At 37.9% G+C, this 115,343-nt stretch carries 130 protein-coding genes, 6 tRNA genes, 3 rRNA genes, 1 riboswitch and 3 other annotated features (2 of these 143 cut by a window edge); of the genes, 120 read left to right on the top strand and 19 right to left on the bottom strand.

The genetic code is table 11. The annotated features are described in order from the left end of the window. The 66 genes from gltX to ACQCPR_RS18890 all read left to right on the top strand — a co-directional run. Positions 1–451, top strand: partial view of a glutamate--tRNA ligase gene (gltX, locus tag ACQCPR_RS19215; RefSeq protein ID WP_427137808.1) — the final stretch only. It extends 1,013 nt beyond the left edge of the window; the window shows 451 of its 1,464 coding nt (coding positions 1,014–1,464); its start codon lies off the left edge, out of view; its stop codon occupies positions 449–451. A gap of 59 nt (positions 452–510) precedes the next feature. Next, positions 511–730, top strand: a binding site (T-box leader). 54 nt (positions 731–784) lie between these two features. After that, a complete protein-coding gene (gene cysE, locus ACQCPR_RS19210; protein WP_090567728.1) occupies positions 785–1,441 on the top strand; it encodes a serine O-acetyltransferase in 657 nt (218 codons plus the stop codon). Next, positions 1,438–2,838, top strand: a complete 1,401-nt coding sequence (gene cysS, locus ACQCPR_RS19205; protein ID WP_090567731.1) for a cysteine--tRNA ligase — start codon at positions 1,438–1,440, stop codon at positions 2,836–2,838. Before cysE ends, cysS begins: the two co-directional genes overlap by 4 nt. A 4-nt stretch (positions 2,839–2,842) precedes the next feature. Then, a complete protein-coding gene (locus tag ACQCPR_RS19200; protein ID WP_416235954.1) occupies positions 2,843–3,262 on the top strand; it encodes a Mini-ribonuclease 3 in 420 nt (139 codons plus the stop codon). Beyond that, positions 3,263–4,033 (top strand): 23S rRNA (guanosine(2251)-2'-O)-methyltransferase RlmB, encoded by a 771-nt coding sequence (rlmB, locus tag ACQCPR_RS19195; protein ID WP_090567734.1) that lies wholly within the window; start codon positions 3,263–3,265, stop codon positions 4,031–4,033. 4 nt (positions 4,034–4,037) lie between these two features. Beyond that, the gene (locus tag ACQCPR_RS19190) at positions 4,038–4,547 is read left to right on the top strand and encodes an NYN domain-containing protein (RefSeq protein WP_090567737.1); all 510 of its coding nucleotides are present in this window, start codon (positions 4,038–4,040) and stop codon (positions 4,545–4,547) included. Between the two features lie 68 nt (positions 4,548–4,615). Next, entirely contained in the window at positions 4,616–5,257 is a 642-nt protein-coding gene (gene sigH / locus ACQCPR_RS19185) for an RNA polymerase sporulation sigma factor SigH (protein WP_090567740.1), read from the top strand. Positions 5,258–5,335: 78 nt separating this feature from the next. Then, a complete protein-coding gene (gene rpmG / locus ACQCPR_RS19180; protein ID WP_418939806.1) occupies positions 5,336–5,482 on the top strand; it encodes a 50S ribosomal protein L33 in 147 nt (48 codons plus the stop codon). Between the two features lie 40 nt (positions 5,483–5,522). Further along, positions 5,523–5,708, top strand: coding sequence for a preprotein translocase subunit SecE (gene secE, locus ACQCPR_RS19175; RefSeq protein ID WP_090567745.1), 186 nt, complete (start codon positions 5,523–5,525; stop codon positions 5,706–5,708). 102 nt (positions 5,709–5,810) lie between these two features. Continuing rightward, positions 5,811–6,344: a transcription termination/antitermination protein NusG gene (gene nusG / locus ACQCPR_RS19170; protein ID WP_090567748.1), complete on the top strand. Its 534-nt coding sequence runs from the start codon at positions 5,811–5,813 to the stop codon at positions 6,342–6,344. Between the two features lie 171 nt (positions 6,345–6,515). Continuing rightward, a complete protein-coding gene (rplK, locus tag ACQCPR_RS19165) occupies positions 6,516–6,941 on the top strand; it encodes a 50S ribosomal protein L11 (RefSeq protein WP_139176005.1) in 426 nt (141 codons plus the stop codon). 128 nt (positions 6,942–7,069) lie between these two features. Further along, positions 7,070–7,762, top strand: a complete 693-nt coding sequence (rplA, locus tag ACQCPR_RS19160) for a 50S ribosomal protein L1 (protein ID WP_090567754.1) — start codon at positions 7,070–7,072, stop codon at positions 7,760–7,762. A gap of 42 nt (positions 7,763–7,804) precedes the next feature. Continuing rightward, positions 7,805–7,948: a sequence feature (ribosomal protein L10 leader region), on the top strand. Positions 7,949–7,980: 32 nt separating this feature from the next. After that, positions 7,981–8,481, top strand: a complete 501-nt coding sequence (gene rplJ, locus ACQCPR_RS19155) for a 50S ribosomal protein L10 (RefSeq protein WP_090567757.1) — start codon at positions 7,981–7,983, stop codon at positions 8,479–8,481. Positions 8,482–8,550: 69 nt separating this feature from the next. Continuing rightward, positions 8,551–8,913, top strand: a complete 363-nt coding sequence (gene rplL, locus ACQCPR_RS19150) for a 50S ribosomal protein L7/L12 (protein ID WP_090567761.1) — start codon at positions 8,551–8,553, stop codon at positions 8,911–8,913. 76 nt (positions 8,914–8,989) lie between these two features. Next, positions 8,990–9,610, top strand: a complete 621-nt coding sequence (locus ACQCPR_RS19145; protein ID WP_090567764.1) for a class I SAM-dependent methyltransferase — start codon at positions 8,990–8,992, stop codon at positions 9,608–9,610. Positions 9,611–9,820: 210 nt separating this feature from the next. Next, positions 9,821–13,375 (top strand): DNA-directed RNA polymerase subunit beta, encoded by a 3,555-nt coding sequence (gene rpoB / locus ACQCPR_RS19140; RefSeq protein ID WP_090567767.1) that lies wholly within the window; start codon positions 9,821–9,823, stop codon positions 13,373–13,375. Positions 13,376–13,536: 161 nt separating this feature from the next. Next, positions 13,537–17,139 (top strand): DNA-directed RNA polymerase subunit beta', encoded by a 3,603-nt coding sequence (rpoC, locus tag ACQCPR_RS19135; protein WP_427137807.1) that lies wholly within the window; start codon positions 13,537–13,539, stop codon positions 17,137–17,139. 135 nt (positions 17,140–17,274) lie between these two features. Beyond that, positions 17,275–17,523: a ribosomal L7Ae/L30e/S12e/Gadd45 family protein gene (locus ACQCPR_RS19130; RefSeq protein WP_090567775.1), complete on the top strand. Its 249-nt coding sequence runs from the start codon at positions 17,275–17,277 to the stop codon at positions 17,521–17,523. Between the two features lie 98 nt (positions 17,524–17,621). Next, positions 17,622–18,041: a 30S ribosomal protein S12 gene (gene rpsL / locus ACQCPR_RS19125; protein ID WP_090567780.1), complete on the top strand. Its 420-nt coding sequence runs from the start codon at positions 17,622–17,624 to the stop codon at positions 18,039–18,041. Positions 18,042–18,082: 41 nt separating this feature from the next. Then, the gene (gene rpsG / locus ACQCPR_RS19120; RefSeq protein ID WP_090567783.1) at positions 18,083–18,553 is read left to right on the top strand and encodes a 30S ribosomal protein S7; all 471 of its coding nucleotides are present in this window, start codon (positions 18,083–18,085) and stop codon (positions 18,551–18,553) included. A 62-nt stretch (positions 18,554–18,615) separates the two neighbouring features. Further along, positions 18,616–20,694, top strand: coding sequence for an elongation factor G (fusA, locus tag ACQCPR_RS19115; RefSeq protein ID WP_090567786.1), 2,079 nt, complete (start codon positions 18,616–18,618; stop codon positions 20,692–20,694). Positions 20,695–20,810: 116 nt separating this feature from the next. After that, positions 20,811–21,998 carry an elongation factor Tu gene (gene tuf, locus ACQCPR_RS19110; RefSeq protein ID WP_090567789.1) on the top strand — a complete coding sequence of 396 codons (1,188 nt, stop codon included), beginning with the start codon at positions 20,811–20,813 and terminating at the stop codon, positions 21,996–21,998. Positions 21,999–22,090: 92 nt separating this feature from the next. Then, a complete protein-coding gene (locus ACQCPR_RS19105; RefSeq protein ID WP_090567793.1) occupies positions 22,091–22,780 on the top strand; it encodes a response regulator transcription factor in 690 nt (229 codons plus the stop codon). Next, a complete protein-coding gene (locus tag ACQCPR_RS19100; RefSeq protein ID WP_427137806.1) occupies positions 22,777–23,808 on the top strand; it encodes a sensor histidine kinase in 1,032 nt (343 codons plus the stop codon). The genes ACQCPR_RS19105 and ACQCPR_RS19100 overlap by 4 nt, the downstream gene beginning before the upstream one ends. 98 nt (positions 23,809–23,906) lie before the next feature. Then, positions 23,907–24,668: an ABC transporter ATP-binding protein gene (locus ACQCPR_RS19095; protein WP_427137805.1), complete on the top strand. Its 762-nt coding sequence runs from the start codon at positions 23,907–23,909 to the stop codon at positions 24,666–24,668. Continuing rightward, positions 24,658–26,640, top strand: a complete 1,983-nt coding sequence (locus tag ACQCPR_RS19090; protein WP_427137804.1) for an FtsX-like permease family protein — start codon at positions 24,658–24,660, stop codon at positions 26,638–26,640. Before ACQCPR_RS19095 ends, ACQCPR_RS19090 begins: the two co-directional genes overlap by 11 nt. Positions 26,641–26,777: 137 nt before the next feature. Next, positions 26,778–28,094, top strand: a complete 1,317-nt coding sequence (locus ACQCPR_RS19085) for a Na+/H+ antiporter family protein (RefSeq protein ID WP_427137803.1) — start codon at positions 26,778–26,780, stop codon at positions 28,092–28,094. A gap of 394 nt (positions 28,095–28,488) precedes the next feature. Continuing rightward, positions 28,489–28,797, top strand: a complete 309-nt coding sequence (gene rpsJ, locus ACQCPR_RS19080) for a 30S ribosomal protein S10 (RefSeq protein ID WP_042478628.1) — start codon at positions 28,489–28,491, stop codon at positions 28,795–28,797. Between the two features lie 44 nt (positions 28,798–28,841). Then, a complete protein-coding gene (rplC, locus tag ACQCPR_RS19075; RefSeq protein WP_090567814.1) occupies positions 28,842–29,471 on the top strand; it encodes a 50S ribosomal protein L3 in 630 nt (209 codons plus the stop codon). Between the two features lie 26 nt (positions 29,472–29,497). Beyond that, a complete protein-coding gene (rplD, locus tag ACQCPR_RS19070) occupies positions 29,498–30,121 on the top strand; it encodes a 50S ribosomal protein L4 (protein WP_090567817.1) in 624 nt (207 codons plus the stop codon). After that, positions 30,121–30,405: a 50S ribosomal protein L23 gene (gene rplW / locus ACQCPR_RS19065; protein WP_090567820.1), complete on the top strand. Its 285-nt coding sequence runs from the start codon at positions 30,121–30,123 to the stop codon at positions 30,403–30,405. The genes rplD and rplW overlap by 1 nt, the downstream gene beginning before the upstream one ends. Before the next feature lie 42 nt (positions 30,406–30,447). Next, positions 30,448–31,278 carry a 50S ribosomal protein L2 gene (rplB, locus tag ACQCPR_RS19060; RefSeq protein ID WP_090567824.1) on the top strand — a complete coding sequence of 277 codons (831 nt, stop codon included), beginning with the start codon at positions 30,448–30,450 and terminating at the stop codon, positions 31,276–31,278. A gap of 60 nt (positions 31,279–31,338) precedes the next feature. Continuing rightward, on the top strand, positions 31,339–31,617 hold the full coding sequence (gene rpsS, locus ACQCPR_RS19055; RefSeq protein WP_090567829.1) for a 30S ribosomal protein S19: 279 nt from the start codon (positions 31,339–31,341) through the stop codon (positions 31,615–31,617). 20 nt (positions 31,618–31,637) lie between these two features. Continuing rightward, a complete protein-coding gene (gene rplV, locus ACQCPR_RS19050; RefSeq protein ID WP_090567832.1) occupies positions 31,638–31,982 on the top strand; it encodes a 50S ribosomal protein L22 in 345 nt (114 codons plus the stop codon). Positions 31,983–31,985: 3 nt separating this feature from the next. Continuing rightward, the gene (rpsC, locus tag ACQCPR_RS19045) at positions 31,986–32,642 is read left to right on the top strand and encodes a 30S ribosomal protein S3 (RefSeq protein ID WP_090567835.1); all 657 of its coding nucleotides are present in this window, start codon (positions 31,986–31,988) and stop codon (positions 32,640–32,642) included. A gap of 1 nt (position 32,643) precedes the next feature. Next, complete coding sequence (gene rplP / locus ACQCPR_RS19040) at positions 32,644–33,078, top strand: 50S ribosomal protein L16 (protein WP_090567838.1); 435 nt, start codon at positions 32,644–32,646, stop codon at positions 33,076–33,078. Next, a complete protein-coding gene (gene rpmC, locus ACQCPR_RS19035; protein ID WP_090567840.1) occupies positions 33,068–33,268 on the top strand; it encodes a 50S ribosomal protein L29 in 201 nt (66 codons plus the stop codon). The genes rplP and rpmC overlap by 11 nt, the downstream gene beginning before the upstream one ends. A gap of 18 nt (positions 33,269–33,286) precedes the next feature. Next, the gene (gene rpsQ, locus ACQCPR_RS19030; RefSeq protein ID WP_090567844.1) at positions 33,287–33,550 is read left to right on the top strand and encodes a 30S ribosomal protein S17; all 264 of its coding nucleotides are present in this window, start codon (positions 33,287–33,289) and stop codon (positions 33,548–33,550) included. Positions 33,551–33,593: 43 nt separating this feature from the next. Continuing rightward, the gene (rplN, locus tag ACQCPR_RS19025; RefSeq protein ID WP_053591327.1) at positions 33,594–33,962 is read left to right on the top strand and encodes a 50S ribosomal protein L14; all 369 of its coding nucleotides are present in this window, start codon (positions 33,594–33,596) and stop codon (positions 33,960–33,962) included. Between the two features lie 36 nt (positions 33,963–33,998). Continuing rightward, positions 33,999–34,307 (top strand): 50S ribosomal protein L24, encoded by a 309-nt coding sequence (rplX, locus tag ACQCPR_RS19020; RefSeq protein ID WP_090567845.1) that lies wholly within the window; start codon positions 33,999–34,001, stop codon positions 34,305–34,307. Positions 34,308–34,330: 23 nt separating this feature from the next. Next, entirely contained in the window at positions 34,331–34,870 is a 540-nt protein-coding gene (rplE, locus tag ACQCPR_RS19015) for a 50S ribosomal protein L5 (protein WP_090567848.1), read from the top strand. Between the two features lie 18 nt (positions 34,871–34,888). Next, positions 34,889–35,074 carry a 30S ribosomal protein S14 gene (rpsN, locus tag ACQCPR_RS19010; protein WP_090567851.1) on the top strand — a complete coding sequence of 62 codons (186 nt, stop codon included), beginning with the start codon at positions 34,889–34,891 and terminating at the stop codon, positions 35,072–35,074. A 30-nt stretch (positions 35,075–35,104) separates the two neighbouring features. After that, positions 35,105–35,503 (top strand): 30S ribosomal protein S8, encoded by a 399-nt coding sequence (gene rpsH, locus ACQCPR_RS19005; protein ID WP_090567854.1) that lies wholly within the window; start codon positions 35,105–35,107, stop codon positions 35,501–35,503. Positions 35,504–35,533: 30 nt separating this feature from the next. Next, positions 35,534–36,073, top strand: coding sequence for a 50S ribosomal protein L6 (rplF, locus tag ACQCPR_RS19000; protein ID WP_090567856.1), 540 nt, complete (start codon positions 35,534–35,536; stop codon positions 36,071–36,073). A gap of 30 nt (positions 36,074–36,103) precedes the next feature. Further along, the gene (gene rplR / locus ACQCPR_RS18995; RefSeq protein WP_090567859.1) at positions 36,104–36,463 is read left to right on the top strand and encodes a 50S ribosomal protein L18; all 360 of its coding nucleotides are present in this window, start codon (positions 36,104–36,106) and stop codon (positions 36,461–36,463) included. 21 nt (positions 36,464–36,484) lie between these two features. After that, positions 36,485–36,985, top strand: coding sequence for a 30S ribosomal protein S5 (gene rpsE / locus ACQCPR_RS18990; RefSeq protein WP_090567863.1), 501 nt, complete (start codon positions 36,485–36,487; stop codon positions 36,983–36,985). 15 nt (positions 36,986–37,000) lie between these two features. After that, a complete protein-coding gene (rpmD, locus tag ACQCPR_RS18985; RefSeq protein WP_090567866.1) occupies positions 37,001–37,183 on the top strand; it encodes a 50S ribosomal protein L30 in 183 nt (60 codons plus the stop codon). Positions 37,184–37,215: 32 nt separating this feature from the next. After that, a complete protein-coding gene (gene rplO / locus ACQCPR_RS18980; protein WP_090567869.1) occupies positions 37,216–37,656 on the top strand; it encodes a 50S ribosomal protein L15 in 441 nt (146 codons plus the stop codon). Next, entirely contained in the window at positions 37,656–38,948 is a 1,293-nt protein-coding gene (gene secY, locus ACQCPR_RS18975) for a preprotein translocase subunit SecY (protein ID WP_090567873.1), read from the top strand. The genes rplO and secY overlap by 1 nt, the downstream gene beginning before the upstream one ends. A gap of 66 nt (positions 38,949–39,014) precedes the next feature. Beyond that, positions 39,015–39,668, top strand: coding sequence for an adenylate kinase (locus ACQCPR_RS18970; RefSeq protein WP_090567876.1), 654 nt, complete (start codon positions 39,015–39,017; stop codon positions 39,666–39,668). 437 nt (positions 39,669–40,105) lie between these two features. Further along, positions 40,106–40,324: a translation initiation factor IF-1 gene (infA, locus tag ACQCPR_RS18965; RefSeq protein WP_016429904.1), complete on the top strand. Its 219-nt coding sequence runs from the start codon at positions 40,106–40,108 to the stop codon at positions 40,322–40,324. 40 nt (positions 40,325–40,364) lie between these two features. Beyond that, positions 40,365–40,478: a 50S ribosomal protein L36 gene (rpmJ, locus tag ACQCPR_RS18960; RefSeq protein ID WP_003247619.1), complete on the top strand. Its 114-nt coding sequence runs from the start codon at positions 40,365–40,367 to the stop codon at positions 40,476–40,478. A 23-nt stretch (positions 40,479–40,501) separates the two neighbouring features. After that, positions 40,502–40,867 carry a 30S ribosomal protein S13 gene (rpsM, locus tag ACQCPR_RS18955; protein ID WP_090567879.1) on the top strand — a complete coding sequence of 122 codons (366 nt, stop codon included), beginning with the start codon at positions 40,502–40,504 and terminating at the stop codon, positions 40,865–40,867. A gap of 25 nt (positions 40,868–40,892) precedes the next feature. After that, a complete protein-coding gene (gene rpsK, locus ACQCPR_RS18950; protein ID WP_090567882.1) occupies positions 40,893–41,282 on the top strand; it encodes a 30S ribosomal protein S11 in 390 nt (129 codons plus the stop codon). A gap of 134 nt (positions 41,283–41,416) precedes the next feature. Beyond that, a complete protein-coding gene (locus ACQCPR_RS18945) occupies positions 41,417–42,361 on the top strand; it encodes a DNA-directed RNA polymerase subunit alpha (RefSeq protein WP_090567885.1) in 945 nt (314 codons plus the stop codon). 53 nt (positions 42,362–42,414) lie between these two features. Further along, the gene (rplQ, locus tag ACQCPR_RS18940) at positions 42,415–42,795 is read left to right on the top strand and encodes a 50S ribosomal protein L17 (RefSeq protein WP_090567888.1); all 381 of its coding nucleotides are present in this window, start codon (positions 42,415–42,417) and stop codon (positions 42,793–42,795) included. Positions 42,796–43,241: 446 nt separating this feature from the next. Continuing rightward, positions 43,242–44,090 carry an energy-coupling factor ABC transporter ATP-binding protein gene (locus tag ACQCPR_RS18935; RefSeq protein WP_093495437.1) on the top strand — a complete coding sequence of 283 codons (849 nt, stop codon included), beginning with the start codon at positions 43,242–43,244 and terminating at the stop codon, positions 44,088–44,090. Then, positions 44,066–44,935, top strand: a complete 870-nt coding sequence (locus ACQCPR_RS18930; RefSeq protein ID WP_093495436.1) for an energy-coupling factor ABC transporter ATP-binding protein — start codon at positions 44,066–44,068, stop codon at positions 44,933–44,935. The genes ACQCPR_RS18935 and ACQCPR_RS18930 overlap by 25 nt, the downstream gene beginning before the upstream one ends. Then, entirely contained in the window at positions 44,935–45,732 is a 798-nt protein-coding gene (locus tag ACQCPR_RS18925; RefSeq protein ID WP_090567897.1) for an energy-coupling factor transporter transmembrane component T family protein, read from the top strand. Before ACQCPR_RS18930 ends, ACQCPR_RS18925 begins: the two co-directional genes overlap by 1 nt. 15 nt (positions 45,733–45,747) lie before the next feature. Continuing rightward, entirely contained in the window at positions 45,748–46,497 is a 750-nt protein-coding gene (gene truA / locus ACQCPR_RS18920) for a tRNA pseudouridine(38-40) synthase TruA (protein WP_427137802.1), read from the top strand. A 166-nt stretch (positions 46,498–46,663) separates the two neighbouring features. Beyond that, positions 46,664–47,101, top strand: coding sequence for a 50S ribosomal protein L13 (rplM, locus tag ACQCPR_RS18915; protein ID WP_090567905.1), 438 nt, complete (start codon positions 46,664–46,666; stop codon positions 47,099–47,101). A gap of 22 nt (positions 47,102–47,123) precedes the next feature. Further along, positions 47,124–47,516 (top strand): 30S ribosomal protein S9, encoded by a 393-nt coding sequence (gene rpsI, locus ACQCPR_RS18910; protein WP_090567909.1) that lies wholly within the window; start codon positions 47,124–47,126, stop codon positions 47,514–47,516. 163 nt (positions 47,517–47,679) lie between these two features. Next, positions 47,680–48,189 (top strand): GNAT family N-acetyltransferase, encoded by a 510-nt coding sequence (locus ACQCPR_RS18905; protein ID WP_427137801.1) that lies wholly within the window; start codon positions 47,680–47,682, stop codon positions 48,187–48,189. 27 nt (positions 48,190–48,216) lie between these two features. Next, positions 48,217–49,401 (top strand): MFS transporter, encoded by a 1,185-nt coding sequence (locus ACQCPR_RS18900; protein WP_427137800.1) that lies wholly within the window; start codon positions 48,217–48,219, stop codon positions 49,399–49,401. 51 nt (positions 49,402–49,452) lie between these two features. Beyond that, positions 49,453–50,166 (top strand): N-acetylmuramoyl-L-alanine amidase, encoded by a 714-nt coding sequence (locus tag ACQCPR_RS18895; RefSeq protein ID WP_090567958.1) that lies wholly within the window; start codon positions 49,453–49,455, stop codon positions 50,164–50,166. A gap of 78 nt (positions 50,167–50,244) precedes the next feature. After that, entirely contained in the window at positions 50,245–51,297 is a 1,053-nt protein-coding gene (locus ACQCPR_RS18890) for an Mrp/NBP35 family ATP-binding protein (RefSeq protein WP_090567917.1), read from the top strand. 29 nt (positions 51,298–51,326) lie between these two features. Here the strand turns inward: ACQCPR_RS18890 and gerD are convergent, their stop codons facing one another. After that, the gene (gerD, locus tag ACQCPR_RS18885) at positions 51,327–51,947 is read right to left on the bottom strand and encodes a spore germination lipoprotein GerD (protein ID WP_090567923.1); all 621 of its coding nucleotides are present in this window, start codon (positions 51,945–51,947) and stop codon (positions 51,327–51,329) included. A gap of 140 nt (positions 51,948–52,087) precedes the next feature. On the opposite strand from gerD, the gene ACQCPR_RS18880 reads away from it, so the two are divergent. Next, positions 52,088–52,765, top strand: coding sequence for a KinB-signaling pathway activation protein (locus ACQCPR_RS18880; protein ID WP_427137799.1), 678 nt, complete (start codon positions 52,088–52,090; stop codon positions 52,763–52,765). Positions 52,766–52,870: 105 nt separating this feature from the next. On the opposite strand, the gene ACQCPR_RS18875 is transcribed toward ACQCPR_RS18880, so the two are convergent. Then, the gene (locus ACQCPR_RS18875; protein WP_340880682.1) at positions 52,871–53,530 is read right to left on the bottom strand and encodes a hypothetical protein; all 660 of its coding nucleotides are present in this window, start codon (positions 53,528–53,530) and stop codon (positions 52,871–52,873) included. A 253-nt stretch (positions 53,531–53,783) separates the two neighbouring features. Between ACQCPR_RS18875 and ACQCPR_RS18870 the strand changes: the two genes are divergently transcribed. The 19 genes from ACQCPR_RS18870 (at position 53,784) to glmS (ending at position 71,406) form a co-directional block, all read left to right on the top strand. Continuing rightward, positions 53,784–55,337 (top strand): 16S ribosomal RNA (locus tag ACQCPR_RS18870). 234 nt (positions 55,338–55,571) lie between these two features. Further along, positions 55,572–58,500, top strand: a 23S ribosomal RNA gene (locus tag ACQCPR_RS18865). A 185-nt stretch (positions 58,501–58,685) separates the two neighbouring features. Continuing rightward, positions 58,686–58,801 (top strand): 5S ribosomal RNA (rrf, locus tag ACQCPR_RS18860). Together the 16S, 23S and 5S rRNA genes with 6 tRNA genes alongside form the textbook arrangement of a ribosomal RNA operon. Before the next feature lie 426 nt (positions 58,802–59,227). Then, positions 59,228–59,302 (top strand) — tRNA-Asn (locus tag ACQCPR_RS18855). A 13-nt stretch (positions 59,303–59,315) separates the two neighbouring features. Beyond that, a tRNA-Thr gene (locus tag ACQCPR_RS18850) sits at positions 59,316–59,388 on the top strand. Positions 59,389–59,546: 158 nt separating this feature from the next. Then, positions 59,547–59,622 (top strand) — tRNA-Val (locus ACQCPR_RS18845). Between the two features lie 20 nt (positions 59,623–59,642). Continuing rightward, positions 59,643–59,726, top strand: a tRNA-Tyr gene (locus tag ACQCPR_RS18840). A gap of 6 nt (positions 59,727–59,732) precedes the next feature. After that, positions 59,733–59,807 (top strand) — tRNA-Gln (locus ACQCPR_RS18835). A 25-nt stretch (positions 59,808–59,832) separates the two neighbouring features. Next, positions 59,833–59,905, top strand: a tRNA-Ala gene (locus tag ACQCPR_RS18830). Between the two features lie 108 nt (positions 59,906–60,013). Then, positions 60,014–60,604 (top strand): GNAT family N-acetyltransferase, encoded by a 591-nt coding sequence (locus ACQCPR_RS18825; RefSeq protein ID WP_427137798.1) that lies wholly within the window; start codon positions 60,014–60,016, stop codon positions 60,602–60,604. A 70-nt stretch (positions 60,605–60,674) separates the two neighbouring features. Continuing rightward, complete coding sequence (rocF, locus tag ACQCPR_RS18820) at positions 60,675–61,574, top strand: arginase (protein WP_090565746.1); 900 nt, start codon at positions 60,675–60,677, stop codon at positions 61,572–61,574. Between the two features lie 222 nt (positions 61,575–61,796). Then, positions 61,797–62,369, top strand: coding sequence for an RNA polymerase sigma factor SigW (sigW, locus tag ACQCPR_RS18815; protein ID WP_090565748.1), 573 nt, complete (start codon positions 61,797–61,799; stop codon positions 62,367–62,369). 17 nt (positions 62,370–62,386) lie between these two features. Next, positions 62,387–63,016 carry a zf-HC2 domain-containing protein gene (locus ACQCPR_RS18810; protein WP_090565750.1) on the top strand — a complete coding sequence of 210 codons (630 nt, stop codon included), beginning with the start codon at positions 62,387–62,389 and terminating at the stop codon, positions 63,014–63,016. Between the two features lie 118 nt (positions 63,017–63,134). Next, positions 63,135–63,968, top strand: coding sequence for a diadenylate cyclase CdaA (gene cdaA / locus ACQCPR_RS18805; RefSeq protein WP_427137797.1), 834 nt, complete (start codon positions 63,135–63,137; stop codon positions 63,966–63,968). After that, complete coding sequence (locus tag ACQCPR_RS18800; RefSeq protein ID WP_427137796.1) at positions 63,961–65,232, top strand: CdaR family protein; 1,272 nt, start codon at positions 63,961–63,963, stop codon at positions 65,230–65,232. Before cdaA ends, ACQCPR_RS18800 begins: the two co-directional genes overlap by 8 nt. Positions 65,233–65,269: 37 nt before the next feature. Beyond that, a complete protein-coding gene (glmM, locus tag ACQCPR_RS18795; protein ID WP_090565756.1) occupies positions 65,270–66,622 on the top strand; it encodes a phosphoglucosamine mutase in 1,353 nt (450 codons plus the stop codon). Between the two features lie 252 nt (positions 66,623–66,874). Next, positions 66,875–67,387, top strand: a complete 513-nt coding sequence (locus ACQCPR_RS18790; protein WP_090565758.1) for a type 1 glutamine amidotransferase domain-containing protein — start codon at positions 66,875–66,877, stop codon at positions 67,385–67,387. A 196-nt stretch (positions 67,388–67,583) separates the two neighbouring features. Then, complete coding sequence (ggt, locus tag ACQCPR_RS18785) at positions 67,584–69,188, top strand: gamma-glutamyltransferase (protein WP_427137795.1); 1,605 nt, start codon at positions 67,584–67,586, stop codon at positions 69,186–69,188. Between the two features lie 415 nt (positions 69,189–69,603). Continuing rightward, on the top strand, positions 69,604–71,406 hold the full coding sequence (gene glmS, locus ACQCPR_RS18780; RefSeq protein ID WP_427137794.1) for a glutamine--fructose-6-phosphate transaminase (isomerizing): 1,803 nt from the start codon (positions 69,604–69,606) through the stop codon (positions 71,404–71,406). Positions 71,407–71,689: 283 nt separating this feature from the next. On the opposite strand, the gene ACQCPR_RS18775 is transcribed toward glmS, so the two are convergent. After that, entirely contained in the window at positions 71,690–73,156 is a 1,467-nt protein-coding gene (locus tag ACQCPR_RS18775) for a flavin monoamine oxidase family protein (protein ID WP_427137793.1), read from the bottom strand. A gap of 234 nt (positions 73,157–73,390) precedes the next feature. On the opposite strand from ACQCPR_RS18775, the gene ACQCPR_RS18770 reads away from it, so the two are divergent. From ACQCPR_RS18770 to ACQCPR_RS18750, 5 genes are all read left to right on the top strand, one after another. Beyond that, positions 73,391–74,338: a cation diffusion facilitator family transporter gene (locus tag ACQCPR_RS18770; protein WP_427137792.1), complete on the top strand. Its 948-nt coding sequence runs from the start codon at positions 73,391–73,393 to the stop codon at positions 74,336–74,338. 36 nt (positions 74,339–74,374) lie between these two features. Continuing rightward, positions 74,375–74,689 (top strand): ArsR/SmtB family transcription factor, encoded by a 315-nt coding sequence (locus tag ACQCPR_RS18765; protein WP_090565780.1) that lies wholly within the window; start codon positions 74,375–74,377, stop codon positions 74,687–74,689. Positions 74,690–74,851: 162 nt separating this feature from the next. Beyond that, complete coding sequence (locus tag ACQCPR_RS18760) at positions 74,852–75,178, top strand: metal-sensing transcriptional repressor (RefSeq protein ID WP_090565782.1); 327 nt, start codon at positions 74,852–74,854, stop codon at positions 75,176–75,178. Between the two features lie 15 nt (positions 75,179–75,193). Continuing rightward, the gene (gene copZ, locus ACQCPR_RS18755; protein ID WP_427137791.1) at positions 75,194–75,403 is read left to right on the top strand and encodes a copper chaperone CopZ; all 210 of its coding nucleotides are present in this window, start codon (positions 75,194–75,196) and stop codon (positions 75,401–75,403) included. Positions 75,404–75,589: 186 nt separating this feature from the next. Continuing rightward, positions 75,590–76,147: a DUF1541 domain-containing protein gene (locus ACQCPR_RS18750; RefSeq protein ID WP_427137790.1), complete on the top strand. Its 558-nt coding sequence runs from the start codon at positions 75,590–75,592 to the stop codon at positions 76,145–76,147. Between the two features lie 61 nt (positions 76,148–76,208). Here ACQCPR_RS18750 and ACQCPR_RS18745 read toward each other — a convergent pair whose 3' ends face one another. Together ACQCPR_RS18745 and ACQCPR_RS18740 are read right to left on the bottom strand one after the other, a co-directional pair. Beyond that, positions 76,209–77,570, bottom strand: a complete 1,362-nt coding sequence (locus ACQCPR_RS18745) for a sodium-dependent transporter (RefSeq protein WP_090565787.1) — start codon at positions 77,568–77,570, stop codon at positions 76,209–76,211. Between the two features lie 80 nt (positions 77,571–77,650). Further along, positions 77,651–77,878, bottom strand: a binding site (T-box leader). Between the two features lie 229 nt (positions 77,879–78,107). Next, entirely contained in the window at positions 78,108–79,061 is a 954-nt protein-coding gene (locus ACQCPR_RS18740) for a D-alanyl-D-alanine carboxypeptidase family protein (protein ID WP_427137789.1), read from the bottom strand. Between the two features lie 178 nt (positions 79,062–79,239). On the opposite strand from ACQCPR_RS18740, the gene ACQCPR_RS18735 reads away from it, so the two are divergent. Continuing rightward, entirely contained in the window at positions 79,240–79,929 is a 690-nt protein-coding gene (locus ACQCPR_RS18735; protein ID WP_427137788.1) for a response regulator transcription factor, read from the top strand. Continuing rightward, positions 79,919–81,091, top strand: a complete 1,173-nt coding sequence (locus ACQCPR_RS18730; protein ID WP_427137787.1) for a sensor histidine kinase — start codon at positions 79,919–79,921, stop codon at positions 81,089–81,091. The genes ACQCPR_RS18735 and ACQCPR_RS18730 overlap by 11 nt, the downstream gene beginning before the upstream one ends. Before the next feature lie 158 nt (positions 81,092–81,249). On the opposite strand, the gene ACQCPR_RS18725 is transcribed toward ACQCPR_RS18730, so the two are convergent. Continuing rightward, positions 81,250–82,293, bottom strand: a complete 1,044-nt coding sequence (locus tag ACQCPR_RS18725; RefSeq protein ID WP_427137786.1) for a DUF418 domain-containing protein — start codon at positions 82,291–82,293, stop codon at positions 81,250–81,252. A gap of 1,005 nt (positions 82,294–83,298) precedes the next feature. Between ACQCPR_RS18725 and ACQCPR_RS18720 the strand changes: the two genes are divergently transcribed. Genes ACQCPR_RS18720 through ACQCPR_RS18710 form a run of 3 tightly spaced genes read left to right on the top strand, consistent with a single transcriptional unit; the run spans position 83,299 to position 86,331 of the window. Further along, positions 83,299–84,066, top strand: a complete 768-nt coding sequence (locus ACQCPR_RS18720) for an ABC transporter ATP-binding protein (RefSeq protein WP_090565799.1) — start codon at positions 83,299–83,301, stop codon at positions 84,064–84,066. After that, positions 84,053–85,966: an FtsX-like permease family protein gene (locus tag ACQCPR_RS18715; RefSeq protein WP_427137785.1), complete on the top strand. Its 1,914-nt coding sequence runs from the start codon at positions 84,053–84,055 to the stop codon at positions 85,964–85,966. Before ACQCPR_RS18720 ends, ACQCPR_RS18715 begins: the two co-directional genes overlap by 14 nt. A 5-nt stretch (positions 85,967–85,971) precedes the next feature. After that, positions 85,972–86,331 carry a YxeA family protein gene (locus tag ACQCPR_RS18710; protein WP_090565803.1) on the top strand — a complete coding sequence of 120 codons (360 nt, stop codon included), beginning with the start codon at positions 85,972–85,974 and terminating at the stop codon, positions 86,329–86,331. A 46-nt stretch (positions 86,332–86,377) separates the two neighbouring features. On the opposite strand, the gene ACQCPR_RS18705 is transcribed toward ACQCPR_RS18710, so the two are convergent. After that, positions 86,378–87,817 (bottom strand): sensor histidine kinase, encoded by a 1,440-nt coding sequence (locus tag ACQCPR_RS18705; RefSeq protein ID WP_427137784.1) that lies wholly within the window; start codon positions 87,815–87,817, stop codon positions 86,378–86,380. A 6-nt stretch (positions 87,818–87,823) separates the two neighbouring features. After that, positions 87,824–88,525, bottom strand: coding sequence for a response regulator transcription factor (locus ACQCPR_RS18700; protein WP_093496244.1), 702 nt, complete (start codon positions 88,523–88,525; stop codon positions 87,824–87,826). A gap of 272 nt (positions 88,526–88,797) precedes the next feature. Here ACQCPR_RS18700 and ACQCPR_RS18695 point away from each other — a divergent pair, with 272 nt between their 5' ends. From ACQCPR_RS18695 to ACQCPR_RS18665, 7 genes are all read left to right on the top strand, one after another. Next, a complete protein-coding gene (locus ACQCPR_RS18695; protein ID WP_090565809.1) occupies positions 88,798–89,406 on the top strand; it encodes a LysE/ArgO family amino acid transporter in 609 nt (202 codons plus the stop codon). 270 nt (positions 89,407–89,676) lie between these two features. Next, a riboswitch (cyclic di-AMP (ydaO/yuaA leader) is annotated at positions 89,677–89,822 on the top strand. Between the two features lie 149 nt (positions 89,823–89,971). Beyond that, positions 89,972–91,300, top strand: a complete 1,329-nt coding sequence (locus tag ACQCPR_RS18690) for a TrkH family potassium uptake protein (protein ID WP_427137783.1) — start codon at positions 89,972–89,974, stop codon at positions 91,298–91,300. Positions 91,301–91,547: 247 nt separating this feature from the next. After that, positions 91,548–92,132 carry a lipoprotein BA_5634 family protein gene (locus tag ACQCPR_RS18685; RefSeq protein ID WP_093496251.1) on the top strand — a complete coding sequence of 195 codons (585 nt, stop codon included), beginning with the start codon at positions 91,548–91,550 and terminating at the stop codon, positions 92,130–92,132. 527 nt (positions 92,133–92,659) lie between these two features. Further along, positions 92,660–93,115: a GNAT family N-acetyltransferase gene (locus ACQCPR_RS18680; RefSeq protein ID WP_427137782.1), complete on the top strand. Its 456-nt coding sequence runs from the start codon at positions 92,660–92,662 to the stop codon at positions 93,113–93,115. Between the two features lie 32 nt (positions 93,116–93,147). Further along, the gene (locus ACQCPR_RS18675; protein WP_427137781.1) at positions 93,148–93,726 is read left to right on the top strand and encodes an alpha/beta hydrolase; all 579 of its coding nucleotides are present in this window, start codon (positions 93,148–93,150) and stop codon (positions 93,724–93,726) included. Positions 93,727–93,809: 83 nt separating this feature from the next. Beyond that, the gene (locus ACQCPR_RS18670; protein WP_427137780.1) at positions 93,810–94,004 is read left to right on the top strand and encodes a hypothetical protein; all 195 of its coding nucleotides are present in this window, start codon (positions 93,810–93,812) and stop codon (positions 94,002–94,004) included. Positions 94,005–94,031: 27 nt separating this feature from the next. After that, entirely contained in the window at positions 94,032–94,475 is a 444-nt protein-coding gene (locus tag ACQCPR_RS18665) for a GNAT family N-acetyltransferase (RefSeq protein ID WP_090565822.1), read from the top strand. Positions 94,476–94,556: 81 nt separating this feature from the next. Here ACQCPR_RS18665 and ACQCPR_RS18660 read toward each other — a convergent pair whose 3' ends face one another. After that, on the bottom strand, positions 94,557–94,895 hold the full coding sequence (locus ACQCPR_RS18660; protein ID WP_427138967.1) for a winged helix-turn-helix transcriptional regulator: 339 nt from the start codon (positions 94,893–94,895) through the stop codon (positions 94,557–94,559). A gap of 157 nt (positions 94,896–95,052) precedes the next feature. On the opposite strand from ACQCPR_RS18660, the gene ACQCPR_RS18655 reads away from it, so the two are divergent. Together ACQCPR_RS18655 and ACQCPR_RS18650 are read left to right on the top strand one after the other, a co-directional pair. Further along, a complete protein-coding gene (locus ACQCPR_RS18655; RefSeq protein WP_090565824.1) occupies positions 95,053–96,108 on the top strand; it encodes an LLM class flavin-dependent oxidoreductase in 1,056 nt (351 codons plus the stop codon). Positions 96,109–96,438: 330 nt separating this feature from the next. Continuing rightward, positions 96,439–97,689: an MFS transporter gene (locus tag ACQCPR_RS18650; protein WP_427137779.1), complete on the top strand. Its 1,251-nt coding sequence runs from the start codon at positions 96,439–96,441 to the stop codon at positions 97,687–97,689. A gap of 59 nt (positions 97,690–97,748) precedes the next feature. On the opposite strand, the gene yeiL is transcribed toward ACQCPR_RS18650, so the two are convergent. Continuing rightward, entirely contained in the window at positions 97,749–98,414 is a 666-nt protein-coding gene (yeiL, locus tag ACQCPR_RS18645) for a transcriptional regulator YeiL (protein WP_427137778.1), read from the bottom strand. Between the two features lie 100 nt (positions 98,415–98,514). On the opposite strand from yeiL, the gene ACQCPR_RS18640 reads away from it, so the two are divergent. From ACQCPR_RS18640 to ACQCPR_RS18630, 3 genes are all read left to right on the top strand, one after another. Beyond that, positions 98,515–99,666, top strand: coding sequence for an MFS transporter (locus tag ACQCPR_RS18640; RefSeq protein ID WP_427138966.1), 1,152 nt, complete (start codon positions 98,515–98,517; stop codon positions 99,664–99,666). A 129-nt stretch (positions 99,667–99,795) separates the two neighbouring features. Continuing rightward, positions 99,796–100,428, top strand: coding sequence for an FMN-dependent NADH-azoreductase (locus ACQCPR_RS18635; protein ID WP_427137777.1), 633 nt, complete (start codon positions 99,796–99,798; stop codon positions 100,426–100,428). Positions 100,429–100,578: 150 nt separating this feature from the next. Next, a complete protein-coding gene (locus ACQCPR_RS18630; RefSeq protein ID WP_427137776.1) occupies positions 100,579–102,186 on the top strand; it encodes a thiamine pyrophosphate-binding protein in 1,608 nt (535 codons plus the stop codon). Between the two features lie 247 nt (positions 102,187–102,433). Here ACQCPR_RS18630 and ACQCPR_RS18625 read toward each other — a convergent pair whose 3' ends face one another. Beyond that, positions 102,434–102,583 (bottom strand): hypothetical protein, encoded by a 150-nt coding sequence (locus ACQCPR_RS18625; RefSeq protein ID WP_241598121.1) that lies wholly within the window; start codon positions 102,581–102,583, stop codon positions 102,434–102,436. A 156-nt stretch (positions 102,584–102,739) separates the two neighbouring features. Here ACQCPR_RS18625 and ACQCPR_RS18620 point away from each other — a divergent pair, with 156 nt between their 5' ends. Together ACQCPR_RS18620 and ACQCPR_RS18615 are read left to right on the top strand one after the other, a co-directional pair. Then, positions 102,740–103,081 carry a zinc ribbon domain-containing protein YjdM gene (locus tag ACQCPR_RS18620; RefSeq protein WP_093496261.1) on the top strand — a complete coding sequence of 114 codons (342 nt, stop codon included), beginning with the start codon at positions 102,740–102,742 and terminating at the stop codon, positions 103,079–103,081. Positions 103,082–103,104: 23 nt separating this feature from the next. Further along, positions 103,105–103,410 carry a DUF3817 domain-containing protein gene (locus ACQCPR_RS18615; RefSeq protein WP_093496262.1) on the top strand — a complete coding sequence of 102 codons (306 nt, stop codon included), beginning with the start codon at positions 103,105–103,107 and terminating at the stop codon, positions 103,408–103,410. A 330-nt stretch (positions 103,411–103,740) separates the two neighbouring features. Here ACQCPR_RS18615 and ACQCPR_RS18610 read toward each other — a convergent pair whose 3' ends face one another. The 3 genes from ACQCPR_RS18610 to ACQCPR_RS18600 all read right to left on the bottom strand — a co-directional run bounded on the left by ACQCPR_RS18610 (position 103,741) and on the right by ACQCPR_RS18600 (position 105,612). After that, positions 103,741–104,193, bottom strand: coding sequence for a GNAT family N-acetyltransferase (locus ACQCPR_RS18610; protein ID WP_093496263.1), 453 nt, complete (start codon positions 104,191–104,193; stop codon positions 103,741–103,743). 34 nt (positions 104,194–104,227) lie between these two features. Further along, entirely contained in the window at positions 104,228–104,827 is a 600-nt protein-coding gene (locus tag ACQCPR_RS18605; RefSeq protein WP_427137775.1) for a GNAT family N-acetyltransferase, read from the bottom strand. A gap of 446 nt (positions 104,828–105,273) precedes the next feature. Further along, on the bottom strand, positions 105,274–105,612 hold the full coding sequence (locus ACQCPR_RS18600) for a winged helix-turn-helix transcriptional regulator (protein ID WP_090565842.1): 339 nt from the start codon (positions 105,610–105,612) through the stop codon (positions 105,274–105,276). Positions 105,613–105,719: 107 nt separating this feature from the next. Here ACQCPR_RS18600 and ACQCPR_RS18595 point away from each other — a divergent pair, with 107 nt between their 5' ends. The 4 genes from ACQCPR_RS18595 to ACQCPR_RS18580 all read left to right on the top strand — a co-directional run bounded on the left by ACQCPR_RS18595 (position 105,720) and on the right by ACQCPR_RS18580 (position 108,402). Next, positions 105,720–106,103: a RidA family protein gene (locus ACQCPR_RS18595; protein ID WP_427137774.1), complete on the top strand. Its 384-nt coding sequence runs from the start codon at positions 105,720–105,722 to the stop codon at positions 106,101–106,103. Positions 106,104–106,322: 219 nt separating this feature from the next. Then, positions 106,323–106,892, top strand: a complete 570-nt coding sequence (locus ACQCPR_RS18590) for a YdeI/OmpD-associated family protein (RefSeq protein ID WP_427137773.1) — start codon at positions 106,323–106,325, stop codon at positions 106,890–106,892. Between the two features lie 21 nt (positions 106,893–106,913). Then, complete coding sequence (locus tag ACQCPR_RS18585) at positions 106,914–107,828, top strand: helix-turn-helix transcriptional regulator (RefSeq protein ID WP_427137772.1); 915 nt, start codon at positions 106,914–106,916, stop codon at positions 107,826–107,828. Positions 107,829–107,901: 73 nt separating this feature from the next. After that, positions 107,902–108,402: a DinB family protein gene (locus ACQCPR_RS18580; RefSeq protein ID WP_427137771.1), complete on the top strand. Its 501-nt coding sequence runs from the start codon at positions 107,902–107,904 to the stop codon at positions 108,400–108,402. A gap of 191 nt (positions 108,403–108,593) precedes the next feature. On the opposite strand, the gene ACQCPR_RS18575 is transcribed toward ACQCPR_RS18580, so the two are convergent. The 4 genes from ACQCPR_RS18575 to ACQCPR_RS18560 form a co-directional block, all read right to left on the bottom strand. Continuing rightward, the gene (locus tag ACQCPR_RS18575; RefSeq protein ID WP_427137770.1) at positions 108,594–109,124 is read right to left on the bottom strand and encodes a GNAT family N-acetyltransferase; all 531 of its coding nucleotides are present in this window, start codon (positions 109,122–109,124) and stop codon (positions 108,594–108,596) included. A gap of 92 nt (positions 109,125–109,216) precedes the next feature. Beyond that, on the bottom strand, positions 109,217–109,996 hold the full coding sequence (locus tag ACQCPR_RS18570) for an ABC transporter substrate-binding protein (protein ID WP_427137769.1): 780 nt from the start codon (positions 109,994–109,996) through the stop codon (positions 109,217–109,219). A gap of 142 nt (positions 109,997–110,138) precedes the next feature. Beyond that, on the bottom strand, positions 110,139–110,522 hold the full coding sequence (locus ACQCPR_RS18565; protein ID WP_427137768.1) for a potassium channel family protein: 384 nt from the start codon (positions 110,520–110,522) through the stop codon (positions 110,139–110,141). A gap of 117 nt (positions 110,523–110,639) precedes the next feature. After that, complete coding sequence (locus ACQCPR_RS18560) at positions 110,640–111,185, bottom strand: GNAT family N-acetyltransferase (RefSeq protein ID WP_090565856.1); 546 nt, start codon at positions 111,183–111,185, stop codon at positions 110,640–110,642. Positions 111,186–111,399: 214 nt separating this feature from the next. Between ACQCPR_RS18560 and ACQCPR_RS18555 the strand changes: the two genes are divergently transcribed. Then, positions 111,400–111,948, top strand: coding sequence for a histidine phosphatase family protein (locus ACQCPR_RS18555; protein WP_427137767.1), 549 nt, complete (start codon positions 111,400–111,402; stop codon positions 111,946–111,948). 38 nt (positions 111,949–111,986) lie between these two features. Here the strand turns inward: ACQCPR_RS18555 and ACQCPR_RS18550 are convergent, their stop codons facing one another. After that, entirely contained in the window at positions 111,987–112,280 is a 294-nt protein-coding gene (locus tag ACQCPR_RS18550; protein ID WP_090565861.1) for a YiaA/YiaB family inner membrane protein, read from the bottom strand. 255 nt (positions 112,281–112,535) lie between these two features. Between ACQCPR_RS18550 and ACQCPR_RS18545 the strand changes: the two genes are divergently transcribed. The 5 genes from ACQCPR_RS18545 to ACQCPR_RS18525 all read left to right on the top strand — a co-directional run. Further along, positions 112,536–112,757, top strand: a complete 222-nt coding sequence (locus ACQCPR_RS18545; RefSeq protein ID WP_340930933.1) for a hypothetical protein — start codon at positions 112,536–112,538, stop codon at positions 112,755–112,757. 70 nt (positions 112,758–112,827) lie between these two features. Next, complete coding sequence (locus ACQCPR_RS18540; RefSeq protein ID WP_269922706.1) at positions 112,828–113,616, top strand: GNAT family N-acetyltransferase; 789 nt, start codon at positions 112,828–112,830, stop codon at positions 113,614–113,616. 77 nt (positions 113,617–113,693) lie between these two features. Beyond that, positions 113,694–114,434, top strand: coding sequence for a hypothetical protein (locus ACQCPR_RS18535; protein WP_090565869.1), 741 nt, complete (start codon positions 113,694–113,696; stop codon positions 114,432–114,434). A gap of 18 nt (positions 114,435–114,452) precedes the next feature. Further along, positions 114,453–115,010, top strand: coding sequence for an isochorismatase family protein (locus tag ACQCPR_RS18530; protein ID WP_427137766.1), 558 nt, complete (start codon positions 114,453–114,455; stop codon positions 115,008–115,010). A gap of 93 nt (positions 115,011–115,103) precedes the next feature. Continuing rightward, positions 115,104–115,343: the start of a sigma-70 family RNA polymerase sigma factor gene (locus ACQCPR_RS18525; RefSeq protein WP_427137765.1), read on the top strand. It continues 576 nt past the right edge of the window; 240 of the gene's 816 nt are visible here — the first part of the coding sequence; its start codon is at positions 115,104–115,106; its stop codon lies off the right edge, out of view.

Here is a 115,343-nt window from a genome sequence, read left to right as displayed (position 1 = left end):
AGTAGAGCTTGCATTGCCACATTTACAAAAAGCAAATCTACTTCCGGCTGAATTATCAGAAGACGAACTTACGTGGGCAACAAAGCTTATTGCCCTTTATCATGAGCAAATGAGTTTTGGTGCTGAAATCGTTGAATTATCTTCATTATTCTTTGATCACGAAATTGCATATACTGAAGAAGCAACAGAGGTGTTAGCTGGGGAGCAGGTTCCTGAAGTAATGGCTGCTTTTAAAACACAGTTAGAAGGCCTAGAAACATTTGAAGCAGTAGAGATCAAAGCTGCTATTAAAGCTGTGCAAAAAGAAACAGGGCATAAAGGGAAAAACCTTTTCATGCCAATACGTGTAGTAACAACAGGTCAAATGCATGGTCCAGAATTAGCTGATGCAATCAGTTTAATAGGGAAAGAAAAAGTAATTGCTCGTGTAGCCAAGTTTGCAAAACAATAAGATTGACTTTCCCCTAACAAGGTGTGAAAATGGTGATACAAATTCGAAGTAAAAAAAATAGCAAAGCGAAGAAGAGGAGAAGTAAGTAACGCACGTTCTTTAGAGAGGACCATCACCGGCTGAAAGTGGTCTGAGCCTACGAGTTACTGAAATGCACCTCCGAGCGTCATGCCGAACTTCTAAGTAGGCTGAACGTAACATCTGCGTTAAAGATGCAAAGTGGGGAAAGTATTCATATTTTTCCAATCAGAGTGGAACCGCGCTAACTGCGTCTCTGTCTATATTTATAGACAGAGACTTTTTTTATGGAAAAAAATGAAGGGAGGAATCCTTGTGTTCGATCGAATGAAAGAAGATATTGCGGTAGTATTTGAACAAGATCCAGCAGCAAATAGTAAGCTAGAGGTTATATTAACATACGCGGGACTTCATGCGATTTGGAGCCACCGCATTGCACATGCATTATTTAAAAAGAATCTTTTTTTTCTAGCACGTGCAGTTTCACAAGTTAGTAGATTTTTTACAGGTGTCGAAATTCACCCGGGTGCAACAATTGGGAGACGCTTTTTTATCGATCATGGATCGGGTGTAGTCATCGGAGAAACTTGTGAAATTGGAGATGATTGCACTATCTACCAAGGTGTCACATTAGGTGGTACCGGGAAAGAAAAAGGGAAGAGACATCCCACGCTTCATAATAATGTACTAATTGCTACAGGAGCAAAAGTATTAGGATCGATTACAATTGGTGAAAATAGTAAAGTAGGAGCTGGGTCGGTTGTATTGAAAGATGTACCTACTAATTCTACTGTAGTTGGTATTCCAGGTGTAGTTGTAATTCAAAATGGTGTAAAAGTGAAACGGAATCTCGATCATCAGGACCTGCCTGATCCGTTTACTGATCGATGTAAACAAATGGAAGCTAAAATAGAAGAGCTACAAAAAGAAATAGACCATTTAACGAAAGAAAAGGAGAGGAACTGGTCATGACAATCCAAATTTTTAATACATTAAAGCGTGAAAAAGAACCATTTATTCCACTCGAAGAAGGCAAGGTCAAAATGTATGTATGTGGACCAACTGTTTACAATTATATTCATATAGGGAATGCTCGACCTGTAATTGTATATGATACGGTAAGAAAGTATCTACAATATCGTGGATATGATGTGACATACGTTTCTAACTTCACAGACGTGGATGACAAAATTATTAAAGCGGCCAACGAACTGGGGGAAGAGGTCTCCGAGCTTACAGAACGTTTTATCAATGCTTATTATGCAGACGTAGAGGCTCTTGGCTGCAATCGAGCAGACTCACATCCTCGTGTAACGGATCACATGGATCAAATTATAGAATTTATAAAAGTATTAGAAGAAAAAGGCTATGCATACGAGTCACAAGGGGATGTATATTACCGTACTAGAAAATTTGATGGATACGGTAAGCTTTCTCATCAATCTGTAGACGATTTAAAAGTCGGTGCCCGTATTGAAACTGGTGAGAAAAAAGAAGATGCACTTGACTTTGCACTTTGGAAAGCTGCAAAACCTGGAGAAATTTTCTGGGAAAGCCCTTGGGGTCAAGGACGTCCTGGGTGGCACATCGAATGTTCTGTAATGGCAAGAGAAATATTAGGAGATACAATTGATATTCATGCTGGAGGGCAGGATCTAACTTTCCCTCACCATGAAAATGAAATTGCTCAGTCAGAAGCTAGAACTGGAAAGACATTCGCAAGATATTGGATGCATAATGGATATATAAATATAGATAATGAAAAAATGTCAAAATCACTAGGTAATTTTGTATTGGTAAATGATATTCGTCAGCAAATTGACCCTCAAATATTGCGTCTCTTCATGTTGAGTGTTCATTATCGAAACCCGATTAACTATTCAAAAGAATTGGTGGAGCAAGCAGAGGCTGGTTTGGACCGTATACAGACTGCTTATGATAACTTAGTTCATCGCTTAAGTACTACTGCAAATTTAGGAGACCATGACGATATTTGGCTACAAAAAATTGCGGCTGTAAAAGTACAGTTTGAAACAGCGATGGATGATGATTTTAATACAGCAAATGGGATTGCAGCTATTTTCGAATTGTCGAAACTTGCGAATACTTATTTACAAGAAAAACAAACATCTGAATCCGTATTGAAACAATTTATAACAGATATGGATGATTTGACAGCTGTACTTGGACTAACGCTTGCTAAGGAAAAAGAAGTGTTAGATGAAGAAATCGATGCATTGATCGAAGAACGAAATCAAGCAAGGAAGGATCGTAACTTTACCCGTGCCGATGAAATTAGAGATCAATTAAAAGAGTTAAATATTATTTTGGAAGATACTGCACAGGGTATTCGATGGAAAAGAGGATAAACTTGTGGAAAACTTAACTTTATCAGATGTAAAACAACTAAATTCTTTAGCACTTGCTTATATGGGTGATGCTGTTTTCGAACAGGTCGTTCGGGAACACCTCATCCGCTCTGGGCGGGTTCGACCAAATATTTTACACAAAGAAGCTACTAACTATGTATCTGCAAAAGCACAAGCGACGATTGTGAAAGAGATGCTGGATAAAGGGTTTTTATCGGAAGATGAACAAGCAGTCCTACGAAGAGGGCGTAATGCGAAATCTGGATCTGTACCCAAAAATACGGACGTTATTACTTATCATCATAGTACTGCGTTTGAAGCGGTCATCGGAAGTCTATACTTAAGTGGACAAACAGAGCGTTTACAAGAAGTGTTACATTTTTCGATTGACTTTATAGATAAACAGAAAGGGGCGAAAAAATAAATGACAGAAAAAAATGATCAAGTCGAGCAAACTGGTGAACTAATAGCAGGGAAAAATCCTGTTGTTGAAGCCCTTCGTGCCGGTAGAGATATGAACAAAGTTTGGCTAGCAGAAGGCATCCAAAAAAGTGGTGTATCTGAAATTATTCAATTAGCTAAAGATGCTGGAATAATCGTGCAGTTCGTACCTAAAAAGAAGCTCGATAACTTAACTGATGCAAACCACCAGGGGATAGTTGCTTCGGTTGCTGCATATCGTTATGCAGAATTAGACGATTTATTTGAGCTGGCGGCTAGTAAAAAAGAGGATCCTCTTTTTATTATTCTAGATGAAATTGAAGATCCCCATAATCTTGGTTCTATAATGAGAACGGCAGATGCCATTGGGGCGCATGGAATTATTATTCCTAAAAGAAGAGCGGTTGGACTAACAGCGGTAGTTGCAAAGGCTTCCACGGGTGCTATCGAACATATTCCAGTCTATCGTGCGGGTAACTTGGCTCAAACAGTAGATGAGCTAAAAGAGCGTGGCGTTTGGATTGCAGGAACAGATGCGGCGAAGTCTACTGATTATCGAAATATGGATGCAACACTTCCATTAGCCCTTATTATTGGTAGCGAAGGAAAAGGAATGAGTCGACTGCTAAAAGAAAAGTGTGATTTTCTTTACTACTTGCCAATGGTCGGTCATGTAACGAGTCTTAATGCGTCGGTTGCTGCTTCTGTTTTGTTATATGAGATATGGCGCGTAAGAAATCCGTTAAAAGGATAAGAAGATGCAAATTCTACTTGTCGATGGATATAATATCATCGGCGCATGGAGCGAGTTAAGGAAGTTAAAAGAAGTAAAATTACTGGACGCTAGAGACCGTTTGATTGAGCTGATGGCTGAATACAAAGCATATACAGGTATTCGAGTGATTGTGGTCTTTGATGCGCACTTAGTACCTGGTATTGAAAATAAAAAGAAAAAGTACAACGTGGAAGTTATTTATACGCGGAAAAACGAAATTGCAGATGAACGCATTGAAAAGTTAACGAAAGAATTGAGTAGTAGAAGAGTTCAAATTTATGTAGCTACATCCGATTTGACCGAGCAACGAGTTATATTTGGTCAGGGTGCCCTACGAAAATCAGCAAGAGAATTAGAAATTGAGATGTTGTCCATTTCTTCCAAAATAACAAAAAAAGTGAAGAGTATTCAGAGTGACAAGCCCGCTTCTAATATTCCATTAACGACAGAAGTTGCAGAAATTTTCGAAAAATGGCGAAGAGGAATGAAATGATTCATTGACGCTATAAATTTTCTTCCTGTATAATTGGAATAATATTCTTGTTAGCTGAGGTGACTTCATTGGAAAAGACAGAGCAGATTCTACAATTCGATAGTTTACTAGATGAAGAGCTTGTAGAGATGGTTCATCAAGGAAACACTGAAGCGCTAGATTTTTTAATAACAAAATATCGTTCTTTCGTCCGTATGAAGGGAAGATCATACTTTTTGATAGGGGCAGATAAAGAGGATATTCTACAAGAGGGAATGATCGGATTGTATAAGGCAATTCGGGATTTTAGGGAGGAGAAACTTGCTTCTTTCCGAGCATTTGCCGAATTATGTATTACTCGACAAATAATAACCGCTATCAAAACAGCTACACGTCAAAAGCATATACCGCTAAATTCCTATGTATCATTGGATAAACCTATATATGATGAAGAATCTGATCGAACATTGATGGATATGATTGCAGGTTCGGTAATCGATGATCCAGAGGAATTAATCATCAATCGAGAAGATTTTGATTACATGGAAGGTAAGATGGCTGAAATATTAAGTGAGCTGGAACAACAAGTACTTGCCTTATACTTGGATGGCCAATCATATCAAGAAATTTCCGAAGAATTGAATCGTCATGTAAAGTCGATCGACAACGCATTACAACGAGTAAAGCGTAAACTAGAACGCTATATGGAGATTGGTAGTAATTATGCATAACTGGGATTTTGTTGACATGGAATGTGTAAGATGATAATCTTGAAAAAGACTTATACGCCGAAAAAAGGTGATATTATGGTGAAGAAGATTGTCTTAAGTTGTGTTCAGTGTGGCAACCGTAATTACACGGTTCCTGCATCTAAAGAGAATGTAACAATCCGAATTGAACGTAAAAAGTATTGTGCACATTGTAATGTGCATACGCTTCATAAACAAACGTTATGAATAAAGTAATATAGATTTTTTGTGTGGGGGTTTAGCTAAAATGGCTAATGTTGGTGGGTTTTTCAAAAATGTAATGAGTGAAATGAGAAAAGTAAGTTGGCCTAAACGCAAAGAGCTTGCTAAATACACTGTAATTGTGCTTGCTACTGTTGCAGTAATGGCTGTATTTTTTGCTTTGGTTGATTTAGGGGTATCTGAATTGTTCCGTTGGTATTTAGCGTTATAATAAGTAGCATGTAAATATTTGAAAATAGCCCGTCTTATTAAACGAACGGGTTTTTTCATTTGTCTTGAGAAAAGGAGGGGACGGACGACTAGTCCTGACACTATGGAAAAAAATTGGTATGTTGTTCATACTTACTCGGGGTATGAAAACAAAGTAAAAGCAAACTTAGAAAAACGAGTAGAAACAATGGGTATGTCGGATAAAATATTCCGTGTATATATCCCAGAGCAAGAGGAGACGGATTTTAAAGACGGCAAAAAACGTGTTGTTGTTAGAAAAACTTTTCCAGGTTATGTTTTTGTTGAACTTATTATGACAGATGATGCATGGTATGTGGTTAGAAATACACCAGGTGTAACTGGATTCCTTGGTTCATCAGGTGGTGGAACAAAACCAACACCTCTGGCACCGGAAGAAGTTCAATCTATGCTGAAACAAATGGGTGACGCTGAACGTGTTGTCGAAGTAGACTTTACAGTTGGAGAATTGGTGGAAGTATTAGAAGGGCCGTTTGCGCACTTCCAAGGAAAAGTAGAAGTGATTGATACAGATAAAGGTAAAGTAACTGTATCTGTAGATATGTTTGGCCGAGAAACTAATATGGAACTAGATTTCGAACAAGTTATTAAAATATAATTTATGTTTCCACTTGCTAAAGGTGGAGAATAGTGATATCATTTCAAAGGTCAGACTGAAAATGGGTCTGTATTAATTTTTCTAATGTTATCAGCGCAGAGCTGAGAGACAGATATTTGAGTGGGAGGGGCAACCCAATTACCACATCACGGACTTAAGGAGGTGTGTCTCGTGGCTAAAAAAGTGATTAAAGTTGTTAAATTACAAATTCCTGCTGGTAAAGCAAATCCAGCACCGCCGGTTGGTCCAGCATTGGGTCAAGCAGGTGTTAACATCATGGGATTCTGTAAGGAGTTCAACGCACGTACTGCTGATCAAGCAGGTCTAATCATTCCGGTTGAAATTTCTGTATTTGAAGATCGTTCATTTACTTTCATTACAAAAACTCCGCCGGCAGCAGTGTTACTTAAAGTAGCAGCAGGTATTCAATCTGGATCAGGTGAACCGAACCGCGTAAAAGTGGCGACAGTGAAACGTGAAAAAGTTCGCGAAATCGCAGAACAAAAAATGCCAGATTTAAACGCAGCATCTGTTGAAGCAGCTATGTTAATGGTTGAAGGTACTGCACGCAGCATGGGTATTACGATCGAAGACTAATACTTAATGTGCATTTTGATATGACGCATTGTTTTTTGGAAGGTTGTAGTTGTTCATATAGGATAACTGCAACCTTTACACGTGGGAGGTTTATTCCGCTAAAACCACTATCAAGGAGGACATTTATAATGGCTAACAAAGGTAAAAAGTTACAAGAAGCAGCTAAATTAGTAGAAGCTTCAAAATTATACTCAGCTAAAGAAGCTATTGAGCTTGCTAAAAAAACAAGCACAGTAAACTTCGATGCGACTGTAGAAGTTGCTTTCCGTTTAGGAATCGATACTCGTAAAAATGACCAACAAATCCGTGGAGCAGTAGTTCTTCCAAACGGAACTGGTAAAACTCAACGTGTATTAGTATTCGCTAAAGGTGAAAAGTTAAAAGAAGCAGAAGCTGCTGGTGCAGATTATGTGGGCGATACTGAATATATTAACAAAATCCAACAAGGATGGTTTGACTTCGATGTAATCGTTGCAACACCTGATATGATGGGTGAAGTTGGTAAAATTGGTCGTGTACTTGGACCAAAAGGTCTAATGCCAAACCCTAAAACTGGTACAGTTACATTTGATGTAACAAAAGCTATCGAAGAGATCAAAGCTGGTAAAGTAGAATACCGTGCTGAAAAAGCAGGGATCATTCATGCTCCAATTGGTAAAGTTTCTTTTGAAGACGATAAATTAGTAGAAAACTTCTTAGCAGTATTTGATGTAATTCAAAAAGCTAAGCCTGCAGCATCTAAAGGTGTTTACATGAAGTCAGTGAATATCACGACTACTATGGGACCAGCTGTAAAAGTTGATACTCAATCCATTAAATAATAGTTGACACTATAAGGGATATCTGTTAAGATGACCTTTGTTGTTAAATATACATTTGTACCGAAGACAGTAGGAGCACTAAACTGCTTAATTTCCTACCGAGGACAAGTAAATTCAGATTCTTTTAAGATGATGACTTTCTGCCTCTGTGTCTATTCGTAGAACAGAGGCTTTTCTTTTGTCGGTATAAATGGCCAATTCTTATAGGAGGTGCCAAGATGAACAAAGCAATCGAAACTAAAAAAGTGCAAGTTCAAGAAATTGCAGAAAAGTTTAAAGCTGCTGCTTCCGTAGTAGTTGTTGACTATCGCGGTTTGAACGTTGCGCAAGTAACAGAATTACGTAAACAACTTCGTGAAGCGGGTGTGGAATTCAAAGTTTATAAAAACTCACTTACACGCCGTGCTACTGAAATTGCTGGAGTTGATGGGATTAACGAAAGCCTTGTTGGTCCAAATGCTGTAGCATTTTCTAACGAAGACGTAATTGCCCCTGCTAAAATCATTAATGATTTTGCTAAAAAGAACGAACAACTTGAGATTAAAGTTGGGATCATCGAAGGAACTGTAGCATCTGCTGAAGATGTGAAAGCATTAGCAGAACTTCCATCGCGCGAAGGACTACTTTCAATGCTTCTTTCAGTACTTCAAGCTCCAATGCGCAACTTTGCGCTTGCAACAAAAGCTGTTGCAGAACAAAAAGAAGAACAAGGCGCATAATTCATTACGCGGCTTAAACACAACTAAAAGGCTAATAGCCTAAATTATCCATAATAGGAGGAAAATATAATGAATAACGAACAAATCTTAGAAGCTATCAAATCAATGACAGTTCTTGAATTAAACGACTTAGTAAAAGCAATTGAAGAAGAATTCGGTGTTACTGCTGCTGCTCCAATGGCAATGGCTGCTGGTGGCGGAGCTGCTGCTGCTGAAGAAAAAACTGATTTTGACGTAATCCTAGCATCTGCTGGAGATCAAAAAATCAAAGTAATCAAAGTGGTTCGTGAAATCACTGGTCTTGGATTGAAAGAAGCTAAAGAATTAGTTGACAACGCTCCAAAAGCTCTTAAAGAAGGCGTTTCTAAAGACGAAGCAGAAGCTTTCAAAGCACAACTTGAAGAAGTTGGCGCAGGCGTAGAAGTTAAGTAATTTTGTACAATTCGAAGAAAAAAGCTCGTCTGTAAACGACGGGCTTTTCTTCGTATGTATTGCGGAGGGTGATTTGGTGTCTGATCATTATTACTCTAGGAAACCTCAAACGGAAAGTAAACCGCGTCATTGGAATTTTACGTTGCTCGGGCACAATTTCCGGTTTGAAACAGATGCAGGTGTATTTAGTAAGAGCGAAGTAGATTTTGGCTCCCGTGTATTAATCGATGCTTTTGAAGCGCCGGATCTAGAAGGTTCAATTTTAGATATAGGCTGTGGATATGGGCCGATAGGTCTTTCTATTGCAAAAGCAAATGAGAAAAGAACAGTTCATTTGGTAGATGTTAACACACGTGCAATCCAACTTGCAGAAAAAAATGCTGCTGCTAACGGGATACAAAATGTACGAATCTATGAAAGTGATGGATTGTCAGCGGTTGACACTGCGAACTTTGCGGCTATTATAACTAATCCACCGATTCGCGCTGGGAAAGAAACTATTTTTCGTTTCTATAATGAATCCTATGAAAAGTTAGTTTCAAAGGGAGAATTGTGGGTTGTGATTCAAAAGAAACAAGGGGCACCATCAACTTTTAGTTATTTAGAAGAGATTTTTGGTCAAGTTGATGTGGTAGATAAAGCTAGAGGTTATTGGATTATCAAAGCTACAAAGATTGACTTGACAAAATCGCTATGATATTATAATAAAATGCAAAAATATTATTTTGAGGACGTATGCCCTTTTGAATAAAAACAAGTAGAAATGGGTATACTGGCCGAGAAAAAGTTTGGTTAATCGAAAATGAGCTCTTGTTAAGAACTCGTTTTCTTTTTGTCTTTCGATATCATACACTAAAATGTTCATATCGAAAAGACCTAATATCGCTTTAATTGAGGGGTGAATGAGTTGACAGGTCAACTAGTTCAATACGGACAACACCGCCAACGCAGAAGTTTTGCGCGTATTAGTGAGGTGCTGGAACTACCGAATCTAATCGAAATTCAGACGGCATCTTATGAATGGTTCCTTGAAGAAGGTTTACGTGAAATGTTTAAAGATATTTCACCAATCGAGGACTTTACAGGCAATCTATCACTTGAATTTGTCGACTATAGTTTAAACGAACCGAAATATTCCGTCGACGAATCGAAAGAACGTGACGCAACATACGCTGCACCATTACGCGTAAAAGTACGTCTCCACAACAAAGAAACGGACGAAGTGAAGGAACAAGATGTCTTTATGGGTGATTTCCCATTAATGACTGAAACTGGAACTTTCGTTATTAACGGAGCTGAGCGAGTAATCGTATCTCAGTTAGTCCGCTCACCAAGTGTTTACTTCCATGATAAAACAGACAAAAACGGTAAAAAAGGTTTTGGATCAACAGTTATTCCGAACCGTGGTGCTTGGTTAGAATACGAAATCGATGCAAAAGACGTAGTTTATGTTCGTATCGATCGTACACGTAAACTGCCAGTTACTGTTTTACTTCGTGCATTAGGTTTTGGATCAGATCAAGAAATTATCGATTTAATCGGTGACAATGAATATTTACGTAACACGCTAGAAAAAGATAATACAGAAACGTCTGAAAAAGCGTTACTAGAAATCTATGAGCGTCTACGTCCTGGTGAACCACCAACAGTGGAAAGCGCAAAGAGTCTGTTATATTCTCGCTTCTTTGACCCAAAACGTTATGATTTAGCGAATGTTGGTCGTTATAAAATGAACAAAAAACTGCATATTAAAAATCGCTTGTTTAACCAAACAATAGCTGAAACGCTAGTGGATCCAGAAACAGGAGAGATTTTAGTAGAAGCTGGTACGCTGATTGATCGTCGTGTACTAGATCGTCTAATTCCTCATCTTGAAAATGGAATTGGCTTCAAAACGTTATCTCAAGTAGGTGGTGTTTTAGAGGACGATATTACAATCCAATCGATTAAGATTTATGCGCCAAATGACGAAGAGCAAAAAGAAGTTAACGTTATAAGTAACGCGTATGTGGAAACAGAGATTAAAAACATTACGCCTGCTGATATCGTTTCATCTATTGGCTACTTCTTTAACCTTTTGTTCAACGTTGGGAACACAGATGATATCGATCATCTTGGTAACCGTCGTTTACGTTCTGTAGGTGAGTTACTACAAAATCAGTTCCGTATAGGTCTTTCACGTATGGAACGTGTAGTTCGTGAGCGTATGTCTATTAACGATACACAGTCAATCGTTCCACAACAATTGATTAATATACGTCCAGTTATTGCATCTATTAAAGAGTTCTTTGGTAGTTCTCAATTATCTCAGTTTATGGATCAAACGAATCCACTTGCTGAGTTGACGCATAAACGCCGTCTATCGGCGCTTGGACCCGGTGGTTTAACACGTGAGCGTGCAGGATTTGAAGTACGTGACGTTCACTACTCTCACTATGGTCGTATGTGCCCAATCGAAACGCCAGAGGGACCAAACATTGGACTTATTAACTCACTTTCAAGTTTTGCGAAAGTGAATAAATTTGGATTTATTGAAACACCATATCGTCGTGTTGACCCTGAAACAGGGTTGGTAACATCACGTATCGACTATTTAACTGCGGATGAAGAGGATAACTATGTGGTAGCACAAGCAAACTCTCCATTATCTGATGAAGGAGAATTCCTGAAAGAAGAAGTAGTTGGTCGTTTCCGCGGTGATAATACCGTGTTCAGAAAAGAGCAAATCGACTATATGGACGTATCGCCGAAACAAGTTGTTTCTGCTGCAACAGCATGTATTCCTTTCTTGGAAAATGATGACTCCAACCGTGCACTTATGGGGGCGAACATGCAACGTCAAGCTGTTCCGTTATTAAATCCAGAGGCTCCATTCGTTGGGACTGGTATGGAACATGTGAATGCACGTGATTCAGGTGCCGCGGTTATTGCGAAATACCACGGAATTGTTGAACATGTTGAAGCAAAAGAAATTCGTGTTAGACGCATTGAAGACGTGGATGGAAAAGAAGTTAAAGGTGATTTAACATCTTATAAAGTCCATAAATTTGAGCGTTCAAATCACGGTACATCTATAAACCAACGTCCAATTGTAAAAATTGGTGATCGTGTTAAACCTCTGGATATTCTTGCAGATGGTCCTTCTATGGAACAAGGAGAGCTTGCTTTAGGACGTAATGTACTTGTAGCTTTCATGACATGGGACGGATACAACTATGAAGATGCCGTAATTATGAGTGAACGATTAGTGAAAGATGATGTATATACTTCAGTGCATATTGAAGAATATGAATCAGAATCACGTGATACAAAACTCGGGCCAGAGGAAATTACGAGAGATATTCCAAACGTAGGAGAAGACGCATTACGCAACTTGGACGACCGTGGAATTATCCGTATTGGTGCAGAAGTTCGTGATGGAGATATTCTTGTTGGTAAAGTAACACCTAAAGGAGTTACAGAACTAACAGCTGAAGAACGTTTACTACACGCAATCTTCGGTGAAAAAGCACGTGAAGTTCGTGATACTTCCCTTCGTGTACCACATGGTGCTGGTGGGATTGTATTAGATGTAAAAGTATTTAATCGCGAAGATGGCGATGAGTTATCTCCAGGTGTTAACCAATTAGTTCGTGCTTATATCGTTCAAAAACGTAAAATCTCTGTCGGAGATAAAATGGCCGGACGTCATGGTAACAAAGGGGTTATCTCGCGTATTCTTCCTGAAGAAGATATGCCATTCCTTCCAGACGGCACACCAGTTGATATCATGTTAAACCCACTTGGTGTACCTTCTCGTATGAATATCGGGCAAGTATTAGAGCTTCACTTAGGTATGGCTTCTAGACTGCTAGGCGTTCATATGGCATCACCAGTATTTGATGGTGCAGACGAAGAAGACGTGTGGAACACAATGGAAGAAGCAGGTCTTAACCGTGATGGTAAAACAATCCTATATGATGGACGTTCAGGTGAACCATTTGATAACCGCGTATCTGTAGGGGTTATGTATATGATTAAACTTGCCCACATGGTAGATGATAAGCTACATGCACGTTCTACTGGACCTTATTCACTTGTTACGCAACAGCCTCTTGGAGGGAAAGCGCAATTTGGTGGACAGCGTTTCGGAGAAATGGAAGTATGGGCACTTGAAGCTTATGGTGCTGCTTATACGTTACAAGAAATCTTAACTGTAAAATCCGATGACGTTGTTGGACGTGTGAAAACATACGAAGCAATTGTTAAAGGGGAAAGTGTACCAGAACCAGGAGTTCCTGAATCATTCAAAGTATTGATTAAAGAACTACAAAGTCTAGGTATGGATGTTAAGATGCTAACAATCGATGAAGAAGAAATTGAGCTTCGTGATTTAGATGAAGATGATGATATTCCTGCAGCTGACGCACTTGGTATTTTACCAATCACAGCGGAGGAAGAACCAGTTGGAACAGTTGAATAAAGAATAGCGAAAGGTTACCGCGAGGGTCCTAAGCAAATTCTAGACTAAACAATAAGAATCGGACAGGTGATGCCTGTCCGTATTTCCGTATAAAATTGCATAATGCAGAGCTACTTGGAAAAGTCTTTTAAAAGACACAAGACTAAAGGGAGGTAGGCTCCTTGATAGACGTTAATAATTTTGAGTATATGAAAATTGGTTTAGCTTCACCTGATAAAATCCGTTCATGGTCTTATGGGGAAGTTAAAAAACCTGAAACAATTAATTATCGTACATTAAAACCTGAAAAAGATGGTTTATTCTGTGAACGTATTTTTGGTCCTACAAAGGATTGGGAATGTCATTGCGGTAAATATAAACGCGTTCGTTATAAAGGTGTTGTATGTGATCGTTGTGGAGTAGAAGTAACACGTGCAAAAGTACGTCGTGAACGAATGGGTCACATCGAACTTGCAGCTCCGGTATCGCATATTTGGTATTTTAAAGGTATCCCAAGTCGTATGGGTCTGATTTTGGATATGTCTCCAAGATCACTAGAAGAAGTAATTTACTTTGCTTCTTATGTAGTAATAGAGCCAGCAGACACACCTCTTGAAAAGAAGCAATTGCTTTCTGAAAAAGAATACCGTGCTTATCGCGATAAGTTTGGAACTAAATTCCAGGCTGCGATGGGTGCTGAAGCTATTAAACGTTTACTTTCAGAAATTGATTTAGAAAGTGAAACAGAACAATTAAAAGAAGAGTTGAAAACAGCTCAAGGTCAACGTCGTACACGTGCTATTAAACGTTTAGAAGTCGTAGAATCTTTCCGTAATTCAGGGAACAGACCTGATTGGATGATTTTAGATGTTCTACCGGTAATTCCTCCAGAATTACGTCCGATGGTTCAGTTGGACGGTGGACGTTTTGCTACATCTGATCTAAATGATTTATATCGTCGCGTTATTAATCGTAACAATCGTTTAAAACGTCTATTGGATCTTGGTGCTCCTAGTATCATCGTTCAAAATGAAAAACGTATGCTTCAAGAAGCTGTTGATGCTTTGATCGATAACGGTCGTCGTGGTCGTCCGGTAACAGGACCGGGTAACCGTCCGTTGAAATCACTTTCACATATGTTAAAAGGGAAGCAAGGTCGTTTCCGTCAAAATCTACTTGGTAAACGTGTTGACTACTCTGGTCGTTCCGTTATCGTAGTAGGACCAAACTTGAAAATGTATCAATGTGGACTTCCAAAAGAAATGGCAATTGAACTATTTAAACCATTTGTTATGAAGGAACTTGTTGAACGTGGTTTAGCCCACAACATTAAGAGTGCAAAACGTAAAATTGAGCGTATGCATGCTGAAGTATGGGATGTATTAGAAGATGTAATTAGAGAGCATCCGGTTTTACTTAACCGTGCCCCTACTCTTCACCGTCTTGGTATCCAAGCATTCGAACCAACATTAGTAGAAGGTCGCGCAATTCGCCTTCACCCTCTAGTATGTACAGCATATAATGCTGACTTTGATGGTGACCAAATGGCTGTTCACGTTCCTTTATCAGCAGAAGCACAAGCGGAAGCTCGTTTACTAATGCTTGCAGCACAAAACATTTTGAACCCGAAAGATGGAAAACCAGTAGTTACACCATCTCAAGATATGGTTTTAGGAAACTATTACTTAACACTTGAGCGTAAAGGTGCAATGGGTGAAGGTTCTACATTCTACGGTCCGGAAGAAGTGCTAATTGCTTATAATACTGGTCATGTACATTTGCATACACGTATTGCAATACCGGCAGCATCTGTAAACAATCAAACATTTACAGAAGATCAAAATAAGATGCTATTGCTAACAACTGTAGGTAAAGTAATTTTCAATGAAATACTTCCAGAAACGTTCCCATACATCAATGAGCCGACAGATTTCAATTTACAAATTGAAACTCCGGAGAAATATTTCGTTCCTACGATTACAGATGTGAAAAAACATATCGAGTCTATGGATCTTGTACAGCCATTTAAGAAAAAAATTCTTGGTAATATCATTGCGGAAGTATTTAAACGTTTCCATATCACAGAAACTTCAAAAATGCTTGACCGTATGAAAGCTCTAGGGTTCAAATATTCTACTAAAGCTGGAATTACAATTGGTATCTCTGATATCGTAGTACTTCCAGACAAAGGCGAAATTCTTGAAGAAGCACAAGGTAAAGTAGATAAAGTTATTAAACAATTCCGCCGTGGTCTAATAACGGAAGAAGAGCGTTATGCTAGTGTCATTGGACACTGGAGTAAAGCAAAAGAAGTTATTCAAGATAAACTGATGAAATCGCTAGATAACATGAATCCAATCTTCATGATGAGTGACTCGGGTGCCCGTGGTAATGCATCTAACTTTACTCAACTTGCAGGTATGCGTGGACTAATGGCCAATCCGGCTGGTCGAATTATCGAACTTCCGATTAAGTCATCATTCCGTGAAGGGTTAACAGTACTTGAATACTTCATCTCTACACATGGTGCTCGTAAAGGTCTTGCCGATACTGCACTTAAAACTGCCGATTCAGGTTACTTAACTCGCCGTCTAGTAGACGTTGCGCAAGATGTAATCGTTCGTGAAGATGATTGTGGAACTGACCGTGGATTACTAATCGGTTCACTTATGGAAGGCACAGAAGTTATTGAAGAGTTTGGCGAACGTATTGTCGGTCGTCATACTAAGAAAACAATCTTCCATCCAACTACTAATGAATTGATTTTGGAAAGAGACGGGTTAATTACACAAGACGTTGCACGTGTTATTGAAGAAGCAGGTATTGATGAATTAACAATTCGCTCTGCATTTACTTGTAATACAAAACATGGTGTTTGTAAAAAATGTTACGGCTTGAATTTAGCTACTGGAGACACAGTTGAAGTTGGAGAAGCAGTTGGTATTATTGCTGCTCAATCGATTGGGGAACCAGGTACACAGTTAACAATGCGTACATTCCATACAGGCGGGGTTGCAGGAGACGATATTACACAAGGTCTTCCGCGTATCCAAGAGATTTTCGAAGCTCGTAATCCTAAAGGGCAAGCTGTTATTTCCGAAATTTCAGGTACTGTTACTGAAATTGATGAAATTAGAGAAGGCCAAAAAGAAATTACAATTCAAGGTAATGTGGAAACTCGTAAATATTTGGCGCCGTACAATGCACGTTTAAAAGTTCAACTAAACGATACAATGCACCGTGGTCAAGTACTTACTGAGGGTTCTGTAGATCCTAAGGAATTGTTAAGAGTTAAAGATGTTTCAACTGTTCAAGAGTACTTATTAAAAGAAGTACAAAAAGTTTATCGTATGCAAGGGGTAGAAATTGGGGATAAACATATCGAAGTAATGGTACGCCAAATGCTTCGTAAAGTACGTGTGATTGAAGCTGGAGAAACAGATCTACTTCCGGGATCACTACTAGACATCCACCAATTTGCCGAAGCGAATAAGGAAGCAGTTTTACAAGGTAAGATTCCTGCTACTTGTCGTCCGGTTATCCTTGGTATTACTAAAGCTTCTCTTGAAACAGAATCATTCTTGTCTGCTGCATCATTCCAAGAAACGACTCGTGTCTTAACTGACGCAGCGATTAAAGGGAAACGTGATGAATTACTAGGGCTGAAAGAAAACGTAATTATCGGTAAGCTAGTTCCAGCAGGTACAGGTATGCAACGTTATCGCCAAATTAAAATCACAGACAATGAAGCAGATACTGAAAAAGAATTAGTTAACGCAGAATAAAACAAACAAAATATTAGGGAGGACTAATTTTATTTCTCCCTAATATTTCATGTTTATTGTTGACACCTTTTTCAATGAATGATAATATATTTAAGGTTGATAGTTATTTGACTTGTACCTTTGGAGGATATGCAAATGTCTTATGAAAAAGTGAAACAAGCGAAAGAAACAATCATAGGTACAAAGCAAGCAGTAAAAGCAATGAAAAAAGGGCTTGTCAACGAAGTTTATATTGCACTAGATGTAGAAGAGAGAATCATTGAACTAGCACGACAAACAGCTGTGGAAAACAATGTTTCGATTAACTATGTTGAGTCTAAAGTAGATCTTGGTAAAGCTTGTGGACTGCGCCTAGCGGCGTCAGTAGTAGCTATTACTGTGTAACAGTTTTTGTGTAATGCACAAAGACTTTGTTTTTACCCCAAAAATGAACCACCTGGATGTGTGGTATTAACAAGAACAAATGAAGGGAGGAATAATCGATGCCTACAATTAACCAATTGGTACGTAAGCCTCGTCAATCCAAAAGCACGAAATCAAAGTCTCCAGCACTAGGAAAAGGTTATAACAGCTTCAAAAAGGCTGGTACTAATCTTAACTCTCCACAAAAACGTGGGGTTTGTACTCGTGTTGGTACTATGACGCCGAAAAAACCTAACTCAGCACTTCGTAAATATGCGCGTGTACGTTTAACAAATACGTTAGAGGTTACTGCTTATATTCCAGGAGAAGGACACAACCTACAAGAACATAGTGTTGTACTTATCCGCGGAGGAAAAGTAAAAGATTTACCAGGGGTACGTTATCATATCGTACGTGGTGCTCTTGATACAGCTGGTGTTACTGGTCGTATGCAAAGTCGTTCTCTTTACGGTGCAAAACGCCCTAAAGAAAAGAAATAATTTAATTAATAATTTGACATTCGTCGAAAGGAGGAAAACACATGCCTCGTAAAGGTCCTGTTTCCAAACGTGACGTGTTACCAGATCCAATTTATAATTCAAAACTAGTAACTCGTTTAATCAATAAAATGATGGTTGACGGTAAAAGAGGTACTTCTCAAAAAATTCTATACGGAGCGTTCGAACTTGTTAAAGAACGTTCAGGTAAAGATGCATTAGAAGTATTTGAAGCTGCTCTAAATAATGTAATGCCAGTTCTAGAAGTACGTGCTCGTCGTGTTGGTGGTGCAAACTACCAAGTACCGGTTGAAGTACGTCCTGACCGTCGTTCAACACTAGGTCTTCGTTACTTAGTAAACTATTCACGTCTTCGTGGAGAAAAAACGATGGAAGAACGTTTAGCTAACGAAATTCTTGATGCATCTAACAACACTGGTGCTTCAGTTAAAAAACGTGAAGATATGCATAAAATGGCAGAAGCTAATAAAGCATTCGCTCACTATCGTTGGTAAGCTATTCTTTAAAATCAATCTAAAATCATACTCTAATCCGAATATGGAAGGAGAAATACAATATGGCTAGAGAGTTCTCCTTAGACAAAACACGTAATATCGGTATCATGGCTCACATCGATGCTGGTAAAACGACTACTACGGAGCGTATTCTTTATTACACTGGTAAAATCCACAAAATCGGGGAAACTCATGAAGGTGCATCACAGATGGACTGGATGGAGCAAGAACAAGAACGTGGGATCACTATTACTTCAGCTGCAACAACAGCTGCATGGGATAATCACCGTGTAAATATCATCGATACACCTGGACACGTAGACTTCACTGTTGAAGTTGAACGTTCACTTCGTGTACTTGATGGTGCGGTTACAGTACTAGATGCTCAATCTGGTGTTGAACCACAAACTGAAACAGTATGGCGTCAAGCTACAACTTATGGCGTACCACGTATTGTTTTCATTAACAAAATGGATAAAACGGGTGCAGATTTCTTATATTCTGTAGGAACTCTACACGATCGCTTACAAGCTAACGCTCATCCAATTCAATTACCAATCGGTGCAGAAGATGAATTCTCTGGAATTATCGACTTAGTAACGATGAAAGCAACTGTGTACGGTAATGACTTAGGAACAGACATTCAAGAAGTGGAAATTCCTGAAGAATACATGGCACAAGCTGAAGAATATCGTGAAAAGCTAGTTGAAGCTGTAGCTGAACTTGATGAAGATTTAATGGAAAAATATCTTGGTGGAGAAGAAATTACGAACGAAGAATTAGTTAACGGTATCCGTAAAGGTACTTTAAACGTAGAATTCTATCCAGTAGTATGTGGTACTGCATTTAAAAACAAAGGTGTTCAAAAAGTTCTTGACGCAGTTGTTGCATACCTACCATCACCACTTGATATTCCTGCAATGAAAGGAATCGATCCTAATTCTGATGATGAAATTGAACGTCATTCTGACGATTCAGAACCATTCTCTGCATTAGCATTTAAAGTTATGACTGACCCTTACGTTGGTAAATTAACATTCTTCCGTGTATATTCTGGTACATTACAAGCTGGTTCGTACGTTCAAAACTCAACTAAAGGTAAGCGTGAGCGCGTAGGACGTATCTTACAAATGCATGCTAACTCTCGTGAAGAAATCTCACAAGTTTACGCTGGAGATATTGCTGCAGCTGTAGGCTTGAAAGATACAACAACTGGAGATACTTTGTGTGATGAAAAAGCTCTAGTAATTCTAGAGTCTATGGAATTCCCAGAACCAGTTATTTCTTTATCAGTTGAACCAAAATCTAAAGCTGACCAAGATAAAATGGGTGCTGCTCTTGTAAAATTAGCAGAAGAAGATCCAACATTCCGCGTTCATACAGACCAAGAAACTGGTCAAGTTATTATCGCAGGTATGGGTGAACTTCACCTTGATATCTTAGTTGACCGTATGCGTCGTGAATTTAAAGTAGAAGCTAACGTAGGTGCTCCTCAAGTATCTTATCGTGAAACTTTCCGCTCTTCAGCAAAAGTTGAAGGTAAATTCGTACGTCAATCTGGTGGACGTGGTCAATTCGGACACGTTTGGATTGAATTCTCTCCAAACGAAGAAGGAAAAGGCTTTGAATTTGAAAATGCTGTTGTCGGTGGGGTAGTTCCACGTGAATACATTCCAGCTGTTGAGGCAGGTCTTCGTGACTCACTTAACAATGGTGTACTTGCTGGATATCCATTAATCGATATTAAAGCAAAATTATACGACGGATCATATCATGATGTTGACTCGAATGAAATGGCCTTTAAAGTTGCTGCTTCTATGGCATTGAAAAATGCTGTATCTAAAGTAAACCCAGTAATTCTTGAGCCAATCATGAAAGTTGAAGTTGTTATTCCTGAAGAATATTTAGGAGACATCATGGGTGATATCACTTCTCGTCGTGGACGCGTTGAAGGTATGGACGCTCGCGGAAATGCACAAGTTGTGCGTTCAATGGTTCCGCTTGCTGAAATGTTCGGATATGCAACGGCATTGCGTTCTAACACGCAAGGACGTGGAGTATTCTCAATGACATTCGATCATTATGAAGATGTTCCAAAATCAATTTCTGAAGAAATTATTAAAAAAAATAAAGGTGAATAATTGAATTTTCACCAAAACTAAAGTATAACTAACTTATAGTATATGAAAGACAAGGGGCTATTAGTCCCTTACTTTTATAATAAAAAATCATACAATTACTGAGGAGGACTTCTCTAATGGCTAAAGAAAAATTTGATCGCTCCAAAACACATGCTAACATTGGTACAATCGGACACGTTGACCATGGTAAAACAACTCTAACTGCTGCTATCGCAACAGTTCTTTCTAAAAAAATGGGTGGAACAGCTAAATCATATGCTGACATCGATAACGCTCCTGAAGAAAAAGAACGTGGAATCACTATCAATACTTCACACGTTGAGTATGAAACTGAAACTCGTCACTACGCACACGTTGACTGCCCAGGACATGCTGACTATGTTAAAAACATGATCACAGGTGCAGCACAAATGGACGGCGGGATCTTAGTAGTATCTGCTGCTGATGGCCCAATGCCACAAACTCGTGAGCATATCCTTCTTTCACGTCAAGTAGGTGTTCCATACCTAGTTGTATTCATGAACAAATGTGATATGGTTGATGACGAAGAATTACTTGAATTAGTTGAAATGGAAATTCGTGACCTTCTTTCTGAATACGACTTCCCAGGCGATGACCTTCCTGTAATTAAAGGTTCTGCTCTTAAAGCTCTTGAAGGAGAAGCAGATTGGGAAGAAAAAATTATTGAATTAATGGACGCTGTAGATAGCTATATCCCAACTCCAGAACGTCAAACTGACAAACCATTCATGATGCCAGTAGAGGATGTATTCTCAATCACTGGTCGTGGTACAGTTGCTACTGGACGTGTTGAGCGTGGACAAGTTAAAATTGGTGACGTTGTAGACATCATCGGTATTACTGAAGAAGCAAAATCAACTACTGTAACTGGTGTTGAAATGTTCCGTAAACTTCTTGACTATGCTGAAGCTGGAGACAACATTGGTGCACTTCTTCGTGGGGTTTCTCGTGAAGAGATCCAACGTGGGCAAGTATTAGCTAAACCAGGTTCAATCACTCCACACACAGACTTCAAAGCTGAAGTTTATGTTCTTTCAAAAGAAGAGGGTGGACGTCATACTCCATTCTTCTCAAACTACCGTCCTCAGTTCTACTTCCGTACAACTGACGTAACTGGTGTTTGTAACTTACCTGAAGGTGTAGAAATGGTTATGCCTGGAGATAACATCGAAATGACTGTATCTCTAATCTCACCAATCGCTCTTGAAGAAGGTACTAAATTCTCTATCCGTGAGGGTGGACGTACTGTAGGCGCTGGTGTAGTTGCTACTATCACTAAGTAATCTATAATTCTTTAATATAAAACCATCTCGTGACGACGAGATGGTTTTTTTTATACTTAAAATTGTGTACACTGTACGTAGGAGGTAATAAAATGCAAAAAATTATGCTAATTGAAGATGATATTTCGATATTTAATTTATTAAAAGAAAAGTTTCTTCTTTGGTCATTTGAAGTAATTGGGCCTAATGACTTTCAGCAAGTACTTCCTACATTTATAGAACAGAAACCACAGTTAGTAATTATAGATATACAGCTTCCGGCTTATGATGGCTTTCATTGGTGCCGAGAGATTCGGGTGCATTCAAAGGTGCCTATTATCTTTCTTTCGTCGAGAGATCATCCAATGGACATGATTATGGCGATGCAAATGGGGGCAGATGACTTCGTTCAAAAACCTTTTAATATGGAAGTCTTATTAGCGAAAGTTCAGGCACTACTTCGTAGAACGTATGACTATACTGAAGAACAGTCAGATATTGTACAGTGGAACGGTGCTATTATAGATTACTCTAGAAGTAATATCTCCAAGGGAGATAAAGAGGTTGAACTTACTAAAAATGAGTTATTTATACTTAAAATTTTATACCAATACGTAGATAAAATAGTTTCGAGAGATGATCTCATGAGAAAGTTATGGGATGATGAGAAATTCGTGAATGACAATACACTTTCTGTAAACGTTAATAGACTGCGGTTAAAATTGGAGCAAATTGGGTTAGAAGAAGTTATATTAACCAAAAAGGGATTGGGATATATGGCGGTAACAAAGGGTGAGCTATGAAGCTGTTTCTCTTATATATAAAAGAACGCACTGCATGGATTGTATTTTTTGTTTTTTTTCAGCTATGGATTAATATACTAGTGACAATAGACGTTTCCTTTACAAATACCTCTTTATTGTATATGAATAGTATCAATTTATTTTTGTTTTTAATATTCTTTTTGTGGAGATTTTATCAAGAAACAAGATTTATAAAAAGTGTTGTTAGTATAAGTGAGAAAGACTCTACATTCGATCAGGTTATTGCAAGACTACCAAACGGACAATCACTTTTCGATAAAATAATCATGGATGAGCTTCAAGAGCTTATTCTTTTAGGGAAACAGGAGTTAAATGATTCTAAAACGATTTTACTTGAAGAAAAGGACCAAGCACTTTCCTGGATACATGAGATGAAAACACCACTAACTAGTATGAAACTCATGTTAGATAACGTGCAAGATTCAATACTTAAAAAAAAATTAGAGGTAGAATGGCTCAGATTACACATGCTTTTAGATCAACAGCTTCATAAAACACGCCTTCCTTTTATAGAAAAAGATAATGTGATAGAAGAAGTAAATCTAAAAAGTGTTATTTTCCAGGAAATAAAAGAATTAAAGCCTTGGTGTATGCAGCGTAATATAGGTTTTGAAACCAAAGATTTAGATGAAGATACCCTAACTGATCAAAAGTGGCTTTCATTTATAATACGGCAGATAATATCGAATGCGGTTAAATATAGTAAAGAAGGGCAAGAAATACAGATCTATACTAAAAAGGATGAGTTGGGTCACTTGATTCTTTCCATTCAAGATGAAGGTGTTGGGATATCTCAAGCGGACTTGCCTAGAATTTTTGATAAAACTTTTACGGGTAGGGTGGGGAGAGAAAGTACTGCTTCCACTGGAATGGGACTATACTTAGCAAAGAATTCTGCCGAAAATCTAGGAATTACAATAAGTGTAGTTTCTGAGGTTGGTATTGGGTCTACCTTTTCATTACATTTCCCCTTACAAAATAAGATGCAACAAATACTAGGTAGGTGACAATAATGTCATCTACTTTCTTTGTTTGTCACCTTAAACAAACGATTTTCTATTAAATAGTGGGTAAAATGAGAGTAATAAAAGGTAGGAGGTAGACCATGATTATTTTACGAGGTCGAAAAATTAAAAAGGTGTTTGGAAAAAAGACAAATACTCAGGAAGTATTGAAGGATATTGATATAGAAGTACGAGAAGGAGAATTTGTTGGAATTATGGGACCTTCGGGCTCGGGTAAAACAACTCTTTTAAATGTGTTAGCATCTATTGATAAAGTTACAGAAGGTATGATAGAGATAAACAATTTAAATCTGCAAAAAATGAAGGAACAAAAACTTGCCCAGTTCCGCAGAGAACAACTTGGTTTTGTCTTCCAAGATTATAACTTGCTGGACACATTGACTGTCAAAGAAAATATATATCTCCCTTTATCAGTAGGAAAAGTTCCTAAAACTGTGGCAGAGAAGAAGATAAAAGATATCACAACTCTTTTAGGAATTGAGGATATATTGAACAAATATCCTAATGAAATATCTGGAGGACAAAAACAAAGAACGTCGGCTGCAAGAGCTCTTGTGGGTAATCCGTCTATCGTATTTGCTGATGAACCAACGGGGGCATTGGATTCTAAATCGGCTACCGCATTACTAAGTAATTTAGAAAAAATTAATAAAGAGAAAAAAGTGACAATTATGATGGTTACGCATGATCCTGTGGCTGCTAGTTTTTGCTCACGAGTACTATTTTTAAAAGACGGGCAAATATATTCGGAGCTCTATAAAGGTGAAAAGGATCGGAAGCAATTCTATCGTGAAATTATGAATACCCAAAGTGTATTAAGTGGTGATGGCTATGACGCTTAATCAGTTAGTTCTAAGAAGTATGAGGAAAAATGCTAAAAATTATTATTTATATGTCTTCGCTTTAATATTTAGCGTTACATTGTATTATTCCTTTGTAACGTTACAGTATAATCCAGCAATAACTATGGAAATTGGTAATGGTATGACTGCAACAATTTTAAAAGCAGCTTCTTATCTACTCCTATTCATTGTCATTTTCTTTGTTCTTTATGCTAATAAGTTATTTATGAATCGACGGAGCAAGGAAATCGGCTTATATCAGCTAGTAGGAATGCCAAAGGGGCTAGTGACCAGATTAATAGCAATTGAGAATATTATACTTTGGTTAGGTGCAATTATCCTCGGAGTATTTATGGGGTTTATTACATCGAGAATATTTGTAATGATTCTCTTGAAAATAATAGAAAAGGATGCGTTTGTAGAACTTTCTTTTTCTATAGAAGCTCTTCTAAGGACTGTAATTGTATTTCTATTATTACTAATGGTAGTAATTTTGCAAACAGCTATGAGGATAAGGAGAGTGTCACTCTTAAGCCTTATCACTACAACAGTAGTTGCAGACGAAAAGGTTAAAAAATTCAATGCTTTTCAAATGATCTTAGGGTTTATAGGGCTTGTTTTTATAGGATACGGCTACTATTTATCCACTACTCTACTAGATTTATTAGATGATCCAACACTGACGCCAGATAAGATGTTGATTCAACTGCTTTTAATACTAACCTTAACGATTGGTGGAACATATTTTGTGTTTCGTTTCTCAGTAGCACTTATTCTTAATATAGTAAGGAAAAGTAAAAAAGGTTTAATGTCTGTTGCAGATGTTTTATCTTTGTCTACTATTATGCATCGCATGAAGTCCAGTGCAATGTCTCTTACGACTATTACGATTTTATCTGCTACAACACTTGGAATACTCACATTAGCTTATATCTCTTACTACTCTGCAGATGCGATGGCGCAGGATTCAGTGTCTTATGACTATGTAATGTACGAGGATACTGGTTTTGACTTAATAGATGAGTTTGACAAAGAAGGGATTCAATATACTAGACATGACCTAGATTTACTGGCGGTTCAAGCTGATGTCCGACCACTTCTTTTGAAAGAATTTGCGCTAAAAAAAGATGTATCCACGCTACTGACGGTGCAAGTTGTAAGTCAGAAAGATATACAAAACAAGTTACCTAATCTTCAATTAAAGGAAGATGAGGGGTATATAGTAGGCTATGATAGTTTAAGTGCGGAAAATATAAGACTGGAATCACAAAAACCAATTCAGTTTATCACTTCTACCGGAACGGATGAAATATTTATTACTGAGGTTACAGAAGAATCCTTGGTACCAAATTATCATAACTATAATTTTATTACGGTTATAGTATCTGATTCCTATTTCCAAAAATTACTTCATGATCCTCTAAATGAAAATCAAAAGATAGTAGGTATGGAGTTGAAGGAAAAGGATCAACTAAAAAAAGCGGAGGAAGTATTTGAAGCGAACAAAGTATCAGTAGAAATCCCTTACCCTAGTGGACTAGCAACAAAAACAGTTAGTATAGAATCTCAAGAAATCTATCGTTTAGATATATTAAATTCATTTGGGCTGACTATTTTTATATCAGGATTCTTAGGTCTAGCATTTTTGATTGCGACTGGGAGTATATTATACTTTAAACAAATGTCCGAGGCTGATGAAGAAAAGGGAGCCTATACGATTTTGCGTAAGATGGGATTTACTACTAATGAAATTATGAAGGGGATTCGTAGGAAGCAGCTGTTTAACTTCGGCTTTCCGTTATTAATCGGCCTATCGCACAGTTATTTCGCAGTTAAAGCTGGATGGGTTTTCTTTGGTACGGAACTAGTAGCTCCCTTACTGATTACGATGAGTATATATATTATACTTTACTCAATATTTGCTATTCTATCTGCTGGCTATTATAGAAAAGTTGTAGAAAATGCATTTTAATAAAAAACCTGAGTCCATTTCTTTTGGATTTCAGGTTTTTTATAAATAGTACGAGGGTAGACTATTGACATTTGAGTTGTAAAATTATAAACTTCTACGTATTAGTAATCTAGTGTGTGAAAGTGAGAGTGTTTTATATGAACGCTGTTTTAATTGCAGTAATAGTAATGTTAGTATTGAGTTTACTTCGTATCAATGTAGTGTTCTCATTAATTATAGGTGCTCTTGTAGGAGGGCTCACAGCAGGTCTATCCGTTGCAGAAACGATCGATGCATTTACGGGTGGGTTAGGTGCAGGAGCGACCATAGCGCTTAGTTATGCACTGTTAGGAGGCTTTGCAATTGCTATCTCTAAAACTGGTATTCCGGAGTTATTAGTGTTGGCAATTTTAAAGTTAGTGAAAAGTAAGGGAGATTCAGATAAAACAGGATTTGTGAAAGCTTTAGTCTTTTTATTGCTATTGATGATGGCTGTGTTCTCTCAGAATTTGATCCCGATTCATATTGCTTTTATTCCATTGTTAGTACCGCCTATCTTAAAAGTGTTGAACATGTTACAAGTAGACCGAAGATTAATTGCTTGTATTTTGGCGTTTGGTTTAATTACTCCATATATGTTTCTCCCGTACGGATTTGGTGCAATTTATCAAGAAATCGTTGCTACACAGATGGGCCTCTCCGGGCTAGAGATAGCATTAAATGATATTCCCAAGGCGATGGCTGTTCCGGCTCTTGGAATGGTATTTGGGTTGGTAATGGCTTTTGTATTATTTCGCAAACCTAGAAACTATAAACAAGAAGCAGTAAAAGTAAGCGAATTAAAAGTACAGGTGAAAAAAAGTAGCATTATCTTTACGGTGATTTCATTAATAGCAGCTTTAGTTGTTCAAGTAGCAACAGACTCTATGATTGCGGGAGCTCTTGCAGGTATTGTAGTCCTTTACGTCAGTGGTGCGTTAAAAAGGAAAGAGGCAGATGTACTTCTCACAGAAGGAATGCGTATGATGGCATTCGTTGGTTTCGTGATGATTACAGCCAATGGATTTGCGGCGGTCATTAATGCTACTGGGCACGTAGAAAGTCTCGTGGAAGCATCCTCAGGGCTATTAGGGGGTAATATTAGTGCAGCGGTGTTACTAATGTTGATCATAGGTTTGGTAGTGACGATGGGAATAGGTTCATCATTTGCAACTATACCTATTATCGCTGCTATCTTTGTACCGCTTGCAATGGAGCTTGGGTTAAGCCCAGTAGCGACAATCGCTTTAATAGGTACTGCAGGTGCGTTAGGTGACGCGGGTTCACCTGCTTCCGACTCAACGCTTGGACCAACTGCAGGATTGAACGTTGATGGACAGCATAATCATATTTGGGATACATGTGTGCCCACATTTCTTTGTTATAATATTCCACTCGTTCTTTTCGGATGGATAGCGGTAGTGTTTGTTCTATAGTAATAAATAGAAGGAAGGGTATCCCTATCTAAGGGATATCCTTTTTAATTGGAATTGTTTTAGAGAAACATAGTTGCAGATTGTAATAAAAGGAACTACGAATTCTAAAAATAATATCACTCATATCAGTTGCTATTTCAATCTAAATTTTATATACTAGACAACGGCTTAGAAAAACATAAGTATTATAGAAAAAGTAATGCGGTTATAACATTAAAAAGAATTTCGTAAAAACACTTGCGAAATCTTTTTTTATTGTATATAATGTTGAATGTTGGTCTTTGACTGCGATGAAGCGAGAGGTTACCGACACACCCGGCCGCTTTGCCATGGCGAGTGTACGGAAAATTTTCGTGGAGAATGTCTAGAAAATAGGCGAAAAGGAGGGAAAGTAATGGCAAAACAAAAAATTCGTATCCGTTTAAAAGCGTATGATCACAGAATTCTTGATCAATCTGCTGAGAAAATTGTGGAAACTGCTAAACGTTCAGGTGCAAGTGTATCGGGTCCGATTCCACTTCCGACTGAAAGATCTGTTTATACGATTCTTCGTGCTGTTCATAAGTATAAAGATTCTCGTGAGCAATTCGAAATGCGTACGCATAAACGTCTTATCGATATCGTTAACCCAACACCACAAACTGTTGATGCGTTAATGAAGCTTGATTTACCATCTGGCGTTGATATTGAAATCAAACTTTAATGGTAAAAAATAAAAAACACAAATTATTATAGGAGGTGTGACGAATGACCAAAGGAATCTTAGGTAGAAAAATCGGTATGACGCAAGTATTTGCTGAGAACGGTGACTTAATCCCTGTAACTGTTATTGAAGCTACTCCAAACGTAGTACTTCAAAAGAAAACAGCTGAAACAGACGGTTACGAAGCTATTCAGTTAGGTTTTGAAGACAAGCGCGAAAAGCTTTCTAATAAACCTGCGAAAGGGCACGTAGCTAAAGCAAGCACTGCTCCTAAGCGCTTCATCCGCGAATTCCGCGGCTTGGATACAGCTAATTACGAAGTTGGTCAAGAAGTCAAGGTAGAAAGTTTTACAGAAGGCGATGTAATTGATGTAACAGGTGTTACTAAAGGTAAAGGTTTCCAAGGTGTTATTAAACGCCACGGACAATCTCGTGGACCAATGGCCCATGGATCTCGTTACCACCGTCGTCCAGGTTCAATGGGGCCAGTTGCTCCGAACCGTGTATTCAAACAAAAGAAATTACCTGGTCAAATGGGTGGACATACAGTAACAATCCAAAACTTAGAAATCGTAAGAGTGGATGCTGAACGTAATCTACTATTAGTAAAAGGTAATGTTCCTGGTTCTCGTAAATCATTAGTAGTTGTAAAAGCTGCTATTAAATCGAAATAATTCTCTTAAGGAAGGAGGAAACAGGAATGGCAAAAGTATCATTATTCAATCAAGCAGGCTCTTCAGTTGGTGAAATCGAATTAAACGATAAAGTTTTCGGTATTGAACCAAATGAATCTGTTTTATTTGAAGCTATCATTTCTCAACGCGCTTCACTTCGTCAAGGTAATCACAAAGTGAAAAACCGTTCTGAAGTTGCTGGTGGTGGACGTAAACCATGGAAACAAAAAGGAACTGGACGTGCTCGTCAAGGTTCTATCCGCTCTCCACAATGGCGTGGTGGTGGTGTTGTTTTCGGACCGACTCCACGTAGTTACAGCTTTAAATTACCTAAAAAAGTACGTCGTTTAGCTCTTCTTTCAGCTCTTTCAACAAAAGCTCGTGAAGAAAGCATTGTAGTACTTGAAGGTTTAGCATTTGATGCACCAAAAACAAAAGAATTCGTGAAAGTGTTATCTAACCTTTCAATCGATAAAAAAGCGTTATTCGTAACTGCTGATTTAGATGAAACAGTAGCATTAGCTGCTCGTAACATCCCTGGAATCACAGTAGTGTCTGCAACAGGCATTAACGTTTTAGATTTAATCGGTCATAACAAACTTGTAATGACTAAAGCAGCAGTAGAAAAAGTAGAGGAGGTGCTTGGATAATGGAAGCACGTGATATTATTAAACGTCCGGTCATTACTGAGCGTTCTTCTGAAGTAATGGCAGATAAAAAGTACACTTTTGAAGTGGACACTCGCGCCAACAAAACTCAAGTTAAATACGCTGTTGAAGAAATCTTTGGAGTAGATGTTGAAAAAGTAAACATCATGAACTACAAAGGGAAATATAAACGCGTAGGTAAATTTGGTGGGTATACGAACAAACGTCGTAAAGCGATTGTTACGTTAACTCTAGAAAGCAAAGAAATCGAGTTATTCGAAATCTAATCCTTGTAAAAAGGAATTAATACTCAAGAAGGAGGGAATAACATGGCGATTAGAAAGTATAAACCAACGACAAACGGACGTCGTAACATGACTTCATTAGATTACGCTGAAATCACAACTGACAAGCCAGAGAAATCTCTACTTGCTCCTGTGAAACGTAAAGGCGGCCGTAACAATCAAGGTAAAATTACTGTTCGTCATCATGGTGGTGGACACAAACGTCAATACCGTATCATTGATTTCAAACGAAACAAAGATGGTATACCAGGACGCGTTGCTACTATTGAATATGATCCAAACCGATCTGCGAATATCGCATTAATTAATTATGCGGATGGGGAAAAACGTTACATCCTAGCTCCTAAAGGCTTAGAAGTGGGCATGACAATCGTGTCAGGACCAGAAGCTGATATTAAAGCAGGAAACGCTCTTCCATTACAAAACATCCCAATGGGTACTACTATCCATAACATCGAAATGAAACCTGGTAAAGGTGGTCAGTTAGTTCGTTCTGCTGGTACATCTGCTCAATTACTTGGTAAAGAAGGTAAGTACGTAATCGTACGTTTACAATCTGGTGAAGTTCGTTTAATCCTAGGTGTTTGCCGCGCTACAATCGGTGAAGTAGGAAACGAACAACATGAACTTGTGAACATTGGTAAAGCTGGTCGTAATCGTTGGTTAGGCAAACGCCCAACTGTACGTGGATCGGTAATGAACCCTAACGATCACCCACACGGTGGTGGTGAAGGTAAAACTCCAATCGGTCGTAAGTCACCTATGTCTCCATGGGGTAAACCAACTCTTGGATACAAAACTCGTAACAAGAAAAACAAATCCGACAAACTTATCATTCGTCGTCGTAAAAAATAAAGTGGTTTTACTACGGTTCACAGATAGAACCGTGGTGTCATCACGGAGGGAGGTTTCAGCATGGGTCGTAGCTTGAAAAAAGGACCTTTCGCAGACGATCATTTATTGAAAAAGGTCGATGCACAAAAGGACTCTGAGAAAAAACAAGTGATTAAGACTTGGTCTCGCCGTTCAACAATTTTCCCTACTTTTATCGGATTAACTATCGCAGTATATGACGGACGTAAACATGTTCCTGTATACGTGACTGAGGATATGGTAGGTCATAAACTAGGCGAGTTTGCACCAACACGCGCTTATAAAAGTCATGGTGCAGATGATAAGAAAACAAGACGCTAATTTGAGAGGAGGTCATTCAAATGTCACAAGCAAAAGCTATTGCTAAAACAGTGCGCATTGCCCCTCGTAAGGTAAGATTAGTCGTTGATTTAATCAGAGGTAAGCAAGTCGGTGAAGCAGTTGCGATTTTACAACTTACTCCAAAAGCAGCATCACCTGTTGTTGAGAAAGTATTGAAATCTGCTATTGCAAACGCTGAGCACAATTATGATTTAGATGTTAATAACCTAGTTGTTTCTGAAGTCTTCGTTGATGAAGGTCCAACATTAAAACGTTTCCGCCCACGTGCAATGGGACGTGCAAGTGCTATTAACAAACGTACTAGCCACATTACAATCGTGGTATCAGAGAAGAAGGAGGGATAATTCGTGGGTCAAAAAGTACATCCTATAGGATTACGAGTAGGCATCATTCGTGACTGGGAGTCAAAATGGTACGCTGGTAAAGACTATGCAACTCTACTACACGAAGACTTGAAAATCCGTAAGTACATCGAAACTCGTTTAAAAGAAGCTTCTGTTTCTACTGTAGAAATCGAACGCGCTGCAAAACGTGTTAACGTTACAATTCACACTGCTAAACCAGGTATGGTAATCGGTAAAGGTGGTACGGAAGTGGAAGCACTTCGTAAGCACTTGAACGATTTAACTGGTAAACGTGTACACATAAATATTGTTGAAATAAAAAGAGCTGACTTAGATGCTAAATTAGTAGCTGAAAGTATTGCACGCCAATTAGAAGGCCGCGTATCTTTCCGTCGTGCTCAAAAACAAGCAATTCAACGCACAATGCGTTCTGGCGCTAAAGGTATTAAAACTCAAGTATCTGGACGCTTAGGCGGCGCTGACATTGCGCGTGCTGAACATTACAGCGAAGGAACTGTACCACTTCATACATTACGTGCTGACATTGATTATGCACATGCTGAGGCTGACACAACTTATGGTAAGCTAGGCGTTAAAGTATGGATCTATCGTGGTGAAGTCCTTCCAGTTAAGAAGAACTCTGAGGAAGGAGGCAAATAATATGTTAATGCCTAAACGCGTTAAATATCGTCGTGAACACCGTGGGAAAATGCGTGGTGAAGCAAAAGGCGGCAAAGAAATAGCATTCGGTGAATTCGGTTTACAAGCAACTGAAGCAAGCTGGATCACAAGTCGTCAAATTGAGTCAGCTCGTATTGCAATGACACGTTACATGAAACGTGGCGGTAAAGTATGGATTAAAATATTCCCTCATAAACCATATACGAAAAAGCCTCTTGAGGTACGTATGGGTTCAGGTAAAGGTGCTCCTGAAGGATGGGTAGCAGTTGTAAAACCTGGGAAAATAATGTTTGAAATAGCTGGCGTTTCTGAAGAAGTTGCTCGTGAAGCATTACGTTTAGCATCACATAAGCTTCCGATTAAATGTAAAATAATCAAACGTCAAGAAATTGGTGGTGAATCTAATGAAAGCTAATGACATCCGTGAACTTACTACTGCAGAAATAGAACAAAAGGTAAAATCACTGAAAGAAGAGCTTTTCAACCTTCGCTTCCAATTGGCGACTGGTCAATTAGAAAACACAGCTCGTATTCGCGAAGTTCGTAAAGCTATCGCGCGTATGAAAACTGTGGTACGTGAAAGAGAAATCAGTGCAAACAACTGATAAAGGAGGTTTTCTGGCATGACTGAGCGTAATCAACGCAAAGTATACACTGGCCGTGTTGTATCAGATAAAATGGATAAAACAATTTCTGTTTTAATTGAAACTCATAAAAAACACAAGTTATACGGTAAACGTGTTAAATATTCTAAGAAATTTAAAGCTCATGATGAGCAAAACGAAGCCCAAATCGGAGATATCGTCCGTATCATGGAAACTCGTCCGCTATCAGCTACTAAACGCTTCCGCCTATTGGAAGTTGTAGAAAAAGCGGTTATTATCTAATAATAAGTTCGGAACTAATAAATTCCGAAGGGAGGTTACCTAAGTGATCCAACAAGAAACTCGTATGAAAGTTGCAGACAACTCAGGTGCACGTGAAGTTTTAACTATTAAAGTACTTGGTGGTACTGGACGTAAAACTGCTAATATCGGCGATATCGTCGTATGTACAGTTAAGAAAGCAACACCAGGTGGCGTTGTCAAGAAGGGTGACGTCGTTAAAGCTGTAATCGTTCGCACTAAGAGCGGCGTACGCCGTAAAGACGGAACATATATCAAATTTGATGAAAATGCTTGCGTTATTATCAAAGACGATAAAGGACCGCGTGGAACTCGTATTTTCGGACCAGTTGCTCGTGAATTACGCGACAGCAACTTCATGAAAATCGTATCTTTAGCTCCAGAAGTTCTTTAATTTACATGAAAGTGCCAATCAAGGAGGTGCGACAGAATGCATGTTAAAAAAGGCGACAAAGTAATGGTAATCTCAGGTAAAGACAAAGGTAAAACAGGTGTTGTTCTTACTGCTTTTCCTAAGAAAGACCGTGTGTTAGTTGAAGGTGTAAACATCATCAAAAAACATATGAAGCCAAACCAAGCTAATCCGCAAGGAGGAATTGTAAGCCACGAGGCTGCAATCCACGTATCGAATGTTATGTTAATCGACCCAAAAACTGGCGAGCCGACTCGCGTAGGTTCTAAAGTGGAAGATGGCAAGAAAGTTCGTGTTGCGAAAAAATCCGGTGAAATTATTAAATAAGTAAAGAGAAGGGAGGTACACACATGAACCGCCTAAAAGAAAAGTATCTTAAGGAAGTTTCTCCTGCTCTAATGAGCAAGTTTGAATATAACTCAGTAATGCAAGTACCTAAAGTTGATAAAATCGTTATCAATATGGGTGTTGGTGATGCTGTTTCTAATACAAAAGCTCTAGATGCTGCTGTAGAAGAATTACAAATCATTTCAGGTCAAAAACCTGTAGTTACGAAAGCTAAAAAATCGATCGCTGGTTTCCGTCTTCGTGAAGGTATGCCAATCGGTGCAAAAGTCACTCTACGTGGAGAACGTATGTATGACTTCTTGGATAAATTGATCGCTATTTCTCTTCCACGTGTACGTGACTTCCGCGGTGTTTCTAAAAAAGCATTCGACGGTCGCGGTAACTACACTCTTGGAGTTAAAGAGCAATTAATCTTCCCTGAAATCGATTATGATAAAGTATCGAAAGTACGCGGTATGGACATCGTGATTGTAACAACTGCGAACTCTGACGAAGAAGCTCGTGAGTTATTAACACAATTCGGTATGCCATTCCAAAAGTAAAATAAGGGAGGCGAAAACGTGGCTAAAAAATCAATGGTCGTAAAACAACAACGTACGCCAAAGTTCAAAGTGCAAGAATACACACGCTGTGAGCGTTGTGGACGTCCACACTCTGTATATCGTAAATTCAAGCTTTGCCGTATTTGTTTCCGTGAACTTGCATACAAGGGACAAATTCCTGGCGTTAAAAAAGCAAGCTGGTAATCCCCTATAACTGGGAAGGAGGTAAATGTAATGACAATGTCAGATCCAATTGCAGATATGCTTACACGCATTCGTAATGCTAACATGGTTCGTCACGAGAAATTAGAAGTTCCTGCTTCAAACCTGAAAAAGGAAATCGCGGAGATTTTAAAACGCGAAGGTTTCATCCGTGATGTTGAATATGTAGAAGATAGCAAACAAGGTATTATCCGTATCTTCTTAAAATATGGTCAAAATGATGAGCGCGTTATCACTGGTTTGAAACGTATTTCAAAACCTGGTCTTCGCGTTTACGCTAAAACAAACGAAGTACCTAAAGTATTGAACGGTTTAGGAATTGCTTTAGTTTCTACTTCAAATGGTTTATTAACAGATAAAGAAGCTCGCGCTAAACAAGTTGGCGGAGAAATCGTAGCTTACGTTTGGTAATAATCAACAAACGAATGGAGGTGCAACAAAATGTCTCGAGTAGGTAAAAAACCAATAGAGGTTCCTGCAGAAGTTACTGTTACAGTTAACGCTGATAATACAGTAGTTGTAAAAGGACCAAAAGGTGAATTAACAAAATCTTTTAACCAAGATATTAAGATTGAGCAAGAAGGTACAGTAATAACATTAGTGCGTCCTTCAGATTCAAAAGAACACCGTACGATTCATGGAACAACTCGCGCTTTGCTAGCTAACATGATCACGGGTGTATCTGCTGGATTCGAACGTGGACTTGATTTAGTTGGGGTAGGTTACCGTGCACAATTACAAGGAACTAAACTTGTACTAAATGTAGGGTACTCACATCCAGTTGAGTTCACTCCTGAAGATGGACTAGTAGTTGAAGTTCCTTCTAATACAAAAGTTATCGTTCGCGGTATTGATAAAGAACGCGTTGGTGCTTTAGCATCTAACATTCGTCAAGTTCGTCCACCAGAGCCTTATAAAGGTAAAGGTATTCGTTATGAAGGCGAAGTTGTACGCCGCAAAGAAGGTAAAACAGGTAAATAATGCATTTCGCATTAGAAAGGAGTGACCACTGTGATTACGAAACAAGACAAAAATCAAGTTCGTAAGAAACGTCATGCACGTGTTCGTACAAAAATCACGGGTACTACTGAACGTCCACGTTTAAATGTATTCCGTTCTAATAAACATTTATACGCACAACTGATTGATGATACTCAAGGTGTTACAATCGCAAGTGCATCCACTATGGATAAAGATTTCAATGGAACAGCTGGAAATGTAGAAGCTGCTAAATTGATTGGTGAAACAATCGCAAAACGCGCTACAGAAAAAAACATCAAATCTGTTGTATTTGACCGTGGCGGTTACTTATATCATGGACGTGTTAAAGCGTTAGCTGAAGCTGCACGTGAAAACGGCTTAGAATTTTAAGAAGAAGGAGGGACATATTTCATGCGTGGTATTGACCCAAACAAACTTGAACTTGAAGAACGCGTAGTAACGATCAACCGTGTTGCTAAAGTTGTAAAAGGTGGACGTCGTTTCCGTTTTACTGCATTAGTAGTTGTCGGTGACAAAGATGGTCATGTAGGATTTGGTACTGGAAAAGCACAAGAAGTTCCAGACGCTATCCGTAAAGCAGTTGAAGACGCGAAGAAAAACTTAATAGAAGTACCTAGAGTTAAAGGAACTACTCCTCACCTAGTTGTAGGACACTTTGGTGCTGGATCTATTCTAGTTAAACCTGCAGCACCTGGTACAGGAGTAATTGCTGGTGGACCTGTTCGTGCGGTACTTGAATTGGCTGGTATTACAGATATTCTTTCTAAATCACTTGGATCTAACACACCAATCAACATGGTACGTGCTACAATCGAAGGTTTAACTCAATTAAAACGTGCTGAAGACGTTGCTAAATTACGTGGTAAATCAGTAGAAGAACTGTTAGGATAAGGGGGGGAAATTACAATGGCAACTAAATTAGAAATTACCCTTACTAGAAGCTTGATTGGTACTAAACCAGCTCAACGCAAAACAGTAGAAGCTCTTGGATTACGTAAAATGCATCAAACAGTTGAGCATCAAGACAATGCAGCTATCCGTGGGATGGTTGGCAAAGTAGCTCACTTAGTAACAACAAAAGAAATTTAAGGTTTATTTTAAGAATAAGGAGGTGCCACCATATGAAACTTCATGAGTTAAAACCATCAGAAGGATCTCGTTCATCGCGTAAGCGTATCGGACGCGGAATCGGTTCTGGAACTGGTAAAACATCAGGTAAAGGTCATAAAGGTCAAAACGCTCGTTCAGGCGGAGGCGTTCGTCCAGGATTTGAGGGCGGTCAAAACCCGTTATTCCGTCGTTTACCAAAACGTGGATTTACGAATATTAATCGTAAAGAATTCGCAATTGTGAACCTTGACACATTAAATCGTTTCGAAGAAGGCACAGAAGTTACACCTGCTTTATTAATCGAAACAGGTGTTGTGAGCAGCGAGAAATCTGGTATCAAGATTCTAGGTAATGGAACACTTGACAAGAAGTTAACTGTAAAAGCTCATAAATTCTCTGCATCAGCAAAAGAAGCAATTGAGAACGCTGGCGGATCAACAGAGGTGGTTTAATGTTTCAAACAATCTCCAACTTTATGCGTGTGAGAGATATTCGAAATAAAATCATTTTTACATTATTGATGTTAATCGTCTTCCGTATCGGGACATTTGTACCTGTACCTTTCGTCGATGCCGATGTGTTAAAACAAACAGACCAAATGGGTTTGATTGGTTTCCTTAATACATTTGGTGGTGGAGCCCTTGCTAACTTTTCTATTTTAGCTATGGGTATCATGCCTTACATCACTGCATCCATTATTGTACAATTACTACAAATGGATGTTGTTCCGAAGTTTACTGAGTGGGCTAAACAAGGTGAAGTCGGAAGACGTAAACTTGCACAATTCACTCGTTACTTCACAATTGTGTTAGCTTTTATTCAAGCGATTGCTATGTCATATGGTTTCAACCGTATGTATAGTGGTTCATTAATAAAAGATGATGGTATATTGACATACTTAGTTATTGCTGTTGTTTTGACAGCCGGGACTGCATTTTTAATGTGGTTAGGAGAGCAAATTACCGCTAAAGGTGTTGGGAATGGTATTTCTATCATTATCTTCGCTGGTATTGTTGCTGCCATTCCAAACGCAGTTAACCAAGTGTACGCACAGCAAATTGAAGGTGCAGGAGATGCGCTGTTTATCAATATTGTAATAGTACTTTTACTTTTATTAGCAATTGTCGCAGTAACAGTTGGAGTAATTTACGTTCAACAAGCGTTGCGTAAAATTCCAATTCAATACGCGAAACGTGTTTCTGGTGCAGCCCAAACTGGTGGTCAACAGACTCATTTGCCTTTAAAAGTTAATGCTGCGGGAGTAATTCCGGTAATCTTTGCCTCAGCGTTTCTTATGGCGCCACAGTCAATAGTATTATTTTTCGGTCAAAACAGTACTACCGAAGCTATTACGAGAGCATTAGATTATACACAACCTATTGGTATGACGATTTATATTGCTTTAATCATTGCATTTACTTACTTCTATGCGTTCATTCAAGTGAATCCAGAGAACGTAGCAGATAATTTGAAAAAGCAAGGTGCGTATATTCCAGGGATTCGTCCAGGGATCAATACACAAAATTATTTAACTAGCGTATTGTATCGATTAACTTTTGTTGGAGCTATATTCTTAGCTATCATTTCAATCATGCCGATGCTATTTGTGAAATATGCGGATCTTCCGCAGTCAGCACAAATTGGCGGAACAAGTTTGTTAATCGTGGTTGGGGTAGCACTCGAAACGATGAAACAGCTAGAATCCCAACTAGTTAAACGTCATTATAAAGGCTTTATGAAATAAGGTAGGTTTTTAGGGACATTGATGTTCCTAAAAATCGACTATATAGTCCTGGGGGGGCATTTTCGTATGAATATCGTTTTAATGGGTTTACCTGGTGCTGGTAAAGGTACTCAGGCAGATAAAATTGTTGAGAAGTACGCAATCCCTCATATTTCTACAGGCGATATGTTTCGTGCAGCAATTAAAGATGGTACGGAACTAGGTTTGAAAGCAAAATCGTTTATGGATCAAGGTGCCTTGGTACCCGATGAAGTTACGATTGGTATTGTCCGCGAAAGATTAAGTAAACCAGACTGTGAAAAAGGATTCCTACTTGACGGTTTCCCTCGTACAGTTCCTCAAGCAGAAGCACTTGATGCTTTACTTTCGGAACTTGATAAATCTATCGAGCATGTGCTTAATATTCAAGTAGAACAAGAAGAATTGATTAAACGTCTAACAGGTCGACGCATTTGTAAAGAATGTGGAACTGCTTACCATTTGGTCTTTAATCCACCTGCTAAAGATGGAGTATGTGACAAAGATGGTGGCGAGCTTTATCAACGTGCTGACGATAATCCGGAAACGGTAACTAACCGTCTGGAAGTAAATATGAAGCAAACACAACCTTTGCTTGATTTTTATGAAGACAAAGGTGTTTTATCTAATATAGATGGACAGCAGGATATTAAAGTAGTATTCGCTGATCTTGATGCTCTGTTACAGGGCAGCCGCATATAATTGCCCGGTGCCTGTCGCAGACGACTGAATACCCGGGTAGTATGCAAAGAACGAAAATGTTTTTTTCGAGAGCTGCAAAAGCATATTGCGCCCGGTATACGTTCGGAGGAAAAGAAATGCATCAAAAGCGGGGACTCCCTTGTCCACGTGCATTTATAATACTTACGGGGTATAATGGGTTTCGTGGAAGCATCTGTGTAACGAACGGGTACTATGGAACTCATCCAACACATTCGTACGAACATGTTGACATGAGGGAGAGTCTACTCCGTGGATTGCTAAAAGCGAAACCTTACGAGTGTCTTTCGAACATCTCTCATGATTTCCAAACATATGCTTGAACGAATAGTTTCGTTCTACTAGAGGCTATACTAACAGCAAATTACGTTTGAGTTTTGATGAGAACCTGATTTGTATATAGAAGGGAGACAGGGTTGATGGCGAAAGATGATGTAATTGAAGTCGAAGGAACAGTTGTTGAGACTTTGCCAAACGCGATGTTTAAGGTAGAATTAGAAAACGGTCATACGATACTTGCGCATGTATCGGGTAAAATTCGTATGCATTTCATTCGTATTTTACCTGGAGATAAAGTCACAATTGAACTTTCTCCTTACGATTTAACTCGCGGTCGTATTACGTACCGTTTTAAATAATAATCTTTTGCACTCCGGACTACTAAGGAGGTTAGGTTAGATGAAAGTGAGACCATCTGTGAAACCGATCTGCGAAAAATGTAAGGTAATTCGCCGACGCGGTAAAGTAATGGTAATCTGTGAAAATCCTAAACACAAACAAAGACAAGGATAATAAGAAGGAGGTGCACGACACATATGGCACGTATTGCTGGTGTTGACATTCCACGCGACAAACGCGTTGTTATTGCATTAACATACATTTTCGGAATTGGTAAAACGACTTCTCAAAAAGTATTGGCGGAAGCTGGTATTTCAGAAGAGACACGTGTACGTGATCTTACAGAAGACGAACTAAACAAAATCCGTGAACAAATCGGTGTATACAAAGTAGAAGGTGACCTTCGTCGCGAAGTATCACTAAACATTAAACGTTTGATGGAAATCGGTTCATTCCGTGGTATCCGTCATCGTAGAGGCTTACCAGTACGCGGACAAAATACGAAGAACAATGCACGTACTCGTAAAGGTCCACGTAAAACAGTAGCTAACAAGAAAAAATAATCGGTAAAGGAGGTTTCTTCTTAACATGGCACGTAAACAACAAACACGTAAGCGTCGTGTGAAAAAGAATATCGAATCCGGTATTGCTCACATTCGCTCAACATTTAACAACACTATTGTGACTATCACAGACATGCAAGGAAATGCACTTTCTTGGTCAAGTGCTGGAGCTCTTGGATTTAGAGGTTCTCGTAAATCTACTCCATTTGCTGCACAAATGGCTGCAGAAACAGCTGCAAAGACTTCAATGGAACATGGTATTAAAACTTTAGAAGTAACTGTTAAAGGACCAGGTGCTGGTCGTGAAGCGGCAATCCGCGCACTTCAAGCTGCAGGTCTAGAAGTTACAGCAATAAAAGACGTAACACCAGTACCACATAATGGTTGCCGTCCACCAAAACGTCGTCGCGTTTAATAGGTGATACTCAACTTGTTTGAGAACATCATTTATTGTACAGACTGTGGTTGTATTAACAGCAATCAGTTAACGATCGAATTCATGATGGAAAGAACCTATACATTCGATGTTTTGAGGGAGGGTAAATTGGAATGATCGAAATCGAAAAACCAAAGATTGAAAGTGTAGAAATCAGCGAAAATACCAAGTTTGGTAAATTTGTTGTAGAACCGCTTGAACGTGGCTATGGAAATACTTTGGGAAATTCTTTACGACGCATCCTTCTGTCATCTTTACCAGGAGCTGCAGTTACTTCTATTCAAATTGATGGCGTTTTGCACGAGTTCTCAACTATTGAGGGCGTAGTGGAAGATGTAGCATCTATTATTATGAATGTGAAAAAGCTAGCTTTAAAAATCTACTCTGACGAGGAAAAGGTCATTGAGATTGATGTTAAAGGTGAGGGAACGATTACAGCTGCTGACATTACACATGACAGTGACGTAGAAATTTTAAACCCGGAACTTTATATTGCTACAATCGGCAAAAATGGTCATTTCCGCATGCGTATGTACGCAGGTCGAGGCCGTGGCTACACTCCTGCTGTTCAAAACAAACGTGAGGATCTTCCTATCGGCGTAATCCCGATCGACTCTATTTATACTCCAGTTTCACGCGTGAATTTCCAAGTGGAAAATACTCGTGTTGGGCAATTGTCCAACTTCGATAAACTAACACTTGATGTGTGGACAGATGGCAGCACAGGTCCTAAAGAGGCGATTTCTCTTGGAGCAAAAATTCTAACAGAGCACTTGAATATTTTTGTAGGGATGACTGATGAGGCTCAGACTGCTGAAATCATGGTCGAAAAAGAAGAGGATCAAAAAGAAAAAGTTTTAGAGATGACTATTGAAGAACTTGATCTTTCTGTTCGTTCTTATAATTGCTTAAAACGCGCTGGTATTAATACAGTACTTGAGCTTGCAAGCAAATCAGAAGACGATATGATGAAAGTACGAAACCTTGGACGTAAGTCTTTAGAAGAAGTAAGAGCGAAGTTAGATGAGCTTGGTTTAGGATTACGTAAAGAAGACTAAACGGGTTTTGATATAGCGAGACTTGAATTATTCACCAAAGGAGGGAAACATCCATGGGTTACAGAAAACTTGGACGTACAAGTTCTCAACGTAAAGCGATGTTACGTGACTTAACAACTGACTTAATTATCAATGAGCGTATTCAAACTACTGAAGCACGTGCAAAAGAATTACGTTCTGTTGTTGAAAAAATGATCACTTTAGGTAAACGCGGAGATTTACACGCTCGTCGTCAAGCTGCGGCTTACATTCGTCGTGAGGTTGTTGCTTCTACTGATGAAGAAGGTAACGAATCTACAATCTATGCATTACAAAAGTTGTTTGATGATGTAGCACCACGCTATGCTGATCGTCAAGGCGGTTACACTCGTATTATGAAAGCTGGACCTCGTCGCGGAGACGGAGCACCAGTAGTAGTAATTGAGTTAGTTTAATTTAGTTTTTTAGGTGCCCACGCACCCAAAAAGTAAATTAAAGCCTCCGGCGGATGTCACAGATTTTAATTACGCTTGCGCAATTAAAGTTTGGACGCAAATACACCGGGGCGAATTTTATTTACAATTTAACAGGCGTTTTTACGTCTGCCAAATTGAAGAGGGTAATGGTGGTTTACTACCGCCCTCTTCTTTTTCAAACAGATTTATACGACATTATAAAAGCAGAGTGTTATGATGAGCGGACTTATTGGGATTTTCGAATCCCCAACAAGTAGCGTCTCGTCTAGCTCTACGCACCTCATTTTCCTGATTGGTCTTGAGCAACCAATCTAGAAATAAGTTATAGAAGAGCGCATTTCTCAAAATGAGGTGCGCGCTTTTTTAATTTACCGTAAAATGATGTAAACTATTAGCACAGCTGAGTTGAGCAGAGGAGGTAAAGGATGAAACGCGAAATTATTTCTTTACAGGAAGTTACATTTACATATGCAGAAGAAGATACAGGTGTACGACCTGCTATACAGAATGTCTCATATACAATTAATGATGGTGAATGGGTGGCGATTGTAGGCCATAATGGTTCTGGCAAATCGACATTAGCACGATTAATGAACGGTCTTCTATTTCCTCAGACGGGAACGGTAAGGGTTTTTGGAGAACCGTTAAATGAACAAAATTTATGGGACACTCGGTCTAAAATGGGAATGGTTTTTCAAAATCCAGATAACCAATTTGTTGGAGCAACCGTGCAAGACGATGTTGCGTTTGCTTTAGAAAATAACGGAATCCCATTTGAGGAAATGGTAGAACGTGTACAAGCCTCCTTAGTAAAAGTGAAAATGAGTGACTTTATGAATAGTGAGCCACATCATTTATCTGGAGGACAAAAACAAAGGGTTGCTATAGCTGGAGCTATTGCACTTCAACCAAAGATTTTATTGTTAGATGAAGCAACTTCCATGTTGGATCCACAGGGGAGAGAAGAGGTACTTCAGACTGTGCACCAGCTGAGAAAAGAAACCGACTTAACGGTTATCTCTATTACACATGATTTAGAAGAAGCACTTCTTGCTGATCGTGTGATTGTTATGAATCAAGGGAAGAAGTATGCAGCAGGGTCACCACAAGAAATATTTGAACGAGGTCAAGAGTTAATCGATTTAGGATTAGATTTACCTTTTGCTATGAATATGTCTAGATTATTACGAGCACAAGGTGTGCAAATTGGAGCAGACCACATGTCAGAAGAAGAGTTGGTGAATGATTTATGGACATCTCACTTCAACAAGTAAGTTATGCTTACGCCAAAGATACTCCATTTGAAAAAAGAGCTTTATACGATGTAGATTTACTTATTCCTTCAGGTTCTTATCAAGCCATCATTGGTCATACAGGTTCAGGGAAGTCTACAGTGCTGCAGCACTTAAATGCATTGTTGAAGCCAACAGAAGGAGTTATTCGTATTGGTAGTACGGAAGTAGTTGCAGCTAAAAAGAACAAGAAATTACGAGAGATTAGACAAAAGGTAGGAATCGTTTTTCAATTCCCTGAGCATCAATTATTCGATGAAACGGTTTTAAAGGATATTATGTTTGGACCTATGAACTTTGGGGTGCCAGAAGAAGAAGCAAGACAACGTGCTATAGAATTAGTAAGGTTACTTGGATTACCAGAAGAGGTTATGGAAAAGTCGCCATTTGACCTGTCTGGGGGACAAATGCGAAGAGTTGCCATAGCGGGAGTCCTTGCAATGAATCCAGAAGTATTAGTTCTGGATGAACCAACAGCAGGGCTTGACCCAAGAGGGCGTAAGGAAATAATGGAGTTATTTTATCGACTCCATCAAGAAAAAGGTTTAACTACTGTACTCGTAACACATAGCATGGAAGACGCTGCTAGATATGCAGACCGAATTGCTATTATGCACAATGGACAATGTGTGCTGCAAGGGATACCCCAGGAGATATTCTCAGATGAGGATCGTTTAATGGATTATCGTCTAGAATTACCTCAATCTATTAAGTTTCAAAAGAAACTAGAAGAGATGATGGGAAAAAAGTTGTCGACACTTTGTTTAACAGAAGAGACTTTAGCTGAAGAACTAGCACGCCTGATGAAAAAGGAGCGTGAAATTTAATGCTTGAAAAAATGATATTTGGGCGTTATATTCCAGGAGATTCTTTTATTCATCGTTTGGATGCTCGTGCCAAGCTGATATTTGTTTTCTTATTTATCATGGTTGTCTTTATTGCAAACAACTGGATTACGTATGGAATATTACTAGTGTTTACTTTTTTGATCATACGCTTATCGAAAATTAGGCTTTATTTTTTGATAAACGGATTAAAACCTGTTGTGTTTTTGATTATATTTACGTTCTTATTGCATCTGATTTTTACTCGAGAAGGTTCAATTATTTTTGAATGGAAGTTTATCAAAATTTACGAGGAAGGGCTAAAGCAAGGGATATTCATATCTATACGCTTTACCGTACTAGTTGTTTTAACGTCTATTCTCACTTTAACTACAACGCCTATTTCGATTACAGATGCATTAGAAACTTTATTGAACCCATTAAAAAAGTGGAAGCTACCTGTACATGAATTGGCTCTTATGATGTCAATTTCGCTAAGATTTATACCAACTTTAATGGATGAGACAGATAAGATTATGAAAGCTCAAATGGCGAGAGGATCTGATATGACAACGGGTAGTATGAAGGAGAGAATGAATGCAATCGTTCCACTTCTAATACCTTTGTTTGTAAGCGCATTTAAACGTGCAGAGGATTTAGCAACTGCAATGGAAGTAAGAGGCTATAAAGGCGGCGAGGGACGTACTAGGTACAGAAAGCTAGAATGGGCTACGAGAGACACGTTAATCATCCTGTCGCTCGTCGTACTTGCTGCAATACTAGTTTACTTTAGAAAATGATTAAGAGGTGTTAACGTGAGACTTCGAGCGATTATTAGTTATGATGGCAGTCAGTTTTCTGGTTATCAGGTTCAACCGGGAAAACGAACTGTTCAATTGGAAATAGAACGTGTCCTAGAAACAATTCATAAAGGCGCCGTTGTTAAAGTTGTTGCAAGTGGAAGAACAGATGCTGGCGTTCATGCAACAGGACAAGTTATTCACTTTGATAGCCCGTTAACATTTCCGTTAGATCGTTGGTGTACCGCTTTAAATGTTCAACTACCTGGAGATATTCGAATATTATCGGTAGAACAGGTATCTGATGATTTTCATGCCCGATACCATGCTATTGGAAAGACTTATCGTTATATTTGGTCACTTAGTGAAATACATAGTCCATTTGAGCGTGATTTTTCCGTACATGCTGACCGATACAAACCAGATATCGCATCGATGCAAGAAGCTGCTCAACATTTGTTGGGTACTCATGATTTTTCAAGTTTTTGTGCAGCTAAAACGAATGTAAATGATTTTGTGAGAACTATTTATTCTATTAACTTTGAAGTGAAGAAAGAAACACAACAACTCCATATGGTTATTAGTGGAAGTGGCTTTTTATATAATATGGTGCGTATTATTGCAGGTACATTATGGGAAGTAGGTATTCGAAAAAAAAGTGTGGAAAGTCTTTCGGAAATCCTCTTGTCGTGTTCTCGAAAGGAAGCAGGGAAAACCGCTCCAGCACACGGTTTATACCTCGAAAAAGTAGCTTACGATGAATGAAACAACATCACCAGGTGTTTTACGGAAAATGCTTGACTAATTGTTACATTCGAGGTATGATGATGTATGGTATTTCTTAACCCCACAATATAAGCCCCGAAACTTATTGGTATGAGGATATAGAAAATTTTAGATCGATTATGATTTAATTAGGAGGACAAAATACATGCGTACAACATTCATGGCTAAAGGTCACGAAGTAGAACGTAAATGGTTAGTAGTAGACGCTGAAGGCCAAACTCTTGGTCGTCTAGCTTCAGAAGTTGCAGCTATTTTACGTGGTAAAAACAAACCAACATTCACACCGAACGTTGACACAGGTGATCATGTGATCATTCTTAATGCAGAAAAAATTCATTTAACTGGGAACAAGTTAAATGACAAAATTTACTACCGTCACACTCAATTCTCAGGTGGACTTAAACAACGTACAGCTTTAGAAATGCGTACTAAGTACCCAACGAAAATGCTTGAGTTAGCAATTAAAGGAATGCTTCCTAAAAACTCTTTAGGACGTCAAATGTTCAGCAAGCTTCACGTTTACACTGGAGCAGAACACCCACATGCAGCACAGAAACCAGAAGCATACGAGCTTCGCGGATAATAATTAAGAGGAGGACATTCACTTGGCACAAGTTCAATATATCGGCACTGGTCGCCGTAAAAGTTCAGTAGCACGTGTGCGTTTAGTACCGGGCGAAGGAAATATCGTTATCAACAAACGTGACGTAGCAGATTACGTACCATACGAAACTTTACGTGAAATCATTAAACAACCATTAGTAACTACTCAAACTTTAGGTAGCTACGATGTACACGTAAACGTTAATGGTGGTGGATTCACAGGACAAGCAGGAGCAATCCGTCATGGTATTGCACGTGCACTACTTACAGTAGATCCTGATTTCCGTCCAGCATTGAAATCAGCAGGATTCTTAACGCGTGATCCACGTATGAAAGAACGTAAAAAACCAGGACTTAAAGGCGCTCGTCGTGCACCTCAGTTCTCAAAACGTTAATATTAAATTATCAGTTCAAAGCATTTCTCGAGATTTCTCGGGGAGTGCTTTTTTTGTTTGGTCATGCGAGAAATATAGACGGTTGTCAAAATGTTTAAAAAGTAATTGTATGTCTATTTTGAGAGGTGTATATTTAGAAAATAATTATAAAGGAGGAGCGAAAATGGATCTTACTTCACAAAGATTAGTGTTTCGTTTTTATGAGGCGAATGACTTTGACTTTTTATATTCAATGTTAAATGACTCGGAGATGATGAAGTACATAGGGAATGGCAATACGCGAACTACAGAAGAAGCACTTGCTTTTTTAGAAAGGATTCAGAGTCACTATAAGCAAAACGAAGAGTTTGGCTTAAAATTACTCGTTCGAAAAGAGGATGGGATTCCAATAGGACACGCTGGAATAATTCCTCAACAAATTGACGGAAAAGAAGAGCTAGAAATTGGTTATTGGATTGCAAAAGAATTCTGGGGTAATGGGTATGCAACAGAAGCAGCTAAAGCATTGCTTAATCGAGCAATCAATAAGTTAGGTATACATCGTCTAATATCTCTTATTCAGACGGACAACACAAGATCTGGTCGTGTAGCCCTCAAAAATGGTATGCAATTAGAAAAAGAAATAATTTTAAAAGGCAAGTCGGTTAGTTTGTATACATATAAAAGTCAGTAATGATTTATAAAGAAGAAGAGGGAATGTATGAGAAGTAAATTTAATGCTGTGACGGGCACGATACTTGTTAGTATTTTTATTGCGCGTTTTGGAACATTTTTAGTTTTGCCTTATTTAACGCTATTTTTGCTCGAGGACTTTCATTATTCGGGCGTGCAAATTGGAACGATTATATCGACACTGGCTCTATCAAATTTAGTGATGAGTTTTTTTGTAGGACCATATATTGATAAGTATCCTAAGAACAAAGTCATAATGGTAGGACTCCTTGGATATTTAGTTTGCTATTTTTATTTCCCTTTCATCGATTATTATGCAGGGTTTTTAGGATTTGCTGTTTTGCTTGGTGCGAGTCAGGCAGTTGTGGAACCTACTTACCGTGTATTACTGAGTCTATATACAGAACCAGAAAATCGTCGATTAATATTTAATATCCGCTACTTTTTGATTAATATATCTGCTGCAGTTGCCCCGCTGATTTCTGTTTATTTCCAAAAGTATGGAATGGAAAATCTATTTTTTATTGTTGGACTTATTTTCTTATTAAACATATTAACATTTGTCTTTATATTTAATAAGTACCCGCTGAAACAGGAACCTATTAGTTTAACGAAGCCTTCAATATTTCATTCGTTTCATGTCTTTAAAAGGGATACAAGTTTTTCGATTTTTGTGTTGGCATTAATCTTTATTAGTTTTGGTTACAGTCAGTTTGACTCTACTTTTAGTCAACACATTGGGAAGTCTTTTGACCATGAACTAGCAATAAAATATTTCGCGTGGCTTATAACAACAAATGCTATTACCGTATTAGTCATTCAGTACTTTGTCTATAAGCTAGGAGAATTGATAAGCACGACTACTTCTTTAATGATTGGAAGTGGATTATTGTCAATTGGATTATTTTTCTTTGGGCAGAGTGACTTAATATTATGGTTAATGGTTGCTATGGTTATTTTTACAGCTGGAGAAGTATTAGTATTTACTATGGTTGATATTCATTTAGATGGAATGTGTGAGGATCATGAGAAGGGTACTTATTTTGCCCTTTCAGGTGTAAAGTCTGTCGGTCGAATAGCTGGTCCTAGTTTGGGTGGTTTTCTGTTGGATACGATGAGCGGTGGCGCAATGGTGTTCATCATCATTTCACTTATCACGTTATTAGCTATTCCATCGTTCTATTACAGTTCAAAAATACGTGGACAATTCTAATCATACTATTTGTCCCTCATACGTATAATGAGTGAAAAAGGAGCGATGAACCTGAAAAAGTGGCTAATTATCTTTGTTTTGTTTTTGATATCCCTTCTTGCAGTTGTGTATGGAACAAAAGCTAGTGACATTGGTTTTTTCTTGCCTGAACCAATGAGTGGAGTGAAGATTGTCATTGATCCAGGGCATGGAGGGATTGATGGTGGAGCTAGTAGTGGCGATACAGTTGAACGAGATATTACGCTAGCTATGTCCCTAAAACTAGAGAAAAAGTTGAAGTCGCAGGGTGCAACAGTGGTCATGACACGAAGTAAGGAAGGTGATGCAATTGCAGAACATAGACCCGATGAGGATTTCCCTACTACGAGGGCTAGAAAGGTTGCCGACCTATTATTGCGTGAAGAAATTATGAATAACTCAGAGGCAGACTTAGTCATTAGCTTGCATGTGAATGCAGTTCCAGAGGAAAGGTGGAGAGGGGCTCAAGTCTTTTATCATGCAGACGGACACGCAGGTGGAGAGTTATTAGCTAAATCTATACAAGGGTCCATTCGAGAAAAAATCGGAAACACAGAGCGGGAAGCACTGGCGATTAAACAGGTATATATATTGAAGAAAGCAAATGCACCTGCAGTATTAGTAGAAACAGGCTTTTTAAGTAATAATGAAGAGCGAGAATTATTGAAGTCTGAAAAGTACCAGAAGGAAATGGTAGAAGCTATATCTGAAGGTGTAATTGAATTTGTTGAGGATAATATTTACTAAGACAATGTAACGTATTGTAGACACTCTATTATGGTATACTATAAGGCGAATAGTTAAACTTAAGGGGAGTGTCTACAGATGATTAATGAGCAACAAGTTCGTACTTTGCTAGGAGCATTAAACGACCCATTTTTACATAGAACACTAGAAGAAACGAATGGGATTTCAGAAGTGTCTATTAAAGAAGAGAAAAATCATGTAAGTGTAAAGCTAGCTATAGCTAAAATAAATTCAGCAGAACAAATGCAGCTACAAGGAAAAGTTGTAGAAGTTTTGAAAGAAGCAGGAGCTGCAACTGTAGGTATTCGTTTTGAAGAGCTACCAAAAGAAGTACTGGAGCAGTTTCGAGGGAAAACAAAAGAAAGTGACAACGAAAATCTTCTCTCGCCAACTAGTAAAGTGAAAATTATTTCTATAGCATCTGGAAAAGGCGGTGTTGGTAAATCTACTGTTTCAGTGAACCTAGCGGTTGCGCTTGCTCGTTTAGGTAAAAAAGTAGGGCTTGTAGATGCTGATATTTATGGGTTTAGTGTACCTGATATGATGGGCGTAAAAGACATTCCGCAGATTATAGAGGACCGTATTATTCCTGTAGAACGTAAAGGTGTCAAAGTAATCTCTATGGGCTTCTTTGTAGAGAACAATACACCAGTTGTATGGCGCGGACCAATGCTTGGAAAAGTACTAGACCAATTCTTCAAAGATGTTGAATGGGGAGAATTAGACTTTCTGCTCTTAGATTTACCACCAGGTACTGGAGATGTCGCTTTAGATATTCACCAAATGCTACCGACATCGAAAGAGATCGTAGTAACAACACCGCATCCAACAGCTGCATTTGTTGCAGCAAGAGCAGGTGCAATGGCACTTCAAACTGATCATGAAATTCTTGGAGTAATCGAAAATATGTCGTGGTATGAATCAAAATCCACAGGAGAAAAAGAATTTGTATTTGGTAAAGGTGGAGGACCGAAGCTTGCAGAGGAATTACGTACAGAATTACTAGGACAACTTCCATTAGGGCAGCCAGACTGGAATGACATCGATTTTGCTCCATCTGTTTATGAAGAAACACATAATACTGGAAAAATTTATTTAGATATTGCGCAAAAAGTTATAGAAAAAGCATAAGAAAGAGGCCGTTTCCAAAGAGGAGCGGCCTATTTTTCTTCTTCTTCTTTCTTCTTATCTTCCTCAGATGAACCAGCAGCTCCTCCTTCTTCTCCTCCTCCTTCAGATCCGCCCCCAGCTTTTTCAGTTTTACCCCCAGCTTCCTCCACTAATTTCTGCCACTTAGCTTGCAGTACCGGACTTTTGATAGTTTCTTCTACAACCTTTTGCATTTCTTTTCGCATATCGCTGGATTCCAATACTTTAGCTAATTCTTTTTTCATCTCAGCTGAACTAAAAAAGGTCTCTAAATCCTTTAAATAATTTGGATCCTTCATTAAGGCTTTCATTAATTCCTCTTGCTGCTTTACCATACTCTTTGCCATTGTCTCTGAAAACTTTGGATCTGAATAAACTTCCTTCCAAAAGTCCTCAGCTTCTTTTGAAAGCATTGTCTGTTCAACAGATGTCTTTACTTGTTCACTGTCTAATACTAGGAGTTCTTTGAATTGAGGATCTGACAATAATGTTCGAATTGCTTTTTTTCCATCCTCGGTTTGCAGAGCATCAATGAACATTTTCTTATTCTCCTCATAAGAAGGCTGAGTAGCAGGAGAACTACAACTAGCGAGAAGTCCAAGACTCAATAATAAAAGAGCAAAGTATTTCATATCCGTCACCGTCCTTTCGATTATTGTTCACATTTGGTTAGGAAATATGTATAGTCAGTAGGAAGAAATAGATTTTTCATAAAAGGCTTGTTACAATTTATACTTATAAAGGAAATAGAAAAGATGGAGGAAATCTTGCAGTGACTATTCGAAATTGGTTTAAATTCTTTCTAAATGCCTTGTTAATCGGTGGTTTAGTAACAGGTGTTTTTGGTTTATTTATACGTTGGGATGATGCTTTTTCACAATACTTTGAAGCAGGACAATGGGGAGAGTTCTTAGCTGCATTTGCGTTTATGGTAGTAATGGGCTTTACAATTAGTGTAATTGCTCAAATGGGTTACTTTGCCTATTTAACAATTCACCAAATGGGTGTAAATATTTTTAGGACCCTTACTCTGTGGAACTGGGTGCAGTTATTGATTATTGCATTTGTTATATTTGATTTAATTATGTTTCGTTTTAGACCAAATGCAGAAACAACCGGACAAATATGGTTATACGTTATCTTACTTACAGTATTAATCATTACCTCAGTAGTAGTGGCAATTGTTAAAGCGAATCTTACGAAAAAGCACGCACTTATATCTGCTTTGTTTTTCATGATAGTTATCTCAACCTTAGAGTGGCTTCCGGTACTATTGGTACGAGCGGATAATGTAGATAGTTGGGTTACATTATTATTGTTCCCGATTTTAGCGGTTAATGCATATCAATTACTGGCGCTGCCAAAATATAATGCTAAGTCTGAGGTCGATCGTTTGAAGTTGGAAGAACGTAGAAAAAACAGAAGAGAAGCTGCATCTGCTAAGAACTAATAAAAGTTGCTCTGACTACTAGTCGGAGCAACTTTTAAATTTATAAGGATTATAATGAACTACTTACGTACTTACGGTGACTTTACCTGGTTTATGACTAATTTTTTATTCTGGATAAGTTTTTGTTTTTACTTTTAAACCGAAGATATTTTGTTCAATGGTAATAATTTTTTTTGACTTAACAAACTTTACCAGCTGTTGTATATCTATTCGTTCTTCTTGATGAAGGGGAACGGTAAGGATATCTCCTTTTTCAAGTGCAGGAACTTTATTGGACCAGTACTTACTAGAGCTGAGTAAATTTACTTCCTGTTCCCAAGCCTTTTTTTGCAATTCAATAGGAAACTCATAATCTATTGTTCTAAACCAAAGTGGTCTTTCTCCTATCGCTTGTTCAAATCTTTCAACTTCTTTTTCAAACAAAGTTGGATTTTCTATATAAGTTGCTCCACTTGTACCTAAAAGACTAATGGGTACGTTTTTTTCTTTCATGACTTTTATAATGTCCTCAGAGCGTTCGATCCATTCAATACTTATAAAGAAATGCGGATAAGGAGCTTGTAAGTCATTTACAAACTTTTCTATATCATCCTTTCCAAAAGTTAAATCAACCGTAATAGTATTCCCATATGATCCTTTCGAAATAACAGTAGGCTTTTCCGTAAGCTGAAATACAGGGAGCAGCGAGGATAGATTTTTTGGTACATTAAATAAAAACAATCCTAAAATAATCAATAAACCAACTAGTAAAGCTTTTGTTTTCAAAGAAACACACACCTTTTCAAATCGTTTTAATTAATTTTATGATTTAGTGTTGACATTAATGTTAAAAAGATGTTAAGATACAAAGGTCGCTGAAACAAGACGACAACTTAAACAATATGAACATTGAAAACTGAACATGCAAAACGTTAAGACATACAGCTTATCAGCTAACTTTGTTAGTCTGATAGCAAAACAATTTTGACATCATTTAATGATGATGCCAGCAAAACAAAATGAGCTTTTTAAGTTCTCTATTATGGAGAGTTTGATCCTGGCTCAGGACGAACGCTGGCGGCATGCCTAATACATGCAAGTCGAGCGAATGACGAAGAAGCTTGCTTCTTCTGATTTAGCGGCGGACGGGTGAGTAACACGTGGGCAACCTGCCCTGTAGATTGGGATAACTCCGGGAAACCGGGGCTAATACCGAATAATCCATTTCCTCACATGGGGAGATGTTAAAAGACGGTTTCGGCTGTCACTACAGGATGGGCCCGCGGCGCATTAGCTAGTTGGTGAGGTAACGGCTCACCAAGGCGACGATGCGTAGCCGACCTGAGAGGGTGATCGGCCACACTGGGACTGAGACACGGCCCAGACTCCTACGGGAGGCAGCAGTAGGGAATCTTCCACAATGGACGAAAGTCTGATGGAGCAATGCCGCGTGAGTGAAGAAGGTTTTCGGATCGTAAAACTCTGTTGTGAGGGAAGAACAAGTACGAGAGTAACTGCTCGTACCTTGACGGTACCTCATTAGAAAGCCACGGCTAACTACGTGCCAGCAGCCGCGGTAATACGTAGGTGGCAAGCGTTGTCCGGAATTATTGGGCGTAAAGCGCGCGCAGGCGGTCCTTTAAGTCTGATGTGAAATCCCACGGCTCAACCGTGGAAGGTCATTGGAAACTGGGGGACTTGAGTACAGAAGAGGAAAGCGGAATTCCAAGTGTAGCGGTGAAATGCGTAGAGATTTGGAGGAACACCAGTGGCGAAGGCGGCTTTCTGGTCTGTAACTGACGCTGAGGCGCGAAAGCGTGGGGAGCAAACAGGATTAGATACCCTGGTAGTCCACGCCGTAAACGATGAGTGCTAAGTGTTAGGGGGTTTCCGCCCCTTAGTGCTGCAGCTAACGCATTAAGCACTCCGCCTGGGGAGTACGGTCGCAAGACTGAAACTCAAAGGAATTGACGGGGGCCCGCACAAGCGGTGGAGCATGTGGTTTAATTCGAAGCAACGCGAAGAACCTTACCAGGTCTTGACATCCCGCTGACCGGCCTAGAGATAGGCTTTTCCCTTCGGGGACAGCGGTGACAGGTGGTGCATGGTTGTCGTCAGCTCGTGTCGTGAGATGTTGGGTTAAGTCCCGCAACGAGCGCAACCCTTGATCTTAGTTGCCAGCATTCAGTTGGGCACTCTAAGGTGACTGCCGGTGATAAACCGGAGGAAGGTGGGGATGACGTCAAATCATCATGCCCCTTATGACCTGGGCTACACACGTGCTACAATGGACGGTACAGAGGGTCGCAACCCCGCGAGGGTGAGCAAATCCCATAAAACCGTTCTCAGTTCGGATTGTAGGCTGCAACTCGCCTACATGAAGCCGGAATCGCTAGTAATCGTGGATCAGCATGCCACGGTGAATACGTTCCCGGGCCTTGTACACACCGCCCGTCACACCACGAGAGTTTGTAACACCCGAAGTCGGTGGGGTAACCCTTACGGGAGCCAGCCGCCGAAGGTGGGACAGATGATTGGGGTGAAGTCGTAACAAGGTAGCCGTATCGGAAGGTGCGGCTGGATCACCTCCTTTCTAAGGATAATATCGGAATACGAATCTTTATTCGTATCTTAACGTTTTGCAGTTCAGTTTTGAATGTTCATTTTTATATGAAGATTCAACTCTTGCTCCTGCGATTACTCGTCGCAAAGTGAGCAAACCTTTGTTCTTTGAAAACTGGATAAAACGACATTGAAACAATAAACAACAAGAAATTCTGTTGTGATTATTTACGTAATCACAACGTGTAAGACTTTTTAACTTTTAGGTTAAGTTAATAAGGGCGCACGGTGAATGCCTTGGCACTAGGAGTCGACGAAGGACGGCACTAACACCGATATGCTTCGGGGAGCTGTAAGTGAGCTTTGATCCGGAGATTTCCGAATGGGGAAACCCACTGTTCGTAATGGAGCAGTACATTTGCGTGAATACATAGCGCATCTGAGACACACCCAGGGAACTGAAACATCTAAGTACCTGGAGGAAGAGAAAGAAAAATCGATTCCCTGAGTAGCGGCGAGCGAAACGGGAATAGCCCAAACCAAGAGGCTTGCCTCTTGGGGTTGTAGGACACTCTACATAGAGTTACAAAGGAATGAGTTAGACGAAGCGATCTGGAAAGGTCCGCAGGATAGGGTAAAAGCCCCGTAGTCCAAAATTCATTCTCTCTTGAGTGTATCCTGAGTACGGCGGAACACGTGAAATTCCGTCGGAATCCGGGAGGACCATCTCCCAAGGCTAAATACTACCTAGTGACCGATAGTGAACCAGTACCGTGAGGGAAAGGTGAAAAGCACCCCGGAAGGGGAGTGAAATAGATCCTGAAACCGTGTGCCTACAAGTAGTTAGAGCCCGTTAATGGGTGATAGCGTGCCTTTTGTAGAATGAACCGGCGAGTTACGATTACATGCAAGGTTAAGTTGAGAAGACGGAGCCGCAGCGAAAGCGAGTCTGAATAGGGCGAATGAGTATGTGGTCGTAGACCCGAAACCAGGTGATCTACCCATGTCCAGGATGAAGGTAAGGTAACACTTACTGGAGGTCCGAACCCACGCACGTTGAAAAGTGCGGGGATGAGGTGTGGGTAGCGGAGAAATTCCAATCGAACCTGGAGATAGCTGGTTCTCTCCGAAATAGCTTTAGGGCTAGCCTCAAACGTTAGAATCTTGGAGGTAGAGCACTGTTTGGACTAGGGGCCCATCCCGGGTTACCGAATTCAGACAAACTCCGAATGCCAATGATTTATGTTTGGGAGTCAGACTGCGAGTGATAAGATCCGTAGTCAAGAGGGAAACAGCCCAGACCACCAGCTAAGGTCCCAAAGTATTTGTTAAGTGGAAAAGGATGTGGCGTTGCTTAGACAACCAGGATGTTGGCTTAGAAGCAGCCATCATTTAAAGAGTGCGTAATAGCTCACTGGTCGAGTGACGCTGCGCCGAAAATGTATCGGGGCTAAACAAATCACCGAAGCTGTGGATTGATACCTTTGGTATCAGTGGTAGGAGAGCGTTCTAAGGGCGTTGAAGTCAGACCGGAAGGACTGGTGGAGCGCTTAGAAGTGAGAATGCCGGTATGAGTAGCGAAAGACGGGTGAGAATCCCGTCCACCGTATGACTAAGGTTTCCTGAGGAAGGCTCGTCCGCTCAGGGTTAGTCGGGACCTAAGCCGAGGCCGATAGGCGTAGGCGATGGATAACAGGTTGATATTCCTGTACCACCAAACCACCGTTTGAGTAATGGGGGGACGCAGAAGGATAGGGTAAGCATGCTGTTGGTTATGCATGTCCAAGCAGTAAGGTGTGAATGTAGGCAAATCCGCATTCTATAACATTGAGCTGTGATGGCGAGGACGTATGTCCGGAGTTCCTGATTTCACACTGCCAAGAAAAGCCTCTAGCGAGGTGATAGGTGCCCGTACCGCAAACCGACACAGGTAGTCGAGGAGAGAATCCTAAGGTGAGCGAGAGAACTCTCGTTAAGGAACTCGGCAAAATGACCCCGTAACTTCGGGAGAAGGGGTGCTCTTTTGGGTGCATAGCCTAGAAGAGCCGCAGTGAATAGGCCCAGGCGACTGTTTAGCAAAAACACAGGTCTCTGCAAAACCGTAAGGTGAAGTATAGGGGCTGACGCCTGCCCGGTGCTGGAAGGTTAAGAGGAGTGCTTAGCGCAAGCGAAGGTGCGAATTGAAGCCCCAGTAAACGGCGGCCGTAACTATAACGGTCCTAAGGTAGCGAAATTCCTTGTCGGGTAAGTTCCGACCCGCACGAAAGGCGTAACGATCTGGGCACTGTCTCAACGAGAGACTCGGTGAAATTATAGTACCTGTGAAGATGCAGGTTACCCGCGACAGGACGGAAAGACCCCGTGGAGCTTTACTATAGCTTGATATTGAATTTTGGTGCAACTTGTACAGGATAGGCAGGAGCCTTAGAGCCCGGAGCGCCAGCTTCGGAGGAGGCGTCGGTGGGATACTGCCCTGGTTGTATTGAAATTCTAACCCATACCCGTAACCCGGGTAGGAGACAGTGTCAGGCGGGTAGTTTGACTGGGGCGGTCGCCTCCTAAAGTGTAACGGAGGCGCCCAAAGGTTCCCTCAGAATGGTTGGAAATCATTCGAAGAGTGTAAAGGCAGAAGGGAGCTTGACTGCGAGACCTACAAGTCGAGCAGGGTCGAAAGACGGGCTTAGTGATCCGGTGGTTCCGCATGGAAGGGCCATCGCTCAACGGATAAAAGCTACCCCGGGGATAACAGGCTTATCTCCCCCAAGAGTCCACATCGACGGGGAGGTTTGGCACCTCGATGTCGGCTCATCGCATCCTGGGGCTGTAGTCGGTCCCAAGGGTTGGGCTGTTCGCCCATTAAAGCGGTACGCGAGCTGGGTTCAGAACGTCGTGAGACAGTTCGGTCCCTATCCGTCGTGGGCGTAGGAAATTTGAGAGGAGCTGTCCTTAGTACGAGAGGACCGGGATGGACACACCGCTGGTGTACCAGTTGTTCTGCCAAGAGCATCGCTGGGTAGCTATGTGTGGACGGGATAAGTGCTGAAAGCATCTAAGCACGAAGCCCCCCTCAAGATGAGATTTCCCATTACGCAAGTAAGTAAGATCCCTCAAAGACGATGAGGTAGATAGGTTCGGGGTGGAAGCGTGGCGACACGTGCAGCTGACGAATACTAATCGATCGAGGACTTAACCAAATTTGTTTAACGTAACAATGTCGTTTATCCAGTTTTGAGTGAACAAACACTCTATATATGAGGGTTTCAAGATACAAGCAGTGCTAGGAAACAAGTGAGAGAAGGAAGGAACGTACTAACGTACGTGACTGACAGATCGAATGAAGTTGACAACGCAATGCGCCGTCTATTGAAAGCCGAATGAGTCTAGTGATGATGGCGAAGAGGTCACACCCGTTCCCATACCGAACACGGAAGTTAAGCTCTTCAGCGCCGATGGTAGTTGGGGGTCTCCCCCTGTGAGAGTAGGACGTCGCTGGGCACCAAGAAAAAGTCGTTACCGAGCAATTGGTAGCGGCTTTTTTTGTATAAATAAATAAGCCGTAGGCAGTCTATCTCTTAAGAAAGTATGCGAGAAAGTAGAGGGGCAAAGAGTTCGAGGAAGCAAGTGAGAGAGACTCGGAGCGTATAACATACGCGAGAATTGAACGAATGCGGCTGACAAAGAAATCTGCCGACTCATAGGTTTTATATAGAGTATTTATCATAATTAAGCTATGATAAGATCGTTGTTAATTCCTAATCTACTCACCAAGGCACTTATTTCTCATCACATTAGTAGAGTGCTTACATACATAAGAAAGAGTACAAAATCAAAAAGAATACTTTTTTTCAATTCTTCAAATACAGACTTGAATTTTTAAGAAGAGTTGCTATAATTATATTTGTACTTTAAATAGGTATACGTTCCGAAGTAGCTCAGTGGTAGAGCAATCGACTGTTAATCGATCGGTCGTAGGTTCGAGTCCTACCTTCGGAGCCATTTTTTTGTCTTTGCTTCCATAGCTCAGTAGGTAGAGTGCTTCCATGGTAAGGAAGAGGTCACCGGTTCAAATCCGGTTGGAAGCTTCACTACAAATTATTTAAGGAAAAAACTTGTCTTAATGTCAGATATATGATATTATAGTTCTTGTCTGGTTTTTACATAAATGAGGAATAGTTTTACATGAATGAATAATAGTAGTTCGAGATGGAAATCTATACTGTACCAGCATTCATAAAACCCAGGAGGATTAGCTCAGCTGGGAGAGCATCTGCCTTACAAGCAGAGGGTCGGCGGTTCGAGCCCGTCATCCTCCACCATTATATTTATACGTAGCTTTGGAGGGGTAGCGAAGTGGCTAAACGCGGCGGACTGTAAATCCGCTCCTTAGGGTTCGGCGGTTCGAATCCGCCCCCCTCCACCAGTTTATTGGGGTATAGCCAAGCGGTAAGGCAATGGATTTTGATTCCATCATGCCCTGGTTCGAATCCAGGTACCCCAGCCAATCGTTTTTAAATTTAAAATAACATGGGGCCTTAGCTCAGCTGGGAGAGCGCCTGCCTTGCACGCAGGAGGTCAGCGGTTCGATCCCGCTAGGCTCCATAAATAGTATAGTTAAACTCTTTCAATCAAAAGTTGAAAGAGTTTTTTTGTATAAAAAATGCTTTTCAAAATAGAGTTGTTTCCTTTATGATGAAATAAAAAAGTGAGGTGTACGATTTGACTGAGACATTAACCTATGGGGATGTGACTTTACGTCCGCTTCTAATTTCAGATTGTGAACTATTGTGGGAACTTTATGAACCAGAGATATTTGAATTTATGTTAAATAGGATTGAAAGCAAAGAACAGCTAGAAAAGTGGTTGTGTGCTGGGATTCATCAAATGAATGTGGATAGCACTGCTTTGGCATTTGTAGTTGAAAATACAAACACAAAAGAAATTATGGGGACCACTCGTATTTATGCGATGGATCAGTCGAATAATAGTTGTGAGATAGGTTCTACTTTCTATGGGAAACAATATCAGCGTACACACGTAAATACAACCTGCAAGTATATGTTGTTAAAGTATTGCTTTGAGCAAATGGGTATGATCCGAGTTCAGTTTAAAACAGATGAATTAAATCTATCCTCTCAACGGGCAATTGAACGAATTGGCGGCGTAAAAGAGGGTATACTGCGTAATGAACGAATACGATCTAACGGTTCTGTTCGAAATGCGGTTGTATACTCTATTATTGAAAGTGAATGGTTGGTAGTGAAATACAAGCTTGTTCAATTAATGAATAAATATTCGTAATTATGCTTGGTTGAGCCAAACACCCTTTAGCATTTACAATGGGAGTAACAACTTAAGGGGGTATAAAATAATGAGTAAATTAAACATTTCAATTATAGGGGTTCCAATGGACCTGGGTCAAAATAGACGAGGCGTCGATATGGGACCAAGTGCAATACGATATGCGGGTGTAGTAGAAAGACTTCAAGAGCTTGGGCACTCCGTAGATGATGTTGGAGATATTGCGATTGGAAGAAGAGAGACATCTCAAAACACGAAATTACGTAATCTAGAAGAAGTAGTTGCAGCAAATACAATACTTGCTAATAGAGTTCATGATATTATTGGAGAAGGTAATTTTCCGATAGTACTTGGTGGTGATCATAGTATTGCTATAGGTACACTTGCAGGGTTAGCAGATCGTTATGACAACCTAGGAGTCATTTGGTATGATGCTCATGCCGATTTAAATACTGCTGAAACATCGCCTTCTGGAAATATCCATGGGATGCCACTTGCTGTAAGTATTGGCTTAGGTCATGAAGCGCTCGTGAATATTCGAGATTTTGCTCCGAAGATTAAACCAGAGAATGTCGTGATTATTGGTGCTCGTTCGGTTGATCCGGGAGAACGTGATCTTATTAAAGAAAAAGGGATTAAAGTATTCTCTATGCATGAAATTGACAAGCTTGGAATGTCGGAAGTAATGACTCAAACAATTCAGTATTTCAAGGATCGTAAAGTTGATGGGGTTCACCTTTCACTCGATTTAGATGGTTTAGATCCTTTATATACACCTGGGGTAGGAACACCAGTAGCTGGAGGAATTACATACAGAGAAAGTCATTTAGCGATGGAAATGCTATATGCTTCAGAGATGGTTACTTCAGCTGAATTCGTAGAAGTAAATCCAATTCTAGATGAAAAAAATAAAACGGCTGATGTAGCGGTTGGATTAATGGGTTCACTATTAGGGGAAAGTCTTGTATAAGAATTTTTTTTCTAATTAATAGTGCTCAAATTAGAACGTTAAAACAGGTAATGTATATCTCTGATAAGAAAAAGCGGACATCCAGTCTGCTTTTTTCTTTTTGAAAATCCACACAAAGATGGAAATGTTTGATAATATTAAGATATACAAAAAAAATGAAACCTGTTGATACCTTCATACGTATAGGTAAGACAGCCGCATGGAGCGGGGGCGAAATACACGATGGATGCGTTAGTGAACAAACGAATAAAACAGATATTAAAAGGCGATAAAGACGCATTCGCGGAGATTGTCGACCTGTATCAGCATAGGTTATATCAAGTATGTTATAGGATGCTTGGTAACCGTCACGAGGCAGAGGATATAGCTCAAGAGGCATTTGTCCGTGCTTTTATTAATATTCATACGTTTGATCAAAAAAGAAAATTTTCAACATGGCTGTATAGAATTGCGACAAACTTATGTATTGATCGTATTCGGAAAAAGAAGCCGGACTACTATTTGGACGCTGAAGTAAGAGGTACAGAAGGTCTTGATATGTACTCACAAATAGCAACGTCTGATGAACTTCCTGAAGAAGAACTCATGAAGCTGGAACTACAGGACCGAATACAGTATGAAATTAGTAGACTTCCTGATAAATATAGATCCGCTATCGTATTAAAATATATGGAAGAACTATCTCTGCAAGAAATAAGTGAGATATTAGATCTGCCACTTGGAACAGTTAAAACAAGAATTCATAGAGGACGAGAAGCGCTTAGAAAACAGCTAAGCAGACAGCCTCATATCTAAAATAGGAGGGAATCAAGATGAATGCATGTCCAGAACGAATTGTTCACTTTATGCACGAATATTTAGATGGTGAAATCAGCCGTGAACATGAGCTGGAACTTAAATCTCATTTGCAATCATGCGAAGCCTGTCAGGCACATATGCATGAGTTAAGTGATGTTGTTGCTTTCGTCAAAGGGGCTGCTCATATAGAAGCGCCAAATGATTTCAATCATTCTGTTATAGCTAGGTTACCGAAAGAAAAATCCCACGAAGGAGTAAGTAAATGGTTGCGACGTCATCCAGTACTTACAGCTGCTGCAATGTTCTTATTATTGATGAGTAGTGCACTTTTTACGAATTTTAATGATGAGCAGCAGTTCTCCTTTACAAAACAAGAAAACGTTCTAGTAGAAGGAGAAACGGTTATTATACCTGAAGGACAAGTCGTTAAAGGTGATTTGGTTGTTCGAAACGGGGATGTTCAGATTGATGGAGAATTAGATGGAAACCTAACCATTATTAATGGTACTGCATATATGGCTTCAACCGCAAATATTACAGGCACTAGTGAGGAAATCAATGAAGCCTTTGACTGGCTATGGTACAAAATCAAAGATGGTGCAAAGGAAGTCGTTTCATTCTTTGAAAAAGATGAGACTAAATAAAAGTAAGTCTATCCATATATATTTTGGGTAGACTTTTTTGATTCCACAAGCGAGGGATTTTCGTAATTATGTTATACTTATCTAGAATGGATAAGTGATGAAAAGTGGGGGATGCCACATGTCGTTTATGGAGCAATTTACAGACCTAATGCCAGTAAACGTTATTGTAAATATTTTGGATGTCTTATTTGTATGGTTTGTTATTTACAAAGTTATTACCTTGATAAAAGGAACTAAAGCAGTTCAATTATTAAAAGGTATCTTTGTCATTGTCATTGCACGTGTTGTAACGGACTTTTTTGGCTTAAATACACTTGATTGGCTGTTGGATCGAGTAATTGAGTTTGGATTTTTAGCAATCATTATTATTTTCCAGCCAGAAATAAGAAGAGCACTTGAGCAGATTGGTAGAGGTAAGTTATTCTCTAGAAGCACAATGCAATTGGAAGAAGAGCAAGGTCGCCTTATTGCTGCGATGACGAAATCGATTAGTTATATGGCAAAAAGACGAATCGGAGCACTTATCTCCATAGAAAGAGAAACTGGTTTGACAGATTATATAGAAACGGGGATCCCGTTAAACTCCTATATTACATCAGAGCTTCTTATTAATATATTCATACCGAACACTCCACTACATGACGGAGCCGTTATTATAAAAAAAGATACCATTGCTTCAGCAGCTTCTTACTTGCCTTTATCAGAAAGTCCTTTCATATCGAAAGAGCTAGGTACGAGGCATCGAGCTGCAATTGGCTTGAGTGAAGTGACGGATGCTATAACGATTGTTGTATCAGAAGAAACTGGTGCGATTAGTTTAACCTCCAATGGAGATTTACGAAGAGATTTATCGATAGCAGAATTTGAGTCCCATTTAACTCGCCTTTGGTTCCCGAAGGAGGAGCAGGTAACTTCTTCTAAATGGCTATGGAGGGGGAAACAAAATGGATAAGATGATGAACAATCCCTGGTTCTTGCGAATAATTGCATTAGTATTAGCAATTGCACTTTTTATAAGTGTGAGAAGTGAATTGGAAAGTGATAATACAAATGCAAGCAGCAAGGATGTTGATGTTATTCGTGATATACCTCTCGAGGTTTATTATGACGATGATAACCTAGTAGTTACCGGGCCACCAAAGACAGTTAACGTCAACGTAGAGGGGCCAAGACAATTGGTGTTATCGGCAAAACTAATGAAAGACTTTAAAGTATTTGTAGATCTTAGAGATCTAACTATAGGTACTCATCGGGTCCCGATAGCTACGGAAAACTTCCCAGAAAATTTAAATGTTCGAACAGATCCGGTTTATGTGGATGTTGTAATTGAAGAACGTATTTCTCGAGAGTTTAGTGTAGAAACGGACATGAATGAAAGCCTATTAGCTGAAAATTATGTAGTGAAGTCATATGAGGTAAAACCACAAAAAGTAACAGTAACAGGAGCAAAAAGTGTTATTAATAGCATAGGTTATGTAAAAGCTACTATTTCAGGAGATCAAGGTATCAACAAGTCCTTCGAACAAGAAACGACTGTCAAAGTACTCGATCTTGACTTAAATAAGCTAGACGTCATCGTTGAACCAAATTCTGTTCAAGTAAGTGTAAAAATAGAAGAGTATAGTAAAGAGGTACCGATAGCTCTAGTGAAACAAGGTAAACCCAAAGAAGGGGTCACCGTAAATGGTCTAGCTACAAAGACAGATGCAATTCGATTATATGGACCTAAATCAGTACTTGATAAAATAGATCAGCTAAATGTCGATGTAGATATAAGTAAAATCGAAAAGTCTGGTAGCTTTGATATGAAATTAGCTTTACCAGAAGGAGTTACAAGATTATCAAAAGAGACAATAGAGATTACAGGAGACGTTACACTTGCTCCTGACTCTGAAACGGAAGAGGCAGATGAACAGGAAGAGCCAGTATCCACAATTATAGAAAAGTCATTTGGCCAAGTACCGATTAATGTAAGAGGGTTGCCAGATAAGCTGGTAAGTAATTTTGAAAAACCAGCAGACGGCATTGTCTCGGTTGTTGCTAAAGGAACAGCAGAGGCTTTAGACAAGGTTCAATTAAACAATTTTTCTGTATATGTAGAAGCAACTAATTCGGAGGTGGGAGAAAGTGTTCTACCAATCCAAATAGAGGGTTCATCTGATATAGAGTGGGAAACTTCTGAACAAGAAGCAGTCCTTACGGTTAAAGAAGCTTAATAGGTTGTACAACAGGTTTTTAAGGAGAGAAGAATAAATGGGAAAATATTTTGGTACAGATGGAGTTAGAGGCGTTGCAAACTCAGAGCTAACACCAGAACTTGCATTTAAATTAGGTAGAGTTGGTGGATTTATACTAACGAAGGAAGTAACAGAACGTCCGAAAGTATTGATTGGTCGGGATACTCGTATATCTGGTCACATGCTAGAGGGTGCACTTGTGGCTGGCCTTTTATCCGTAGGGGTTGAGGTAATGCGTCTAGGAGTTGTTAGTACACCTGCAGTAGCTTATTTAACTAGAGCAATGAGTGCAAGTGCTGGTGTGATGATTTCTGCCTCTCATAACCCTGTGGCAGATAACGGTATTAAATTCTTTGGCTCGGATGGATTTAAATTAACTGATGGACAAGAGGAAGAAATTGAGCAACTATTAGATAGTGATATAGATGAATTACCACGTCCAACCGGAGCAGGTGTCGGAACGGTATCTGATTACTTCGAAGGTGGTCAAAAATACATTCAGTATTTGAAACAAACCATAGATGAAGAATTTGTAGGGATCCATGTAGCCCTGGACTGTGCAAATGGTTCAACATCGTCTCTTGGAACGCATGTATTTGCTGATTTAGATGCCGACTTATCTACAATGGGATCTTCACCAAATGGATTGAATATCAATGATGGCGTCGGTTCTACACATCCAGAAAACTTAGCGAAGTTTGTTCTAGAAAAAGGAGCAGATGTTGGGCTTGCTTTTGACGGAGATGGAGATCGTTTAATTGCGGTAGATGAAAAGGGACAAATTGTAGATGGTGACCAAATTATGTATATTTGTGCCAAACATCTTCATGCAAATGGACGTCTAAATAACGGGACAGTTGTTTCCACTGTAATGAGCAATATGGGCTTCTACAAAGCATTAGAAACACACGATATGACGAGCGTAAAAACTGCTGTTGGAGATCGATACGTAGTAGAAGAGATGAAAAAGAATGGCTTTAACCTAGGCGGGGAGCAATCAGGACATATTATTTTCCTTGATTATAATACAACGGGTGATGGTTTATTAAGTGGTTTACAGCTCGTGAATATTATGAAAATAACAGGTAAAAAACTTTCTGAGCTTGCTGCGGAAATGACTATCTATCCACAAAAGCTTATTAATGTACGAGTTACGGATAAACACGCGGTAACGGAAAATGAAAAAGTTGCAGCTATTATTAGTGAAGTAGAAAGTGAAATGGCTGGTAATGGTCGTGTCCTTGTACGTCCATCTGGTACAGAGCCGTTAGTTCGCGTAATGGTAGAAGCAGCAACCGAAGAGGAATGCGAAAATTATGTAAACCGAATCGTTGAAGTTGTAAAAGCTGAAATGGGTTTAGAAGAATAAGTTTAGAAAACCGACATATTTAATATGTCGGTTTTTTTATGTAATCTGCTAGCTCCTCGAGTCCTTTTAGAACGACAGGTCAAGGCAAAGGTGCCTTTAAATTCATTCTTCCAAAGCTATTCGAAGGTCGACAGGATTTTGGTCAGACAGTCCATGAAATACGATACTCCAATTTACTTGCGTATTTCTAATGTTTACTAGAGCAAATTTAGTGGAATAGTAAGAGAGAACAAACAATTAAGGAGTGAGGAAATGGCTAAAGTAGCAACATTAATCACAAATATGTTTGAAGACGTGGAATACACAGGTCCAGCACAGGCACTAAACGATGCAGGGCATGAGGTATTTGCTATTGAAAAAGAAGCAGGCAAAGAGGTAACAGGTAAAAACGGAGAAGCCACGGTGAAAATTGATTATGGCGTTGACGAAGTGAAACCTGAAGAATTTGACGCATTATTTATACCAGGAGGATTTTCACCGGATATTTTACGAGCAGATGATCGTTTTGTTCAATTTGCTAAGTATTTTATGGATGAGAAAAAACCAGTGTTTGCAATTTGTCACGGTCCACAATTACTCATCACTGCGAAAACATTAGATGGTCGAGACGCGACTGGATATAAATCGATTAAAGTAGACTTAGAAAATGCAGGGGTAAAATTCCATGATGAAGAAGTATTCGTTTGCCAAAACCAGTTGGTGACAAGTCGTACTCCAGATGATATTCCGGCGTTTAATAGAGAAATTGTTAAGCTATTAGGCTAGTTAAGCATCTGGCCGATGGCACATATTTTAAAGTTAATCAAAATTTAAATGGATAAATTAAATAAGAGCATCTTCTAATTTTTAGAGGGTGTTCTTTTTTGAATTGCGAGAAAATTCATATATATTTTCTGAGTTTCTTTTATTATACTTAAGAAATCAAACCATACCTGTTAGGAAGGTATAAAAGGGAGTTATTATGGATTATTTACATCACCCGTTTCAAGGAAAGCGTCATACGGTATTTGCGAAAAAGGGAATGGTTGCAACCTCCCAGCCTTTAGCAGCACAGGCGGGAATGGATATATTAAAAAAAGGCGGGAATGCAATTGATGCGGCAATTGCTACGGCAGCGGCACTTACTGTCGTAGAACCCACCTCTAACGGAATCGGTGGGGATGCTTTTGCGTTAGTATGGACAAAAGACAAGCTCTATGGCTTAAACGCTTCGGGTCCAGCACCACAATCTATCTCTATCGACGCGATAAGAGAAAAAGGGTATGACAAAATACCTGTTCACGGAGTTATTCCTGTGACCGTGCCAGGAGTTCCTGCTGCTTGGGCTGCATTGTCAGAAAGATTTGGGAAACTTTCACTTCAAGAAGTTTTAGAGCCTGCTATTCAGTATGCAGAGGAAGGGTATCCGTTAACTCCGATACTAGGAAAGTACTGGAAGCTTGCCTATAACAGATACAAAGCTACATTTACTTCAGAGGAATTTAATGCCTGGTTTGAAACCTTTGCACCCAATGATCGTGCTCCAGAAATAGGGGAGATGTGGAACTCACCAGATCACGCCCGTACTCTCCGAGCGATAGGAGAAACAAATGCTCGTGATTTTTATGAAGGTGAAATTGCAGAGAAAATCGATAAGTTTATGAAAAAGCATGGAGGTTATTTATGTAAAGATGATCTTCGTACATATAAGGTAGAATGGGTAAATCCTATTTCGGTCAATTATAAAGGTTATGATGTATGGGAAATCCCGCCGAATGGGCAAGGAATGATTGCATTAATGGCGCTCAATATATGCAAAAACTTGGCGGAACCAAAATGGCAAAGTATGGAGACACTTCATCATCAAATAGAAGCTATGAAGTTGGCTTTTACAGATGGTCAGGCATTTATAACAGATGTTGCTGAAATGCCGATTAGTGTAGAGCAGCTGTTATCAGAGGAGTACGCCAAAAATAGATCTAATGACATAAATGAAGAAGCAGCAAATCCAGAAATATATGACATCCCTAAAGGTGGGACTGTATATTTAGCTACTGCTGATGAAGAAGGTAATATGGTTTCTTATATCCAAAGTAATTATATGGGATTTGGTTCAGGAATAGTTATACCCAAAACAGGTATTGCCTTGCAAAATAGAGGACATGATTTTTCTTTAGAAGCGACTCACCCAAATGTGTTAAAACCAGGAAAAAGAACATTTAATACTATCATTCCAGGCTTCCTAAGCAAAAATGGTAAGGCAGTGGGTCCTTTTGGTGTAATGGGAGGATATATGCAGCCACAAGGACATTTCCAAATCGTGACGAATACAGTAGATTACCTGTTAAACCCACAAGCTGCACTAGATATGCCTCGGTGGCAGTGGATGAAGGGAAAAGTAGTTCATGTAGAACCGGAATTCCCAAGCTACCTTGTACAAAGTCTTATAGGTAAAGGGCATCAAATTCAAGTTGCTTCTGATGGTGGTAGCTTTGGTAGGGGGCAGATTATTTGGAGAAATGATGAAACAGGAGTTCTTCAAGGAGGAACCGAGTCTCGTACAGATGGATCAATTGCAGTTTGGTAAGTAATTTTGTCACTAGAGGGCTATTACTTTTGTAGTGGTCCTTTAAGTTGATTAAAACCCCCTGCACTCATTAAATTGACGAGCATACTATGAACATATATAATGTAGAAGTTGCCAATCTAGTATTGGTAGCCGCGTAGAAATGGAGGACAGGTAACGCGTAAAACACAGAAAACAATTATAGCGCCAGAGCTGAAGAAATTGGACGGAAAATCATCTTCAGCAGACGAGGTGGAGGTTATCGAAATTTCGGCGGATGCCTCCCGACCGTATTTGCCCGGTTGTTATTCTTTTTCATAAAACATTCGAGTGATCGGATGACAGGTGGAATAGAAGGCATTCTTAGCTTAATTGGCTACTACACCATGTGTAGGAAGCTTATTTTGACATGAATGTAAACGGAGGAATTTAGATTATGTGTGGAATTGTTGGTTATATTGGAGAAATTGATGCAAAGGAAATTTTATTAAAAGGGTTAGAAAAGTTAGAATACCGTGGCTATGATTCAGCAGGTATTGCAGTATTAAACGAAGATGGAGTAATGGTATTTAAAGAAAAAGGTCGCATTGCGGATTTACGTGACGTAGTAGATACAGAAGTAGGGGCGACTGTTGGAATTGGTCATACTCGCTGGGCAACTCATGGTGTACCAAACCATGAAAATGCTCATCCTCATCAAAGTACAACAAAACGTTTCACTTTAGTGCATAACGGAGTAATTGAGAACTACCATTTGATGAAGAAAGCTTATTTAGCAGACGTGGAAATGGCTTCTGAGACAGATACAGAAGTAATTGTACAGCTGATTGAGCGTTTCTCTAAAGACGGATTATCTACAATTGACGCACTTCGCAAAACATTGCATTTAATACATGGTTCTTATGCTCTTGCATTACTTGATAATGAAGACGAAGATACAATTTATGTAGCGAAAAACAAATCACCGTTACTTGTAGGTGTTGGTGAAGGATTCAATGTTGTAGCTTCTGATGCTATGGCGATGCTTCAAGTAACAGAGCAATATGTTGAGCTTCATGACCAAGAAATCGTAATCGTAAGCAAGGATTCTGTAGAAATTCAAACATTGGAAGGCACAAAAGTTGAACGTGCTCCATACAAAGCAGAACTAGATATGAGCGATATTGAAAAGGGAACATACCCTCATTATATGTTAAAAGAAATCGATGAGCAGCCAGCTGTTATTCGTAAAATTATTCAAGCTTACCAAAATGAGCAAGGGGAACTTTCAATTGACCCTGCAATTTTGACAGCACTTCAGGCTGCTGATCGCCTGTACATCATTGCGGCTGGAACAAGCTACCACGGTGGGCTAATTGGTAAAGAATACTTTGAAAAAATTGCTGGTATTCCTGTGGAAGTGCATATTTCTAGTGAATTTGGCTACAATATGCCATTACTATCAGAAAAACCAATTTTCATGTTCTTAACTCAATCAGGGGAAACTGCAGATAGCAGACAAGTTCTTGTGAAGATAAAAGAATTAGGATACCCAACAATTACGATGACAAACGTACCGGGTTCTACTCTTTCTCGTGAAGCAGATCACACACTTTTACTTCACGCAGGTCCAGAGATTGCTGTTGCTTCTACAAAAGCATATGTAGCACAGGTTGCGGTATTAATGGTAACTGCTTCCGTATTCGCACAATCTCAAGGAAAAATGCTAGACTTTGATGTTGTAAAAGAGCTAGGAATTGTAGCAAATGCTGTTCAAGCAATTGTAGATTCTAAGGAAGAGATGGAAGAAATCGCAAAAGAGTTTTTAGCAACTACTAGAAATGCCTTTTTTATTGGACGTAACGTAGACTTCTACGTAAGCCAAGAAGGTGCATTAAAACTTAAAGAAATTTCATATATTCAAGCAGAAGGATTTGCTGGTGGAGAACTAAAACACGGTACAATTGCTCTTATCGAAGAGGGTACGCCAATTATTGCTTTAGCTACCCAACAAGCAGTAAGCCTGAATATCCGTGGTAATGTGAAAGAAGTAGTTGCACGTGGTGCTAATCCATGTATTATTGCAATGGAAGGCCATGAGGAAGAAGGAGATCGCTACGTACTTCCAAAAGTAAACGAGCTATTCGCTCCACTAGTAGCAGTAATCCCACTACAACTTATCAGTTATTACGCAGCATTACACAGAGACTGCGACGTAGATAAGCCTAGAAACCTGGCGAAGTCAGTAACTGTGGAGTAGGTTAAAGGTTATATAACTTTAATTGTAGAGAACAATTAAAGTTGGAAATGAGATTAAAATAAAAAGATTTGGCGTAATTATGAAGTATATAACAGAAAGACGACAAACTTTAATAATATAATTTAACCCTAGGGAAAGTTATCCCTAGGGGTTTTTTTATTGCGTAAATAACTGCATCAGTGAAACAGGAGGAGAGCTTTTGTTATCCTACCTTACTCAATTATCTATATCCCTTATTAGTAAACAAACGAGGTTTCGCAATGACACAAATTAAGTGATTCTCTCAAGATAAATTATTGACTTCGAAAGCTACACGTATACCAGATTCAATTGCACCCTGTATCCAACCGTGTGGGAGTGTAGTGTGTGCACCTGCAAAGTGAACACGACCCTCTGGTGTGGCAAGGTATGGAAAAAGTTCTGTTTCCTGTTCTGGCTTGAACATAGTGAATGCTCCACCTGAAAATGGATTTTGCCCCCAACTATAGGATGCTCCCGTAATAAATTCATCATAAACTTGTCGACCATGGATGGTAGCCAAGTTCTGTAAGGCCTGCTGAATTCGTTTCTCTTCACTTAAACTTTCCCATGGGAGTGAATCATCTTCCCAAGTATAGCTAGCTAAAATTACTCCAGTCTCGTTCTTACCGATATCATGGCTAGGAAAATAACTAAATCGAATGGGCAAATCAGTTGCGGTTTGCCCACCTTGGATTCCTTGTTTCTCCCAAAATTTACTTTTAAACTGAAGACCTATTTTTGTGGAAGTGGAATAATGGAGTTCACGAATCGCTTTCCACTTATTATGCGAGAATGAATTATGGGGGATAACTTCAACAAATTGCAGAATCGAGAATGGAATGGTCAATATGGCTATATCGCATGTTGTTCCGAACGATTGTTTCGATTCTGTATGCTCCGAATATATAGTGACTTGGTTTTGGTGCTGAATAATTTTGGTCATCTGTTGATTAAAAATGATATTTCCCTCTAATTGTGGAAGAAATGAATTTGGGAGTTGATCGTTGCCACCGGTAATTTCATAATAGCGAGTAATTGGGTTTAAAAGAATTATAAACTCACGTAATATATCTAGAAATGCGAGCTCTGCTAAGCCCTCGATAGAAAGAAGTACCTTAATCATTTCGATGGCACCAGGCGATAAAGTCACGCCATTAGGGTTATATCTTAGAAATGAATCCATTGAATATTTATCATATTCGTTTATGACCCATCTCCAATTTTCCGTTGGATCTATATTGATAAAATCAATAACAGGTTGAATGACTGATTGTATCAACTCCAAAGCTGTTTTGCCTTTTTCATTAGGTGCGACAGGGTAGCCCAGTATATCTGGGTTTTGTTCATACAAGTATTGGCGTGTTATAATTCCGTTCACGTAAATCAAGTCGTTAGGTGTACTGTTTATAAATGGATTTATTGGTAAATTGAATTTTTTTATGTACGCTAACGTTAAATTGTGAGTCGATGGAATGCGCATCGCCCCAGCTTCCATATATTGACCGTTAATAAAAGGGAAGCGTTTCGTGTATATTCGTCCGCCCACTCTTTCAGAAGCTTCAATTATGGTTACACTATGTCCGGCTTCCTCTAATAGCGAGGCAGCAACTAACCCTGACATACCTGCGCCGACAATAAGTATTCTCTTTGAGTTTTGTTTTTTACTTAATCCGTGGTGAATCATTGAAACCATTTGGTCGGAGGTTACATGAGAAAACATGGGTGTCATACTCTTTCACCTTTCACCTTAGACTTAAAATAACCCTCAAATTTTTAAGTGTTACAATTTAGTCTATTCTTCCAAATAAATTTCTATGAAAATAATCTTATAAATATGGAAATTATTTAACACATTAAAAAAAATATCAGATTTAAGTGTTGACAATAAATTAAGTAGAATATAATGTGTATATATGAACATATCATCATATATTAGTTTTATATATTAAACGGAGGGATTATAATGGCGGATAATCATGACCATACAAACGGTGCAAATAAAAAGGTATTACTGATTTCATTTTTCATCATTACAATCTATATGATTGTAGAAGCAATAGGCGGGTATTTGACAAACAGCTTGGCCCTTCTTTCGGATGCAGGACATATGCTAAGCGATGCCATATCACTTGGGATAGCCCTGCTAGCATTTACATTTAGTGAAAGGGCAGCAAACGCTAGTAAAACATATGGCTATAAGCGATTCGAAATATTAGCAGCAGTCTTAAACGGTGTAACACTAATATTGATTGCACTATTTATCTTTTATGAGGCAATTGAACGGTTCGCGAATCCCCCTGAGGTTGCCACAAGTGGAATGCTTATTATTAGTAGTATTGGGCTAGGGGTAAACATCCTTGTAGCTTGGATAATGATGCGAGGCAGTGATACGCAAGACAATCTAAATATGCGTGGGGCATTTCTTCACGTGATCAGTGATATGCTAGGCTCAGTTGGTGCAATTATTGCAGCCTTGCTAATCATATTCTTTGACTGGGGATGGGCCGATCCATTAGCTAGTGTCATTGTCGCTGTGTTAGTTTTAAGAAGTGGTTACTCTGTAACAAAAGCATCACTCCACGTCTTGATGGAGGGAACACCTCAAAATGTTAATATAGACGAAATCGTTAAAACAATAGAGCTGGAAAAAGAAATTATAAGTGTTCATGACTTACACATTTGGTCTATTACAAGTGGTTTGAACGCACTTTCCTGCCATGTGGTGGTTGAAGAACAAATGACGATTGCAGAAAGCGAAAAGCTACTTCATAAAATCGAACATAATTTAGAACATAAAAATATTCAACATGTGACCATTCAACTTGAAACTGCAGCTCATAAACACGATAACTCTATTTTATGTACGGTAAAAGCAAAGGCACCAGATGCACATGCACACCACAATCATTAACATAATAATAAAACTTAAAAGAGAGGGTGCATTAATATGGAGAAAGAAGTACAAACTAACACACATGAATTAGATGAAGAAACTCTTTTTGTCGTATCCCAGACGTTTAAAGCGTTAGGTGATCCAACACGTATCCGTATTTTAAATTTGCTATGCTGTGAGGAGTATTCTGTGAATGATATTGCAGAGGCACTAAATTTAGGTCAGTCCACAGTTTCTCACCAGCTCCGCTTTTTGAAAAACTTGCGTTTAGTTAAGTTTCGTCGTGAAGGAACAACGTTGTATTATTCAAGTGATGATGACCATATTATGAATCTGTTGCACCAGGCAATTGATCATGCAAAACATTAAAAACAGAAAGATAAAAGGACTTAAAATTATTAGGTCCTTTTTTGATGAATAAGGATATGCAAAATAGTACAATGTAGAATTTTTATAAACAATAAAGCATTATACTTTACATACCCCCTATAGGTACTGTATTATATAAATAAGAAATAGGAGGTTGATGAGTTGGACAATTTAATAGAAGAGAATACAAATACGTCTGATCAGTCTTGTAGAAAAAGTCATCATCCTGAGCATGTAAAAAAAGATTTAACGAATCGCTTAAATCGTATTGAAGGTCAGATTCGTGGAATAAAAGGGATGGTAGACAAAGACGTCTATTGTGATGATATTATCACGCAACTCTCTGCAACTCAGTCAGCTCTAAATAGTGTAGCCAAAGTACTTTTACAAGGGCATTTAAAAGGCTGTGTAGTGGATAGACTAGCAGAAGGTGACGATGAAGTACTGGATGAATTGCTTATTACGATTCAAAAATTAATGAAAAAATAAGAGGAGGAATTTAAAATGGTCAACCAAGTAACATTAAACGTACAAGGAATGTCATGTGGTCATTGTGTTAGTTCTGTAGAAGGCAGTGTAGGAAAGTTAGATGGAGTAAATGAAGTGAAGGTCGATTTAGAATCAGGAAAAGTGGACGTTTCATTTGACGAGGATAAAGTATCGCTAGATGTTATTAAAGAAACAATTGATGATCAAGGATACGATGTAAAATAGTTATGGAGGAGTGCTATGTAAGGCACTCTCTTTCTCTCGTGAATTTATACCCCCTGGTAGTATTTTGGGGTGGGTGAAAACAAGATGTATAGTGAAATATACGCAGTGACAGCTATAGCGTTTAGTTCTATATCGGTTGTACTGATTGCATTACGTTTTTAAAAGAGCAGAAAAAACTTGAGGAGGATGACGATGAAGAAAATAGTAATAGGAATTGTTACCTTGGTTACAGCATTCACGTTGACGGCATGTGGTAGTGATGAAAAAGAAACTAGCACACATGAAAACATGGAAATGGATCATTCTGGCATGAATCACTCTAGCACAGGTGAAGTTCCGGAAGATTTGAAAGTAGCCGATAATCCTACTTACAAAGTCGGAAGCCAAGTTATTCTTGAAACAGACCATATGGAGGGTATGAAGGGGGCAGAGGCAACGATAACGGGAGCATATGAAACAACTGCCTATGTCATTTCCTACATGCCAACATCTGGTGGAGAAAGAGTGGAAAATCATAAATGGGTCATTCAAGAAGAAATTAAAGAAGCTGGGGATAAAAGTTTAGAACCAGGAACCAAAGTTACCATTGAAGCAGATCATATGCCTGGAATGGAAGGTGCTACTGCTGAAATTGATTCGGCAGAACCTACGACGGTATATATGGTCGATTACACTCCAACCTCAGGTGGAGAAGTAGTCAAAAACCATAAATGGGTGACGGAAAGTGAACTATCTGCCAAATAAGAGATAAACCTTAAGAATTTAAAGAGCTTATTCCATAAAGGATAAGCTCTTTAAATTTATTTTAAAAAATCTCAACTATTTTATTGAGTATACCAGTAATATCGAGAAAAACGAGGATAATTACTAGTGGAATAATGTATTTCATTATAAAAAGCCAAATATTAAATGCAGTAGCACCTAAACGAGAATGCTGTAATAATTCCTCCCGTAAAGTACTTTTTTCTATCTTATGCGAAACAAAAATAGAGATTAAAAGTACGCCTAACGGCATTAGTATATTACTAACTAAATAATCGGCAGAGTCAAAGAGGCTCTTCGAGAAAATAAGAATATCAGCAAAAATACTATAGGATAATGCCGAAGGGACTCCTACTAAAAATATTAAAATTCCAATCATATAAGCATATTTTGTTCGCTTTTCTGCTTTTTCTTTGACTATAGATGCCACAATTATTTCTAACATAGAAAAGGCTGAAGTTAATGTGGCAAATAAAAATAATGCTAAAAAACCTATTAAGAAAACTTCACCAAAAACAATTTGATCAAACACAGCAGGCAATACAACAAATAGTAATCCTGGTCCTTCAGCTGGTTCTAAGCCTAGGGAAAAGACAGCAGGGAAAATTGCTAAACCTGCTAATAAAGCAATCACTAAATTCATTGAAACGATTGAAATAGCTGGTTGTATTAAACTTTCCTTTTTGGAAAGATAAGAACTGTAAGTAACCATAACGGACACACCGACACTTAAAGAGAAAAAAGCTTGGCCCATCGCAAATAGGACACTTTCAGAGGTAATATTCGAGAAATCCGGTGCTAAAAAGAATTTCACACCTTCCATAGCGTTATCTAGCGTTAGGGAGCGGATAATTAGAACGATAAATAGTCCGAATAAGGCGGGCATTAGAATTTTATTTACTTTTTCAATTCCATTTTGAATCCCTTTAGCCACCACTAAAACTGTTATAGCCAAGAACACAAATTGGGCAACAAGAACCAACAGAGGATTCCCAATTGTTAGGTTAAAGACAGACCCATAATCTGCACCCTCACTAATTATTCCACCAAACAGACCCTTTGCAATATATATAACAATCCATCCACCAATTACACTGTAAAAAGATAATAAAAGAAAACAGGTGAATACCCCTAATCTCCCAATCCAATGCCAGTTACTATTAGGAGCAAGGCTACGATATGCACTAATAGCTTCTTTTTGCGTACTTCTACCAATAACAAACTCCGCTAATAGTAAAGGAAAGCCCATAAACAAAGAAAATAAAATAAATAGAAGAAAGAATGCACCTCCTCCACTTATACCAGTAACGTAAGGAAGCTTCCAAATTGCTCCTACCCCGATAGCTGATCCTGCAGCAGATAAAATAAAACCAATCTTTGATGACCATTGCTCTGTTGTTTGCAAACTAACCAATCCAATCTATTTTTATTATGTCTTCTAATTAATTGTTAAAAGACAAAAAAAGCCACGTCTCTATCTTTTACGATAGGGACGTGGCTGTTCACGCGGTACCACCCTAATTGGAAACAAGTCTATGTTTCCCACTTGGTAAAATAACGGTTTAATCCGTTTTTATACTATGTTCTTTAAAATATAGTATAAAAAAAGCTCCAAGAATGAAATTCACCTAATCTTTGTATCAGTTTTCACCAACCACTGATTCTCTTCTAACAGGGAGACCGGCTTAATAATGTTCTTTTCTTCGCTTGTTTAATATAAATAATATTAAACGAAATTATAGTATGATAACACCAATAGGTCAACCTTTTATTTATTAGTAAACTCTTTGCCACTGGATTATTACTCGGCAATCGCTTCGTACCACTACATTCAGAGTCACTTTCCAAGTTTCTAAACTTTTCTGAAAAAAATTTTAGAAATGTATCTTAACTAAGGATCACGTCCAGAAATTTTCATTTGCAACATTGAACGAAAAGCTTGTTACAAATTCTCAAATCCAAATGAGAGTAGCTTGTATGTCTCGCGAAAACGAGCGTCATCACTTTTAGTACCCATTACTACTGAAATAAGTCGGTTGTCTCCTTGCTTTGCTGTTCCTGCAAAGCAATATCCGGCAGTTTCTGTGTACCCAGTTTTTAATCCATCTACCAGATTAAAATATAGGTCTTGATTTTCAGGATATAGCATAGAATTTGAATTCTTTAAGTTTGTACTGTCGTATGCTAATTCATATTCAAGCAAATTTGTTGTTTCCACTACTTCAGGGAAATCACTTAATAACTGATAGGCCAATATTGCAACGTCCTCTGCTGTCATTATGTTCTCAGAGCCGTCTGTATTTACTAATCCAGTTGAGTTTACAAAGTTAGTTTTGGAAGAAAGACCAATTTCTTTTGCCTTTTTATTCATTAGTTCTGCAAATCTTTTCTCAGTGCCTGCTATATGCTCTGCTAAAGCTCTTGTAGCATTATTTGCTGAGGAAATAACCATTGCGCTATATAAATCAAGAACAGTTAGAGCATCATTGTCTTTAACATAAATTTTCACCGCTTGTGGATCCATATTATTAGCACTGTGTGAAATTTCAACCAGATCATCCCATTTAATATTTCCATTTTGAATTTGCTCCTGAACTATATATTCTGTCATTAATTTAGACATACTTGCAACAGGGAAGGCACTGTTTGCATCTTGTTTCAGTAATATTTCTCCCGAAGAAGCATCCATTAATATTGCTGCTTGTCCTTTTATGTTAGGTGCTTTTAATGATGAATCTATGAAGGTTGTTGAGGGGCCGGAAACCTCTATTATCTCGTTCATGAAATTTTGAACTTGACTGCTCTGACTAAACTTATAAATCCCTATATAGCACACCGACAAAATGATTAAAGTAATATAAAAATTAACTTTCCTTTTTATCTTTCTGCGTTTCATCTTCTTTCCTCCGTTTCTTCTCCTTAATATTCATTAACATAACCATATTGTAGCTATTTGATATTAAAAAAAAGGAAAGAAAAGCTAAATAATTTCTTAAGATTAATGAGAAAATAGTTTTTCGAAAGTATCTATGTTTATAATATAAGAAGAATTTTGGAATAGGTGGTGATGTCTTGTGGCAGAGGCTATTTTAATAATAGATGACGATAAAGATATTACGAAATTGCTACGAATTTATTTAGAGGCGGAACATTACGAGGTCCATTTAGCCCATGACGGTGAAGAAGGATTAAATATGCTTAAAAGGCATTCAGTTGACTTAATAATTCTAGATGTGATGATGCCGAAAAAGGACGGTATTTTAGTTTGTCGTGAAATTCGACAAGATAACCAGACGGTTCCAATTTTAATGTTAAGCGCAAAGGCAGAGGACATGGATAAAATATTTGGGCTCACTACAGGTGCGGATGATTACCTTATTAAACCTTTTAATCCTTTAGAGCTTATAGCTCGAGTGAAAGCTTTGTTAAGACGATCTGGATATTTAAAAAGCAACTCTCCTAAGGAAGGTTTGATCTATGGTCCTTTAGTAATAAATAAACAGAATCATACTGTAAGTATTGATGATACCCCATTAAAATTGACCTCAATTGAATTCGATATATTATGCCTACTCTGCAGTAAGCCAGGCCGTGTTTTTAGTTCTGAAGATATCTTTCAATTGGTATGGAATGAACAGGAAATCTATTCAAGTAAAACGGTAATGGTACATATAAGTAACTTAAGAGCAAAACTGGACAGAGTGTTAAAAGGAGAAAAAATGATTGTAACTGTTTGGGGAGTTGGTTATAAAATTGACTATTAAGTCTGTGTTAAGTGAATTGGTTTTTTTCTCGAGGTGGCGCATTGTTACTGGGATTATTCTATCTGTTATTTTGTCAGCAATTTCTTTATTTATAATTAAAAATGCAGTGGTAGGCTATGTTAATACCTCAGTTGTTGGTAGCGGATTGGTTACCGAATTCGTTACTTTAGTTGGTAAGAGAAGGGTTGAAAATATTCTTTATTCACCCTGGCCTTTCCTTTTTGAACAGTTAAGTTTTTTTATAGTATTTAGTTTCTATTTTAGCTTATTTTACCTACATGAAAAAAGAAGGCAGTTTTTTATATCCTTCGATCAGCTAGTTACAGAAACTAAAAAGTATGTAAGTAGTCCAGAAATTGGGTTCAGTCCTGGCTACCGGGATGAAAGATTGTTACAACTAACAGAAAGTATAAATATGATTATAAGTAAAATGGATACACTGAGACAGGAAGAACGGAATGCTCAGAGAACAAAAAACGATCTTATTACGAATGTCTCTCACGATCTGCGTACTCCTCTGACTTCTATCATTGGTTACCTGTCACTTATTACGGAAGATAAATATAGAGATGAAGTAGAGCTAAGGTACTACATTGATATTGTCTATGAGAAGTCAACATTATTGCATAGGCTAATTCATGATTTATTTGAATATACGAGAGTACAAAATCATCAGCTTAAAGTAAATAAGGAACCTTTAAATATAAAGGAAATGCTTGGACAACTTGTTGAACATTATCGTATTGAGTTAGAGCAGATGCAGTATGTTTGTATTGAGAAGTATAGTTCTGTACCACTTATAACCAAAGCAGATGGTAATCTTCTTATTCGTGTTTTTGAGAACCTACTGTCGAACGCTTTAAAATACGGGATAAGGAAAAAACAAATTGATATATCTGCTACTCAAAGAAATAATAACATCTTAGTAGAAGTGACAAGTTACGGGAATCCGATCCCTGCTATGGACTTACCTCATATATTCGAAAGGTTTTATCAGGTGGATAAATCACGCGGTATGCATACTGAAAGCTCAGGGTTAGGACTTGCTATTGCTAAGAGTATTGTTGAAATACATGAGGGAGAAATACAGGTAAAGAGCGACGAGGAAAAAACAGTCTTTTCCGTTTATCTGAAGCAGTTTAATAGTGTGGACAAAAGCTAAAATGAAGTATCCCTTTGGTTTAATTGTTTCATCAATTTCCTTAGAGGAAGTGAAATGAAGTTAAGGCCCATTTGTATGTACAAATACAAATGGGCCTTTTAAATACATATTAAGCTATTACTCGCTAGACTTTGTGTTTGAGTATTTTAACGTATTCACTATCTTTTTGCATATTTCTTACCATAAGTCATATAACGCCACATTTTCTCCAATGGCCCCATAGAAAAGAATTTGAACCAGACTATACTAAAAACTATCTGAATAGCATAGATCAAGATTGCAATATAGACAATATCCTTTGGTGAAACGACATCCAGACCAATAAGTGAAATGATAATTGTTCCTATAATGCTTTGAGCAATATAATTTGTAAAAGCCATTTGGCCGACAAATGAGATTGGTTTCAGAAATTTTAAGACATGTTTTTTTTCTAACAATAAAAATAATGTTGATAAGTAAAACAAGGTCGTTGGTATTGTCCCTAAAGCAATAAGTAAATCTACATTATTGTCTCCGCTTTGAAAAGCATTCCAAATCGACAGTGAGAAAGGGATGAACAAAAGAAAAGCTCCAGCTTGCATCCATCGAATCTGTTTGGACAAACTTAGTATCTGTACAAGCCAACCTGCTTTAGCTGTTAAAAAACCAGCCAAAAACATTATGAATATTAGTATTAAATCGTTAGAAAAGAATTCTAAGATTGGTAAGAGCAGTTTCGGAGTAGGCAAGAAAATCATTAATACTAGAGAAACTAAGTGGATAGTTGTCATTCCAACAAGCCACTTTTTGATGGTAGAAACTCTAGCGCGATAAAAAGGGATTAAAAACAACCCAACAATCGAGTATACATGTAGAATTGTTCCCCAAAATATGATTGAATGTATGATCCCAAGAAGTAAGAGAGTTAATAAACGTCTTACCATTCGTAATCTAGGTTTGTCCCCGCGTTTTTCCGCTCTTGAAGCAAAAATAAATAGACCTGCACCAAATAGGAAAGAAAAAATGGAAAAGAATTTCTTCTCCACTATGATTGCTATTAGTTGGTGGATAACTCCATTAACACCACTATAATCTGGTAGTGGTTGTCCTTCTATAATAATTTTATATGTTCCGACATTTATTAGGAGTATACCAAAAAGGGCAATTCCACGAATAATGTCTAATGAAATAATTCTTTCTTTTTTTGAAATGGACGGATTCATTATAATTCTCCTTTAAGTTTTATATTACTTTGCTTAAAGGTTAGTATAATTATCGAACCTTACGTTATATTAATAGTAACCTTACAGCAACCTTAAAACTTTTAGGGCTGTGGTAGTGCTGATGAACACCACTTATTATAAGCCATCCGTATTTTTATCAATGGGTGCTTGGGTCATCTATTTTAAAGAATAAGAAAGTATATAAAATGTGCCATGAACTCTGGATTCTTGGTACATTTTAAGAATGAATAATCCTGTGATTTTCTTACATGTGGACGCTTTACGCGGGCGTTGCCTAACGCTGATCCCGCTGGAGTCGCCACATTCCACGATAAATCAATTATAGCGTAGTACAACAATTTAAATTTTGACAAAGTATATCGCTTAGATGATAAAATTGATCCAATTTTAGAAAGTGATTATATTCTTAGTAATCGCCTATGAATTAGAAGTGCTATTATTTAAAGATAGATGAAGACAGTGAATTTTATTTGTGCTAGTCCGTTTCAACACGACTTATCCAAATATACTCTAAATTATTTAGTGTGTATTCAACTATCTAATTACTATAAGTGGACTTAGTTGATTGGAGCGCAGAGCGGCGACTCTAGTGGGAACAGCGCGAGCTGAAGACCCTGGACTGAGCGCGCGAAGGAAGCGGCTGAAGCCGTGCCCACGGAAAGCGTCCGCCCGGAGCGGAAATCAATGGCGTATCTACGTCTCTGTTTTAAAAGGACCGGGCATCTTTTTGCCCGTTTTTTCTTATATTAACGATGGTGTTATTCATTCATATTTTGTTAGTCCTATTAAGTAAAGGAAAACGTCGTTTCTATTTCGATGAAGCATCTGATTAATACTCAACCATAAAAAATAATGTAAAACCCGATTTCTAGTTAATAGAAGGAGGGTTTTTTTGGATTTAAGCTTGCTGTAAGGTTTGCATAAAATTGCTGTAAGGATGAGCATTTATAGTATACATATCGACAAAATTGAAGAGGTGAAAAAATGGAATCGTTATTAAAAGTAGAAAACGTGAAAAAAATATATGGTAAATCCAATGCAGCATACACCGCATTAGAAAATATATCATTCGATATTCAAGAGGGAGAGTTTGTAGGGATTATGGGTCCTTCTGGAGCAGGGAAGTCAACTCTGCTGAACATGTTGGCAACAATTGATTCTCCGACTGAAGGAAAGATATATATGAACAATACGAGTATCCACGATATGAAAGAAGATGCGTTAGCCGATTTCAGACGTGATAATCTCGGTTTTATATTCCAGGATTACAATTTGTTAGACTCTCTTACTGTGAAGGAAAATATATTACTGCCTCTGGCAATTGCGAAAGTTCCAGCAAAAAAAATTAATAGCTTAGTAACTAATATTGCTAAAGTATTTGGTATTGAAGACTTACTAGATAAATATCCATACCAAATTTCTGGAGGTCAAAAACAAAGAACTGCAGCTGCAAGAGCACTTGTGACGGAGCCTGTAATGATTTTAGCAGACGAGCCAACAGGTGCACTGGATTCAAAATCAGCGACAGATCTATTAGATAGCTTAAGTAAACTAAATGAAAATAATAATTCTACTATCATGATGGTGACACATGATGCATATGCAGCAAGCTTCTGTCGTCGTATTATTTTTATCAAGGATGGTACGCTTTCAACAGAAATTTACCGTCGAGATAAAACACGGAAAGCATTCTTCCAAGAAATTTTGGATGTCCTTGCAACAATTGGGGGTGGGGTAGATGACGTTATTTAGTCTAGCGAGAAAAAACATTGCACGAAACTTTTCCCAATATTTTTTATATATCGCATCTATGGTTTTTAGTATTGTTATCTACTTTACATTTGTGACATTAAAATATAGCGATACGATTGCAGAAAAAACAGCTTCCTCGCAAAAATTGGATTCACTGATGAGCGGTGCAGCAGTCATTCTCCTACTCTTCGTTGCCGTATTTATAGCCTATTCGAACTCGTTCTTTATGAAGAAACGAAAAAAAGAAGTGGCATTGTATGCATTGCTAGGCGTTCGTAATCGTCAGATTGGCTTTATGCTCTTTTTTGAAAATTTATTATTAGGCTTGGTTTCATTAGTAGTTGGTGTTGTACTTGGTTTTCTTTGTTCAAAAGGATTTATGACGATTTTGATCCATTTAATGGGTTATGATGTCATCGCACCATTTACATTTTCGGAACAGGCAGCTTTGAATACCACTGTTGTGTTTCTAGCAGTTTTCTTAGTAACATCATTCCAAGGCTATCGTTTAATCTATCAGTTTAAACTCATCGATTTATTCCATGCATCGAAAAAAGGAGAAGTGGCTCGGAAGCCTTCTATGACTATAGCTATTCTTGGAGTTTTATTAATTTCGATTGGTTATTGGTTGGCACTACAAGATATGTTTACTTCAAAAGTCTGGGAAGCAGTTGGCTTTTTAATGATAGCTTTAATCATTTTAATGACAGTTATTGTCGGTACATTTCTATTGTTCCATAGCGTGACTGGTTTTGTATTAACGATGATAAAGAAAAATGAAAAATGGTTGTGGAAAGGACTTCATTTAATGACGATTTCCCAACTGTTATATCGTATCCGAGGAAATGCTCGTACACTGACGATTATTGCCGTGCTCAGTGCTACAACTGTAACAGCTGGTGGAGCAGTATATGGTCTATACTACAACATAAACGATCAGGTTATAACCTCTGATCCAAATACTTTTATGTATGAGCAAACAGATGAAAAACTCGATCAACAAGTCAGCAATGTGTTGCTAGATGTAAAGTACGATGAAAATATCGAAGCGTTGTCTGTAGCCTTTCATACGAAACAATTAAACTCAGCATTCAGTAACGCAGATAAGAAGATCTATACGATTATCAATGAAAAAACATATAACAAATTAGCAGCGATTCAAAAAAGGGAAAAACTACATGTTAACAACGAAAATGCCGTTATTTTAGACATTGGATACGACGAAAGGTTCTCACCTAAATACGAAGGAAAAACTGTCTCAACTGAGAACAACACTATTCTCACATTCCAAAGCTTTAAAACACAATCAGTATTAAACTCTGGTACGGCAGGGATTACAGTGGTAGTTTCAAATGATCAATTTAAAGCGTTACACAAAGAAGGAGAAGCACTAAAATACCGAGTCATCGGTATGGATCAAGCTTCTATAGATTTATCTAAAAAGATTGCAAAATATTTACCTGAAGAAGCACAATTTTCAAGTGCCCCTCAGGACTTCCAAACAGGTATTGAAAGTGTAGGTTCCTTGCTCTTTATCGGGAGTTTCCTTGGTCTAGTATTTTTAGCGGCAACAGGAAGTATCATTTACTTTAAAGTTTTAACAGAAGCTGGGGAAGATAAGTCCCAATACAATATGCTTCATAAAATGGGAGTAAGTCCAAGGGAAATGCGTAAATCAATTGCTTCTCAGGTATTCGTTATCTTCTTTGTGCCACTAGCAGTAGGATTATTGCATAGTGCAATTGCTTTAAAAGCTTTCTCTAGTTTACTAATGATGGATTTAGTAAAACCGGTAGTAATCTGGATGATTGCTTATACAGTTATCTATGGACTGTATTATATCTTAACAGTAGCTTCTTACAATCGAATTATCACACAAAATAATAGAACAGAAGGATGATAGAGATGAAAAGATTTCTAATAGTAGTGGGTATTTTGTTTGCACTAGGAATAGTAGGGGTTTTTGCTATTACAAAAATAGACTTTAACCGTATAAATGCAAGCAATTATTATTTGCAAATTACAGAAGATGGCATACCACATGAGAACAAACTGGATGATGGTTCTGTTATGACTTCCTATTCTTATAAACTAGACGCTACAAATGAGGATGGTAAAACAATTTCGCTTGAATTCACGGCACATAAAAGTCTTCGCAAAGATGCCTACCTAAAAATGTACGTAAAAAAGGATGATCAAGTATCGTCATATGATGAAGTGAAACTGGAAGAAATTCCGAAAAAAGCACAAAGACGATTAGAATAGAAAAAAGGGCTGTCTCCGATAACAAAGTGGAGAACAGTCCTTTTTTCTATAAAAGTATTGTTATAGTTGTTCCTTTGTTTTCTGAGCTTTTCAAGTCTACTGTTCCGTTATGGGCCAAGATGATATCTCTTGCAATCGCCATTCCTAACCCAGTTCCATGTGTACTAGTAGTATTTGTGCCTCGATAGTAGCGTTCGAAAACTTGATCCATATCTTTAGAAGAGATTCCTCTACCATTATCAGCGATGGTAATTTGTGTATGGAATGCTGAGGCTGTGGATATGTTATTAGATTTTTGCTCTTGTCCACAATGTGGATAAACTTTATCAATTTGGATTCTTACAAAGACTTTTTCATTGTTATGCACAAGTGCATTGTTGATAAAGTTAACTATTGCTCGTTTCAGTAGTTTTTTATCCACTTTATGCACTGCTTTGTCCACATTAGCAACAAATTCTACATTTCGATTTCCGAACTGGGGATCATTTAACAGATTGATTGTCATTTCACGTATAAATCCAATAATATCCACGTCTTCCAGTAACAATGGTAGTTTTTTATTGCGCAAGCGCATCGTTAAATTTAAATCATCTATTAGATCACTCATGTATTTGGACTGTCTATTTATAATAGATGTATATTCATGCAATTCTTCTTCTGTTAAATCCTTGGCACTATCTTGCATCAATTCTGCATATCCATGAATAGAGGCGAGTGGTGTCTTCATATCGTGCGAAACATTGCTGATCCATTCTTCACGCATTTGGTCAAGTTGATTACGTTCTTTCTCATATTGATCAAGCTTTAGCGAGAGTTCATTCATATTGCGAAATACATCTTCATACACACCATGTGGTATAGGCATTTTTTTAAAGCGTCTTTCACGTAGCTGGTGGATTCCATCTATTAAAATGTGAAGGGGACCTGTTAATCTTTTTCCAAATATAAATCCAACTATTAATGCAATGAAAATATCGACTGTTAGAATTAGTAAGAGTACGATATTAATGTTTTTAAGGACCTGTCCGTAATCATAGGTAAATACATATCGGTCAATTTTTTGATTTTTAATTCCTATTAAATAAGTAAAGTGATGAGCCTCTCCTATAAAAACTGTAGTCTTTCCATCTACTTCTTGATATTTATACGTTTGAACAACTTCAATTGGAGAATATTTTTTTTGTAAATTCTCAGGAGTATAAAATGCTGCTACTTGGTCACCATTATTATTCAAAAATTGTATCCAAGCATTCAGTTCCCTTAGTTTTTCTAAACCTTTTTCATTGACCATTGGTTTGTCGTGTTGCAGTGCTATATATTGTGAAAAATTTCTGCTAAAGTTTTCAGCAGACCCTTCGTCTGTTTCAAAGTTATTCATTGATTTATAGATGAGTAAGGAGAAAAGTATAATTGTATTCACAACCCCTACAATCACAACAATTGTAACAACGGATCCCAAAAAGCGCCGTGTCAATTTCCACTTCATTTTCCTTCACCTCTTGGTATGTAATTTATAGCCAAGCCCTTTAACGGTTAATATAAAGGAAGGATTGGAAGGCTCTACTTCAATTTTTTCGCGTAATCGACGAATATGTACCATTACCGTATTATCGGAACCAAAAAAGTTATCGTCCCACACATGTTCAAATAAGGTTTCCTTACTTAGAATCTGATTCGGATGATGCATAAAACAGCTCATAAGTCCGATTTCTTTTGCAGTAAGCTCAATTGTTTTTCCATCTTTCTGCAATTCTGTTTCACTTGCACTGAGCTCAAAAGGCCCAACTTGTAAACTTTTCGGAGTCACATTTTCCTCTGAAAAACCAGCCCGCCTTAGCTGAGCCTTCACCCGATATGCCACTTCTTTGGGACTAAATGGCTTGGTAATATAATCATCACCACCAATCGCCAGCCCTAAAAGCTTATCAATTTCCTCATCCCTCGCAGACATAAATAAAATCGGTACATTGGAAACTTCACGAATTTGCTTGCATAAGTCGTAGCCTTCTCCATCTGGTAGCATAATATCTAACAATACAAGTGCTGGATTAAACTTCTGAAACTTTTCCCATCCATCTGCAACCGATCCTGCTGTTACAACATTCGTAATGCTTTCTTTGTATAAAACTTTCTCAAGGAGACGTGCCAAGTCTTCCTCATCGTCAATGATTAAAATCCACTGCTTACTATCCACATTTTCACCTCCGAAACAATAATCTTTATCTACAGTATAACAATGTTCCTTATATTCAAAACCGTTTTGAATAGCTTAGCCACTCACCACTTTGAATTTGTTTTATCATCCACTTACTTATTTTGTTAAGATAAACTGATTGGTAATGGCCGATTTGGTTGCCAATTCATTTCAATTCCCCCCATTAAAATTTGGATAGATATTTGACCATCGAATTGGACCTTTTCATTATTTATATCATAGGTATGATAGAGAAGAAAGGAGTTGAAATGATGGAACCGATCATTCATGGTGTCCTGTTGGCATTTGGGCTTATACTTCCTCTAGGTGTACAAAATGTATTTGTCTTTACGCAAGGTGTCACTCAGCCAAGTTTGTTTAGAGCGCTTCCTGCGGTGGTAACCGCAGCAATTTGTGACACAGTGCTAATCGTACTCGCCATTTTAGGATTATCAATAATCGTTTTACAATTTGAGTGGTTAAGGATTATTTTGTTAGTTGCAGGAATACTATTTCTTTTATATATGGGAAAAGTGATTTGGTCTTCGAAATCAATGAACACATTAGGAAAAGAAGCATTACCTCTGAAGAAGCAAATTGTATTTGCACTTTCCGTGTCCATCCTGAATCCACATGCATTATTAGATACAATCGGTGTAATTGGGACAAGTGCTGTAAAGTATAGTGGACAACAACTACTTTTCTTCACAATTGCTTGTGTCTTTATATCTTGGATTTGGTTTTTGGGCTTGGCAGTTTTGGGTGCAACATTGAAAAAAATAAACATACGCAGCCAACTATTCGTTTTATTTAATAAATGTTCTGCAATTTTTATATGGGGAACAGCTATTTATTTACTGATAAGCCTGTTACCGGCGTAACTTTCCGATTATTGCTTATAATATGAAAGAGTTCTAGCGTTAAAAGAAATATATGACAAGCGTTTATCGGAATATAAACTGGTGCAAATGAATTCTTTCTATGAAAATATAAATACAAAACACAAAAAAGTTTTCGAGTATAATATTCGAAAGCCTTTTCCTATATTATTGATTTTAACTTATGTCTAATCCTGATTCTCGACTATTAAAGCCTCTAAAATATTTGTTTACAAGACTAAGAGTTGGGAGTATTATTACTTTCAGTTTCATATTTCAAAATCGCTTAATCCATCTGGAACGGGGGAACCATTATTCGTGGCTACTTAAGCCGCGTGGGGTGAATCCTACGATTGTAGGGGGGCTACTCTTTGCCCTAATCCGACAGCTAACTTCGTAAGCGTTGTGAGAGAGGAATTGGAGCTAGTGAGAATGATTCTATGCCCACTAGGCTATTACCTATGCCTTGTGGGTTTTTTGTTGTTTCATTGAAATGACTAGCTAATTTTGATTTTCAGCTTTTTTAAAGAAATAGTTTTTTTCAAAATTAGTGCTAGGAGGTGTTCAGATGCGAATAAGTAAAAAGAAAAGAAGAACCGTTTCGCCACCTATTGTTATTGCTGGCAGTTTTTTATCTCTAATATTTGTGGGAACCATTTTGTTGAAATTACCTGTAGCGACCACAACCCACATATCTTGGATTGATGCATTATTTGTGGTTACCTCAGCAACCACGGTGACAGGACTTAGTGTATTTGACCCTGGTACAACATTGACTGTATTTGGGGAAGTTGTATTAATGATTCTTATTCAATGTGGTGGCATTGGTTTAATGACATTTGCTGTGGCTATTCTTATACTCTTAAAGAAGAAGATAGGTATTCAAAGCCGTATTTATATACAAGAGTCATTCAATCAAAACTCAGTAGGCGGTATTATAAAGCTAGTAAAGCTAATCTTATCATTTGTTTTATCGGTTCAACTTTTTGCAGCAACAGTTTTGACCATACACTGGATACCGACTTTTGGTTTTAACGATGCACTATATTTAAGTGTCTTTCATGTAATTTCTGCATTTAATAATGCTGGTTTTGCTTTATTCCCTGATAACCTGAATGGTTTTGCAAATGACCCTATTGTGAATATCGTATTATCGTTACTATTTATAATAGGTGGAATCGGATTTACCGTAGTAGTTGATATTCAACAAACAAAGTCATTTAGGCAATGGTCCCTTCACACGAAAATGATGGTTGTCGGAACTATACTTATCAATGTTATAGCTATCGCTTTCGTTTTCGTGTTGGAATATAATAATCCAGCAACAATTGGGACTATGCCATTACAAGATAAACTAATGGTGTCCTACTTTCAAGGAGTGACCCCTCGTACTGCTGGATTCAATACATTAAATTATGGTGATATGGAGGATCCCACTATCCTTTTGACGATGGTTCTAATGTTTATAGGTGCGGGTAGTGCATCGACAGCATCTGGGATTAAGCTAACTACGTTTATTGTAATAGTTTTAGCAACAGTATCTTTTTTACGCAAACGTAGTGAACCAGAGTTATTTGGAAGATCTATCCGTCTGGAGACAGTAATAAGATCTCTAGCAATATCAACGATTGGTTTAATCATAGTCTTTTTCTTTATATTTCTATTAACTATTACGGAAAAGATACCTTTTTTACCTTTGGCATTTGAAGTTGTATCAGCTTTTGGGACTGTTGGATTATCAATGGGTATAACTGCACAAATTAGTGACATAGGGGAAGTGCTATTGTGTATGGTAATGTTTATCGGACGAATTGGTCCTTTAACTTTGTTTTTCATACTTATGAAGCCGAAGAATGTTCATTATCGTTACCCGTATGATCAAGTATTTACAGGATAGTATCGAATAAATATCTGAAAAGAACCTTTCAGCTTGTGAATTGCCCCGTAAATGTTAGACGCCAACTAACATTTACGGGGCAATTCACTGTTGAAAAAAGCGGCAGGCTCTTTTTTTATTTTACAAAAACGCTAAGTTGCAAAATTGTAATGTAAACGTCATCTAAAGAGAAGGCTAAAGATAAGGTTACCTCCTATAATAAAGTCAATAGCAAGGAAGAGTAAAAATGAAAAGGAGCTAATCAAAAATGAAAAAATTACTAATTGTATTTCTAACTACTCTTATAGTTGCGTCAATATTAACAGGATGTAATATGTTTGCAAAAGCAAATGGAGTAATTCTCTATGGGGAAGAACAACAAATTATCGATTCTTTGGAGCGAGAGAAGGATGATTTAGCAAAGGAAGATCAGTACAAGATTAAGGTTATGGAAAATGGTGGACAACAAATCATCGTCCTAACAGATGAAACAGTACAAGCCCTTGTAAAGAAAAAGTTAATAAAAGAAATAACAAATCAAGAAAAAGGGAAAACAAAAGCAATTTCATCTCTTCCGAAAGTAGCTGAAGGCGAGGGAATACTTTTTGCAAAGAAAGAGCCAGCAGCACTTAACTTAGAAGGCAAGGATTTAAATGTAGAATATGAGGGGAATTTGATTATTGGAGAGGGAAGAGCCTATGGCGACATGTTTCTAATCGTAAATGATGCTGATTTCGATTCGATAAAAGGAACAGAAAAAATGATGGCTTTACTTGAGTATGATAAAGATCCAAGTGCAGACGGATTAGATTATGATGTAGAAAAGACACAACTTGTAAGAATTCAAGAATAAGTTAAGTAGGGACTGTCCATATACATGGGCAGTCCTTTTTTTAAAAGATAAGAAATTGTATAAAAATGTTCTGTGAATACTGGAATCGTAGGGCTTTAAAGAACGAATATTCTTGTGATTCACGCTTATGTGGACGCTTTCCGTGGGCGAGGCAGAGCCTTCTCGTATTCTACGCTACCTGTGGGATCTTGACTTTCTTGCTTCTCTAGCTGGAGTCGCGGACAGTAAAAATTAAGTTGTACTAGCGATAAAATAGTAAGTACTATTGACTTCAATTATCCGTTTACTTCAAGCGTACATGGTTGATTGGAGCATATGTAGGAGACTCCAGTGAGAACAGCGCGAGCAGAAGACCCAGGATGGATCGAAGCGAAGGAAGCGTCCGCCCTTCGCTACAATCAACAGTATATCTATGTTTCTGTTGAGAAAGGACGGAGCATCTTTTCTTATTGGATATTTGCGATAAAAAAGGAAATACCTACCTAAATGTAGTATATATACTAATAACCATGAAGGGAGAGTTACAGATGTATCATTATTTTGAAAGGCTCGTTATTAGGGAAGGAACCATGGGTATTCCTGCTGAAAGCGTAGAAGAACTTTTTAAAGATGCCGGATGGAGTAATCATACGCCAGATTGGCAGAAAGAAAAATTTACGCTTATATTTGAAAACTCCACATGGGCATATACTGTTTGGGATGATGAAAAAATGATTGGGATGGTAAGAGTCATTTCCGATCAGATAATGGCAGCAAACATTATGGACTTAGTAGTACAATCAGATTATCAAGGGAAAGGTATTGGCCAAAAGCTTGTGGAATTATGTGTTCAAAAGTTGCCTCATGGAGATTGGTTTGCCCATACATCAGCAAATAATTTTAGTTTTTATGAGAAATGTGGCTTTGAGGTAAAGGATTTAAGCCAGCAAGGAACCTGTAGTTATTATGGGTATATACAGGCTAGAAAAGATGGACATAGATAATATAAGGGGTATAGACGAAGGAGTTTTTCTATATGAAGTATATAAATTCAAGCGTTACTGGATTCAAAGGTATGAAGATACCATATACGATACATGGGCAAACGGACTGCGCAAAGGATTTAGTAATCTTTTTTCCAGGTTCAAATTATACGGTAAATAGCCCTATATTTCACTTTTTAGGTGAAATAATATTTAAACAGTCTGTACATATTTTAGAAGTCAATTTTCCATACAAGGATGAATTTTATGATGATTTAAGTCAGGAAGATTTATACAAAGCGGTCGTAACGGATTCAAAAACGGTGATAGATAAGGTTCTTGAATCTCACTCCTATGAAAACTATATATTTATCGGCAAATCAATTGGAACAATAGCAATGAGCTCTGAGTTAAATCGAAATATTTTTAAACTTGCGAAGGGAGTATGGTTAACGCCACTAATAAATAGAACTGAAATACTAAATGTGATAAGTGAAACCTCAAATAAAGGATTATGCATACTTGGAGATAAAGATAAAATATATTCTGAGAAAAGGTGGGGCATAAATAGAGAAGAATCAGCATATTACAACGAGACTGATACCAAATGCAAATCACAGACTAGAAGATGATGAAGATTTTTATAAATCCTTTGATATATTAAAAAGTATCATAACTGATATAGAAGACTTTTTATTAAGGGAAGTGATAAGTAATGAGTGAACGGTGGGAAACTAAAAAGGAAATTAGGAAGAACCGTAGAAAATATAGTGATCGATACACATTTGGTGACTTTATATTTGAGGTTTTCTTTTGGATACCAGAATTGCTTTTCCTTCCTTTCCGTATGATTTTCTGGTTAGTTAGAGGGGTAGGAAGATTGATATGGAATCTGTTTGATGGTATATAATAGGGTTTAAAGTAAGGAGTGATGTATATGTGGAATTATATGGCCTTTGAAGAGTTAAGTCCTTTGGAGTTACAACGTATTTATAAAGAGAGAGTGGCTGTTTTTGTAGTGGAGCAGAATTGCCCATATCCAGAAGTAGACGATTTGGACCTAATAAGCGCACATATTTTTAAAGAGGAAAATAATGAATTATGTGCATACATGCGTGTGTTTCCAGAAGAGGATAATATCCATATTGGGAGAGTACTTGTGGCCGGGAATTATCGTAAATCTGGATTAGGTAGAGAGCTTGTAGCGAGGGGACTGGAATATATAGAAACTATTTATCCAGGAATGCCTATCTATGCACAGGCTCAAGCTCATTTGGAAGAATTCTATCGATCCTTTGGTTTTGAAACAGTGTCGGAAGTATATTTAGAAGATAATATTCCGCATATTGATATGGTTATCCCGGCTAGAGAAATAGAATAGCAATTCTACATAAGTAAAACGGCTCCTTTCTAATTAGGGGCCGTTTTTATAAGGAAAATCTCAAATCGCAAGCTAACTTGCTTATAGTTGTCCTTTTTTCGTTTTATGAAGAGTATGTGCTGTACCCCATTCATGCATGGCTACCAAAATGGGTTCTAAGCTTTCTCCATACTCACTAATGGAATATTCTACTTTCGGCGGAACCTGAGCATAGACATTACGCGTAACGATATCTTCTTCCTCTAACTCTCGCAGCTGTTTTGTTAGCATTTTTTGAGTGATGCCAGGTACTCTACGTTTTAAATCACTGAATCTTTTTGTACCCTCTTGCAAAAGGATTAATAAAATAATCGGTTTCCATTTTCCTACTAGAATACCTAAAGCATCGTCCACTTTGCAAAGCTCTGGTTGCATATCCATATTCATATCCACAGTATAGTCTCCTCACAATTAGGATCATTATGTATACTATACCACTTTTTTGTGCGTACTTACGGAAAGAGAATTTCAATACTATACTGCTATATGAGAAGTAATGATTTTATAGAGAATCTATTTAAACAGAAGGGTGAGGTTAATGGAGAAATACCGTATTGATCAAAGAAAAGGTTTAGAATTTGGGTTATATACATTAGGAGATCATATGCCGAATCCTCACACAGGAGAACGTATTACTGCAACGCAGCGCCTACATGAAATTATTGAATTGGCAAAGCTAGCAGAACAGGCTGGAATAGATTTCTTCAGTGTTGGGGAAAGTCATCAGGAATATTTTGCAACACAGGCCCACACAGTTGTTTTAGCTGCAATTGCACAGGCAACTAATACAATAAAAATTGCGAGTTCGTCATCGATTATAAGTACGTCAGATCCAGTGCGGGTCTATGAAGACTTTGCAACAATAGATTTGCTGTCCAAGGGACGAGCAGAAATCGTAGCTGGACGTGCATCTAGAATAGGGCTTTTTGAGTTGTTAGGATACGATGTTCGATACTACGAGGAGCTATACGAAGAAAAGTTCGATTTATTACTAATGATTAACCAAGAAAATGTCGTCAATTGGAATGGACAATTCCGTGCACCACTAAAAGATGCAAGCGTCATACCACGTCCGCAGGGAGGCTCTTTACCTATTTGGCGTGCAGTAGGTGGGCATCCTGCAAGTGCAATTAAGGCAGGAAATGCTGGTGTACCGATGTTCTTAGCTACTTTAGGGGGACCTGTCTCCTCTTTTAAACGCTCCATTGAAGCATATAGAGATGCTGCTAAAAGGAGTGGCTTTGATCCTTCTGAACTTCCAGTTGCTACAGCGGGTTTCTTTTACGCAGCCGAAACGACGCAACAGGCACAAAACGAATACTATCCTTATATCAATGAAGGAATGAAATTATCGAATGGCAGTGGTTATCCAAAAGATGCATTTGCTTTAGGGGCAGACCCGCACAATGTCATGAATATCGGAAGTCCACAGCAAATTATCGAAAAAATTCTATATCAGCATGAAGTATTTGGTCATCAAAGATATATTGGACAAATGGATTTTGGTGGCGTACCTTTCGATAAACTTATGAAGAATATTGAACTCATCGGCAATGAAATTCTACCTGCTATTAAAAAATATACAGCTAAATAGTATTTATTGAATAGTAAAAAAATATATGGTAAAATGAAATTCACTTTAAAGAACGGGAGGTTTTCCTTTTGACAGCATCTATGAGACTTAGAATCCAAACTTTGAACCATTAATTGAATAGGATCAAGGGCTCTGCACTAGTGTGGAGTAAATGGGATTAGTCTGTCTTTTTGGGAAAACTTTATTTACGTTTATCAAAAAAGAGGGGAAATCTGCCCTCTTTTTTGTTGTCTAAAAATAGTTAAATACTTAATCTTTTTCGACTCGAGCAAAAAAGACCTTACCATTTACTTTTCAAGCAGAAATATTTAAGAAAAGGTCGTGAAGAAGATGAATACAGAGTTTGAAAATTGGAAAAGGAATATTATTATCTTTTTAAGCAGTCAAACGATATCGCTATTTGGTTCGTCGTTGGTCCAATATGCGATTATGTGGCATGTAACACTTACTACTAAATCTGGAATGATGATGACACTGTTTATATTATGTGGGTTCATTCCTACCTTTATTTTATCTCCATTTGCTGGAGTTTGGGCAGATCGCTACAATCGAAAGATGCTCATAATCTTATCAGATGGCCTAATTGCTACAGCAACTCTTATAATGGCAATTGTCTTTTTAATGGGATACGATGCTATTTGGCTCCTGTTTGCTATGGCGGCTGTTCGAGCTATAGGAACCGGTATTCAAGGACCAGCCGTGGGGGCTATTTTGCCACAAATTGTTCCAGAGGATAAACTTACGAAGGTAAGCGGAACTAATGGAAGTATACAGGCGATTATAATGTTTGTGTCGCCTATGGTGAGTGCAGCATTGCTGACGATGACTACGTTAGAAATAATTTTCTTTGTAGATGTTGTCACTGCAGCTATAGCAATCGCAACTTTACTCGTGTTTTTGAAAATTCCAGCACATGCGAAGGCATCTATGCAGCAAACGACTAGCTATCTTGCTGATTTTAAAGAAGGTTTATCATATATAAATAACCATGCATTTTTAAAGAAATTCTTTTTGTTTTTTGCGTTATTTTTCATTCTGATGGCACCAGCTGCATTTTTAACTCCACTACAAGTGACACGTAGCTTTGGGGATGATGTATGGCGATTAACTGCCATTGAAATTGCCTTTTCTATTGGTATGATGGCAGGGGGAGCTATTATTGCATCTTGGGGTGGCTTTGCCAACAAAGTGCATACGATGACACTCGCCAGTGTTGTCATGGGTGTTTGTACGATTGCCTTAGGTGTTATGCCGATCTTTTGGGCTTACTTACTTTTCATGGGGCTATTCGGAGTATCCATGCCAGTGTTCAATACACCAACTACAGTACTAATTCAGGAACGTGTTGAAGGTGATTACCTTGGAAGGATATTTGGTGTGTTTGGGATGATAGCTACTTCTATGATGCCGATTGGGATGCTTATCTTCGGACCCATGGCAGATATCGTGAGAGTAGAATGGATATTACTAGGCACAGGAATACTTATGTTGATATTGGGACTGTTATTAGGAAGAAATAAAGTACTATTAAAGGCAGGAGAACCTGTTGTGGTCCAAGAGTCAGTCGATTTAAATAAATAAAAACTATAAACACCTTGAGACGGTTAGTAAATCGTTTCAAGGTGTTTTAATGATGGATATTATTTAATTTCGTCGGATAATGCTTGAAGCTTTTCTTTACTTTTTATTTTGTAGCCCATTTTTATTTTTTCTATAATTCCTGCGTCGGCTAATTGGGCGAATGTATGAAGTAAATGGCGGTAGGATACACCAAAATAATCGCTAATTTCCGTATGCTTTTCCTTATAGATGTCGTGGTGTGAGGACAAAAGTATAAATTCTGCTAGTTTGTTTTCAAGTGGATATGCTTGATGTTTAGTATATTTGGCAGAGTGTACCGTTGATTTATTGCTCAAAAATATACATAAATACTTTAGGAAGTGTGCATCTGCTAATAACTTTTCTTTACATTTTTCTATAGCAATAGCAATACAAATGGACCTTGAGCTAGTTTGAATGCTTTTTGAATATTTTTCTTCATTTAACAGTTCAATTTCTCCCATAAATATAGGTGGAGTTAAAAAGTTTATCAACGAGACCTTTCCGTTTTTGTGGGTTACATAGAGTTTTGCTTTCCCTTCCACCATATAAAAGAGGTATTCAGGTTCAGCTCCTTCTTGAATGATAAAATCACCTTTATCGAATTCAAAAACCTCTATGTAAGGAGAAATATCAAAGGAGAAAAATGATTGAATGGTATTGTTTTCAATATAATATAATTGCTGTGGTCCTTCTATTCTTTTCAAATTTACTCATCCACCTTTGATAAAAATATGAGATATCTCCTATTATTATAATTTGACTCATGCTATCATTCAATCTAGCAATTGGAGGGATCAGAAGATGATAAACAATCAACGATGGCTTTCACAGAGCTTCTTTGTCTTCTTTTTTACATGGGGAATCTTTTTACCATACTGGACTGGCTGGTTAGTGCAAGCTAAGAATTTAACTGTAGCTGATGCAAGTATGATTATGGCATTTGGATTGGTAGCACGTGCGGTAGCGACAATGTTTGTATTTCCATTTATGTCAAAATATATGAGCAATAAAAAAATAATTATTACCTTTACTATGTTAGCTTTATGTGCAGCTGTTTTCTATATACCAGCTACTTCTAGAGTTTCTTTATTACTAATCACGATATTATTTAGTTTAGTGTATCCGACATTGATGCCAGCAATCGAAAGTGGAGCTTCATCACTTGTCCAACAAGGAAAGGTACATTACGGTAAAAGTCGTTCTTATGGATCGATTGGGTTTGTTATTGCGGTTCTTATAATAAGTATGTTAACGGGCTTTTGGGGAGAGCAGGCGATTCTATGGAGTATGATTATAGGCTTAATATTCCTATTGATCAAACAGTTCATGCCGACTCCAGGACCATTGCTTACAAAGCCCTCTATAGAAGATAGAAGGCAAAAACTATCTATGAAGGAATTGTGGAAAGTAAAAACATTTCCGGTTGTTCTCATTGTAGTATTTTTACTTCAAGGTGCGCACGCGGCTTACTATAATTATGGATATATATATTTGCAGGAGTTAGATGTTAATGCTTTCTATATTGGTATGATTATTAATATAGCAGTTATTTTTGAGATTTTGTATTTCATGAAGGCAGATAACTTTTTGTCTAAATGGCGTCCATCCTCCTTATTTTTATTGGCGGGAGCTGGGTCTACACTTCGCTGGGTATTAATCTTTTTATTCCCTAATGTAGGTATATTTATTATTTCACAAGCGTTGCATGCCTTGTCTTTCGGGATGGCTCATATTGCTTTTATTCGTTATTTAACGATTTCTTTACCAAAAGAGCAAATTCCAAATGCACAGGGTATATATTCGGGATTGGCATTAAGCTTAAGCACAGCAATATTAACTTTTGTTGGGGGCTATCTATATGAAATTCAGCCAGGATTAGCTTTCCTTGGGATGATTGTTTGTACTGTTCCAGCAATTATTCTTATACTAATATCACGTAAAAATTTAAGATATTAAGCGTAATGAATTGTGAAAAGTTCGTGACAATCATGGAATAATTATTCGCTTCGAATTCAAAATAATTGAAAGTAGCATAATATATCTGTTATCATAACCAATGTAATAACAACATTGGAGGAATTAATCGTGAATATTTTAGTAGTTAAAGCAAACAACCGTCCTTCTGCAGAAGGTATTTCTAGCAGAATGTATGATACATTTATGGAAAATTTAGAAGGTGCAAACGTAACAACTTATGATGTGTTTGCAGAAGACATGCCTTTTATCGGACAAGATCTTTTTAATGCATTTGGTAAATTATCAGAGGGATTAGAGTTAACAGATTTAGAAGCTCGTTTAATCGCTGCTAAACAAAAAGCAATGGACGCGGTAACTGCTGCTGACGTAGTTGTATTTGCATTCCCGTTATGGAATTTAACAATTCCAGCACCGTTGCAAGTGTTTATCGACTATATTTATCAAGCTGGCTTCTCTTTCAAATATGACGAGAATGGTCAAGCAGTTCAATTATTGACTGACAAAAAAGCAGTTATCTTAAATGCTCGTGGCGGTATTTATTCTTCACCAGAAGCAGCACCAATGGAAATGGCAGTAAACTACATGAAAAATGTATTAGGTGGCGTTTTTGGTATGCAAATCGTGGATGAAGTAGTAATCGAAGGGCATAATGCTATGCCCGCACAAGCAGATGCAATCGTAGCAGAAGGCTTAGAAAAAGTTAAAGCCGCTGCTGCCAAACTATCTAAACAACTAGTATAACTATTATTAATAGACGTTCATGAAGTCTTTTACGAGACTTTATGAACGTTTTTTTTGCCCTAAGAATCTAGCTACTCTATGTTACGTTTATATTATTTGAATCAAGGGAATCACTTTGTTAAACAATACATAAAGGAGAGGTTAGTTTTTATGGGAAAAACAGTTGCTGAAGTGATATTGGATCAGTTGTCTTACTATGGAGTTAAGCGTATTTATGGTGTCACGGGAGATACAATCATTGGATTATTAGATGCATTAGCTAAGCAGGATAAGATTCAATTTATTGCAGTGAAACATGAATCAGTTGCAGCCTTTATGGCTTCTGCAGAGGCAAAGCTGACAGGAAAGCTTGCTGTTTGTACATCAACAATGGGACCGGGAGCAACAAACCTTCTTAATGGCTTAGGGGATGCCTATGCAGATAAGGCCCCAGTACTAGCGTTAACAGGTCAAGCGCCGTTAAATAAAATTGGAACCGACTTCCAACAATATGTAGATCAGCAAGAACTCTTCAAACCATTTGCTACTTATTCAGCTAATTTAGCAAGTGAAGATGCAATTGTAGAATTACTACAAAAAGCTACCCAAATTTCTTTGCAACAACGAGCGGTTACTCATTTGTCTATACCTAAGGATTTATTTGAAAAAGAAACGCAGGTGGAGGCTCGAACACTTCCAAAAGTAATTGAGGGAGCAGAGACATTCCAAAGTGAGGATTTGACAGAAGTGGCATCCCTGATGAAAACGGCAAAGTCCCCAATGATTTTAGCTGGCGCAGGTGCTTGGAAAGCCAATGAGGCAGTAATTAGCTTATCCAAGTTATGGGGAGCAGGCATTATTACAAGCTTCGGTGGGAAAGGACTTTTTGAGGAAACAACTCCGTATCTTCTCCAAGGAATTGGTGAAGGGGGAAATCCTCATGCCTCAGAAGCTTTTAAAGAGGCAGATGTTGTACTTCTTGCAGGTGTCTCCTGGTGGCCAGAAGGCTATGTTCCTGAGAAAGCTAGGATTATTCAGATTGATACACATATAGAAAGTGCTTCAAGTGGTATTCCTGTAGAAATAGCTATTAAAGGTAAAACAGAGCAAGTTATTCCACTTCTTCAAAAAGCTATTACCGGGTATGAACCGAATACCGAATGGCTTAATCGTATCGAACAAATAAAAATAAAATGGGCAAATGAAAACGAACAGGAAGGAAAAATCACCGATCATCCTCTACATCCTTCGCGTATTGTTCGAGCTATAGAGCGGTCAGTTGCAGAAGACGCCATACTAACAATAGATACTGGAGATGTGACAGTCTGGATGAATCGTAATTTCCGCCAAAGCAAGCAAACTATCCTGTTTTCTGGTTATTGGCGTTCAATGGGCTTTGGATTACCTGCAGCAATCGCAGCGAAAATGGAGAAGCCAGATAAACAAGTCATTGCTATCGTAGGAGACGGTGGTCTCGAAATGACACTTGCAGACTTGTTAACGGCGACGCGTTACAACTTAGATATTACAGTTATTGTGTTTAATAATGGTGCTTTGCAGATGGAAAGCGATAAAATACAGGCAGCAGGATTAAAGGAAGAAGGGACCGACTTAACGAATCCTGACTTTGTAAAAGTAGCAGAAGCTTGCAGTTGGACAGCTTTTGGAGTCAAAGAAGAGGGAGAGTTAGAATCTGCTATCCAGAACGCAATTAGAACAGCAGGACCAAGTTTAGTGAATGTATTAACTGCGCAAGCATTCTTTCCGGAAACGGAATAAAAAGTATTGGATTAGATTGATATGCATACAGATTAATAAATATTTTCCATATAAAAAGCGATATCTCCATTAAACATTTAATGGAGATATCGCTTTATCCCTCGAGTTACTTTAGGTTTTCGGGCCACGCGATGCGGGTCAGTCGATGTGACACTAAGTCACGAATTTAGACTGACTTACCCTCTGTAAGGTACGCCTTTAACTGAACCTTTCCATTGTATATCGATCGGTACTTCTAATTTTTGAATTAAAACATTGGAAATACATATGAGATTAAGAACCAAAGGACACCAAAGAATATTATTAAGTATGCGGCATATTTGATGAAAGTGGCACCAACCATTCCAGAATCTGTTCTTTCTTCGCGGCGCACTTCTACGCGTTTCTCTTCTTCCATTTTAGTTCACTCCTGCCGTTATAGTCTTATAGTTTAGGTACCCATAGGAAGAATATAGTAAACATCTAGACACCTACTAGGGCCAGTAAGTGGTTGAATGGAGGCAAGCAATACATTAGAATGGAGATTAATAGTGAATGGAGGAATAATAATATTATGGAAGCTTTACCAAATTGTCCGAAATGTAATTCAGAGTATACATATGAAGATGGAAGTAACTTTGTTTGTCCGGAATGTGCACACGAATGGTCGCAACAGTCAGTAGGCGATAGTAATGAGGAACAACAAATTGTAAAAGACTCTAATGGAAATGTCTTAAATGACGGGGATGCAGTAACGGTTATTAAAGACTTAAAGGTAAAGGGTAGTTCCTCTACATTGAAACAAGGTACGAAGGTAAAAAGTATCCGCTTAGTAGAAGGAGATCATAACATCGACTGTAAAATTGATGGGTTCGGTGCGATGAAACTAAAATCGGAATTTGTGAAAAAGATATAACTAAAGAATTGAGGGTGTAATATATGATTAAAACGACACTTGGACAATTAAGGATTGCCGGCATTTTAGATGGTATTTCCCTAGTAATCCTCCTATTTATAGCGATGCCATTAAAGTATTGGATGGATATACCAATGGCGGTTACAATAGCTGGCTCAGTACATGGTTTTATCTTTGTGTCGTATGTGCTTGTTATTTTATATGCACAAATTCGATTAAGATGGAATATTATTTGGTCTATGTTAGCTTTGGCAGTAGCATTTATTCCTTTTGGAAACTTTTTTTATGACTGGCAATTAAAAAAGATGGAAACGCGGTTCCAAAACTAAAAATATTCATGTCTGTAAGTCAAGAGATTCTAGTATTTTGAAGAATAAAATCTATCTAATAATCCTGCTGAACTACATTATAGAAGGGTGCTTTCCACAGGGTAAGCGGTGAGCCTACAAATCACTGTGAAAGTCTTACTACGGAACGAAAGATAAGAGCGCAACTCCGTGTGGCAACGGCTGCGACTTACATCTTGTTGGTCAGCGCTGTACCCTTCTCATGCCAACTTCAGATAACAAATTGAATAATTAAATGTACTAAGAGAAGTATTTCTTGGCTCATTTTCTACCTATCTCTTCTACTAAAGAACAAGTTAATTGAATAACACTTTAGTTTTTGAACTCCATAAAGTGACTTGAATTTAGATAAAGTTTTCCTTTTGAGAATCCAATAGAAGAATAAAATTCATCAGCCTGTTCGGAATCAGTGTGAAGCACCAAAATTTTATAATAACCTTTTGCTTCGTCAATTATCCTTTTTAACAATAGACTCCCTATACCAATTCTCCTATACTCTTTGCTGACATAAAATCTTCTCAGTCTGCCAATATGTGGTTCATTAGAAAATGGGTCTTTATTTAATCCACCAATAGCAACAAGTATATCTTCTTCGTTAAATACACCAAATAAACCTTCTCCAAAATGGTTAAAAGTATTCCTACCATTTTTATAATCTATTATTAATCTTTCTACAAAACGAAAGCCTTCACCTTTGCTTTGATTTACTAAACTATCCAAATCAACATTCAATAGATTATATATATGTTTTACCTCATATTTCATATAATTCCTCACTAATAGCGCAATTCCTGTTCAACTATTTTGTTCTCATGCTTTTTTCTATTATCAGCTGTTTTACTTTTACCCAATCATCATCGGTAATTGAGTATATAACTGCATTTCTAATATATCCGTTTTCAAGAATTCTTTCTTTCCTTAAGATACCTTCTTTAGTAGCTCCTAAGCGTTTGATAGCTTTTTGAGAACGGATATTTCTCTCATCTGTCTTAAATTGTACTCTTATCATCTTTAATTCCTCGAAACAATATTTGAGTAGTAGGTACTTACACTCCAAATTGACAAAAGTCCCTAAAAAGTTACCTGCATACCAAGTTGCTCCTATTTCACATGACTTCTGACTTAGGTTGATATCATAAATACTTGTACTTCCTATAATTTCATTTGTATCTTTTAAAACAACCACAAACGGTAATGCTGTCATTTGATTGCGAAGTAGAATTTTTTTTGACACATGTTTTTCCATTTCAGTTTCCGAATTAATTGCACCAAACATATAAGTCCAAACTTCAGGGTAGCTAATAGAAAATAAATATTTTGCATTCTCTTGTTGTAAAGGCCTGAGTATGATGCTTTCACTCTCTAAGACAGGTGGTTCAGCAAACAATAACTGACTCAAATAGGTTCCCTCCTTCATAGAACATAATTTCACTAAAATACTCTCCTTTATACTTTTATTTCAACAAATGTTATAACGATTCCTTCTTCAAAAAGGCACCTTATTTCATGAATCGTGCAAAAGTAAGTGAAACACGGTTATAACAATTATATGATTAAAATATCAATTAGGATTTTGAACTGCTAGTTTTTATTGTGTTACAAAACTACGTTGAATTTTTCAATTAATATGCTAGATAGTTAGTTGTATTCATCATTGGATTATTTGTATGTTGTTGAGGCAAGTTCATGGAGTTCATGCAATATGTCCAGATGATCATGTACTACTGAAAAGAGTTAGACTAACTAAAATTTTGGGTAAGTAAAAAAGCCCCATTAAAATAGAGCTCTCTCTTCTCATCACACTTATTAAGGGGTTAATAACTTAAACAGCTAAATAAATGGAAGTTAATTATTGCTGTTTTTTTCTCCCCATTCACATAACTGTTCCAAAACAGGTAATAGAGTAGTTGCTTTATGTGTGAGACTGTACTCAACTTTAGGAGGGATTTGAGGATACTCTTTCCGTAAAACCATCCCGTCTGCTTCCAACTCTTTAAGTTGTGAACTTAACGTTTTAAAGGTAATAGCTCCTATTATTCTTTTCATTTCATTAAAACGAACAGGTTGTTTTTCTGCTAGTAGGTAGAGGATGAGCATTTTCCATTTACCACCAATCACTGATAGTGTATATCCAAAAGGCGTTTCCTGGATATTCCCCTTTTCTTTATAATCAGCCATACTCATGTTGACACTATCCTTTCTGACAGTAGCTACCAAAAATGTGCGTACTATTTATTTGTTTCTGTTCATTTTATACTTAATTTACTTTAAAATAAAGGAGAGAAAAAGTAATGGCTAATGTTAAAACCTACAACCACAATCTTTGGGATCATGGAATTACCCAAGGATACAGCGTCAACGACACTATTTACATTTCAGGACAATTTTCCCACAATCAGGAGGGGATGTTCGTAGGCGAAGGTGACATAGAAGCACAGGCACGACAAACCCTTGAAAATCTCGACCGTGTACTGGAGGGATTTGGTGTAACGAAGTCAAACATTGCATATGTTGAACTCTATCTAACAAATCCTCAAGAGCATTTCGAGCAAGTCATTGGATTGTTTAAGGAATATATAGGAGAGCATCGTCCAGCCGGCAGCTGTATCGGCGTGACTTACTTGGCGTTCCCAGAGCAACTGATTGAGGTAAGAGCTGTCGCGCACACCGATTAAGTAAACTAAATCTTACATTAAAGGTAGCAACTTGATTGAACCGAACACCGAATAGTGTACACTTGTAGAAAAGTGGATCTATTCGGTGTTTTTGTATTTCTAAACTGTGGGCGTTAGTGAAATCAGGATAAGACCCGTAGTCATTTTGTATTTCTAATAAACTAAGCAAAACAGTTATACTTGGTACAAATATTTTGTTTAGAAAGGATGAGTATAAAAATGGAAATTAATAATTTAATTAGAGTTAAGACAAGGTCGGATTTAAGAGTTTGGTTTGAGGAAAATTCAAAAACAGAATTTTTTTGTTGGGTAATAGTAAGTATGAATGAACAATCAGAAGTCATCCAGTATTTAGATGCAGTTGAAGAAGCACTGTGTTTTGGATGGATTGATGGCATAAAGAAGAAAATATCAGATACTGAACTAGCCCAAAGGCTTTCCCCAAGAAAGCAAAAAAGTAATTGGACACAATTAAATTTAGAAAGGGTAAGGAGATTAGATAAATTAGGCTGGATGAAAGAAGAAGGACTGAGAATTCTCCCTGATATGAGACTTGAATCTTTTACTATAGATAAAGATATTGAAACTCGTTTGAAAGAAGATGACCAGTTATATGAGAACTTCATTAATTTTCCTGAACTATACAGGAGGATTAGAATTGATACAATACAAAGCAATAGAAATGAACCTGAAGTCTTTAATAAAAGATTGGATAAGTTTATTGAAAATACTAGAGAAAATAAAATGTACGGTCAATGGAATGACAATGGTCGCTTGATCAATTATTGAGGAAAGGATAGGAAAAGAGAATTGAAGTTAGAGCGTTTGATATCAATTGTATTTAAGCTATTACATAATGAAGTTTTGTCCGCATCTAGTTTAGCTAATGAATTTCAAGTATCATCGCGGACAATTTACAGAGACATCGAAGCTATTTGTGCGGCTGGAATACCAGTTGTTTCTTACCAAGGTACTAACGGTGGATTCGGTATAATAGAAGGTTATAAATTTGATAAAAGCTTACTGGGTTCTTATGACGTATTGAATCTTATAACAGTTTTAAGTAGTTTATTGAGTATTTTTGAAGACAAGGAAGTTGAACAAACGATAGATAGATTAAAACTATTAGATACAAATAGCAGCAATAAGACTTTATTGGTTGACTTGGAAAGCAATAGGACAGAACCAAACTCATTAATAGATCTAAGGAATGCTATAAATGATCAAAGGGTGATCAGCTTTGATTATGTAAGTAATAAAAATGAACTTACATCACGACAATTAGAACCTATTCACCTTCACTATAAGTTTCGTAACTGGTATTTATATGGCTATTGCAGAGAACGTCATAATTATAGAGAATTCAGAGTATCGCGTATGATGAGTATAACTCTAACGAAAGAAAATTTTCTACAAAATCATGAAATTAAAGATGAATTGTCTTATTCAAATAATAATATAGATGGGTTTGAAGATGTAGTAATCTGGGTAAATCCTAACTCCTTAGCAGAAGTACTAGACCAATTCCAGAATTCCTCAAAAGTCATTAACGGGGATGGAAGTATGACATTTACGTTTTCTGTTTATAAACCTCTAAATGCTGGGTGGCTTAAATCTATTCTTTTAAGCTTTGGAAGTGGAGCTAAAATTATAAAACCTGTGGAACTGCAATCAATTATAATAGATGAGGCAAAAAAATTAATAAAAGTTTATCAAGATGTATGACAAGCTGCTGTCATATATCTTTTTTTATAATAAAGAAGTACCAAGTTTAAAACAAAAAAGGAGTAGAGGTTAAATGCACCATGCAAACAATATGTATAATTACCATATTTGGGCTAATAAGGTGTTACTAGAAAGAATAAAAGAATTACCAAGCAATGTCCTATATGAAGAGGTTAGCAGTTCCTATCCAAATATTGCTCAAACTTTTAGTCACATCTATGTGGTAGACGTTATGTGGCTACAAGTACTTAAAGGGTTTGACATGAAAGAAGCATTAGAAGCTTCTATAGCTTTATTAGAAAAGATTAATCTATATTCTGTAGATGAATTTGTAGAGTCATTTGAAGAACTGGCATCTCAGTATGAAGAATGGATGAATAGTCAAAAAGATTTGGAACAAAAAATTAATTTGAATAATCCATGGTCAGGTGCTAGAGAAACTGCTTACTCAGAAATTTTGTATCATGTTACTAATCATGGTACTTATCACAGAGGTAACATAACAACTATGTTAAGGCAACAGGGGTACGCTTCTACAATGAATGACTTGTCTTTATATTGGTATCAGAGTTAGGTCAAACTAGCCCTATAGTTTAACAAGCTAAATACAAAAAAGTCGGTTCCTTATCGTACAGGAATACGACTTTTTGAGCTTAAACTTCCCTTAATGTACAAAATTTACGAAATGTTCGGCACTCCAGTTAGATGTCTCAAATATATATGGTCATTTAGCAATAAAAGTCCCTCGTTACTTAAAAAAATAAATCATAATTGATATTCAATCAACCAACAGTCCTGATATACTCCTTCGTGTAACTCATTCTTAGGAAGTATTTTAACTTTTTTAAAACCACATTTCTGATAGCATTTTATAGCCCTCGCATTTCTTATTTGAGGGTCCATAACTACCCGGTCAGCCTTTTTATGTTCGATTAAAAATTTAACCATTGATGTAACAAGCAATGTTCCAATCCCTCTATTCCAATACTCTACTTCACCTATAAATTGATCTGTACCATAAATATTTTCGTCAAAATACCCATATTCTTTTTTCGTTTCATCATCCAAAAGATAGAATTGAATATATCCTATTTCGTTACCATTAAATTCTACAATGCATTTAAATTCATCATCTTCGGAATCATAAAAGACTTTATTAACTTTGTCTAAATCAAAAGGATTGTCTCTGCCTTCATAAAATTCAAGAACTGACGGGTTCGAAAGCCATCTTGCTAACAGGTAATTATCCTTTTTTTCTAATTTACGAACTTTTAAATTCCCATTTTGAAACAACAAAATAATCCCCACTCTCAATTTAATAGTCTTTTTAAATTAATTCGTTTTCTTCAATGAGTTTTATACTATCCTGAAAGCTCTAGGGATTGCTATTAGTTATTCACTAATTCGGCTAAATACTCTCCAGCCACAAGCATTCTAGAGCCGTACCAAAACATTTCACCATCGACTAATATTATTTCTGTATTTGGGAGAAATGCTTGAAACTCAGCTAAATGCTTTTGGTGAAATGGGAATGGTTCAGAGGCAAGAAAAAGTTTATCCAGATTGGCATTTGTAAGCTGTTCATTTGTTACTGTAGGATATCTCGATTCTTCATTAGTAAAAGGATTTTCAAAGCCCATTACTTGTAGTACATCATTTATGTAAGTTTTACCACCAACGACCATATAAGGTTTTCGCCAAATAACATATGCAGCTTTACCGTTCTCTCTACTTTCTATAGACTGAAAAGATTTTTGACAGGCTGTTAGGAGAAGTTTTGCAGTCATTGTAGTTGCTGTAACTTCACCTAATGTAGTAATAAATCTATAAGCATTCTGTATGGATTTTACCTCTAACACAAAAACAGGTGCTATTTTTTCAAGTTCCAGTACTATTTCTTCTGTATTTTCCTCTTTTTCAGCAAAAATAAGATCCGGTTGAATCTCTTTGACTTTCTCAAAATTGATCTCTTTCGTTCCTCCAACAATCTGCACTTGGTCAACTATCCCTTTAGGGAATATACAATATTTCGTCCGGCCAACAATTTCCTTTTCTAACCCTAATGAGAAAAGTGTTTCGGTAATAGCAGGGCATATGGAAATAATACGTTTAGGCGACTTAGGGAGAACTACTTTTCTGCCAAGGTGATCTGTTAATTCGTGTGTCATCGTGTTCCTCCTTTTACTATTCCTCTATGTAATTAGTTCGTTGAAAGTAAAGAGTTCTCCTTTACATTTCAATAAAATAATATATACAAAAAGAAAAACCAAGGCATTCCACTGGAAGTCCTCGGTTTTCATGCTCATTTACTTACTTTTTCTCCCTGTACTCATTCAGTTTCTTTTGTCCCTCTGTTTTTCTCTCTTCTAAAGCTTTTGTATTGATCATTGTTTTCCCTAAAGTAAGTAGTGTTATAAACATAACTCCTGTACCTACAACCAGATAGAGCATTGTAAATATTTTACCTAAACTGGTAACAGGTGATAAGTTTGTATTTACGCCAGTTGGGATTAAACTTACAACACAAAAGTATATGGCATCTATTACACCCCAACCTTCTTTTTTCGTGTAGAAGAGTGTACCAGATAGAATGATAAGAAATAATGTAGTAAAGAGAGACAAGAACATAGGATTTTTAAAAGCTCTAACTAAAGCTTCTATAAATCTTTTTACGGTTAAAACAAAGGACAACATACTGATTTCACCTACATATTAGATTATTATTTAAGTAGTATATCAATAAATGTCCCACTCTACTTATAATAAGTTTGCGGATTCCTTATTATATTGTATTAACCGACACAATTTGGATTAATTGTTGTTTGTAAAGTTTTCCCATTCTTCTCGTAATATCCCCATACGAATCGAATCGTAGTATTTCCCGTTATAGTAACGTACCTTTCGAATACGGGCTTCCATTGTCATACCTAATTTTTCACCAACTCGAATCATCCGATGATTACCTGACCAAGTTGTATAGCCAACGCGAACAAGAGGCAGTGTTGTAAATAGGTGACTCATCCAAAGGCTAAATGCACGGGTCCCTAAACCTTTCCCCCAACTACCTGCTTCGTGAAATCCAATGCCGATTTCCAACCATTTAGAAGGCTCATGCTCCCAATAATAAGAAACAATTCCTCTTAAGACACCATCTACTTCAATTCCCCAGAAATTTTCTCGATTAATATATAAATCTGCCTTTTCCATAAAGGTATCATATGGGACAGATTTATATTCATAGTATGGGGCATCCCATTTTTTCCACTCTGGCTTTTCATCTTTGCACATTAATTCCCATAGTCTAGTTAAGTCTTCATTCTTAATAGGTCTGATTACTAATTCATTGTCTTGGTACAATTTTATTCCTCTTTTCATCCTAAAGTATTGTATGGGTTTATTGGATTGAAAAGAAAAAGTGAATTAACCTTTACTTCCCAATCACCTGTAGGACGTTTTTCATCTTAATCACTCCTCTATAGTTATTATATAAAGTATATATAATAGTTCCGAAAATTCATATATTTAACAGGAATAAAAGTAGAAATGGCGAATTAACAATAGAGGTGAGAAGATGGTTGAAAAGAAAATATACTTAATCAGACATTGTAAGGCGACAGGCCAAGATCCTTTTGCAGAGTTAACGAATGAAGGAAGAGAGGAGGCTATAAAGCTTGTTCCTATATTAGAAAAATGTGATATAGATCATATAATTTCTAGTCCATACAAAAGAGCTTTACAAACAATTAAACCCTTTTCAGAAAGTATGGGAATTCCTATTATAATAGATGACAATTTACAAGAACGAGTGTTGAGTGCGGATCCTATGGAGGATTGGTTAGAGCATCTGGAAAGAACCTTTGTAGAAAGAGATTTAACGTTTTCAGGTGGAGAGTCAAGTAATCAGGCATTAAAGCGCATACAAAAGGTCATGGACGAGGTTTTCAAAAATGACCAAATGCATCATGTAGTCATCATTTCTCATGGGAATATTTTATCCCTGCTCATTAATCACTATGTTCCGACATTCGGATTTGCCGGATGGCAACAGATGAAAAATCCAGATGTTTTCGTACTAGAGCAAGATAATGGCATTGTACATATAAACAGGATTGAACAATAAAAAATCCTGTGTATACAACAACAGGATTTAAGGCTTAGTTATGATAATTCTTTCGTGCTAGGTGGAATTCGGTTACTGCTCATTTGTCGTTCTTGTTCTTGCTCGGCGATAATGTCGTTATCTTCAGCATTATCTCGTGTAACTTTTTGTGTAAGGATGGCTCCAACTGCAACCAATATCATAACTGCAATATAATACCCTTTTTCATTTAGCTGTAAGTTATCTGCATTATAGAGGCCAATACAGAACATGAAAACCCCGGCAATTAACGTAAAATACGCCAATACCGTAAATGCCATCGTATTACGTCTGCGGTACCTTTTTTGATTCATGACAAACTCCCCTTTTAAACTCGTTTTAATAGCTATTGTATGTATTATATTTTAGCAGAAATGAATAATGATGTGAAATATTCTGAAGTATAAGATAATAATAGAGTGGATGGGTGATTATGTGTTTACATTCAAAAAAATGGTTCACGTTCTTACCTTACTGGTTATACTTTTGCTCGTTTCATGTAGTAACCACCCCCCCTTATTATTGAAGAGATGGACAGTATTACCGTCCAATGTATGGGTACAGAAGAATTGTTGGAGATAACTGATGAAAAGATGCTGAAGAAAATTATAAAGGAAATAAATAATAGTAGAAGAGAAGGTGCCGAGGAAATGGAGTTTCCAGAAGGTCACGATGTCTCACTTATAACGACCTTAGATGAAAAGTACAATATATCATTATATGAGGGTGGGAAGACGTTATTAGAAGGTTTTTATATTCACTCCAATATTCCGGATTTTTGCGACAAGTAAAGGTGAGGAAATTATGGTTCATAAATGTGATTTAAGCACTAAATTTTGTTAAACGTCACGGGGGATTAGAATGAAATTAAGCATACTCGAGCAGGCAGAAATAAAAACATTAACTTCCAGATTAAATGCCATACAATCAATCCCCGGAAATCCAATGGGGGTCCATCAATTAGTTAAGGGCACAACTCATGCTTTTGCTGTTAAACATATTCCAGGTCCAGCTTTTAATACTGTTCGAGGATTGAATGAACAGGTACTTTCACATATAGAAGAGATCTTTGGCTTCTATGAGAATCTTTCGATAAATTTTCGAGTCGAGATTGCTCCTACGAACAGTTCAGAAAAGTTATTAAGAAAACTAGCTGAACTAGGGTTTTATCAATCTGGCTTTCATGCATCTTTTATAGGAGAAGTAAAAGGCTTTAAGAGTCAGAGTATGCCATCCTCTCTAGATATTCGACCTCTAGGTAAAAATGATTTTGATTTATTTGCTTCAATTTACGTGGCTGCATTCGGACTACCTACTTTTATTCAAGAGGGGATTAAACAAAACAATGAAATTCTATTTGAAGTTCCAGGTTGGGAATTTTACATTGCTTACAAGCAAGATGTTCCGGTAGGAGTTGCGGTTTTAAATGTGCAAGAAGAGATTGCGACTTTGGCGGCAGCTGCAACTTTACCTGGTTATCGTAATATGGGAGTACATTCTGCATTGCTTAAAAAACGTGTTGAAATTGCAATTGAAAAAGGAGCAAGGTACATAACTAGTGAGGCTACATATGGAAGTGGAAGTCATCGAAATATGGAAAGAGCAGGACTAAAACTGGCCTATACAAAAGCGATATGGACCAAACTTTAAGGGGAGACATGTTTTTACGAAGGGAGTTCTATGTTATACAAGTTAAACAAGTTGGATGAGATAAAGGTGGAAGTAATATGAAAAGTATTTTAGCATTTGAGGCACCTGAAGAAGCGGCTAAATATGATATTATCACAAAAGAATTGATGGCAAAACTAAAGGGTTATCAGCATGTATTGGAGGAACATTATCAATTGACCGCTATTCCTAAAGGAGTACTTTGGACGACGGGGGAACTGGCGACTACTACCTTCTCGTCAATACCAATACCAGCATTCACGAGAGAAGATTTCATTTATATGTCCCCAATTTTAAAGGAGTGGCAAAACTTGTTGGTCTCCCAATTGGATGGTAAGGTAATACCCCATATTCAAAGTTTTTATGAGAACTTTAGTACTGACCAGTTATTTGTCATTCTGGCCCATGAACTAACGCATCATATTGATTTGTTTGTAGATGAATTTGAGGATGAACGACATGATAGTATTTGGTTTGAAGAAGGAATGTGCTTTTATTTGCCTAGAAAGTATTGTTTAACAGACGAACAATTTGAAGAAGTAACTGCTATTGAACTTGAGTTATTGACCACTTTTACAGAAGACTATGGTGATAATGACTTGAATGATTTCGGTTCAATGTCTTACCAGGGTTCACTTTCTAGTATTATGTTTGATTATTGGAGAAGTTATTTAAAAGTTAAATCACTGGTTGAAAAGGTGAATGGGGATGTCCATAAAGTATTTGAGCTATATAACGAGTGGCATGAGCAAGGAAGGTATATTTCATTAGTCCAGTATTTCGAAAATAATTTAAAATAAATAAAAAGAGGTGTTGTTATGAAACAAGCATTATTAATCATTGACGCGCAACAGGAATTAATAGAAGGGAATGACCAGGAAGGTAGTGTATTTCTAAAAGAACAGTTAATAGAAAACATCAATTTAGTAATTAAAAAAGCAATTGAGTCAGATGCTATTATCATTTTTGTAAGAGATACAGATGTGGCAGAAGGAAAAGGAGAAGGTTTCCAAGTCCACAAAGGTATTACTATACCTACAGACTCAAAGACATTCGATAAGGCTGCAACAAATTCATTTTATGAAACTGGATTAAAAGAATATTTAGAAGAACAGAAGGTTCAACATGTAGTAATTATGGGCTGCAAAACAGAGCACTGCATAGATACAGCAGTACGAACTGCAACCGTTTCACAATTAGATGTCACGTTAGTTGGAGATGGACATTCAACCACAGGTTCATCAGTTCTTACGGCAGAACAAATTATTAATCATCACAATAAAGTACTACATGGTCATTATAATGTAGATAATTTTTCAATGGTAAGAAATGCAGCGGAAGATCTATTTGACCCATTACATGATACGCATCGATAAGTGGTAGGTTTAAAAATATTTTTTATGACCGTATCTTTTTAGTCCATATTTCCGTTTATATTAGTGAAAGACAAATTTGAAGGAGGGGTAAACATGCGGCCGCTTGTTGAAAAAACTCCGTTTGAATTGAATGAGGAATTTGAGAAGGCTATTAAGCCTTTTATGCATAGTTTAAGGAAGTATTGTTTATCCCTGACGCGTACAAAGTGGGATGGAGAAGACTTAATGCAGGAGACGATAGAAAAAGCATATATAAGTTGGATGAAAACGCCGAAGGAAATGGCAAAGTCCTATTTGTTTCGTATTGCCTCCAATGCCTGGATCGATAAGCAT

The organism is Psychrobacillus psychrodurans, assembly GCF_050209195.1.
Taxonomy (GTDB): Bacteria; Bacillota; Bacilli; order Bacillales_A; family Planococcaceae; genus Psychrobacillus; species Psychrobacillus psychrodurans.
The sequence above is the reverse complement of the archived record's forward strand: the minus strand, read 5'-3'. Positions and strand labels throughout refer to the sequence as shown.

Excerpts from the sequence above, each read along its gene's own strand:
- secE (WP_090567745.1), top strand. The coding sequence starts at position 5,523 with ATGGCTAATGTTGGTGGGTTTTTCAAAAATGTAATGAGTGAAATGAGA.
- ACQCPR_RS18695 (WP_090565809.1), top strand. The coding sequence starts at position 88,798 with ATGGAACCGATCATTCATGGTGTCCTGTTGGCATTTGGGCTTATACTT.
- ACQCPR_RS18570 (WP_427137769.1), bottom strand. The coding sequence starts at position 109,996 with ATGACACACGAATTAACAGATCACCTTGGCAGAAAAGTAGTTCTCCCT.
- ACQCPR_RS18900 (WP_427137800.1), top strand. The coding sequence starts at position 48,217 with ATGAGAAGTAAATTTAATGCTGTGACGGGCACGATACTTGTTAGTATT.
- ACQCPR_RS18720 (WP_090565799.1), top strand. The coding sequence starts at position 83,299 with ATGGAATCGTTATTAAAAGTAGAAAACGTGAAAAAAATATATGGTAAA.
- fusA (WP_090567786.1), top strand. The coding sequence starts at position 18,616 with ATGGCTAGAGAGTTCTCCTTAGACAAAACACGTAATATCGGTATCATG.
- rpsH (WP_090567854.1), top strand. The coding sequence starts at position 35,105 with ATGACAATGTCAGATCCAATTGCAGATATGCTTACACGCATTCGTAAT.
- rpsK (WP_090567882.1), top strand. The coding sequence starts at position 40,893 with ATGGCACGTAAACAACAAACACGTAAGCGTCGTGTGAAAAAGAATATC.
- rocF (WP_090565746.1), top strand. The coding sequence starts at position 60,675 with ATGAGTAAATTAAACATTTCAATTATAGGGGTTCCAATGGACCTGGGT.
- rpmD (WP_090567866.1), top strand. The coding sequence starts at position 37,001 with ATGGCAACTAAATTAGAAATTACCCTTACTAGAAGCTTGATTGGTACT.
- rplE (WP_090567848.1), top strand. The coding sequence starts at position 34,331 with ATGAACCGCCTAAAAGAAAAGTATCTTAAGGAAGTTTCTCCTGCTCTA.
- rplL (WP_090567761.1), top strand. The coding sequence starts at position 8,551 with ATGAATAACGAACAAATCTTAGAAGCTATCAAATCAATGACAGTTCTT.
- ACQCPR_RS18620 (WP_093496261.1), top strand. The coding sequence starts at position 102,740 with ATGGAAGCTTTACCAAATTGTCCGAAATGTAATTCAGAGTATACATAT.
- ACQCPR_RS18675 (WP_427137781.1), top strand. The coding sequence starts at position 93,148 with ATGAAGTATATAAATTCAAGCGTTACTGGATTCAAAGGTATGAAGATA.
- ACQCPR_RS18625 (WP_241598121.1), bottom strand. The coding sequence starts at position 102,583 with ATGGAAGAAGAGAAACGCGTAGAAGTGCGCCGCGAAGAAAGAACAGAT.
- rplF (WP_090567856.1), top strand. The coding sequence starts at position 35,534 with ATGTCTCGAGTAGGTAAAAAACCAATAGAGGTTCCTGCAGAAGTTACT.
- ACQCPR_RS19095 (WP_427137805.1), top strand. The coding sequence starts at position 23,907 with ATGATTATTTTACGAGGTCGAAAAATTAAAAAGGTGTTTGGAAAAAAG.
- ACQCPR_RS18775 (WP_427137793.1), bottom strand. The coding sequence starts at position 73,156 with ATGACACCCATGTTTTCTCATGTAACCTCCGACCAAATGGTTTCAATG.
- ACQCPR_RS18750 (WP_427137790.1), top strand. The coding sequence starts at position 75,590 with ATGACGATGAAGAAAATAGTAATAGGAATTGTTACCTTGGTTACAGCA.
- copZ (WP_427137791.1), top strand. The coding sequence starts at position 75,194 with ATGGTCAACCAAGTAACATTAAACGTACAAGGAATGTCATGTGGTCAT.
- rpsE (WP_090567863.1), top strand. The coding sequence starts at position 36,485 with ATGCGTGGTATTGACCCAAACAAACTTGAACTTGAAGAACGCGTAGTA.
- glmM (WP_090565756.1), top strand. The coding sequence starts at position 65,270 with ATGGGAAAATATTTTGGTACAGATGGAGTTAGAGGCGTTGCAAACTCA.
- ACQCPR_RS18580 (WP_427137771.1), top strand. The coding sequence starts at position 107,902 with ATGCACCATGCAAACAATATGTATAATTACCATATTTGGGCTAATAAG.
- ACQCPR_RS18655 (WP_090565824.1), top strand. The coding sequence starts at position 95,053 with ATGGAGAAATACCGTATTGATCAAAGAAAAGGTTTAGAATTTGGGTTA.
- rplV (WP_090567832.1), top strand. The coding sequence starts at position 31,638 with ATGTCACAAGCAAAAGCTATTGCTAAAACAGTGCGCATTGCCCCTCGT.
- ACQCPR_RS19090 (WP_427137804.1), top strand. The coding sequence starts at position 24,658 with ATGACGCTTAATCAGTTAGTTCTAAGAAGTATGAGGAAAAATGCTAAA.
- rpmJ (WP_003247619.1), top strand. The coding sequence starts at position 40,365 with ATGAAAGTGAGACCATCTGTGAAACCGATCTGCGAAAAATGTAAGGTA.
- rplM (WP_090567905.1), top strand. The coding sequence starts at position 46,664 with ATGCGTACAACATTCATGGCTAAAGGTCACGAAGTAGAACGTAAATGG.
- rplQ (WP_090567888.1), top strand. The coding sequence starts at position 42,415 with ATGGGTTACAGAAAACTTGGACGTACAAGTTCTCAACGTAAAGCGATG.
- gerD (WP_090567923.1), bottom strand. The coding sequence starts at position 51,947 with ATGAAATACTTTGCTCTTTTATTATTGAGTCTTGGACTTCTCGCTAGT.
- rplD (WP_090567817.1), top strand. The coding sequence starts at position 29,498 with ATGGCAAAAGTATCATTATTCAATCAAGCAGGCTCTTCAGTTGGTGAA.
- ACQCPR_RS18590 (WP_427137773.1), top strand. The coding sequence starts at position 106,323 with ATGGAAATTAATAATTTAATTAGAGTTAAGACAAGGTCGGATTTAAGA.
- infA (WP_016429904.1), top strand. The coding sequence starts at position 40,106 with ATGGCGAAAGATGATGTAATTGAAGTCGAAGGAACAGTTGTTGAGACT.
- rplW (WP_090567820.1), top strand. The coding sequence starts at position 30,121 with ATGGAAGCACGTGATATTATTAAACGTCCGGTCATTACTGAGCGTTCT.
- ACQCPR_RS18740 (WP_427137789.1), bottom strand. The coding sequence starts at position 79,061 with ATGAAACGCAGAAAGATAAAAAGGAAAGTTAATTTTTATATTACTTTA.
- ACQCPR_RS18800 (WP_427137796.1), top strand. The coding sequence starts at position 63,961 with ATGGATAAGATGATGAACAATCCCTGGTTCTTGCGAATAATTGCATTA.
- ACQCPR_RS18600 (WP_090565842.1), bottom strand. The coding sequence starts at position 105,612 with ATGAGTATGGCTGATTATAAAGAAAAGGGGAATATCCAGGAAACGCCT.
- ACQCPR_RS18715 (WP_427137785.1), top strand. The coding sequence starts at position 84,053 with ATGACGTTATTTAGTCTAGCGAGAAAAAACATTGCACGAAACTTTTCC.
- ACQCPR_RS18595 (WP_427137774.1), top strand. The coding sequence starts at position 105,720 with ATGGCTAATGTTAAAACCTACAACCACAATCTTTGGGATCATGGAATT.
- rplA (WP_090567754.1), top strand. The coding sequence starts at position 7,070 with ATGGCTAACAAAGGTAAAAAGTTACAAGAAGCAGCTAAATTAGTAGAA.
- glmS (WP_427137794.1), top strand. The coding sequence starts at position 69,604 with ATGTGTGGAATTGTTGGTTATATTGGAGAAATTGATGCAAAGGAAATT.
- secY (WP_090567873.1), top strand. The coding sequence starts at position 37,656 with ATGTTTCAAACAATCTCCAACTTTATGCGTGTGAGAGATATTCGAAAT.
- ACQCPR_RS19190 (WP_090567737.1), top strand. The coding sequence starts at position 4,038 with ATGCAAATTCTACTTGTCGATGGATATAATATCATCGGCGCATGGAGC.
- ACQCPR_RS18660 (WP_427138967.1), bottom strand. The coding sequence starts at position 94,895 with ATGGATATGCAACCAGAGCTTTGCAAAGTGGACGATGCTTTAGGTATT.
- ACQCPR_RS18890 (WP_090567917.1), top strand. The coding sequence starts at position 50,245 with ATGATTAATGAGCAACAAGTTCGTACTTTGCTAGGAGCATTAAACGAC.
- ACQCPR_RS18810 (WP_090565750.1), top strand. The coding sequence starts at position 62,387 with ATGAATGCATGTCCAGAACGAATTGTTCACTTTATGCACGAATATTTA.
- ACQCPR_RS18670 (WP_427137780.1), top strand. The coding sequence starts at position 93,810 with ATGAGTGAACGGTGGGAAACTAAAAAGGAAATTAGGAAGAACCGTAGA.
- rpsG (WP_090567783.1), top strand. The coding sequence starts at position 18,083 with ATGCCTCGTAAAGGTCCTGTTTCCAAACGTGACGTGTTACCAGATCCA.
- ACQCPR_RS18690 (WP_427137783.1), top strand. The coding sequence starts at position 89,972 with ATGCGAATAAGTAAAAAGAAAAGAAGAACCGTTTCGCCACCTATTGTT.
- ACQCPR_RS18610 (WP_093496263.1), bottom strand. The coding sequence starts at position 104,193 with ATGAAATATGAGGTAAAACATATATATAATCTATTGAATGTTGATTTG.
- rpsQ (WP_090567844.1), top strand. The coding sequence starts at position 33,287 with ATGACTGAGCGTAATCAACGCAAAGTATACACTGGCCGTGTTGTATCA.
- rplJ (WP_090567757.1), top strand. The coding sequence starts at position 7,981 with ATGAACAAAGCAATCGAAACTAAAAAAGTGCAAGTTCAAGAAATTGCA.
- ACQCPR_RS18710 (WP_090565803.1), top strand. The coding sequence starts at position 85,972 with ATGAAAAGATTTCTAATAGTAGTGGGTATTTTGTTTGCACTAGGAATA.
- ACQCPR_RS18905 (WP_427137801.1), top strand. The coding sequence starts at position 47,680 with ATGGATCTTACTTCACAAAGATTAGTGTTTCGTTTTTATGAGGCGAAT.
- ACQCPR_RS18540 (WP_269922706.1), top strand. The coding sequence starts at position 112,828 with ATGAAATTAAGCATACTCGAGCAGGCAGAAATAAAAACATTAACTTCC.
- rplP (WP_090567838.1), top strand. The coding sequence starts at position 32,644 with ATGTTAATGCCTAAACGCGTTAAATATCGTCGTGAACACCGTGGGAAA.
- ACQCPR_RS18930 (WP_093495436.1), top strand. The coding sequence starts at position 44,066 with ATGGACATCTCACTTCAACAAGTAAGTTATGCTTACGCCAAAGATACT.
- ACQCPR_RS18550 (WP_090565861.1), bottom strand. The coding sequence starts at position 112,280 with ATGAATCAAAAAAGGTACCGCAGACGTAATACGATGGCATTTACGGTA.
- ACQCPR_RS18770 (WP_427137792.1), top strand. The coding sequence starts at position 73,391 with ATGGCGGATAATCATGACCATACAAACGGTGCAAATAAAAAGGTATTA.
- ACQCPR_RS18680 (WP_427137782.1), top strand. The coding sequence starts at position 92,660 with ATGTATCATTATTTTGAAAGGCTCGTTATTAGGGAAGGAACCATGGGT.
- rplO (WP_090567869.1), top strand. The coding sequence starts at position 37,216 with ATGAAACTTCATGAGTTAAAACCATCAGAAGGATCTCGTTCATCGCGT.
- ACQCPR_RS19130 (WP_090567775.1), top strand. The coding sequence starts at position 17,275 with ATGTCTTATGAAAAAGTGAAACAAGCGAAAGAAACAATCATAGGTACA.
- nusG (WP_090567748.1), top strand. The coding sequence starts at position 5,811 with ATGGAAAAAAATTGGTATGTTGTTCATACTTACTCGGGGTATGAAAAC.
- ACQCPR_RS18685 (WP_093496251.1), top strand. The coding sequence starts at position 91,548 with ATGAAAAAATTACTAATTGTATTTCTAACTACTCTTATAGTTGCGTCA.
- ACQCPR_RS19085 (WP_427137803.1), top strand. The coding sequence starts at position 26,778 with ATGAACGCTGTTTTAATTGCAGTAATAGTAATGTTAGTATTGAGTTTA.
- ACQCPR_RS18925 (WP_090567897.1), top strand. The coding sequence starts at position 44,935 with ATGCTTGAAAAAATGATATTTGGGCGTTATATTCCAGGAGATTCTTTT.
- ACQCPR_RS18935 (WP_093495437.1), top strand. The coding sequence starts at position 43,242 with ATGAAACGCGAAATTATTTCTTTACAGGAAGTTACATTTACATATGCA.
- rplC (WP_090567814.1), top strand. The coding sequence starts at position 28,842 with ATGACCAAAGGAATCTTAGGTAGAAAAATCGGTATGACGCAAGTATTT.
- rpsM (WP_090567879.1), top strand. The coding sequence starts at position 40,502 with ATGGCACGTATTGCTGGTGTTGACATTCCACGCGACAAACGCGTTGTT.
- ACQCPR_RS18970 (WP_090567876.1), top strand. The coding sequence starts at position 39,015 with ATGAATATCGTTTTAATGGGTTTACCTGGTGCTGGTAAAGGTACTCAG.
- rplX (WP_090567845.1), top strand. The coding sequence starts at position 33,999 with ATGCATGTTAAAAAAGGCGACAAAGTAATGGTAATCTCAGGTAAAGAC.
- rpsS (WP_090567829.1), top strand. The coding sequence starts at position 31,339 with ATGGGTCGTAGCTTGAAAAAAGGACCTTTCGCAGACGATCATTTATTG.
- sigW (WP_090565748.1), top strand. The coding sequence starts at position 61,797 with ATGGATGCGTTAGTGAACAAACGAATAAAACAGATATTAAAAGGCGAT.
- ACQCPR_RS18665 (WP_090565822.1), top strand. The coding sequence starts at position 94,032 with ATGTGGAATTATATGGCCTTTGAAGAGTTAAGTCCTTTGGAGTTACAA.
- ACQCPR_RS18725 (WP_427137786.1), bottom strand. The coding sequence starts at position 82,293 with ATGAATCCGTCCATTTCAAAAAAAGAAAGAATTATTTCATTAGACATT.
- ACQCPR_RS18650 (WP_427137779.1), top strand. The coding sequence starts at position 96,439 with ATGAATACAGAGTTTGAAAATTGGAAAAGGAATATTATTATCTTTTTA.
- ACQCPR_RS19105 (WP_090567793.1), top strand. The coding sequence starts at position 22,091 with ATGCAAAAAATTATGCTAATTGAAGATGATATTTCGATATTTAATTTA.
- tuf (WP_090567789.1), top strand. The coding sequence starts at position 20,811 with ATGGCTAAAGAAAAATTTGATCGCTCCAAAACACATGCTAACATTGGT.
- ACQCPR_RS18705 (WP_427137784.1), bottom strand. The coding sequence starts at position 87,817 with ATGAAGTGGAAATTGACACGGCGCTTTTTGGGATCCGTTGTTACAATT.
- ACQCPR_RS18530 (WP_427137766.1), top strand. The coding sequence starts at position 114,453 with ATGAAACAAGCATTATTAATCATTGACGCGCAACAGGAATTAATAGAA.
- ACQCPR_RS18630 (WP_427137776.1), top strand. The coding sequence starts at position 100,579 with ATGGGAAAAACAGTTGCTGAAGTGATATTGGATCAGTTGTCTTACTAT.
- rpsJ (WP_042478628.1), top strand. The coding sequence starts at position 28,489 with ATGGCAAAACAAAAAATTCGTATCCGTTTAAAAGCGTATGATCACAGA.
- ACQCPR_RS18565 (WP_427137768.1), bottom strand. The coding sequence starts at position 110,522 with ATGTTGTCCTTTGTTTTAACCGTAAAAAGATTTATAGAAGCTTTAGTT.
- rlmB (WP_090567734.1), top strand. The coding sequence starts at position 3,263 with ATGACAGAAAAAAATGATCAAGTCGAGCAAACTGGTGAACTAATAGCA.
- ACQCPR_RS18615 (WP_093496262.1), top strand. The coding sequence starts at position 103,105 with ATGATTAAAACGACACTTGGACAATTAAGGATTGCCGGCATTTTAGAT.
- rpmC (WP_090567840.1), top strand. The coding sequence starts at position 33,068 with ATGAAAGCTAATGACATCCGTGAACTTACTACTGCAGAAATAGAACAA.
- ggt (WP_427137795.1), top strand. The coding sequence starts at position 67,584 with ATGGATTATTTACATCACCCGTTTCAAGGAAAGCGTCATACGGTATTT.
- ACQCPR_RS18790 (WP_090565758.1), top strand. The coding sequence starts at position 66,875 with ATGGCTAAAGTAGCAACATTAATCACAAATATGTTTGAAGACGTGGAA.
- rplB (WP_090567824.1), top strand. The coding sequence starts at position 30,448 with ATGGCGATTAGAAAGTATAAACCAACGACAAACGGACGTCGTAACATG.
- cysS (WP_090567731.1), top strand. The coding sequence starts at position 1,438 with ATGACAATCCAAATTTTTAATACATTAAAGCGTGAAAAAGAACCATTT.
- ACQCPR_RS18535 (WP_090565869.1), top strand. The coding sequence starts at position 113,694 with ATGAAAAGTATTTTAGCATTTGAGGCACCTGAAGAAGCGGCTAAATAT.
- ACQCPR_RS18945 (WP_090567885.1), top strand. The coding sequence starts at position 41,417 with ATGATCGAAATCGAAAAACCAAAGATTGAAAGTGTAGAAATCAGCGAA.
- ACQCPR_RS19100 (WP_427137806.1), top strand. The coding sequence starts at position 22,777 with ATGAAGCTGTTTCTCTTATATATAAAAGAACGCACTGCATGGATTGTA.
- ACQCPR_RS18555 (WP_427137767.1), top strand. The coding sequence starts at position 111,400 with ATGGTTGAAAAGAAAATATACTTAATCAGACATTGTAAGGCGACAGGC.
- cdaA (WP_427137797.1), top strand. The coding sequence starts at position 63,135 with ATGTCGTTTATGGAGCAATTTACAGACCTAATGCCAGTAAACGTTATT.
- rpsL (WP_090567780.1), top strand. The coding sequence starts at position 17,622 with ATGCCTACAATTAACCAATTGGTACGTAAGCCTCGTCAATCCAAAAGC.
- ACQCPR_RS18765 (WP_090565780.1), top strand. The coding sequence starts at position 74,375 with ATGGAGAAAGAAGTACAAACTAACACACATGAATTAGATGAAGAAACT.